The 115343-nt window shown below is 48.9% G+C and carries 74 protein-coding genes and 1 riboswitch (2 of these 75 cut by a window edge); of the genes, 40 read left to right on the plus strand and 34 right to left on the minus strand.

Features of this window, described 5'->3' with window-relative positions:
- Together ACJJIC_RS05625 and ACJJIC_RS05630 are read right to left on the minus strand one after the other, a co-directional pair.
- Positions 1–1101: the 5' portion of an NAD(P)/FAD-dependent oxidoreductase gene (locus tag ACJJIC_RS05625; protein ID WP_444889295.1), read on the minus strand. Its footprint begins 207 nt before the window's first position; 1101 of the gene's 1308 nt are visible here — the first part of the coding sequence; it begins with the start codon at positions 1099–1101; its stop codon lies off the left edge, out of view.
- 170 nt (positions 1102–1271) lie between these two features.
- Entirely contained in the window at positions 1272–3557 is a 2286-nt protein-coding gene (locus ACJJIC_RS05630) for a slr1591 family oxidoreductase (protein WP_445356578.1), read from the minus strand.
- A gap of 258 nt (positions 3558–3815) precedes the next feature.
- Between ACJJIC_RS05630 and ACJJIC_RS05635 the strand changes: the two genes are divergently transcribed.
- The 9 genes from ACJJIC_RS05635 (at position 3816) to ACJJIC_RS05675 (ending at position 33575) form a co-directional block, all read left to right on the plus strand.
- A complete protein-coding gene (locus ACJJIC_RS05635) occupies positions 3816–8993 on the plus strand; it encodes a DUF748 domain-containing protein (RefSeq protein ID WP_445356579.1) in 5178 nt (1725 codons plus the stop codon).
- A gap of 393 nt (positions 8994–9386) precedes the next feature.
- Positions 9387–9749: a hypothetical protein gene (locus ACJJIC_RS05640; RefSeq protein WP_445356580.1), complete on the plus strand. Its 363-nt coding sequence runs from the start codon at positions 9387–9389 to the stop codon at positions 9747–9749.
- A 64-nt stretch (positions 9750–9813) separates the two neighbouring features.
- A complete protein-coding gene (locus tag ACJJIC_RS05645) occupies positions 9814–10236 on the plus strand; it encodes a GFA family protein (protein ID WP_252083436.1) in 423 nt (140 codons plus the stop codon).
- A gap of 209 nt (positions 10237–10445) precedes the next feature.
- Positions 10446–10751 (plus strand): hypothetical protein, encoded by a 306-nt coding sequence (locus tag ACJJIC_RS05650; RefSeq protein WP_444910596.1) that lies wholly within the window; start codon positions 10446–10448, stop codon positions 10749–10751.
- Between the two features lie 1411 nt (positions 10752–12162).
- A complete protein-coding gene (locus ACJJIC_RS05655) occupies positions 12163–16524 on the plus strand; it encodes a fibronectin type III domain-containing protein (RefSeq protein ID WP_445359702.1) in 4362 nt (1453 codons plus the stop codon).
- Positions 16525–17353: 829 nt separating this feature from the next.
- Entirely contained in the window at positions 17354–21616 is a 4263-nt protein-coding gene (locus tag ACJJIC_RS05660) for a fibronectin type III domain-containing protein (protein WP_445356582.1), read from the plus strand.
- A gap of 741 nt (positions 21617–22357) precedes the next feature.
- Complete coding sequence (locus ACJJIC_RS05665) at positions 22358–26650, plus strand: fibronectin type III domain-containing protein (protein WP_445356583.1); 4293 nt, start codon at positions 22358–22360, stop codon at positions 26648–26650.
- Between the two features lie 179 nt (positions 26651–26829).
- Positions 26830–33231: a polymorphic toxin-type HINT domain-containing protein gene (locus ACJJIC_RS05670; protein WP_445356584.1), complete on the plus strand. Its 6402-nt coding sequence runs from the start codon at positions 26830–26832 to the stop codon at positions 33229–33231.
- Positions 33228–33575: a hypothetical protein gene (locus ACJJIC_RS05675; protein WP_445356585.1), complete on the plus strand. Its 348-nt coding sequence runs from the start codon at positions 33228–33230 to the stop codon at positions 33573–33575. The genes ACJJIC_RS05670 and ACJJIC_RS05675 overlap by 4 nt, the downstream gene beginning before the upstream one ends.
- Positions 33576–33745: 170 nt before the next feature.
- Here ACJJIC_RS05675 and ACJJIC_RS05680 read toward each other — a convergent pair whose 3' ends face one another.
- Together ACJJIC_RS05680 and ACJJIC_RS05685 are read right to left on the minus strand one after the other, a co-directional pair.
- Positions 33746–34543: an ABC transporter permease gene (locus ACJJIC_RS05680; RefSeq protein WP_444887283.1), complete on the minus strand. Its 798-nt coding sequence runs from the start codon at positions 34541–34543 to the stop codon at positions 33746–33748.
- On the minus strand, positions 34540–35145 hold the full coding sequence (locus ACJJIC_RS05685) for an ABC transporter ATP-binding protein (protein WP_445356586.1): 606 nt from the start codon (positions 35143–35145) through the stop codon (positions 34540–34542). Before ACJJIC_RS05685 ends, ACJJIC_RS05680 begins: the two co-directional genes overlap by 4 nt.
- A gap of 1154 nt (positions 35146–36299) precedes the next feature.
- On the opposite strand from ACJJIC_RS05685, the gene ACJJIC_RS05690 reads away from it, so the two are divergent.
- The 5 genes from ACJJIC_RS05690 (at position 36300) to ACJJIC_RS05710 (ending at position 41755) form a co-directional block, all read left to right on the plus strand.
- A complete protein-coding gene (locus ACJJIC_RS05690) occupies positions 36300–36500 on the plus strand; it encodes an antitoxin VbhA family protein (protein WP_252083422.1) in 201 nt (66 codons plus the stop codon).
- Positions 36501–36534: 34 nt separating this feature from the next.
- Complete coding sequence (locus tag ACJJIC_RS05695) at positions 36535–37152, plus strand: Fic/DOC family protein (RefSeq protein ID WP_444910589.1); 618 nt, start codon at positions 36535–36537, stop codon at positions 37150–37152.
- A 680-nt stretch (positions 37153–37832) separates the two neighbouring features.
- Positions 37833–40082 carry a DNA topoisomerase IV subunit A gene (parC, locus tag ACJJIC_RS05700; protein WP_445356587.1) on the plus strand — a complete coding sequence of 750 codons (2250 nt, stop codon included), beginning with the start codon at positions 37833–37835 and terminating at the stop codon, positions 40080–40082.
- 271 nt (positions 40083–40353) lie between these two features.
- The gene (locus ACJJIC_RS05705; RefSeq protein ID WP_444887280.1) at positions 40354–40683 is read left to right on the plus strand and encodes a MarR family winged helix-turn-helix transcriptional regulator; all 330 of its coding nucleotides are present in this window, start codon (positions 40354–40356) and stop codon (positions 40681–40683) included.
- Entirely contained in the window at positions 40676–41755 is a 1080-nt protein-coding gene (locus ACJJIC_RS05710; protein ID WP_445356588.1) for an HlyD family secretion protein, read from the plus strand. The genes ACJJIC_RS05705 and ACJJIC_RS05710 overlap by 8 nt, the downstream gene beginning before the upstream one ends.
- 116 nt (positions 41756–41871) lie before the next feature.
- On the opposite strand, the gene ACJJIC_RS05715 is transcribed toward ACJJIC_RS05710, so the two are convergent.
- From ACJJIC_RS05715 to ACJJIC_RS05725, 3 genes are all read right to left on the minus strand, one after another.
- Entirely contained in the window at positions 41872–42294 is a 423-nt protein-coding gene (locus ACJJIC_RS05715) for a DUF2147 domain-containing protein (RefSeq protein ID WP_445356589.1), read from the minus strand.
- A 161-nt stretch (positions 42295–42455) separates the two neighbouring features.
- Entirely contained in the window at positions 42456–43922 is a 1467-nt protein-coding gene (locus ACJJIC_RS05720) for a protein adenylyltransferase SelO (protein WP_445356590.1), read from the minus strand.
- 73 nt (positions 43923–43995) lie between these two features.
- Entirely contained in the window at positions 43996–45468 is a 1473-nt protein-coding gene (locus tag ACJJIC_RS05725) for a Ppx/GppA phosphatase family protein (protein WP_252083415.1), read from the minus strand.
- 251 nt (positions 45469–45719) lie between these two features.
- Here ACJJIC_RS05725 and ppk1 point away from each other — a divergent pair, with 251 nt between their 5' ends.
- The gene (gene ppk1, locus ACJJIC_RS05730; RefSeq protein ID WP_445357880.1) at positions 45720–47786 is read left to right on the plus strand and encodes a polyphosphate kinase 1; all 2067 of its coding nucleotides are present in this window, start codon (positions 45720–45722) and stop codon (positions 47784–47786) included.
- A gap of 65 nt (positions 47787–47851) precedes the next feature.
- On the opposite strand, the gene ACJJIC_RS05735 is transcribed toward ppk1, so the two are convergent.
- Positions 47852–48352: a hypothetical protein gene (locus tag ACJJIC_RS05735; protein WP_444910587.1), complete on the minus strand. Its 501-nt coding sequence runs from the start codon at positions 48350–48352 to the stop codon at positions 47852–47854.
- Positions 48353–48408: 56 nt separating this feature from the next.
- Complete coding sequence (gene aceK / locus ACJJIC_RS05740) at positions 48409–50163, minus strand: bifunctional isocitrate dehydrogenase kinase/phosphatase (RefSeq protein WP_252083412.1); 1755 nt, start codon at positions 50161–50163, stop codon at positions 48409–48411.
- Between the two features lie 166 nt (positions 50164–50329).
- On the opposite strand from aceK, the gene ACJJIC_RS05745 reads away from it, so the two are divergent.
- From ACJJIC_RS05745 to ACJJIC_RS05760, 4 genes are all read left to right on the plus strand, one after another.
- The gene (locus ACJJIC_RS05745) at positions 50330–50938 is read left to right on the plus strand and encodes a MarC family protein (protein ID WP_252083411.1); all 609 of its coding nucleotides are present in this window, start codon (positions 50330–50332) and stop codon (positions 50936–50938) included.
- A gap of 526 nt (positions 50939–51464) precedes the next feature.
- Positions 51465–52424, plus strand: coding sequence for a sulfotransferase family 2 domain-containing protein (locus tag ACJJIC_RS05750; protein ID WP_444903229.1), 960 nt, complete (start codon positions 51465–51467; stop codon positions 52422–52424).
- Positions 52425–52563: 139 nt separating this feature from the next.
- Complete coding sequence (locus ACJJIC_RS05755; protein ID WP_445356591.1) at positions 52564–53343, plus strand: sulfite exporter TauE/SafE family protein; 780 nt, start codon at positions 52564–52566, stop codon at positions 53341–53343.
- A gap of 315 nt (positions 53344–53658) precedes the next feature.
- Positions 53659–55542 (plus strand): diguanylate cyclase, encoded by a 1884-nt coding sequence (locus tag ACJJIC_RS05760; RefSeq protein ID WP_445356592.1) that lies wholly within the window; start codon positions 53659–53661, stop codon positions 55540–55542.
- Between the two features lies 1 nt (position 55543).
- Here the strand turns inward: ACJJIC_RS05760 and pstS are convergent, their stop codons facing one another.
- The gene (gene pstS / locus ACJJIC_RS05765; RefSeq protein WP_444887273.1) at positions 55544–56629 is read right to left on the minus strand and encodes a phosphate ABC transporter substrate-binding protein PstS; all 1086 of its coding nucleotides are present in this window, start codon (positions 56627–56629) and stop codon (positions 55544–55546) included.
- A 129-nt stretch (positions 56630–56758) separates the two neighbouring features.
- A complete protein-coding gene (locus ACJJIC_RS05770) occupies positions 56759–58690 on the minus strand; it encodes a PhoX family protein (protein ID WP_445356593.1) in 1932 nt (643 codons plus the stop codon).
- Positions 58691–58957: 267 nt separating this feature from the next.
- Here ACJJIC_RS05770 and ACJJIC_RS05775 point away from each other — a divergent pair, with 267 nt between their 5' ends.
- Positions 58958–61588: a TonB-dependent receptor gene (locus ACJJIC_RS05775; protein WP_445356594.1), complete on the plus strand. Its 2631-nt coding sequence runs from the start codon at positions 58958–58960 to the stop codon at positions 61586–61588.
- A 101-nt stretch (positions 61589–61689) separates the two neighbouring features.
- A complete protein-coding gene (locus ACJJIC_RS05780) occupies positions 61690–63642 on the plus strand; it encodes a phytase (RefSeq protein WP_444910580.1) in 1953 nt (650 codons plus the stop codon).
- A 606-nt stretch (positions 63643–64248) separates the two neighbouring features.
- Here ACJJIC_RS05780 and ACJJIC_RS05785 read toward each other — a convergent pair.
- The 8 genes from ACJJIC_RS05785 to ACJJIC_RS05820 all read right to left on the minus strand — a co-directional run bounded on the left by ACJJIC_RS05785 (position 64249) and on the right by ACJJIC_RS05820 (position 72169).
- Entirely contained in the window at positions 64249–65259 is a 1011-nt protein-coding gene (locus ACJJIC_RS05785; RefSeq protein ID WP_444910579.1) for a serine hydrolase domain-containing protein, read from the minus strand.
- Between the two features lie 412 nt (positions 65260–65671).
- Positions 65672–66775, minus strand: coding sequence for an agmatine deiminase family protein (locus ACJJIC_RS05790; protein WP_444910578.1), 1104 nt, complete (start codon positions 66773–66775; stop codon positions 65672–65674).
- Positions 66776–67840: 1065 nt separating this feature from the next.
- Positions 67841–68047, minus strand: a complete 207-nt coding sequence (locus tag ACJJIC_RS05795; RefSeq protein WP_444887267.1) for a hypothetical protein — start codon at positions 68045–68047, stop codon at positions 67841–67843.
- Between the two features lie 15 nt (positions 68048–68062).
- Positions 68063–68257 carry a hypothetical protein gene (locus ACJJIC_RS05800; RefSeq protein ID WP_444910577.1) on the minus strand — a complete coding sequence of 65 codons (195 nt, stop codon included), beginning with the start codon at positions 68255–68257 and terminating at the stop codon, positions 68063–68065.
- Between the two features lie 700 nt (positions 68258–68957).
- Positions 68958–69365: a hypothetical protein gene (locus ACJJIC_RS05805; RefSeq protein WP_445356595.1), complete on the minus strand. Its 408-nt coding sequence runs from the start codon at positions 69363–69365 to the stop codon at positions 68958–68960.
- Between the two features lie 35 nt (positions 69366–69400).
- Complete coding sequence (locus ACJJIC_RS05810; protein WP_445356596.1) at positions 69401–69904, minus strand: GNAT family N-acetyltransferase; 504 nt, start codon at positions 69902–69904, stop codon at positions 69401–69403.
- Positions 69905–70260: 356 nt separating this feature from the next.
- Positions 70261–70926, minus strand: coding sequence for a replication protein P (locus ACJJIC_RS05815; protein ID WP_444882843.1), 666 nt, complete (start codon positions 70924–70926; stop codon positions 70261–70263).
- The gene (locus tag ACJJIC_RS05820; protein WP_444910574.1) at positions 70838–72169 is read right to left on the minus strand and encodes a DnaT-like ssDNA-binding domain-containing protein; all 1332 of its coding nucleotides are present in this window, start codon (positions 72167–72169) and stop codon (positions 70838–70840) included. The genes ACJJIC_RS05815 and ACJJIC_RS05820 overlap by 89 nt, the downstream gene beginning before the upstream one ends.
- A 216-nt stretch (positions 72170–72385) precedes the next feature.
- Between ACJJIC_RS05820 and ACJJIC_RS05825 the strand changes: the two genes are divergently transcribed.
- The 4 genes from ACJJIC_RS05825 to gbpA all read left to right on the plus strand — a co-directional run bounded on the left by ACJJIC_RS05825 (position 72386) and on the right by gbpA (position 78262).
- Complete coding sequence (locus ACJJIC_RS05825; RefSeq protein ID WP_444910573.1) at positions 72386–74629, plus strand: heavy metal translocating P-type ATPase; 2244 nt, start codon at positions 72386–72388, stop codon at positions 74627–74629.
- Positions 74629–74997: a cupredoxin domain-containing protein gene (locus ACJJIC_RS05830; protein ID WP_252083398.1), complete on the plus strand. Its 369-nt coding sequence runs from the start codon at positions 74629–74631 to the stop codon at positions 74995–74997. Before ACJJIC_RS05825 ends, ACJJIC_RS05830 begins: the two co-directional genes overlap by 1 nt.
- Before the next feature lie 230 nt (positions 74998–75227).
- Positions 75228–76067, plus strand: a complete 840-nt coding sequence (locus ACJJIC_RS05835) for a DUF417 family protein (RefSeq protein ID WP_445356597.1) — start codon at positions 75228–75230, stop codon at positions 76065–76067.
- A gap of 683 nt (positions 76068–76750) precedes the next feature.
- The gene (gbpA, locus tag ACJJIC_RS05840; RefSeq protein ID WP_445356598.1) at positions 76751–78262 is read left to right on the plus strand and encodes an N-acetylglucosamine-binding protein GbpA; all 1512 of its coding nucleotides are present in this window, start codon (positions 76751–76753) and stop codon (positions 78260–78262) included.
- A gap of 96 nt (positions 78263–78358) precedes the next feature.
- Here the strand turns inward: gbpA and ACJJIC_RS05845 are convergent, their stop codons facing one another.
- The 3 genes from ACJJIC_RS05845 to ACJJIC_RS05855 all read right to left on the minus strand — a co-directional run bounded on the left by ACJJIC_RS05845 (position 78359) and on the right by ACJJIC_RS05855 (position 80176).
- Positions 78359–78958 (minus strand): macro domain-containing protein, encoded by a 600-nt coding sequence (locus ACJJIC_RS05845; RefSeq protein WP_445356599.1) that lies wholly within the window; start codon positions 78956–78958, stop codon positions 78359–78361.
- Between the two features lie 39 nt (positions 78959–78997).
- Complete coding sequence (locus ACJJIC_RS05850) at positions 78998–79423, minus strand: N-acetyltransferase (protein WP_445356600.1); 426 nt, start codon at positions 79421–79423, stop codon at positions 78998–79000.
- 141 nt (positions 79424–79564) lie between these two features.
- Positions 79565–80176 (minus strand): TetR/AcrR family transcriptional regulator, encoded by a 612-nt coding sequence (locus ACJJIC_RS05855; protein WP_444887253.1) that lies wholly within the window; start codon positions 80174–80176, stop codon positions 79565–79567.
- A gap of 139 nt (positions 80177–80315) precedes the next feature.
- Between ACJJIC_RS05855 and ACJJIC_RS05860 the strand changes: the two genes are divergently transcribed.
- The 3 genes from ACJJIC_RS05860 (at position 80316) to ACJJIC_RS05870 (ending at position 83919) form a co-directional block, all read left to right on the plus strand.
- The gene (locus ACJJIC_RS05860; protein ID WP_445356601.1) at positions 80316–81392 is read left to right on the plus strand and encodes an MBL fold metallo-hydrolase; all 1077 of its coding nucleotides are present in this window, start codon (positions 80316–80318) and stop codon (positions 81390–81392) included.
- A gap of 338 nt (positions 81393–81730) precedes the next feature.
- Positions 81731–82525: an SDR family NAD(P)-dependent oxidoreductase gene (locus ACJJIC_RS05865; RefSeq protein ID WP_444910568.1), complete on the plus strand. Its 795-nt coding sequence runs from the start codon at positions 81731–81733 to the stop codon at positions 82523–82525.
- Positions 82526–83079: 554 nt separating this feature from the next.
- A complete protein-coding gene (locus ACJJIC_RS05870) occupies positions 83080–83919 on the plus strand; it encodes an alpha/beta hydrolase (protein WP_445356602.1) in 840 nt (279 codons plus the stop codon).
- Between the two features lie 171 nt (positions 83920–84090).
- On the opposite strand, the gene ACJJIC_RS05875 is transcribed toward ACJJIC_RS05870, so the two are convergent.
- The 7 genes from ACJJIC_RS05875 to ACJJIC_RS05905 form a co-directional block, all read right to left on the minus strand.
- Positions 84091–85002, minus strand: coding sequence for a copper resistance protein B (locus ACJJIC_RS05875; RefSeq protein WP_444910566.1), 912 nt, complete (start codon positions 85000–85002; stop codon positions 84091–84093).
- Between the two features lie 291 nt (positions 85003–85293).
- Positions 85294–86088 (minus strand): copper resistance protein B, encoded by a 795-nt coding sequence (locus ACJJIC_RS05880; protein ID WP_444910565.1) that lies wholly within the window; start codon positions 86086–86088, stop codon positions 85294–85296.
- On the minus strand, positions 86085–87833 hold the full coding sequence (locus ACJJIC_RS05885) for a copper resistance system multicopper oxidase (RefSeq protein ID WP_445356603.1): 1749 nt from the start codon (positions 87831–87833) through the stop codon (positions 86085–86087). The genes ACJJIC_RS05880 and ACJJIC_RS05885 overlap by 4 nt, the downstream gene beginning before the upstream one ends.
- Positions 87834–87842: 9 nt before the next feature.
- Positions 87843–88334 carry a DUF411 domain-containing protein gene (locus ACJJIC_RS05890; RefSeq protein ID WP_445356604.1) on the minus strand — a complete coding sequence of 164 codons (492 nt, stop codon included), beginning with the start codon at positions 88332–88334 and terminating at the stop codon, positions 87843–87845.
- A gap of 114 nt (positions 88335–88448) precedes the next feature.
- Positions 88449–88862 carry a hypothetical protein gene (locus ACJJIC_RS05895; RefSeq protein ID WP_445356605.1) on the minus strand — a complete coding sequence of 138 codons (414 nt, stop codon included), beginning with the start codon at positions 88860–88862 and terminating at the stop codon, positions 88449–88451.
- A gap of 101 nt (positions 88863–88963) precedes the next feature.
- The gene (locus ACJJIC_RS05900) at positions 88964–89761 is read right to left on the minus strand and encodes an oxygen-binding di-iron domain-containing protein (protein WP_445356606.1); all 798 of its coding nucleotides are present in this window, start codon (positions 89759–89761) and stop codon (positions 88964–88966) included.
- A gap of 13 nt (positions 89762–89774) precedes the next feature.
- Positions 89775–90176 (minus strand): pseudoazurin, encoded by a 402-nt coding sequence (locus ACJJIC_RS05905; RefSeq protein WP_444910560.1) that lies wholly within the window; start codon positions 90174–90176, stop codon positions 89775–89777.
- 306 nt (positions 90177–90482) lie between these two features.
- Between ACJJIC_RS05905 and radA the strand changes: the two genes are divergently transcribed.
- From radA to ACJJIC_RS05925, 4 genes are read left to right on the plus strand one after another with little or no spacing between them, the layout of a single operon-like run.
- Positions 90483–91877 carry a DNA repair protein RadA gene (gene radA, locus ACJJIC_RS05910; RefSeq protein WP_444910559.1) on the plus strand — a complete coding sequence of 465 codons (1395 nt, stop codon included), beginning with the start codon at positions 90483–90485 and terminating at the stop codon, positions 91875–91877.
- Between the two features lie 5 nt (positions 91878–91882).
- Positions 91883–92710: an ABC transporter substrate-binding protein gene (locus ACJJIC_RS05915; protein WP_252083382.1), complete on the plus strand. Its 828-nt coding sequence runs from the start codon at positions 91883–91885 to the stop codon at positions 92708–92710.
- On the plus strand, positions 92700–93689 hold the full coding sequence (locus ACJJIC_RS05920; protein WP_252083381.1) for a FecCD family ABC transporter permease: 990 nt from the start codon (positions 92700–92702) through the stop codon (positions 93687–93689). The genes ACJJIC_RS05915 and ACJJIC_RS05920 overlap by 11 nt, the downstream gene beginning before the upstream one ends.
- A gap of 2 nt (positions 93690–93691) precedes the next feature.
- Positions 93692–94480 (plus strand): ABC transporter ATP-binding protein, encoded by a 789-nt coding sequence (locus tag ACJJIC_RS05925; protein WP_444887241.1) that lies wholly within the window; start codon positions 93692–93694, stop codon positions 94478–94480.
- 11 nt (positions 94481–94491) lie between these two features.
- Here ACJJIC_RS05925 and ACJJIC_RS05930 read toward each other — a convergent pair whose 3' ends face one another.
- Together ACJJIC_RS05930 and ACJJIC_RS05935 are read right to left on the minus strand one after the other, a co-directional pair.
- Entirely contained in the window at positions 94492–95589 is a 1098-nt protein-coding gene (locus ACJJIC_RS05930) for a YHYH protein (protein ID WP_444910558.1), read from the minus strand.
- Between the two features lie 42 nt (positions 95590–95631).
- On the minus strand, positions 95632–96009 hold the full coding sequence (locus tag ACJJIC_RS05935) for a hypothetical protein (protein ID WP_445356607.1): 378 nt from the start codon (positions 96007–96009) through the stop codon (positions 95632–95634).
- A 151-nt stretch (positions 96010–96160) separates the two neighbouring features.
- Positions 96161–96324, plus strand: a riboswitch (cobalamin riboswitch).
- A 126-nt stretch (positions 96325–96450) separates the two neighbouring features.
- Between ACJJIC_RS05935 and ACJJIC_RS05940 the strand changes: the two genes are divergently transcribed.
- From ACJJIC_RS05940 to cobO, 3 genes are all read left to right on the plus strand, one after another.
- The gene (locus ACJJIC_RS05940) at positions 96451–98250 is read left to right on the plus strand and encodes a TonB-dependent receptor plug domain-containing protein (protein ID WP_445356608.1); all 1800 of its coding nucleotides are present in this window, start codon (positions 96451–96453) and stop codon (positions 98248–98250) included.
- Between the two features lie 124 nt (positions 98251–98374).
- A complete protein-coding gene (locus tag ACJJIC_RS05945) occupies positions 98375–99193 on the plus strand; it encodes an alpha/beta fold hydrolase (protein ID WP_444910555.1) in 819 nt (272 codons plus the stop codon).
- Between the two features lie 74 nt (positions 99194–99267).
- Positions 99268–99882, plus strand: coding sequence for a cob(I)yrinic acid a,c-diamide adenosyltransferase (gene cobO / locus ACJJIC_RS05950; protein WP_444910554.1), 615 nt, complete (start codon positions 99268–99270; stop codon positions 99880–99882).
- A 101-nt stretch (positions 99883–99983) separates the two neighbouring features.
- On the opposite strand, the gene ACJJIC_RS05955 is transcribed toward cobO, so the two are convergent.
- A complete protein-coding gene (locus ACJJIC_RS05955; RefSeq protein ID WP_444887235.1) occupies positions 99984–101051 on the minus strand; it encodes an AraC family transcriptional regulator in 1068 nt (355 codons plus the stop codon).
- Between the two features lie 736 nt (positions 101052–101787).
- Complete coding sequence (locus tag ACJJIC_RS05960) at positions 101788–103389, minus strand: AbgT family transporter (RefSeq protein WP_252083373.1); 1602 nt, start codon at positions 103387–103389, stop codon at positions 101788–101790.
- A gap of 362 nt (positions 103390–103751) precedes the next feature.
- Here ACJJIC_RS05960 and ACJJIC_RS05965 point away from each other — a divergent pair, with 362 nt between their 5' ends.
- Together ACJJIC_RS05965 and ACJJIC_RS05970 are read left to right on the plus strand one after the other, a co-directional pair.
- A complete protein-coding gene (locus ACJJIC_RS05965) occupies positions 103752–104453 on the plus strand; it encodes a glutamine amidotransferase-related protein (protein WP_252083372.1) in 702 nt (233 codons plus the stop codon).
- A gap of 543 nt (positions 104454–104996) precedes the next feature.
- On the plus strand, positions 104997–107984 hold the full coding sequence (locus tag ACJJIC_RS05970) for a TonB-dependent receptor (RefSeq protein WP_444910553.1): 2988 nt from the start codon (positions 104997–104999) through the stop codon (positions 107982–107984).
- Positions 107985–108077: 93 nt separating this feature from the next.
- Here the strand turns inward: ACJJIC_RS05970 and ACJJIC_RS05975 are convergent, their stop codons facing one another.
- The gene (locus tag ACJJIC_RS05975) at positions 108078–108398 is read right to left on the minus strand and encodes a hypothetical protein (RefSeq protein WP_444910552.1); all 321 of its coding nucleotides are present in this window, start codon (positions 108396–108398) and stop codon (positions 108078–108080) included.
- 1120 nt (positions 108399–109518) lie between these two features.
- On the opposite strand from ACJJIC_RS05975, the gene ACJJIC_RS05980 reads away from it, so the two are divergent.
- The 3 genes in view from ACJJIC_RS05980 to ACJJIC_RS05990 are tightly spaced (each overlapping or abutting the next) and all read left to right on the plus strand, a layout consistent with a single transcriptional unit that may run on beyond the window.
- The gene (locus tag ACJJIC_RS05980; RefSeq protein ID WP_444910551.1) at positions 109519–110706 is read left to right on the plus strand and encodes an HlyD family secretion protein; all 1188 of its coding nucleotides are present in this window, start codon (positions 109519–109521) and stop codon (positions 110704–110706) included.
- Complete coding sequence (locus tag ACJJIC_RS05985; RefSeq protein WP_444910550.1) at positions 110706–113450, plus strand: ATP-binding cassette domain-containing protein; 2745 nt, start codon at positions 110706–110708, stop codon at positions 113448–113450. The genes ACJJIC_RS05980 and ACJJIC_RS05985 overlap by 1 nt, the downstream gene beginning before the upstream one ends.
- On the plus strand, positions 113440–115343 hold the 5' portion of the coding sequence (locus ACJJIC_RS05990; protein WP_445356609.1) for an ATP-binding cassette domain-containing protein. The gene runs 235 nt beyond the window's last position; 1904 of the gene's 2139 nt are visible here — the first part of the coding sequence; it begins with the start codon at positions 113440–113442; its stop codon lies beyond the right edge, outside the window. Before ACJJIC_RS05985 ends, ACJJIC_RS05990 begins: the two co-directional genes overlap by 11 nt.

Below are 115343 nucleotides of genomic sequence, written 5' to 3' on the forward strand. Positions count from 1 at the left end.
AACCAGGGAGCCTCGATCCCGATAGTAAAAATGTTCCAGGGGTTTGTTCTCAATCAAAGCGATCAAATTGGAGGCGGTGAGTTTGGCCATCTGTTGTGCTGCTTGAGCGCGCGGCGGTACCCGCTGATCGTCACCATCGACGCAACTGGCACAATCTCCCATGGCAAAAATACTTGGATCAGTTTGAGTTTGCAGTGTGGTTTTCACCTCTATTTGATTGAGGCGATTAGTGGCGAGCCCATCGAGACGGTTGAGAAAATCGGGAGCTTTGACCCCAGCGGCCCAGACGCGAATCGCTGCGGGAATTTCCATGCCGTCACCGGTGGTGAGACCCGTGGGATTGGCACTCGCGATACTGCAACCGGTGAGTACGCGCACTCCCATTTTACTCAGTTCGCGCTCGGCGTTATTGCCCAAGCGCGCCGGCAGGGCCGGCAACAGGTGCGGCCCGGCTTCGACTACGGTGATATCAATAGCGTCCGAGCTGATTCGCCCATAGTTGCCCATCTGCTTGCTTGCATCCACCAGCTCTGCCGACAACTCCACTCCGGTAGCGCCGCCACCAACTATAGCAATCTGCAAGCTGTTCTTAGTGTGGGTTTCCAGGCGCAAAAAATGATTGAGAAGCTGCTGGTGGAATTTCTGTGCCTGCTCACTGCTGTCGAGAAAGACGCAATGATCACGTACGCCGTGAGTGTGGAAATCGTTGCTCTTGCTGCCGATACAGAGAACTAAATAATCGTATTCCAGTTCGCGGGAAGCCACCAACTCATGGCCCTCGTCATCCAACACCGCCCCCAAAGTGACAACTCGACGCTTTCTGTCGAGAGACTGTAGCGCGCCGAGCTGGAATTCATAGCCGTTAGCGCGGGCGTGTACTTGATAGTTAAGGGCGTCCATATTGGCGTCTAATGCGCCAGCGGCAACTTGATGGAGCAGGGGCTTCCAGATATGGGTACGATTCTTATCGACCAGAGTAATTTGTGCTGTGGGAGAGTTGCGTCTTTTTCCCATGAACGGGGTAAAACTGAAATAGTGCCCGAGCCGCGTGGCTAGATGTAGCCCACTAGCGCCGCCGCCGATGATCACAATTTTTTTCATGGTGGGTGGTCTTCCTGTCGATTACTAATAAGCCGACTCCCCAATCTGTGAAGACCTATCGCCGCAATACATGGTTAGCGGCGCTTGTTTTGCTGCCAGTATCCTCCGCATTGGCAGTGATATCAACAGGCCCGAACAAGTGATGATAAATAGAAATAAAAGTGGAATGATTACACTTGGCTGTGTTCCGCCTCGCTATTGTGAGTGATTAACTGCCGCCAGTGGCCATCCCGACGTAGATGTACCTTTGGCTGGGGGTTGCCACTAGTGTTGATCACTCCGATGATGGCGGCCTGGCTGCAGCCACTCTGTAGTAGGGCGCGAACGCAGGCTTCAGCCTTACTGGCAGGAACAGCGGCGAGCAGGCCACCACAGGTCTGTGGATCAGTGAGTAGCGCCCAGTGTGGTAGGGATTGCCACTCCCGGGGGTTTTCCACAAAGGAATAGGCACTGGCGTTCTGCGGTTGTAGGCTGGATAACCAGCCGCGCTCAATGCACTGACGGGCGCCGGGAATCAGTGGCAGCGGCTCGGCGATTAGAGTGGCACTGAGCCCATCGGGTTTCAGCATTTCCAATAAGTGGCCGAGTAAACCAAAGCCCGTGACATCAGTGAGAGCGTGGGCGCCGTGTTGGGCGAAAACCCCAGAAGCGGCGGCATTGCTGTGCAGCATGGTCTCCAATGCCTTTTGCAGCCAGCGGCCTTTGGCTTCCCCCATCCCCTCGGCGGCGAGAATGGTGCCGATGCCCAAGGGCTTACTCAATATCAGACAGTCTCCTGTGTGAGCCCCACATTTTTCCAGCAGTTGCTCGCGCTCAGCCAGGCCGTTCACAGTGAGGCCCAACTGCATCTCCGCTCCTTCGGCAGTGTGGCCACCGGAGAGTACGCAATGGTGGCGGTTGAGTTCGTAAATCGTACCGGCGAGCAGCTGTTGTAAGTCCCGTTGGGTGATTTCTTCTGCCGCGGTGGGCAAGGTGGCCAATACCTGCGCACTCACCGGGCGGGCATGCATAGCGAACAGGTCAGAAAGCGCGTGCAAAGCGGCAAGCCGCCCGAACAGCCAGGGGTCTGCAACCGGGGCGCGCAGTTGGTCGGAACTCTGCACTAATAATTGCGAGGCGGGTAGGTCCATCACGGCGGCATCATCTCCAAGTCCGCGCAGTAGGTACTCAGATTGCTGTATGGGAAGCTTGGCCAGGGCGCCGCGTAGTACTTCAGGGCCTACCTTGGCACCGCAGCCATTGCAGCGCATGCTCGCCAGAGAGATGCCCTGGCGCTGGTTGAGTATCTCGCGAGGATGGGCGCTCGGCATCTCTTCCATGCTGATGGGCAGATCGCTAAAGCGCTGCATAAAATTGCGATCAATATGGTCTTTCCAGCGCCACAGGGGGGCTCCCACTGCGGCAAGTCCATTGCGCACCGCAACCGCGCGCTTGCCGCCACAGGCCAACAGGCTCAGAAAGCGCTTTTGCGGTCGGTAATTTTTCAATGGCTGTCCGGTGAGAGTGGCGCGCAGATTGTGAAACAGCACCGGCCCTTGCCGCACTGCGTAGACCCCCGCCTTGGGCAGCGACCCGGCGGAAAAACTGGCTACGTCACCGGCGGCAAAGATTTCCTGATGTCCCTGGGCACGCAGTTTACGGTCTACTACTACGAAGCCTTTATCGTCCAGAGCTAGCTGGGAATCCGCCAGCCAGGGGGGAGCACAAGCGTTGGTTGAGAGCAGCACCTGATCCAGGTTGAGTAGCTCGCCATTGTTGCTGCGTACGCCTTGCTCTGTAATTTCTGATACCGGCCAGTTGTGATGTATCTCTACGCCGAGGCTATCGAGCTCACGGGCCACTAATTTTCGCGCGAGAAAAGGATAGCCTTGGGGGATTTCATCAGCTCCGTGTATCAGGTGTATTTGTACGCGCCCGGAATAGATCTGCTCCTCCAGGCTATAAGCCATTGCCATGGCCAGTTCGCAACCACCGGCACCGCCGCCGACAATACCCAGGCGCAGAGATGTGCGATTTTTCTGTACATGTCTCTGCAGTTTTTGCCAGAAGTTGTAAAAATGTCCGATAGGCTTGATGGGGATTGCCAATTCTGAGCCGGGCAGCTCACGCACCGGGGTGGCACCGACATCCAGGGACAAGAGGTCGTACTCTAATGGTGGACGCCCGAGCAGGGATACCGTGTGCGCCTTTACGTCGATATGGTGGGCACAGGCCTGAATAAAACGAGCGCCTGCAGCGCGACACAGGCGCGCCAGATCGATATGGGTGTCATCCAGTGAATAGTGGCCCGCTACCATCCCCGGCAACATGCCGGAATAGGCGGTTTGGATTTGTGGAGAAACCAATGTCAGGCGCGCACCCGGCAGCGGGTTCATTGCCCACATTTGCAACATTATGGCATGGGTGTGGCCACCGCCGACCAGAACGATATCCTGGTAGTTAGGATGCTCCTGCATTTTTGCTCACTACTGATTTCTGCAACAGTTGCTGGGGTAAAGCCATTGCCCGCCAGCCAAATTCTCCCGCCGCGCAAATTCACTTCTGGATAAATTTTAGACAGCGTGAGTTGCGGCGAGACTGATCACACGACGTCAGCCTTCATTATCGCGAATCGCGACGCCAGGGTAAAAAAAACTGTGGGGCTGGTCTTTACTTTATGGGCTTGGCTGTCGTTGCAGCTTGCGTTCAACTCATTTCGCGGCGCGATTTTTCCAATGCCAACAGAGCCTGCCCGTCATAATGTCCGCTTTCATCACCTGCTGTGGTGGTTGATTGGCGGATTATTATTGCTGGAAGGCTTTTCATTCGTGCTTTCCGGCTTGGTACGCGATAAGGCCAGTTCATGGATGGTCGAGCGTGGCCTGGATTTTCAGGCACAACACTTTCGAGTGTCTCTGCTGGATTTAAGCTTGTTGCTTGTGGATGCGCGTGCAATTAACCGCGAAGGGAGAGGGTTTTCCGCCCAGGAAATTCTGCTGGATTACAGTTGGTGGCAGTTGCTGCGTGGTCGCGCCAATCTGCCTCGAGTCTCTATTAGTGGCGCCTATATGGATTTGCAATCTGTGCCGGGAGAATGGCGCAGAGAATGGGAGGTGGGCGGCTGGGATTTGGCACAGGTTGAGCGCAAGGATAGGGATTTTAAGCTGGCAATCGACCAGGCACGAATTCGTAATAGCGAACTCTGCTATTTACACAAGCCCATCTGGTCTACAGCCTCCTGCGTTTACATTGGCGATATAAGAGCGCGGGATTTCACCCTGGGGCTGTGGCGCAAAGGAAATGTTCCCCTAAAAGTTGATATTGCCGCTGCTGGAATTGAATTACACGAATTACTAGCCAGAGAGAGAAAGTCTGCGCGATATAACACTACTTTGGCGCATCTGCACTTGAAGTCTGGGGATTTTCGTTGGCCTAGTTTGCGCACCGAAGCGGATGCCTTCCACGCAGAGTTTTTTTCCAGTTGCCCGCCACAACAGTGGGCCGATGCGATTCACGGATTACAGCGCCTGATCGGCCACTGTGCCGCAGCGCGTCGTCTGAAAGCCGCTGGGGATTTAAAATTTGATTTTGGTCGTGTCGCTATGGCGCAGTGGCGCCGTGCCAATGGCGAAGGCGTTATATTACGGCGAAGCGATCAGCGTTGGCAGGACTGGCGCGCAGAAACCATTGCTATCCGCGATTTTGATTATGTTCGTCCGATTAAACGGCTGCGCTGGCGTCGTGCGGGCGCTACCGCCTTCGATTGGTGTCCACAGCACTTACGCGATGCCAAGCACCACTTTTGTGTGCGAGCCACTACCCTGAATCTCCCCGGTCCTACCAAGTTTGACTGGAATCAACCGCTTAAAATAATTACCGGTCCCAGTCGCGCCCAACAGGTGCGCTATGTGGATGTCGCCCAGCCCCACAGGCAGCCTCTGACAGCACAGCAAGCTCGGCTGGGTTCACTGGAGTTTGATAAGGCCAGCCGAATTCTCTCGGTGGGCAGTTTATCCGTGAATAGTGCCAGCGGCTGTGTGCCCGGTGAATTGTGGGGTAAACCCGATCACTGTGTGCGCTTAACTGGTTTACGTGGAGAGGAAAAAGTGGCGCTGCGTTTTGGTTCGCAGTCAAAGTCGATTCCATGGGGAGCTGCTAGTGGGCCAATGTATCTGGGACAGATGCAGCTAGAGGGATTAGCAGAAGAGAGGCTGCGACTGCGTCAATTAAAGTGGGGGGGTATCGACACTTTAGCATCGGATACACCTTACTCAATTCAGGATTTTTCCCTGGAATCCTTGTCTGGCTGCTTATCGCGTGGCTTGCTGCCTGAGGGCCTGGGGCCCTTGTGCGCCCAACTCAACAGTCTTAAGGGACAGGGTAACTTTGCCCTGCAAACGGGTGAGGATGGGTATGCCATTTTTGGCAAATTGGGGGTGCAACGACTTATGTTGGGGGATAGCCCCAGCGGTAATAAAGGGCTTTTATTACAGAAAATGGCCAACGGCAGCGGATATTTTCGCCGTGAAGCCGTTGAAGATCCCTGGGCTGCCAGCGCCATGGCATCAAGTATCGGTCCGATAGAGGCGGATTATGGTACGGAGAAGGGCAATCTAGAGGAACAGGGGCCTCAAGCCAGTAACCAAATGGCCAGTGTCAATGCGCCAAACTTCAAATTGGAAAATGCCAGTTTGCAGCGCTTAGATGGTTGCTTACCAGATTCTTGGGCACGGTTAATTTACCGGGATTCCCTGCCGCTTGAGAAAATGCCCACTTGCTTTGACTTTCGTGACTTGCGCCAACAACAGCCTCTTCGCATTGCTTGGCGCGGAGGCTTTGATATTGCCACTGCAGAATTTTCTATCGAGCGTGCTCTGGCACACACAACACAAAATCGCTCCCTGCTAAATATTGAAGACCTGAATTTCCCATTAGTTAGAATCCGTTATTTACCGTCTGCGGCGCTCAGCACTTATATCGCCTTGCCTGAAAGTGCACTGGAAATACTGGATATTTGCCTACCGGATATCGCGGTACTTTCTGATATTCACATTCGCTGTATAGACCTGCAGAAGTTGCATTTAGGCGAAGCCTTCCACTTGGAGTTTGGTCGACAGCAAGCATCGGCCAATTTGAATGACTCCAGCATTGCTCAGATTCAACTGCTGGAGATGGACGGAATAGCTGCACTGGATATTCAACAGCTTTCTCTGCCAGAATTAGAATTTCTCTGGTCCCGCAATGGTGCTGCCACTTCAGAAATAAAGTTTGACAAGCTGTCTGCAGAGTCCCTATTGGCTTGTCTCCCACAGCGACAGGGCATAATGGGAAAACTCCCCCATTGTATATACAGTCGGGACTTGCACTCTATCAATAGCAGTGGGGTGTCACTGGGAGTGACGGAATTTACCCGTGCTGCCTCTGCCGAGCCCATTTGGCAGTTTGCAAAACTTGACATTCCTCGGATTTATTTTTCCCCCGGCTCCATCGATCTCTACGATTTAACGATCGACAATATCTTAGTTTGTGGTTTACAGCGCCTATTCCCTCGTGAAATCGATAGGGCAAATCTGGCTGACTGTATTGAAACACCACAGATAAAATTTACGGGTAACCCAATTAGTATCGGCTTTGAAAGTAGTATTGATCGGATTAGTTCTGGCGCTGTTTACACTGGTCCAATCGCTTTTTGGCAAAAAGGCGGAGATTTCCTGCAGGCAGGCCTGCAACAGTTGAGTTGGCGGGGAGTCAACTGGAATGGTGGGAAGGACTTTTCTGTTGCCGACTTAAAGATTCTCAATACCCGGGTGTGCCTGCCAGACTCCGGCAAGATTGTAACGATAGAAAGGCTTGAGCGATCCAGAGCTGGAGATACGCAGAGCTGTTATGGCGTCGATGAGCTGTATATGCCAGGTTTGCAGCGCGTATCCCTAAGTCGGCCTTTTACTCTTGAGGGCTCCTTACATTTAGCTGGTCTCTCTATTCCACGCAAAAATACTGAGCCAAATAAAATACCCAACTTTAAGCTGGATAATATCTCTTTTGAGGGGGAGGCGCTGGTACAGGTGCAGGGTGCCAGTGGCTGTTTACCCGCCGGACTTTTGAAAGACAAAAATATTGCCCCTTGTTATCAGTTGAGCCAATTACGCTTGGGAGGTATGGAAAGTCAACAAGGGGCGACCGGAAGGATTTTTCTGCTCAGGGACATCAGTGTGGCGGAAATACAAATGCATGAGAAGGGCTTTACGCAAGCATTGTCTTTCCCGTTGTTGAAGACGCAGAGATTGCAAGTGGAGCAACTGCGTTTGGAGGGGCGATCTCTAGGAGTACAACAATTACGGCTTCTGAGTATTGCCAGCTGTATTCCCGCCGGTTATTTTGATCAAGGGATTCATTGCTTCAAACTCGGAGCCGTTGAGTTGGATGGTAACTTCAATGGCGTACACGGGCTAACTCTTCCACTGTTTAAGGTTGAGAATATTGATCTTTTTTCACCACGAGGCGAATTATTAGTAGAGGGGGAAAGTATTGAAATTTCCCACTTTTCTCTGAATTCAGAAGAATGGTACTTCGCCTGGGGGGAGGCCGTACATTTCCATTTCTTCAACCGGGATCCTGGTGTTCCCGAGTTTGAACGCCACAGTACTATTGGGGACTTTAGACTGTTGCATATTAAAGGCTTGAGTTTCCATAAGCGTATGGAGTTATTGACGATTGATTTTATCGATTTCCTGCGCCCACGTTTTATCTTGTTGAGGGATGAGCAGGGTCAGTTTCCGGTAACCTGGGAGATTGCCGAACTGCGAGGGATACCGATTAATCAATATCTGCATAGGAAGAAAAAACACCGGCCTCCACTCTTATACCATATTGGTGATATCCACCTACGCCATGGTACTTTTACCTGGGTGGATCGAAAACATGAGTTTCGCGCACGGCTGCCAGTACGCGATATCAATCTTAATCTCAGCGATATCAGTAATGTGGGGGAGCATCCTCCAGCTGTGATTGTCGCGAATGGCCGCCCCGGTGGATTTGGCGATATTCAATTAGGGGGGACAATAGACTACTTGGGGCAAAAAAAATGGAATGCGGATCTGACCGGTTACTTAGCTAATGTAAATCTAATACCGGCTACGCCTTATATGGCCAAGCTACTCGGTTTCAAGATACTGCAGGGGCAGATGGATGCGGTGATGAATATCCATGTCTATGAAAATCAATTAAATGCCTTTGCCGATGTGGTGTTGGAAAAAATAAAGGTTCGGCGTGTACGAAAAGATGATCAATTACCAGTTAAGAAGAGGTTTATCCCTCTGAACCTTGCCCTTTGGTTGTTAAAAGATGGTAAGGGGAATGTGAAATTTGGTATGCCCGTAACCGGCAATATCCGCGATCCAAAGTTTTCTATGGAGTATGTCTTCAGCGAGTTATTACATAAAGCCATTATGGATGCTTTATTTAGTTACTTCACCCCCTATGGTATTTATCTTTTGGCTAAATTGGCCTGGGGGCGATTTATGGCGAAGTCCTTTGATTCCATTGATTTTGCTCCCGGCAGTGCGGAGTTAAGTGGTTTAGCGCTGGCACAACTTCAGCAAATGGTCGCAGTGTTACATAAACATCCGGATGCCCGTCCTGGTGTTTGTGGTATTGCCAATGCCAGGGATTGGAATGCAATGTACCCAAATTCAACAATTGGTCTACGCGGTAGTCGCAGATTTTTATCAAATTTCTACCGTAGGCCGCCGATTTTCTTGCGTGAAGAATTTGAGAAGCTAGCCTTAGAGCGCAGTCGAAAAGTTGAGCGCTATTTGATTGATGCAGGTATCCCAGCTGCTGAGCTTATTCCTTGCGCACCGGATTATATGGGACGTGACTTTGGTGATCCAAGAGTTGAATTTTCTAATTAATATCAGTGACTTATTTCTAAGGGAAGTTGATATTTGATAGGTGCTTTATTCTCTATGCTGGAGATATATCATCCTCTTGGATGAGTGTTTTGTGGAAGTGTAAGTGGCTATATTTATCAGTGTGGATATATGTTGTTATTAATAAATGAAATACTTCCTATATTCTAGCTTGCTTTATTTATCAATAAAATCTGCAAGATATTTCTATGTTTTTTCAGTGAAGTTTGGGTTATAAATGCCCAAAAGGTAAATCATATTATCATATCTTGAAGTGCTTCTCATTTTTGTGACATAGTTGGGATGAGTATACCTCTCTTTGGGTAGTGCTATTTACTACTGATATTGCGACTATCTGTCAAATTATTTACTGCTATATGTATTCAGGGATTGAATATGAGAATAATTATATTTTTCCTACTGCTGTTCTCAAGTTCTTCATTTGCTATTGAGCAGCAGCCTCTAAAAACCATGTCTACATGCCTGGTTATGAATAAATGGAGCTCCTGGGGGATGTGGGAATTCCAGGTTTATGCTATGGCCAGAGAAAAAATCTTAATTGGTAATAAAGAAAACCACTTTCTTATTACGGCAGACGAACCAGGTTTTCGTCATATCATTGCGGGAGAAGTAGTGGCAAATTACCCAGAGGCAATCACCCTGAAAGCGCTTGGTAGCCAGTGTATGGAAAACTGCCCAGAGAATCACACTAAAAGAATTAACTGGTTCAAGCGCCGTTGTAAGTTTTATGAGTCTTAGATTGCCCTGTGGCAACAGTTAGTAAGTGTACGCTTCTATAGCTTTACAGAAGAGAGAGGAAAATATGAGTGATACTAATCCAGTACAGGGAAGCTGCCTGTGTGGTTCTGTGACCATCAAGGCCGAGCTGCCTTCTTCTGACCTTGGAGTCTGTCACTGTAGCATGTGTAAAAAGTGGAGCGGTGGTCCACTGTTGGCGGTGGACTGCCAGACCAGTGTGGAAATCTCTGGTGAGGAGCATGTATCTGTATTTGACTCTTCGGACTGGGCTGAACGCGGTTTCTGTTCCAATTGTGGCTCCCATCTCTTCTACCGATTAAAGGAAACCCAGCAGTATTCAGTTCCTGCGGGTATCTTCGAACTTCCCCCTGAAGTGACAATGACCCATCAGATATTTATTGATGAAAAGCCCACATACTATAGCTTTGCCAATGAGACCAGAAACATAACCGGCCTGGAGCTGGTCACTGAATTTTCCGGAGAGTAAGTGATCACACACTTCTGATTACTTTTGGGGGGACCATTTGTCCCCCTTTAAGGTTACTATTGTTCGCTAACAGCGCTATCGGTTTGAAAGCGGCTGTGCCCATGGCAAATCGTGGGTAATTTGGGCTATCTGGAAGCAGCATTATCAAGCTGTGAAAAGGGCCTGAAAATTTGCAATGATCAAGTAGTAATAGGGAGTGGCAGAGTGCCATGACAGAAACACAGATAGTAGAAATTTTCCTGGCTAATCAGTGGTGGTCCATAATCGCCTTGGTAGTATGTGTCATAGGTGTGACCCTGTGTTGGTTTGGGGGCCTAATGGCTGCATTGACTGCCTTGGGTAATAAGCACTGGGTTTGGGGAATTGTCACTATATTTCTTGGCCCTATTACCGGAATTCCCTATGCTTTGCGGTATAAAGAAGCGGAGTATGCTCGCTCTTTGATGCTTCGAGGAGTATGGGTGTTGTTGGTTGGTTTAATCATTGCTTTCGCCGTTTTATTTTTTGGGCGTTAAAAGACATGCGCGTTGCTAACGGGCTGCGCGCACCCCTAATCTCCTATCAAAGTTTCCTTTCAGTCCTTATATATCCGATTTTCTGACGAATTCTCACTTATTGAGATGTCCGACCCCTATGGCTCTTAGGTGGATCAATATTATATTTTCAAGCTCAATCTTCTACTAGAGAGGAAACTCCACATGACTTTTAAGTGGTAGTAAGGTTTCTGCTCATCATTTAAAGGATTTCTAAGGTCAAAATGTGACTCCGGAGAAAAGCTTTGTTGCCATTTGCAAGCTGTGGCGTGAGGGAAAAGGGTTACCCATCTACCCCTCTTGCTTTGTTAAATAAAGAACGGTAATGATTGAGGTCAGTTGAGTCAGGCTTAAATTTATTTCTGATTTTTATGGATTAAATTTTATTATTGGTAATGGCCTTTAATTGGTTTTTCTTGTGTCGATTTTCTTGTAGGGATCTTGATCTTTTTGTATGCCTGCCTCTTCTTCTTTATGAAAGATTAATTATTCTTGCTTGTCTTAACTTGGTAGGCCAGTAATGTTCTGATGGGCATGTAAGTCACTACCGTTAGGTAAAGTAATTTGCTTAAATTGTCTTTGATAATTCCTCGTTTAAATGTGCTGGGTCTACCAGTGGGGTATATTTGGACCTTGTATTTAATATTTTTTACATTTTTTATTCCACGCAGATCCAAAGGAAATAGACAAAACTTGATTTTTTTTGGCTTTTTTCTTGAAATAAAGATGATCTCACCGATAAAATCTACCTAGATGAAAATCTAAGATTGGTTAGCGGCTCTTTTTAGGTGTATGCAGCTACCATGCTTTTTCTTGCTTCGAATTTCCCCCTTCCATTGAGCAGGGGTTAGCGAGGTAAACACTATTAAATGCAAAGGCGTTCATTTTTTTGAATGTCGAAATGTGGCAGGTCTTCCTGAGCGTAAGCTCTCGATTTATTAAGTTTGCCTCATAAGTTTGGTGGTTCTAGAGAGGCTTGGAGTTAAATTACTTTGAAGAGTGATGATGCAGATTGCATGATATTTGATCGAATATAAAGTATGGAATGTTAGTCAGAGGGAATTGGTAACGTAGTATGATCGCATCTTCAAAATTAATGAGTTCTCTGGTTATAACAGGGCTTGTACTCATTGCCGGGGTACCAGAGAAAGCGCTAGCTTCATGTCAAAAATTACTTAGTGAGCTTCCGGACATAATAGAGTCCTGTACTCTCGAATTGCCGGATAGCTTCACGCTTAGCTATTCAAATAGAAAAGCAACACTTAAATGGCAAGCTTATGAGCTTGGATCTTCAAACCTGTATAGACGACAAGAAGATTATTCAATAGTACAGGTCCTAAATGGCAATGAAACAACGCTCGATAGTGCGCCCCCTCTCACTGGTACTCGAGTGGTGAATTTAACTGCTGATGGAAATTACTCACTTTGTTTTAAGGCTGAGGGTATACAAGGCACTTATAGGGTTGACCGACGTGCACCTTTGGGGGCAAAACAGGAGTGCCGCGAGGTAGCAGTTACTTCTACACCTACTACCTTAAGTTATCCAAGTGCAGATTATGACGGTTCTTATATCGTCAGTTGGTCCTCACGGCCTGGCGCTAGCCATTATGAACTCGAGCGTAGAATAAATGGAGGTTCTTGGAGCCGAATTTATAATTCTTCAGGAACCAGTTTCAGTGAAAGTGGACGATCCTTGGGTAGTTATCAGTATCGAGTGCGGGCCTGTACGCCCAATATGTGCAGCGATTTTAAAACGGGTCCCGTAGCCGCTGTTGGAACGCCGCCTGTTCCCTCCTCTTTCAGTGTGCCAAGTTATGTATCATCCAGCAGTGTAAATTTAAGCTGGGGGTCTAGTAATGGTGCAACCAGCTATGAGGTACAGCAGCGCAGGGATAATGGTAGCTGGTCTGATGATATTCACTCAGGCTCTGCTGCAACCAGCAGGTCCGTCTCCTCTTTGGTGCATGGCAGTATCTATCGCTTTAGGGTTCGCTCTTGTGCCACCCTCTGTTCTTCGTATCGAGAAAGTGGTGACCTACAGGTTTATTTTCGTCCAGGCGTACCAGATCCCAAATTAAATACGAACACCAGTCTAGACGGTAAATATACGCTGAGCTGGGAAGCCAAAGCGCATGCCACTAGTTATCAGGCTGTAGATGGTAATGACTCTACTGTTTACAGTGGTTCTGATCTGAGCAAGAGTTTTACGGACATTAGCAATGGTACCTACAGCTACAAGGTGCGCGCTTGTAATGTTAAAGGCACCTGCTCCAACTACTCTCCACCGGTCAGCGTTATAGTGGATCGTGTTGTTGGTATACCGGTGCTGTCTGCAGCGCCCACTAGCAGCTGGGATGGCAAAGTAAAACTAAGCTGGACAGAAATTGATAAAGGCGGTCTCACCGTTGAATATCAAGTGGTGGATAGTGCCAATAAGCAGCTTTACCGCGGTACTGCGCGCAGCTACCAGCTGAGCAATTTGCAGGATGGCCGCCACTGCTACCGGGTACGCGCACTGACTTCAGCAGATCAGTCCAATTACTCGCCAGAAGCCTGTGCCACCGTAGATTTGCTACAGCCACCAGCAGCGCCGAGCTATATCACTTTGCCTTCTTCTACCGGTGAAGCTTATACCGTGAGCTGGCCATCAGTTGCCGAAACTGATAGTTATCTGCTGCAGCAACGTATTAATAATGGCAGCTGGCAGGCTGTGTATAACGGCTCTGGCAATACCTATAAATACAATGCTTCTTCATTGGTATTCGGTACCCACGATTATCGTGTACAAGCGGTCAACAAGGCGGGCTCCTCCGACTTCAGTGATATCTTCACGGTCACCATGGAGCTGGATCCCACAGTACAGATCCGTAAGCAGCTGTACTACAACGAAGCCGATCAGGTGCCTGCGGCCCAGGAAAATCCTGCTCAGGGTATTTTCTCCCGGGATAGAGCGGCCTTCCGCTACCTGGATCTGATGTATATCGTTGATACCAACACCAATACGGTGATTAACCCTTATGCCAGTGGTGAAGCCACGGTTGAATTTTCCAGCCTGTACGACACTGCCGAGCGCAACCGCGCTACAGATGTGGAAGCGTTTATTTTCGAGCAGCTGACCCACCACCCCGACAATGAAAACCTGCAGCGTTTCACGCTGGATGTTTACTACGATCGCGCGGTAGCGGAAATGATCCTGGCTAATGAAGCCCTGGATAATGCCCGTATTAGCCGTTTGCGTAACGAAGCGGTGACTGTCGAAGTTGGCCATATAGAAACTGCACACCAGTTGTTGAAAGACGCCCTGGAGCAGTACAGCTCCCTGCTGACTTATGCACCGGAGTTTTTAGCGCAGTGGGGTCCTTCCCGTGGTCAAATCAGTCCCCGTTACTATGATCCCAACGATCTGGCACAAAAAGATGTAACCCCGGCAGAATTACTGTTCACTGGTTACAAAGATGTCACCATGCTCTATCAGCTGATGAGCAAATTGGCTTCTACCAAAGTGCAGCAAGCGCGTTTGGCCGTTGTAGCTGGTCAGACCAATACCACCTTGTTGGCGCAAATGGTTGACGAGATGGACACGCTGCGCAGCGAGCTGATTGCCAAAGAGGCATCGTTGCGTGCGATCTTCCTGAATGTCGACTTCACCCAGGTGCAGGGTTTCTCTGGCCTGCCCGAAGCTATATCCGAATGGAATACCCATATCAGCGATTTGGAAAACTCCGTGAGCTGGCTCACTGGAGAAACCAATATTCTGGGTCTGCCCCAGGATGCTGTGTTGCTTGTACAAGGCTACGGTATTGATGGCAACACCGTGTTTGACTCCTTCGATGCACTGAGAGACTTCCTTGGTAACGAAAGCAGTGGCCCTATTGCCACAGCGCAAAACAGTTTGGTAGCTGCGAAAACCAGCTATGAGAACTATCGTCACAGCGCTGACAAGCTCGCTACGGAATATACCGATCGCCACCAGCAACTGGGCAACTGGTTGTACAGCTTGCTGGGCCTGGAATTCCCGAGCAATTGTTTTAACCAAGACTGCATCATTATTGAAGAGTCTGCACAGCAAGGTAGTGAAATTGCGCTACAGGCGAATAACATCGAGCTCGCGGAAATTGCGCTGAGTAACAACCTGCAGCGTATGGAAAACCTGCTGAGTGCGATTGAAATCGAAATTGAGCGACGTGCAGAGGAAGAGGGTATCGTCGATGGCATGTCGAAGATCATCCTGGATTATGGCTCCAAGCAGGAATCCATTTCGAAGCAGATCACCAAGATTCGTAAAGAGGCGGAGAAATCAAGGAAGAGAGATGGCTTCCTTAAAGTCGTGGGTGGTGCTGTAAAAGCATACTTTTCTCAAGGGAAGGATACTGCTTTATTGGAGCAAGGTATCAGCCAAGTGGTTTCCAGCCATATCAACCTCAGAAGTATTAAAGAGATTGGTAAGCTGGAAGCGCTGAGTATTCGCCTGGCGGCGGAAGAACGTGCCAAGCTTAATGACAGTTCTAACAAATTATTAGAAGTCGAAAGCAGGGCGCGGATACGTACCATGTGGCTGGAAGCGAATACTATCGCACTAGATATTGCCCAGGCAGAAGCGACCGTAGAGCAGGAAGTCGAGCGTCTGATCGGTATGCTTAATCAGGCACAGCGGGTTATGAACCAGATGTTCACCACCAACGCCAACTTGGCCGATCGCTATTTTGCCGACCCGATTCACGCCAGTCGCCTGACCACAGAGATGCTGCGTGCGGAACGTCACTTTGAAGAAGCACAGAAATGGTTGTTCTATACCGCCAGTGCGCTGGAGTACAAGTGGCAGGAATCTTTTATTGGGCCGGTTAGTGGTTCTAGAAAAGAAGCTATTTTCCAGTTGCGTAATACTGAGGAGCTGAGAGATTTCTTCAGTGAGATGGCATCTTTTGATCAGTTGCGTAACTTAAATGGCACCCAGCAAGCGATAGACACCTTCTCGCTAAAGGATGATGTATTCGGTTATGTGGATGATATCAATGGTATTCCACAAACCTATGCACATCCAGATCCTGATCAACAAGGCGGTCCAGAATTGAACCCGCAGCAAGCTTTCCAGGAAAAGCTACGTTTATTGTCGCGCTCTTTCGGCACCGATATCTGGTTGACTGTGGAATTTAGTACAGTGAAGGAATTGCCGCGTAGTAATTTCTTCCTGGGTCCGGTTATTGCGGATAATGGTGATCTGTCTTGTCTTGCCGCGGGTGGGTCCTACCTGGATAAAATTGAGACCATTGGACTCAATATTCCTCTGTTGTACAACGTCAGTGGTGAAACAGAAACACCGGCTTACTTAACCTATGGCGGTACCAGCTTTGTGCGCAGTAAAACGCCGGGTACTTTGGTGGAGACGGCAGATGGTGTAGGTATCAAGGACGAGTTGATTACTTATAGCGCACGTTTCTGGGATACCGTTGATGGAGCTAGCCTGGCTTTCCGTAATAGCTATCGTGTGCCTATGGCTGCAAATCTGGATATGTTTAATAGTGGAGCAGGCTCCAGCTCTACTGTTACTAGTGTCTTTAAGGAGCGTAGTGTTGCTGCTACTGGCTGGCGCTTGTCCATCAAATTGGCAGACCGCTTTGGTTCGCTAGTAGATCTTGATGCTATTAAGGATGTTGAGTTGATCTTCAATCATCGTTTCAAATCAAGAAATATTGATACCTGCGGTGGTGGTAATGGTGGTGGCCCTCTGCTATTGCTGCGAGAGCCGGTGAGATAGTAATTTCATTAACAACGCCATTCTAAAGCTGGCATATTTATTTGGTAGTCCGACGGGTTTTAACCGTCGGACTGCTACTCTAGGGCTATCATTTTTTGCCTAAAAAGTGGGGGATTGGAGCATTAAATTTGTCCCTATGTTTTAAAAATGGCAATGTAACCGGTTACATTTTTTGGGCCACGCTTCTGTGTGGTATAGCTAGGTCTAAAAATATTGGAGGGTATTACTTTCTTTTTGTTAGCAATTTACTCAATATTTTTTCTTATCTACTCCTGATAGTGGTGAATAAATATGTTTCATATTGGTTTGGCCAATATGAAATGCTAGCTATTTGGAATTAGCAGAGGTGAGCTATTGGGTATGCTTGAAAGTTGCAGGGGTTAAGGGAATAAAGTGTTTATAGAGCATAAATATGATTAGTTATTTAAAGTTAATGAGTCCGGTGCTGGCAGTTGGACTTGCATCATTTAGCTTTTTACCGCAAAGCGCACAAGCTGGATGTACAATAGATGGTGAACATTCAATAGGAGGGCCTAGAGGGCAGGTTGTTAAGGACTGTTGGGTAAAATTACCATCTAGCTTCACTCTCAGCTATTCAAACCGCAAGGCTACTTTAGCTTGGAAGGAGTATACACCCGCGAGTGGAGAAGCTAGACACGAACATTATTCTCTTATTCAAAGTCTTAATGGAAATGAATCTACTTTAGATCATAACCCGCCTATAACGGGGTCTCGTGTTGTTAATTTGACAGCTGACGGTGTTTATTCCTTTTGCTATAAAGCTGAAGGCGCAACGGGTTTGGTTGGAAATGGATGGGTGGGGCATCCAATGACCAGAGAGACCTGCCGTGAAGTAACCGTTACCTCTACGCCTTCTGTTATAAATTATGCGACTTTTGATAGTGATGGCTCATATTCAATTAGCTGGTCAACAAGTTCTTGGGCTAGTCGCTATGAACTCGAGCGCAGCATAAACGGAGGTTCCTGGAGCCGAATTTATAATTCTTCGGGGACCAGCTTTAATGAAAGTGGTAAATCTAACGGTAATTACCAGTATCGTGTACGGGCCTGTACAGCTGATATGTGCAGTGGTTATAAAACGGGTGGAACCCTGAAGGTAGAGAAGACACCGCCAACACCATCTTCTATCTCTGTTCCCAGCTATACCTCTTCCAGCAGTGCAAACCTCAGCTGGTCTGCCAGTAGTACAGCTACGCGCTATGAGTTGCAGCAGCGTAGAGATAATGGTAGCTGGTCTGGTATTTATTCAGGCTCCTCTACCAGTAAAACGGTCTCCTCTCTGGTACATGGCAGTACCTATCAATACAGAGTGCGCGCCTGTAATTCTACTTGCTCTGGTTATCGGGAAAGCGGAGATCAGGAGGTCTATTTCCGCCCAGGTGTACCGTCACCAAAATTAAATACGGGCACCAGCCTCGATGGTAAATATACTGTCAGCTGGAATGCCATGGCGCATGCCACCAATTACCAGGTTGTAGATGGTAATGGCTCTTCCGTTTATAACGGTCCTGGCCTGAGCAAGAGTTTCACCGGCATTAGCAATGGTACCTACAGCTATAAGGTGCGTGCTTGTAATGTTAAAGGCACCTGCTCCAACTACTCTTCACCGGTCAGCGTTATAGTGGATCGTGTTGTTGGTATACCGGTGCTGTCAGCAGCACCCACTAGCAGCTGGGATGGCAAAGTAAATTTAAGCTGGACAGAAATTGATAAAGGCGGTCTCACCGTTGAATATCAAGTGGTGGATAGTGCCAATAAGCAGCTTTACCGCGGTACTGCGCGCAGCTACCAGCTGAGCAATTTGCAGGATGGTCGCCACTGCTACCGGGTACGCGCACTGACTTCAGCAGATCAGTCCAATTACTCGCCAGAAGCCTGTGCCACCGTAGATTTGCTACAGCCACCAGCAGCGCCGAGCTATATCACTTTGCCTTCTTCTACCGGTGAAGCTTATACCGTGAGCTGGCCATCAGTTGCCGAAACTGATAGTTATCTGCTGCAGCAACGTATTAATAATGGCAGCTGGCAGGCTGTGTATAACGGCTCTGGCAATACCTATAAATACAATGCTTCTTCATTGGTATTCGGTACCCACGATTATCGTGTACAAGCGGTCAATAAGGCGGGCTCCTCCGACTTCAGTGATATCTTCACGGTCACCATGGAGCTGGATCCCACAGTACAGATCCGTAAGCAGCTGTACTACAACGAAGCCGATCAGGTGCCTGCGGCCCAGGAAAATCCTGCTCAGGGTATTTTCTCCCGGGATAGAGCGGCCTTCCGCTACCTGGATCTGATGTATATCGTTGATACCAACACCAATACGGTGATTAACCCTTATGCCAGTGGTGAAGCCACGGTTGAATTTTCCAGCCTGTACGACACTGCCGAGCGCAACCGCGCTACAGATGTGGAAGCGTTTATTTTCGAGCAGCTGACCCACCACCCCGACAATGAAAACCTGCAGCGTTTCACGCTGGATGTTTACTACGATCGCGCGGTAGCGGAAATGATCCTGGCTAATGAAGCCCTGGATAATGCCCGTATTAGCCGTTTGCGTAACGAAGCGGTGACTGTCGAAGTTGGCCATATAGAAACTGCACACCAGTTGTTGAAAGACGCCCTGGAGCAGTACAGCTCCCTGCTGACTTATGCACCGGAGTTTTTAGCGCAGTGGGGTCCTTCCCGTGGTCAAATCAGTCCCCGTTACTATGATCCCAACGATCTGGCACAAAAAGATGTAACCCCGGCAGAATTACTGTTCACTGGTTACAAAGATGTCACCATGCTCTATCAGCTGATGAGCAAATTGGCTTCTACCAAAGTGCAGCAAGCGCGTTTGGCCGTTGTAGCTGGTCAGACCAATACCACCTTGTTGGCGCAAATGGTTGACGAGATGGACACGCTGCGCAGCGAGCTGATTGCCAAAGAGGCATCGTTGCGTGCGATCTTCCTGAATGTCGACTTCACCCAGGTGCAGGGTTTCTCTGGCCTGCCCGAAGCTATATCCGAATGGAATACCCATATCAGCGATTTGGAAAACTCCGTGAGCTGGCTCACTGGAGAAACCAATATTCTGGGTCTGCCCCAGGATGCTGTGTTGCTTGTACAAGGCTACGGTATTGATGGCAATACCGTGTTTGACTCCTTCGATGCACTGAGAGACTTCCTTGGTAACGAAAGCAGTGGCCCTATTGCCACAGCGCAAAACAGTTTGGTAGCTGCGAAAACCAGCTATGAGAACTATCGTCACAGCGCTGACAAGCTCGCTACGGAATATACCGATCGCCACCAGCAACTGGGCAACTGGTTGTACAGCTTGCTGGGCCTGGAATTCCCGAGCAATTGTTTTAACCAAGACTGCATCATTATTGAAGAGTCTGCGCAGCAAGGTAGTGAAATTGCGCTACAGGCGAATAACATCGAGCTCGCGGAAATTGCGCTGAGTAACAACCTGCAGCGTATGGAAAACCTGCTGAGTGCGATTGAAATCGAAATTGAGCGACGTGCAGAGGAAGAGGGTATCGTCGATGGCATGTCGAAGATCATCCTGGATTATGGCTCCAAGCAGGAATCCATTTCGAAGCAAATCGCCAAGGTTCGTAAAGAGGAGGCAAAATCCAGGCAGCGTCATGGTTATCTAAAAGCAGTGGCTGGTACGGTGCTTGCTATCTATACGGGTAATACAGCTTTGCTTCAGGAGGGGGTGAACTATGTTACAGAAGCTCACCGCAATATTAGAAGTATCAAAGATATTGGTAAGTTGGAGGCTATGAGCATTCGTCTGGCGGCGGAAGAGCGTGCCAAACTGAATGACAGCACCAATAAACTTCTGGATGTGGAAAGCCACGCGCGGGTACGCACCATGTGGCTGGAGGTAAATACTATTGCCCTGGATATTGCTCAAGCGGAAGCGACAGTTGAGCAAGAAATGGAGCGATTGGTTGGCATGTTAAGCCAAGCTCAGCGGGTTATGAACCAGATGTTCACCACCAACGCCAACTTGGCCGATCGTTATTTTGCCGACCCGATTCACGCCAGTCGCCTGACCACAGAGATGCTGCGTGCGGAACGTCACTTTGAGGAAGCGCAGAAATGGTTGTTCTATACCGCCAGTGCGCTGGAATACAAGTGGCAGGAATCTTTTATTGGGCCGGTTAGTGGTTCTAGAAAAGAAGCTATTTTCCAGTTGCGCAGTACTGAGGAGCTGAGGGATTTCTTCAGTGAGATGGTATCTTTTGATCAGCTACACAATCTAGGGAGCATAGAGCAGGCAACCGATACTTTCTCTTTGAAGGATGATGTATTTGGCTATGTGGATCATATTAATGGTATTTCACAAACCTATACGCACCCAGACCCTGATCAGCAAGGTGGACAGGAGTTGAGTCCGCAGGATGCTTTCCAGGAGAAATTACGTTTACTCTCACGCTCTTTCGGTACTGATGTCTGGTTAACTGTAGAGTTTAGTTCTGTGAAAGAGTTACCTCGTAGTAACTTCTTCCTGGGGCCGGTTATTGCAGATAACGGTGATCTGTCTTGTCTGGCCACAGGTGGTAATTATCTGGATAAAATTGAGACTATCGGGCTCAATATCCCCTTGTTGTACAACGTCAGTGGTGAAACAGAAACACCTGCATTCCTAACTTATGGTGGTACCAGCTTCCTGCGCAGTAAAACGCCGGGCACTCTGGTGGAGACGGCAGATGGTGTAGGCATCAAAGACGAATTGATTACTCATACTACTCGCTTTTGGGATGCTGTAGAGGGAACTGGCTTGGCGTTCCGTAATAGCTATCGTGTATCTATGGCTGCAAATCTGGATATGTTTAACAGTGGTATGGGGTCCAGCTCTACAGTCACCAGTGCATTTAAAGAGCGCAGTGTTGCCACCACGGGCTGGCGCTTGTCCATTAAATTGGCAGACCGCTTTGGTTCGCTGGTGGATCTTGATGCGGTTAAAGATATTGAATTGATCTTCAATCATCGTTTCAAGTCAAGAAACATTGATACCTGCGGCGGTGATAATGGCGGTCCGCTACTATTGTTGCGTGAGCCCATAGCGCATTAATTCTATCAGTTCATTAGTGAGATCCCTGCTCTAAGGTGGGGATCTCACTTTTTACCGTAATTTATTTTTAAGATCTAAGGTAGATAATATAACCGCAAGTAGGCTCTGCTAGTCCCATCTGCTGGGTATTTAAGGTTATCTTTGATTTTTAAATAAATATGCTGGGTGTGCCAAGGCTTGAAATATACAAATTATAAAACTTAAATTACCAGTCTGGTGGTGTATGAAATGTGGAGCTATAGCCTAGAGAAATTTTTTGCTTGAGTTAGGGGTTTGATAAGTTTAGTACTATATCTTAAGAAAATATTCTAAATATTTTTAAGGTTTTAAAATGTCAATTAAGATTAGAAGATTAATATGATGAAAACTTTGCTGTCTTCAGCTACGCTGACTAAAACTGCTATTGCAATAGTAGTTTTGTCCGGTTTTTCGGGGAGGGCCTCGGCAGCTTGCGAGGTCGAGCCGCCGGAGCCAGGTACAACTCCTTTTGAGTTCTGTACTGTTGATTTGCCTGAATACTTTAATCTCAGTTATTCAAATCAAAAAGTAACTTTGAGTTGGAAACAATACTCTCTTGGATTTAGAGAAGTAAGGAGGGAGAGTAACTCAATTAAGCAAACAAAAAATGGAGTTACTACAGTCCTTGATAGTAATCCTGCAGCAACAGGTTCTCGAGTTGTCAGCTTAACAACGGGCGTTAATTATAATTTTTGTTACGAAGCATTTGGGCCTACAGGTGCGTTGACAACAACAAAATTAGCGAAATCAGAACGAAAGTCGATATGTCACTCAGCAGCAGTTACTGCTACGCCTGGGTCCATAAATTATCCGACCTTAGATAGTGATGGCTCATACTCGATTAGCTGGTCCTCTAGTGCCGCTGCTAGTCGTTATGAACTCTATCGTAGAGTAAATGGAGGTTCCTGGAGCCGAGTTTATAACTCCTCGGGAACCAGCTTTAATGAAACTGGTAAATCCAATGGTGATTACCAGTATCGTGTACGGGCCTGTACTATTAGTATGTGCAGTGGTTATAAAACCGGTGGAACCCTGAAGGTAGAGAAGACACCGCCAACACCATCTTCTATCTCTGTTCCCAGCTATACCTCTTCCAGCAGTGCAAACCTCAGCTGGTCTGCCAGTAGTACAGCTACGCGCTATGAGTTGCAGCAGCGTAGAGATAATGGTAGCTGGTCTGGTATTTATTCAGGCTCCTCTACCAGTAAAACGGTCTCCTCTCTGGTACATGGCAGTACCTATCAATACAGAGTGCGCGCCTGTAATTCTACTTGCTCTGGTTATCGGGAAAGCGGAGATCAGGAGGTCTATTTCCGCCCAGGTGTACCGTCACCAAAATTAAATACGGGCACCAGCCTCGATGGTAAATATACTGTCAGCTGGAATGCCATGGCGCATGCCACCAATTACCAGGTTGTAGATGGTAATGGCTCTTCCGTTTATAACGGTCCTGGCCTGAGCAAGAGTTTCACCGGCATTAGCAATGGTACCTACAGCTATAAGGTGCGTGCTTGTAATGTTAAAGGCACCTGCTCCAACTACTCTTCACCGGTCAGCGTTATAGTGGATCGTGTTGTTGGTATACCGGTGCTGTCAGCAGCACCCACTAGCAGCTGGGATGGCAAAGTAAATTTAAGCTGGACAGAAATTGATAAAGGCGGTCTCACCGTTGAATATCAAGTGGTGGATAGTGCCAATAAGCAGCTTTACCGCGGTACTGCGCGCAGCTACCAGCTGAGCAATTTGCAGGATGGTCGCCACTGCTACCGGGTACGCGCACTGACTTCAGCAGATCAGTCCAATTACTCGCCAGAAGCCTGTGCCACCGTAGATTTGCTACAGCCACCAGCAGCGCCGAGCTATATCACTTTGCCTTCTTCTACCGGTGAAGCTTATACCGTGAGCTGGCCATCAGTTGCCGAAACTGATAGTTATCTGCTGCAGCAACGTATTAATAATGGCAGCTGGCAGGCTGTGTATAACGGCTCTGGCAATACCTATAAATACAATGCTTCTTCATTGGTATTCGGTACCCACGATTATCGTGTACAAGCGGTCAATAAGGCGGGCTCCTCCGACTTCAGTGATATCTTCACGGTCACCATGGAGCTGGATCCCACAGTACAGATCCGTAAGCAGCTGTACTACAACGAAGCCGATCAGGTGCCTGCGGCCCAGGAAAATCCTGCTCAGGGTATTTTCTCCCGGGATAGAGCGGCCTTCCGCTACCTGGATCTGATGTATATCGTTGATACCAACACCAATACGGTGATTAACCCTTATGCCAGTGGTGAAGCCACGGTTGAATTTTCTAGCCTGTATGACACTGCCGAGCGCAACCGCGCTACAGATGTGGAAGCGTTTATTTTCGAGCAGCTGACCCACCACCCCGACAATGAAAACCTGCAGCGTTTCACGCTGGATGTTTACTACGATCGCGCGGTAGCGGAAATGATCCTGGCTAATGAAGCCCTGGATAATGCCCGTATTAGCCGTTTGCGTAACGAAGCGGTGACTGTCGAAGTTGGCCATATAGAAACTGCACACCAGTTGTTGAAAGACGCCCTGGAGCAGTACAGCTCCCTGCTGACTTATGCACCGGAGTTTTTAGCGCAGTGGGGTCCTTCCCGTGGTCAAATCAGTCCCCGTTACTATGATCCCAACGATCTGGCACAAAAAGATGTAACCCCGGCAGAATTACTGTTCACTGGTTACAAAGATGTCACCATGCTCTATCAGCTGATGAGCAAATTGGCTTCTACCAAAGTGCAGCAAGCGCGTTTGGCCGTTGTAGCTGGTCAGACCAATACCACCTTGTTGGCGCAAATGGTTGACGAGATGGACACGCTGCGCAGCGAGCTGATTGCCAAAGAGGCATCGTTGCGTGCGATCTTCCTGAATGTCGACTTCACCCAGGTGCAGGGTTTCTCTGGCCTGCCCGAAGCTATATCCGAATGGAATACCCATATCAGCGATTTGGAAAACTCCGTGAGCTGGCTCACTGGAGAAACCAATATTCTGGGTCTGCCCCAGGATGCTGTGTTGCTTGTACAAGGCTACGGTATTGATGGCAACACCGTGTTTGACTCCTTCGATGCACTGAGAGACTTCCTTGGTAACGAAAGCAGTGGCCCTATTGCCACAGCGCAAAACAGTTTGGTAGCTGCGAAAACCAGCTATGAGAACTATCGTCACAGCGCTGACAAGCTCGCTACGGAATATACCGATCGCCACCAGCAACTGGGCAACTGGTTGTACAGCTTGCTGGGCCTGGAATTCTCGAGCAATTGTTTTAACCAAGACTGCATCATTATTGAAGAGTCTGCACAGCAAGGTAGTGAAATTGCGCTACAGGCGAATAACATCGAGCTCGCGGAAATTGCGCTGAGTAACAACCTGCAGCGTATGGAAAACCTGCTGAGTGCGATTGAAATCGAAATTGAGCGACGTGCAGAGGAAGAGGGTATCGTCGATGGCATGTCGAAGATCATCCTGGATTATGGCTCCAAGCAGGAATCCATTTCGAAGCAAATCGCCAAGGTTCGTAAAGAGGAGGCAAAATCCAGGCAGCGTCATGGTTATCTAAAAGCAGTGGCTGGTACGGTGCTTGCTATCTATACGGGTAATACAGCTTTGCTTCAGGAGGGGGTGAACTATGTTACAGAAGCTCACCGCAATATTAGAAGTATCAAAGATATTGGTAAGTTGGAGGCTATGAGCATTCGTCTGGCGGCGGAAGAGCGTGCCAAACTGAATGACAGCACCAATAAACTTCTGGATGTGGAAAGCCACGCGCGGGTACGCACCATGTGGCTGGAGGTAAATACTATTGCCCTGGATATTGCTCAAGCGGAAGCGACAGTTGAGCAAGAAATGGAGCGATTGGTTGGCATGTTAAGCCAAGCTCAGCGGGTTATGAACCAGATGTTCACCACCAACGCCAACTTGGCCGATCGTTATTTTGCCGACCCGATTCACGCCAGTCGCCTGACCACAGAGATGCTGCGTGCGGAACGTCACTTTGAGGAAGCGCAGAAATGGTTGTTCTATACCGCCAGTGCGCTGGAATACAAGTGGCAGGAATCTTTTATTGGGCCGGTTAGTGGTTCTAGAAAAGAAGCTATTTTCCAGTTGCGCAGTACTGAGGAGCTGAGGGATTTCTTCAGTGAGATGGCATCTTTTGATCAGCTAGGTAACTTAAATGGCACCCAGCAGGCGACAGATATCTTCTCTTTGAAGGATGATGTTTTCGGTTATGTGGATGATATCAATGGTATCCCGCAAACTTATCCTCACCCAGATCCTGTCCAGCAAGGAGGAGTAGAACTTAGCCCGCAAGAAGCTTTCCAAGAGAAGCTGCGTTTATTATCGCGTTCTTTTGGCACTGATGTATGGCTAACTGCGGAATTTAGTACGGTGAAGGAATTGCCGCGCAGTAATTTCTTCCTGGGCCCTGTTATTGCAGACAATGGAGATCTGTCTTGTCTTGCAGCTGGTGGTAATTACCTGGATAAAATTGAGACAGTTGGCCTCAATATCCCATTGCTATACAACGTCAGCGGTGAAACTGAAACACCAGCTTATCTGACCTATGGTGGTACCAGCTTCTTGCGTAGCAAAACACCGGGTACCCTGGTGGAAACTGTGGATGGTGTAGGTATACAGGATGAGCTAATTACCCATAGCCCACGATTCTGGGATATCACGGAGAGGACCAATTTAGCTTTCCGTGATAGTTATCGTGTGTCTATGGCTGCGAATTTGGATCTGTTTAACAGTGGTGCTGGCTCCAGTTCTACGATTACCAGCGTCTTTAAAGAGCGTAGTGTCGCTGCTACTGGCTGGCGCTTGTCAATTAAATTGGCAGACCGATTTGGTTCGCTGGTAGATCTTGATGCGGTTAAAGATATTGAGTTGATCTTCAATCATCGGTTCAAATCAAGAAACGTTGATACCTGTGGCGGTGATAATGGTGGTGGCCCGCTGTTATTGCTGAAGCAACCAGTAACTCACTAGTTCTGTTAGTCTAATTTCTAAAAAATAGAGAACTTTCTTGGCAATCCAGTGGCATTGATGCTGCTGGATTGCTCATTTATTTATAGGAGGAGTGCTGAATTTCATCAGTATTTATTTATAAATAAAAAAAATTTTAATGTGCTTTTTATAAAGCACTTCTCTTTAAAACAAGGATGCTTATGCTGCGCAAATTATTGCTGTCTTGCTGCTTGCTTGCATCATCTACGGCGGTTATCGCTGCGGATGAACATACAGCTCTGCAAGCGCCCGTTCTCAATCTGCCGACAGGTCCGGGTAGTATCTCCGGGCTCGGTGAGGCTTTCACCCCTAATTTAAATACCGGCACCAGTTCGCGCCTAGTGAACTTGGCTGTGCCCCCTGGGCGTAATGGACTGGCTCCGGATGTATCACTGGAATACAACAGCGGGTTTGGCAACGGGCTATTGGGACTGGGGCATAAACTGGTTATTCCCTATATCAAGCGTCAAACCGACAAGGGCCTGCCTAATTATTCAGAGTGGGGTCAGGCTGATCGGCAGGATAACGACCGCGATGGTCGCACCGATGAGTTTGATGAGTTTGATACGTTTATCAATCACCTGGGCGAAGAATTAGTTCTGGTGGAAGACGGTGTTTATCGCACCAAAAATGCCAGTGATTTTGCTCGCTACGAGCGTCTGTCGAAGGGTTGGCTGGTAACACAGTCCAACGGTCTGCGTTGGTATTTGGGGCAAAACTCTAATAGCCGAGTCAGTGGCAACAACGGCACATCGGTATTCTCCTGGTATCTAGAGGCGGTAGAAGATACCCATGGCAATCGTATCGACTATCAATATCGCAAGTTGGATGATGGCGTTCAGATTTATCTGGACAGGATTCAATATAATACGAATGGCGATATGGCGGTGCAGTTTCACTATGAAGACCGCCCTGACGTCTTAACAAATTATAAAGCAGGTTTTGAGATTAAAACCGCTTATCGCTTGCAACGCGTGGAAACACAATTTGCCGGGCGCCACTTACGTAAATACGAATTTTCCTATCAGCCGCTAACGGAATGGCAAAGCCTCTCATTGTTGGAAGAGGTTAACTCGAGTGCAGGTGAGGGCGAGTCGGTGATAACACTGCCGCCAGTGCGCTATGACTACACCCACTTCCAGCAGGACCGGGTGTTTATGTCACAGATGCCGGCTGCGAGTCAGATGCCGTTGAATAATCCTGATGTGGCTTTCCTGGATATTAACCGTGACGGACTGCCGGATGTTATTAACACCGCACCGAATAAAGACGTCTACTGGCTTAATTTAGGTCCAGGGGACGATGGCTTGCCGCAATGGCAGAGCTATCGCGAAATGAATACTTTCTCCACCAGCCGTATTTCCTATGATGCCGTCACCTGGGCCGATATCGACGGTAATGGTGTAGTGAATATGCTGCAGTATGGCTCGGGCAGTACACATTATTTCCATCTGGATAATAATCATAGTTGGCAGTACAGCGGCGCTATCGATGGGCTGCAAATCCCCCTTGATAGCCCCCATGTGGATATGCTGGATATCAATAACGACAAACGTGTTGATGTCTTTGCAACGATAGTGAACAGCAGCGGTAAAGTTTTATCCCATGTTGTTCAGTTAAATCACGCCGATGGCTGGTCGCAGCCCATTCAATTACCTATGCCAGCGGGCACCGCGGCTATGCGACTGGGCGACCCCAACGTATTTCTCCGGGATATGAATGGCGATGGCATGGCGGATCTGGTCGGGGTTGGCAATGGCTATGTTGCCTATTTTGCCAGCCGCGGTTTGCAGGGTTTTGCACCTGCCGTCGTATTTGCCAATAGCCCCGATACACTACACGATCTCAACAATGTTCGTATTAGCGATATCAATGCCGACGGCCGCGCTGACCTGGTGTATCTGAATGGAACCCATGTATCCATCTGGCTTAACCAGGGCCTGAACAGCAACCAACATCAATTAGCCCAATTTAGCCAGCCACAACTGATCCAGGCCCAAGGCAATGTTGCTCCCGAAGAGGTGCGCCTGGTCGATATTAATGGTAACGGCTCTACGGATATTGTTTGGTACAGCCCCGGTCGCGGTGCTAATACTTTTTATTTCGCAGAGCTATTCCCCAATGAGCAACCGAATCAGCTAAAAACGATCGACAATGGCCTGGGTGCATTGACGACCCTGGAGTACGGCTCTGTTGTTGAGGAGATGGTGAGAGACCGCGAGGGTAACAGCCCCTGGTCGCAGGGTATCCCTGTGGCAATGCAGGTACTTAAGCGCGTTGTTGTGGATGATGGCCGCGGTGGTGAACAGCAAACCACCGAGATGGATTACTGGGACGGCTTCTACGATGCTGCCGATAAAGAATTCCAGGGCTTTGCACACAGTGAAGAGCGCCGCGTGGGTGATGCCAGTACCCCGACACTGGCAACCCGCTACGAATTCCATCTGGGCCAAAAAGCCGATGGCACCGAACAGGAAGCCCTACAGGGCAAGATCAAACAAATAGAAACCCGCGATGCCCTCGGCGGAATTTTCTGGCGCGAGGAAAATCAGTGGGAGTTGCGCCAACTGCTGTCCGGTTATGCCGAGGAAAGCCGCAAAGTCGAGTTTGCGGCTATGACCGAACGCCAGCAGCATATGCTGGAGCGAGGCAGCGGTACCCCAGTGACCCTTGCCTGGGAGTATGACTACGATAATTACGGCAATACCACTTATATCAAAGAGCTGGGCCGTACCGATGGCAACTGGCAGGATGAGCGTATTACCCAATTGCGCTTCAGTGCGGAATCCGCCTCTGCACAGGGCCACTGGTTCCTGCACCTACCGCTAGAGCGCAAGGTTACCGACCTATCGGGCCGCGCTGTGGCCAAAGAGCAGTGGTTCTACGATGATGAAAGTTTCTCCGCTGGTAATTTAGGCGCGGTCTCCAAGGGCAACCTGACCCTGCGTCGACTCTGGCACGATGCTGAGAGTGCAGATGCCTATGTTGCCGCAGAGCGCCACCGCTACGATGCCTTTGGCAACCGCATTCAAAGTTATGACCCCTTGTGGGACGCCAACACAGGCCACCAAACCAAAGTCACTTACGACTCGCAATATCACACCTTCCCAACAGAAGTGGGTTTGCATACCGGCAGCCGCTGGCTCACCGCTCGTGCGGGTTACGACAAGGGCCTCGGTGTACTTACCGACTACACCGACTTTAACGGGCAGCAGACCCAATATGGTTACGACAGCCATGGACGCCTCACCGCCATGGCCAAGCCAGGGGACAGCCTGCAACTCCCCACGGTTGAGTACGATTACCAACTGGCGCAGATGGTGGATGGTCACCGTATCAGCTGGGTAGAGACTCGCCAGCGCGAGCGGAGTGGTGCTAGCGGTACCATCGACAGCCGCCGTTTTTACGACGGTCTGGGCCGCACCCTGATGGTGCGCAGTGAAGCCGAGCAACCGGGACAGGTTGTGGTCAGCGATCACAGTAACTTTAATGCGCGCGGCCAGGTAGTGCAGACCGCACTGCCTTACTTTGCCCAGGGGCTCGCCTATCGCGCTAATGATAAAGGTCAGCACCACCGACAATATCTTTACGACGCCCAAGGGCGTACCCAGGAGGTTTATCAGCCCTATACCGCGCAAAGTGGGGAAAGTGTCTTCAATCGCATCACCTATTTGCCCATGGCACAGGTGCTGGAAGATGAAGAGCAAACTCGTGCGAACAGTGTTCACCATGGCGCCGCCAAAAAACTGGTGTTTGATGGCCTGCAAACGGCGCAGGGTGAATACCGCCTGAGGCAAGTGGATGAAATTGTTGGAGCCAATACCCAGGGCGGCATCGGTGGTGCCACCTGGTCCACCTATTACGACTACGACCTCAATGGTAATTTTACCCGCCTGCAGGATGCACAAAATAATGTGCGCACCATGCACTACGACGACCTGGGGCGCATGCGCTTCTTGGACGACCCCAACCGCGGACAGCGCTGGCAGTACTTTGACGATGCCGGCAACCTGCTGGCCACCCGCGATGCCCTGGGGCAGGAGCGGCACTATCGCTACGACGGCGCCAACCGTCTCTTTGCCGAGTATCAATTATCGCCGCGAGGAGAAGCTCCCAGCGGCGCAAATTGGCAACCGGGCTTGCAGCTGGGCTCTACTTCACCGGTAGTCAGCTACCAGTACGACCAGCGCGGCGAAGAGGGCGGTGCCTTCCTGCTTGGGCGCCTGGCTAAAGTGACCGACCAAGCCGGCTTCGAGCAATGGAGTTATGACGCACGCGGCCGAGTGGTACAGCGCCAGCGCAAGATTACCGGCCCGCAAATTGACAGCCCCCTCTACACCACGCGCTTCGCCTATGACAGTGCCGGGCGTATGACACAGCAGTTCTACCCCGACAATAGCCGGGTGAACTTCGAATACAACACCCGCGGCCTGCTCGAGCGCATCCCGGGAGTGGTGGAACGCCTGGACTATACCGCCAATGGGGTTTTGCAGCACCAAGGGCTGGCCAATGGTGTTGAAACTGATTGGGGCTTTGACGAGCGCCAGCGACTGGCTGGCTTGCGCACCCAGCGCAGCGGGGACGCCCTGCCACTGCAACAGTGGGATTACCGTTTTGATGCCGTCTCCAATGTACTCGGTATCGACGACAAACGCCCCAGCGACGCTCTCGCCGCAATGGCTGCCGAACTCGGCGCAACCAGTGCCCAGGCAGCCTCCCTGGCAAAAAATATTGTCTACAGCTACGACGATGTTTATCGCCTGACCGGTGTTGCCGATGATATCGAGCAGGTTTATTACAGCTACGACAAAATTGGCAACCTGTTGCAAGTGGGTCGCGCGAGCGTCGACCTGGCAGATATGGCCACCGCTGGGAATACCCAGATTACAGATCTGCGTTACGGCGGTAGCAATGACAATAGCAACACTGGCGCCTCCAACCGCAGCAGCCGTGGCAGCCCGCCCGGACCCCAAGCGTTGAGCTGGGCTGAAGGCCTGATTGAATACGATGACAACGGTAATCGTACGCAAGCCGGCGACCAGGCCTATCACTGGGACCACGACCAGCGCCTGACTTACGCCGGTAATCAGCAAGCCGCTGACCAGTACGGTTATGACTTTAAACACCAGCGCCGCTTTAAAATCACCGAACGTGCAGGCGGAGCTCGCAGCGTCACCCTGTATATCGACGGAGATAGTGAAGTACGTGATGGCAAATTACTGAAGTACATCAGTGTTGGTCAGAAACGTATTGCCCGCAGTGACCAGAGTGGAGAAGTGTTCACGCCGACTGAGTATTACCTGCATACCCATATAGGTTCTACCGACCTGACTCTGGATAAGGCTGGCAAGATTGTTAATGCCTTTACCTATAAGTCTTACGGCGAGCTGGAAAATATCTTCGGCGATAGTACCGCAGCACCTTACCGCTATGCGGGTAAAGAGCTGGATGAATCTACGGGGTTAGGTTACTTCGAACGACGCTACCTGCAGTCTGACTTTGGTACTTTTATTAGCCCGGATCCTTTGCTTAATAATGCTAAGCGTTTTATCGATCCACAGCGTTGGGGGCCTTACCGCTATGTTCGTAATAATCCCATCAATTATGTTGACCCAGATGGTAGAGAGACACTCTTTGCTATACAACAGGATGCTATGGTTGAAATGCTGGCAAATGACCAGATAACCAAGCAGGAATATAGAGAAGGCATTAGGGCACACGAGCAAAATATTGACTTTATTCCTGTTATTGGAGATATAAAAGGAATTGCTGAAGCAGTAGCCGATCCTACGGCAACAAATATATTGGCTGCTGGTATTGGATTGGTACCTATAGCTGGAGATTTGGCTGCACGTGCTTTAAAGATTTCAAAGACCGCAGGAAAACTTTGTTTTGTAGAAGGAACACTTGTCCATACACAAGATGGTTTGAAACCTATTGAAAAAATAAAAGTTGGAGATCTGGTTGCGTCAAAAGATGACCTTACCGGGGAAATAACTTGGAAACCTGTCGTTGAGTTGTTCCGTAATTATGATAAAGAGATTTTGAGTGTAACTTTGATTGACCATAAAGGTGAAGAAGAGTTATTTGGTGTTACGGGAGATCATCCATTCTGGGTTGAGGGATTAGGATGGATAAAAGCTGAAGAGCTTCAGGATGGTTATGAAATAGCAAGCATTAATGGTAGTCAGCTGAGTGTTAAGTCAATCGTAGCTGAGAAGCAACTGTATGACACTTACAACTTTGAGGTTGCTGATTACCATACCTATTTTGTTGGTGAGGCAGGAGCCTGGGTTCATAATGATTGTGGCCATATTCTAAGTAAAAAAGTACAGAAGGCTTTCAAGAAGGATCCTGAGCTAGAAAAAGCTTTTAAAAAATCTCTTGAAAAAGGTTTAGTTGGTGGTAAAGGGCAAGAAGGGATAAAGAAATACAAGGGCGGGAAGTGGACCCATGAGGTAAAATTCTTATCGCAGAAGTATGGTGATGTAAGGGTCTATGGTAATAAGCAGAAAGATGGCACTTTTGAGTGGGTTAAGGTTGGGACGCACAAGGCAAAATGATAAATTTTAAAGAGAAATTACTAAACGAAGCCGATTTGTATCAAGAGGCACATGATGCGCTTATGGATATTGCGAAAAGGCTTAACAATGAGGATGTTGATAAATATAGGGAGATATTTAATGAATATGCTGTGTCTGAAGTTAAAACAGAGTTGGCAAGGATTTCATATTCAAAAAATTTTGAGATCGAAGATTTATTCTACTTTGATCAGGCTTCAGATTTTCACATCTATGTGATGGTTTATGTTTACGCGTTTGATGAAGATCATGATAAGGATATGTTGTGTTCTTATACGCTTATGTTTGATGAAAATCTTGAATCTATTGATGATTTTATAGGCTGACTAAGGAGCAGTTTTAAGGTTTGATTCGTTGAAAAGGGCCCCGGTAGATACGTCTTTCGGGGCTTTAATATTATCAATTGTTAGAGGTTTTTAGTTTTTACGGGACTTTTTCTTTGGGGTTGGTTGCAATGGTTAAAACGTTCTTTTTTATTTTATGAAATTAAAATAATTTAATTTCCATATAGCCTTTGTATACATAATCTCTCGCGCTCATCAAACAAACGCTTCGAACATAGCGCAACCGCCACAAAAGTACCAAACCCAGTACCCGCAGCAATCGTAAACATAATCAAAATCTGATATTTAACCGCAATAGTAGGCGCGGTACCGGCTAGTATCTGCCCGGTCATCATACCGGGTAGAAAGACAATACCGGCTGCAGCCATCATATTGATCGTTGGCATCAACCCCGCGCGCATGGCATCCCGGCGAAATTCAATACTGGCTTGCCGCCAGGTTTCGCCCAGCATTAGACGATTTTCAATAATATCCTGTGAACGCCGCATACTTTCTGTCAGCCGGTCTAGGCCTAGGGCAACGCCGGTCATGGTGTTTCCCAGTAGCATGCCTAATAATGGAATAGAGTATTGCGGTTGGTACCAGGGCTGGGGGCCGATTAGCACCACTAGACTCAGTATTGTGACGCTAAATGCGGAAACCAGCATGGATAAAGTGCCAATGGCAAAACTCCAGCCTCCGCGGAGACGATATTTTTGCCGTGAGACGACTTGTTGCCCGGCAAACAGTAACATCGCGAGCCCTAACAGGCTGACCCATAACAGGGTGCCTACGGCGAATAGCGCTTCCAGTATGACTCCGACAAGCGCCAGCTGTATCGCTGTGCGCACCGCCGCAATAATCAGCGGTTTACCGAGCTGTAATCGGGCAATATGGGTGCAAATTGCCAGGGCGACTACCAACCCCGCAGCCAGTGATAACTGCCACCAGGAAAGATCGATCATATTCATTTAGATAGTTCCCGCTCCACAAGACAGCTGCCTTGAATTTCAATATGCCTGCTGGCCACTCCTTGGATTTGCTCTCTATTATGCGCCACCCAGATGACGGGGTATTGGTGCTTGCTGATTTCATCCATAAGCCATGTTTCTACTTTACGCGCAGTATCGGCATCCAGATTGGCAGTAGGCTCATCCAGTAAAAGTGCCTGTGGAGTGTAGGAAAGCGCACGAATAAGTGCCAAGCGCTGTTTCTCCCCGGAAGAGAGCCGGCTTACCTGCCACTCTGTTGCCTCATCGGGAAATCCCAATATTTTTAACGCTTGCCCCATCGGCTGATTAAAGTGTTCGCCCACTGTCTCGTACCACCAGGCACTTTGTGCCGGTACCAACATAACCTGGCGGCGCCACTGGTGACCAGACATAGCCTCTTGTAAATTATTGCCAAGAGAGATCTGGCCGTTGTGAGGATCGACATCGGCGATGGCACGTAGTAAGCGGCTTTTACCAGATCCTGAGGGGCCAGATAAGCAAACAACTTCGCCTGGTGCTATAGCTAGATCTACTTTCTGAAGTAAATCGTTACTCAGATTTTCTATATGTAGTTTAGACATGACTCTTGCTGCTTACTTCTATTTATTGGGTTTCTAGGCTTCTTAAGGGCTGCACCTGTTCTCTATAAATGAACTTGCTTCGATATTATAACCTGGATATTAATTTTCCTGATGAAATAATTCGGAAGCTAAATGTCATATTAATTGGTTAAATTTTTCATGCTAATATTTTTAGTGGCTGTTATCTGTGTCAGTTGTTAATGTGATTTTAGAATGGGTTGATAGGGGGGTATGAGCCTCACTGGGGGCCTATCTTCTTTTGGTATGTATGAACTCTGAAGAAGAATAGCAAGCTCGAAAAAGTGTTAGGTGAAGATCTCTCCGTAGGATATTGTGCTGGGTCTGCCTATAAAAAGTGGCTGAATCTAGTGCTGCTTTGAAAATATTTATGTAAGTGATTGGTTGAGGGTGCTTGGAAAAATTTTGAAGGTAAATTTTATAATCCTGTTTGTTTTTGGTAGAAGAAGCTTTTTGTTGCTAAATAATTTAATTGTTGCTTTGTTTTAAAGGTGAAAAAGGAAGTGTCAAATTGAATATTGTTGAGTCCGGTGAGTATGTTGAATTAGTGTTGGTGAGAAGATCCTGATGCATGCTTGTGTAGGTTTTTGCTTTTTATTTACCTAATGTAACTATAAATATGAGTTAATTTAATTGTTTTTTTTACCTAGCTGGTTGCTTCTCTAGGTCAAGAAATAAGTTTCTTCTAAACGCTTGGATGTATCAATCTTTCGACTGTCTTTTCAGTTAAGTCAAGTGTGATATGCCAATTTGAGGTTAATCTTAGAATCAGTGAAATGGGTTGACACAAGACGGGTTCTTAGGTGGAAGAAAAGAGGGATATAATGTGCTACTGGATAGCATATCCAGCGTATATGGCTAGTTGGGTAAAGGGAGATTGACTGATAAGGCAGTTAGGCCGCGGTTAGATATGGACTAAGTGGGAAACTACTGATGAGACTTTGGGGCTCAATGCTTTATGAAGACTTACCTGAGAACCAGTTAGTCTAGGATTTGATAGTGGCGCAATGAGTGTTAGTCATCATAAAATATATCTTAAAACCACCTGATAGATAGGAAAGGGCAGAGATCCTAGGTAAGCCTTACAATAGATTGAACGACCAAAACAGTATTTCCCCAGAATACGGGAGGATTTTATGAAAACGCAGGATAAGCGCATCACCGCTGAATTCCTCGCTGCTCAGGCTGCGGGTTCATGCCGAATAGAAGGCCTCAAGGTGACTCCTGAAGAGGAAGAGCGGATGAGAGATATCATTTCTGGAAAAGTTGATGCGGAAGAAGATATTCAGAAAATAGTGGATGCCTTCAAAGCCCAAAATACCAAAACGAAAGAATAAATTTATTAGCTTTTAGACCATTAGAGTTTTAGACATGGATGCCTACGCCCAGTATGATATTTCTGAGTACGATCCGTACTTGTTGCACAATTCAGAATGCCTAAAGAACTTGTTAGGATTTACTGATACATCATCTCTTAACGAAGCGGAAAGGGTGATCACTCAGCGCACATTGGCAGATCTGATAGCCTCTCCCGTGACTCCCACCTTTGATCTTGTACATCTATGTGAGATCCATCGACGCTTATTTCGACATGTGTACCCATTCGCGGGGAAAACAAGAAAAGTAGAGATTAGTAAAGGTAATAAGCTTTTCCTCCCTTATAGCTTGATTGAGAAAGAGAGCAGCAAGTGCTTCCAACAGCTGGCCTCTGAAGGATATCTGCAGGGCCTCGATCCAAGAGCATTTGGACAGAGAGCGGGTTTCTATTTAGGTTGGATCAACAAGATCCATGCTTTTCGTGAGGGCAATGGGCGTTCGCAGCGGGTATTTATAGATCAGTTGGCCAGTCAGAACGGTTACTTTGTGGAGTGGTCCGCGATAAGTGGGCAAGCCATGGCTGATGCTAGTCGAGCGGCAAGGTCGGTAGACCCCGAAGCTAAAGAGCTTTCTAGACTGATCGGGCTGAATGTCGTTAGAAAAGTTTGGTAGTGAAGACGAGCGGCTCGTAGAAAAGCAAGCTTGGCGGTTCTAGCAGGCTCTTCAAATAGTCCAGCATGATGAAGGGGTTCGTTGCTCTTCACACCTTACCCTTTCAATCAAGTTCGCCGAGCGTTCACTCTGCTTTTAGGGAGCTCTAAACAAAAGCCTCATTTTTTAGAGCTCCCTACGGTATATATGTAATCAAGAGTTGAGTGAAAAGTAGGTAATCAGGATTGCTTTGCCAAGTATGAAGTTTTTTGAAGATCTTGATGCCGTTTACTCGGCATATAAAAGATAGTAGTCGTTGCTTTAAAACAAGAAAAAATTTACTTTGTAAAAAATTCATAATCAGCGATTTAAGGATAGTTAAAAGGCTTTAAGCTTGTAAGTAGAAGCTTTTGCCAGAGATGAAAGTGTTTCAGAGCTAATAAGCTTGATCTACTTCTTATAAGTTTTGCTGTGGACAGCTAACCAGGTTCAGGCTTGGGTCTGGCAACCCCAGTAGATGCAAGTTGCAGCAGTCTATAGTCGGGTAGCCGGGTGAAATAATTTTTGCTTTCAAGCTTACTGATGTCGAGGTTCTTCCCAATCTAGAGATATTGGCCTAGCAATAGTAACTTAACCCCCTTTGAACCTCCCGCTCCAGTCCGCCATAATCCGCTCCTTCCGAATCGAATAACGAGTGCTGTATGACCGACACCTCTGTCTATGAGGCCACAGAGCGCCTGCCGTTAAAGGAGTACACCGAGAAGGCGTACCTGGATTACTCCATGTATGTGATCCTGGATCGCGCCCTGCCGAATATTGGTGACGGCCTGAAACCGGTGCAGCGGCGTATTGTCTACGCCATGAGCGAGCTGGGCCTGAAGAATACCGCCAAGTATAAGAAGTCCGCGCGCACGGTCGGCGATGTAATCGGTAAGTACCATCCCCACGGCGATAGCGCCGTGTATGAGGCGATGGTATTGATGGCACAGCCGTTCAGCTACCGTTACCCGCTGATTGATGGCCAGGGTAACTGGGGCTCGCCGGATGATCCCAAGTCTTTCGCGGCTATGCGTTACACCGAGTCGCGCATGGGCAAATATTCGGAAGTGCTGCTGTCGGAACTGGGCCAGGGCACGGTGGATTGGCAGCCAAACTTTGATGGCACCATGGATGAGCCCTGTGTGTTGCCGGCGCGGGTGCCGAATATCCTGTTAAACGGTACCACCGGTATTGCCGTGGGTATGGCCACCGATATTCCACCGCACAATTTGCGCGAAGTGGTCAACGCGACGGTGGCACTGCTGGAGAACCCCAAGGCCACAGTGGAAGAGCTGTGTGAGCATATTCTCGGTCCGGATATGCCCACTGAGGCGGAGATTATTACCCCGCGCGAAGACATTCGTAAGATTTACACCAGTGGTCGCGGCTCTATCAAAATGCGCGCCCTGTGGAGTAAGGAAGACGGCGATATTGTGATTACCGCGCTACCCCACCAGGTGAGTGGCGCCAAGGTGCTGGAGCAGATTGCTCAGCAGATGCAGGCGAAGAAGCTGCCGATGGTGAGCGACCTGCGCGATGAGTCGGATCACGAAAATCCCACCCGCCTGGTGATTGTGCCCAAGTCCAACCGGGTGGAGATGGAGTCGGTGATGAATCACCTGTTCGCTACCACCGACCTGGAGCGCAACTACCGGGTCAATATGAATATGATCGGTATTGATGGCCGCCCGCAGGTGAAGTCCCTCGATAAGATCCTGCGCGAGTGGTTAACCTTCCGCGCCACTACCACGCGCCGCCGCTTGCAGTTCCGCCTGGACAAAGTAGAGAAGCGCCTGCACCTGTTGGCCGGCTTGTTGGTAGCCTTCCTCAATATCGATGAAGTGATCGAGATTATCCGTACCAGCGACGAGCCCAAGCAGGAGCTGATGGATCGCTTCGAGCTGACGGATATCCAGGCGGATTACATCCTCGATACCAAGCTGCGCCAGTTGGCGCGACTGGAAGAGATGAAAATCCGCGGTGAGCAGGCAGAGCTTGAGAAAGAGCGCGATACCCTGACTAAGACCCTGGACAGCGAGCGCCGCCTCAAGACCCTGATCAAGAAAGAATTGCTGGCTGCGGCCAAGGAGTTCGGTGATGAGCGCCGTTCGCCCATTGTAGCCCGCGAGGAAGCCAAGGCATTTAGCGAATCGGAGCTGCTGTCTTCCGACCCCATCACCGTGGTGGTTTCTGAGAAAGGCTGGATTCGTGCCGCCAAGGGCCATGAGATCGATGCGGCGGCACTGAGCTATAAGGCTGGCGACAATCTCGGTTTTGCCGCACGCGGCAAGAGTAACCAGCCGGCGCTGTTGCTCGACAGCACTGGGCGCAGTTATTCCATCGCGTCCCATACCCTGCCATCGGCGCGGGGCCAGGGCGAGCCGTTGAGTGGCCGTATTAACCCGCCCTCCGGTGCCACCTTTGAGGGGCTGCTCATGGGGCCGGACGACCAGCGGGTTCTGTTGGCCTCCGATGCGGGCTATGGCTTTATCGCAAAACTCTCCGACCTGCAGTCGCGCAACAAGTCGGGCAAAGCCATGCTGACCCTGCCCAAAGGTGCCCAGGTCTTGCCGCCGCAGTTGTTAGACAGTCCCGAAGAGGCACTGTTGGCGGCGGTAACCTCTGAGGGTCGCATGCTGGTATTCCCCGTCACAGAGCTGCCGGAATTATCGAAAGGCAAGGGCAATAAGATTATCAATATCACTGCCGCGCGGGCTGCCAGCCGCGAGGAAGTGGTGGTGGGAATCGCCGTGTTGGAGGGTAAAAACCAACTGGTCGTGCATGCCGGTAAGCGCCATACCAAGATCAAGATCTCGGAAATGGAGCACTACCGCGGTGAGCGCGGCCGACGGGGCAATAAGCTGCCACGGGGCTTTCAGAAGGTCGATAGCATCGAGGTGCTGGAAAAATAAGCCTTTACTGATGTGGCACGGTAAAAGCGGTCATTACGACCGCTTTTTTATTGTCAGTTTTTAGTATTGATAAGCCGCGCATTGATGAAATAATAAGCAGGCTTATAATGAGCGCCCTCAAAAAAGGGGTGAGACTATGTCAGGGATGGGCGGGTCCGGAAAAGACAGCGCAACCGAGATGAGCTTTGCGTTGCACAGCGCGGCACGCCTGCTGCGGCGTAACTTTGACCGCCGCGCACGGGATCACGGCCTCAGCGATGCCCGCTGGCAGGTGCTCTGGCATCTGACGCGGGAGCAGGGACTGAAGCAAACTGCACTGGCGGGACGCCTGGAGATGGCACCGATCAGCCTGGCGCGCCTGCTCGACAAGTTGCAGGACGAAGGGCTGGTGGAGCGACGGCCCGATCCACAGGATCGGCGCTGTTTTAGGATTTATCCCACCGATCGGGCACAGCCGGCCATGGCGCTGCTGGGAGACCTGGCGGAGGAGACCCGCAGTCATGCCCTGGATGGCTTTACTGCGGCGGAAATAGGACAACTGCAGACGCTGCTCGGGCGGCTGCGCAAGAATCTGATAGGCGAAGAGATTGAATGTGACTGACAAGCTGCACCTGAAGCTAAAGCCGAGTGCGATGCGCAAGCTGGGGGCCGCCCTGGGATTGGCGTTTGTCGCCCTGGTGGCCGGCTGGAGCCTGTATGGTGGCGGCGATATCGTCGAGACGCAAAACGCCTATGTAAAGGCGGATAAAGTTTCCCTGGCACCAGAAGTACATGGTGTGGTGACCAAGGTGTTGGTCAGTGCCAATGAGCCGGTTTTTAAGGGCCAGTTGTTGATTCAAATTGACCGCACGGCTTATGAGCTGGCGGTGACCGAAGCTGAGGCGCGCCTGGCTCAGGTGCGCAATGATCTGCTGGCGCGCCGCGCCGAATATGCCGAGGCGGATGCCGCCCTGCAGCAAGCGCGCAAAGATGCAGATTTCTACCGGCGCCAACTGGAGCGCAATGAAAAACTGGGCAAGGTAGCCTTCTCTGAAGCGGAGTTGGATAGCGCCCGCCAGCAGCTGGAGCGGGCCCGCGCGCAGATCACCATCAATGCGGAAAAGCTCTCCAGCCTGCGTGCAGAGCTGGGTGGCGACCCCAGTGTGGCCCTGGAAGAGCAGGCCGACCTCAAGGTGGCCCAGGCGCAGTTGGACAAGGCCAATTATCAACTGTCGCGTACCCGCATTATTGCACCTATGGATGGCGTGATCGCCAATACCCTGCCACAAGTCGGAGAGATGGCCACCGTCGGCGAGAGCCTTCTGTATATGGTGGGCACCAGCGGCCTGTGGGTAGAGGCCAACCTTAAAGAAACCGAACTGGCTAGGGTGCGCACGGGCCAGCAGGCGGAGGTGACCCTCGATGCCTACCCGGACTTTGAATGGCAGGCCCAGGTGGACAGCATGAGTCCGGCCAGTGGTAGTGAGTTTTCACCGACTCCGCCGCAGAATGCCAGCGGTGAATGGCACAAGGTGGTACAGCGGGTACCGGTGCGCTTGCGCCTCTACCCCCTCAAGGATGCGCCGCCGCTCCGTGCGGGTATGAGCGCTAAAGTGCGTATCGATACCAGTGAGGATGCCAAGGTAGTATCCGCACGCGCCTCTACCGATGAGAGTGGCAGGGTGGTTCTCTAGAAGCACTTCAGTGGCTGGGATTTGCGCTGTGCGTTGGAGCGGTCGGTTTGGCTGTTAGAATCTGGCTAACCAGTGGCAACCGGCCAAAAAAAGGCCCGCAATGCGGGCCCTGTAATTTACTCTTCGACTCTGTGCCAGGTCTGGGTGCGGTAGAGAAAACCGAGGTACCCACGCACTTTCAGGGTGTTGTCGTTTTCCAGCCAGAGCTTGCAGTCGTACACCTTGCCTTTCACCGGGTCCATAATTTCCCCGCCTTCGTATTTCTTGCCTTTCTGCACCATATTGGTGATCACGTCCATTCCTACAAGAGGCTTGCCCTTTAGGTCACCTGGGCAGTTCTCACAAATGGTGTCATTGGACTTCAGCAATAGCTGAACGATCTTGCCGAAGTACTTACCGTCCTTTTCATAAATTTCCACGATGGATCTGGGCTTGCCGGATTCGTCATCAATAGTGCGCCACTTGCCTACAACATCTGCGGCATTGGCCTGCAGGGCGAACAACAGGCCGAATGTGGCCAGGAGCAGGTTTCTGATCATCTGTAGGTTTTCCTCTATTCAGTGGGTGACCCAGATCTTACAGCAAGTCACTTGCAGCGACACCGCATAAGTCATCATCGGGTAAAAAAATAACCGCATACATACGCTATTTGACCGCAAATACCAGCAATTTGTTCGCAAGTTGTACCAATTTGGCCCTATTAAGAGCTACAGCTCAACGGGATACGCTTGCCGGATTCCGGAGGGGCACTGGCCCAGACTTCGTGCTGAGGATGTTCGTCGAATGGGCTCTGCAGTAGCTGGCGCAGGGTACGCAAGGGTTGGTAATCACCGGTTTCGGCGGCTTCGATAACCTTCTGCGCCAAGTAGTTGCGCAGTAGGTATTTGGGGTTTGTCGCCAGCATCGCTCGGTTGCGGGCGCAGGAATCACTGTGCTCACGCGCCAGGCGCCGATCGTAGTGCCCCAGCCACTGCTCGAGGGCGCTGTGCTGAGCCTCGGCGAGACATTCCTGAAGTCCTTGGGCGGGACGCTCTCCACGGTAGTGGGATAGGGCGCGGAAGAAGAGGGTATAGTCTGCCTCCCCCTGTTGTAACAACTGCAGTAGGTCTGCGCAGAGTGCCTGATCGCCCTCCTCCTCGGTGGTGAGCCCCAACTTGGCGCGCATCCTCGCAGCAAAGGCATCGGTCACCTGGGGTTGGAACTGCTCCAGGCAGTCTCGCAGTGCCTCCACACTGACAAAGCCGGAGAGAGCGTGGGCCAGGGCATTCAGGTTCCAAAGCACCACACCGGGCTGCTGCTCGAAGGCGTAGCGGCCGGTATGGTCCGAATGGTTGCAGATAAAGGTGGGGTCGTAGTCATCGAGAAAGGCATAGGGGCCGTAGTCGAAGGTGTCGCCGATAATCGACATATTGTCGGTATTCAGTACGCCGTGGGCGAAACCCACCGCCTGCCAGCCCGCCACCAGTTCAGCACTGCGTCTGGTGGTAAAGCGCAGCATGGCCTCTACCTGTTCACCGATACTGAGTTCTTGGGAGTCGGGGAGAAAACGCCGGCAGATCTCGCCGATAAGTTGTTGTTGGGCTTGCAGCTGCTTGGTGTAAAACAGGTATTCGAAGTGACCGAAGCGTACATGGCTTTCGGCCACGCGGATCAGCATGGCGCCCTTTTCAATTTGCTCACGGGTTACCGGCTCGTCACTACCGACGATACTCAGCGCGCGGGTAGAGCGGATGCCCAGGCCACTCAGGGCTTCGCCGGCGAGATATTCGCGAATGGTGGAGCGCAATACTGCGCGGCCGTCGCCAAAGCGGGAATAGGGGGTTTGGCCGGCACCTTTCAGGTGTAATTCCCAGCTTTTGCCCTGGTGTTCAACTTCCCCCAACAGCAGGGCGCGGCCGTCGCCCAGATCCGGGTTGTAGACGCCGAACTGATGGCCTGTGTACTTCATGGCAAAGGGTCGGCTGCCGTGAAACAATTTGGCACCACACCCCAGTTGGGCCCAGTCGGGATTACTCGCCTCAGCGGCATTGATACCCAGCAGCTGCAGCACAGCGGGATTGGTATCGATAAGCTGTGGATGCTTGAAGGGAGTGGGGTTGATGCGGCGGCCAAAGGCATCGCCCATATCGGCGTAGCGGTGGCTGAGGGTAACTTCGCTGAGTTTCATAGATTTTGGGTTTGGGCTAAAAACAAATGTTGCCAGGCATGTTACCGGCATTAATCGCTATTCGCAGGGACGCTTATACCGCAAGTAGGCGTAGAGGGCGTGTCTGTGATTGCCAGTGCTGCTCCTCCTGGTAAAGCAATTCCTCTATCGCCGGGCTGCTATCCAGCCATTCACGCTCAATTTGCAAGCGATAGGCATCTCCCTGGTCTGCCAAGTTGATTCCCCGCAAAGTGCGCTCTGTGCGGTCGCGGTGAATAATACTGGCAAGGCGCAGACACAGGAGTAAATCTGGGCTCGGGTGAAAACCGTAGTGCTCTTTTGGTGCTTTGATTGGACCGCGCTGGTTGCGCACTAGGTAGGCCAGGTGCTCCTGTTCGCCGTTGGAGAATCCAGCCATATCCGCATGCTTGATCATATAGGCACCGAGCTTGCGAAAGCTGCTGTGGGTGAGTGCCAGCCCCACTTCGTGTAGCTGGATGGCCCAGCGCAGTCGTTGCCTTCCCTCCAGCGGGTATTCGGGGCGCAATTGCTGCAATAGTTTGAGGGCGGTGTCGTTCACTCGGCGCACTTGGTTCTGGTCAATCTGCCAGTGCTGTACCACAGCGTCTACAGTACTGGCACGGCGATCGCCACCGTGCAGCCGCCCCGCCAGGTCATGCACTATGCCCTCGCGGATGGCATAGGGCGAAACCTCCATGCGCTGGATATCCAATTCACAGAAGATGGCGTGCAGGATTGCCAGGCCGGCGGCGAATACCGGGTGCCGCTCCTCGTCGAGATCGGGCAGCTCCAGTTCGGCGATATGCTCCACCTTGGCAACTTCTTTGGCGAGACGGTCGATATCCTCGTGCACGATATCCGCCACCTCTCCTCCATTCAGTACTCGTGAAACCGCCTTCACGCTGCCAGAGCAGCCGATAACTTCCGCTTCGGCGGCAATGTGTTGTAACCCTTGCAACTCGGCGCGGGCGGCGCGCTGTGCGCGCTTAAAGTGGTTGACGGTATTTTCACTGATCAGGCCATCGGCAAAAAAGCGCCTACTGTAGGAAACGCAACCCATTTCCAGACTTTGTAACTGTTGGGGGGATTCGCTGCCGCGCACCAGTTCGGTGGAGCCACCGCCGATGTCGATAATGCAGCGAAGCCGTGGTGGGCCGTCGGCGGCGGCCATTACGCCACTGTAAATCAGGCGTGCCTCCTCAATACCGCTAATAATTTCCACGGGCACGCCGAGAATGGATTCGGCCTCTTCGAGAAAACCATCGGCATTAGCCGCGGCGGCGCGCAGGGTATTGGTACCGACGACGCGAATATGATCGACCGGTAGTTTTTGTAGTACAGGTTGAAAGCGAGTGAGCGCGGTCAGGGCGCGCTCCGATACCACGGGGTTTAGGTGGCGGTGGGCGTCCAGCCCCTCTGCCAGTCTCACCATGGCGCGGTCGGTATGCAGGCGTACCATGCGTTGATCGCGAAATTCCGCTAACAACAGGTGGAAGCTGTTGGAGCCGAGGTCGAGCGCAACGTAGCGCTCACTTGGTGATTGCATCGACATCCTTAGGCCCGTGTTAGTTAAGACGGCAAGCTACTCTACTATTAACTGTATAACCTTGTGCTCATATTGATTATTTCAATCTGGCGGGGTCTTCCCCCTGGTCGTGACGAAAATGCGCGTAAATCTTCCTTTCGCGAAAATAGCTCGTCATAGGTTGATGCCTGTGCCCCTATAAGTTGTTCGATATGTACTTCCCCTGAATTGGCATCGAATTCTTGGGGCAGGGAAATTCACTCCGGTTGAATATGTTTTACAAACCTTCAATACCTAACGATATCCCTCTATACCCAAAAGAGTTGAGCTGGTTGTCCTTCAATGAGCGAGTGCTACAGGAGGTTGAAGACGAAACTGTACCCATTATTGACCGGGTGCGTTTCCTGGGAATTTTCTCTAACAATCTCGATGAATTTTTTCGTGTACGTGTAGCAGATGTGCGCCGTCTTGCCGCGTTCGCAGGGGCTGAACAGGAGAAAAGACATTTTGCCAAACTACTCGGGCAAATTAATGAGCGTGTACTACGCCTGCAACGACGTTATGCACGGGCTTACGCTAAAGCACTGGCAGATCTCGATAAACACAATATCCATGTAGTTAGGGAAACCACGCTAACTGAGCACCAACGCACCTTTGTCGAAGAATATTTCCATCGGGAAGTGTTGCCAGAGCTGGAGCCTTTTTTTATTGATGATCTTGATACTATGCCGCTGCTTAATGAGGCGAGTATCTATTTTGCCATTTTTCTGCGCCTAAAAGATGGTACCCAGCGTTATGCGGCAATGGAAATTCCCACTAATACTTTATCGCGTTTTGTTGTGATTCCACCCCGTGAGGGAAAGCGTGAAAAAGTATATATCGTTCTCGACAATATTATACGGGCCTGCTTGGTGGAGGTGTTTCGCCAGGTTTTGCCGATTCGCTCAGCCAAAGCGTATATGTTTAAGATTAGTCGTGATGCTGAGCTTGAATTGGGTGAACAGATAACCCAAAACCTCGTGGACCGTATGGAGAAATCTCTCAAGAGGCGTAAGCGTGCCGATCCGGTGCGCCTTGCTTACGATGCAGAAATACCTGAAGTGCTCCTAAATATGGTGAAGAAAAAATTAAAAATGGGACGCTATGATACTTATACACCTGGTGGGCGTTACCACAACTCTAAAGATCTAATGAAGTTCCCCGCAGATTCTGGGAGCTATATCTATAAGCCATTATTACCGCTGCCAACGTTACCTGGTAAGGGGGGAGCCTTTGCACATATTCGCAGTGCCGATCGGCTTTATTATTACCCTTATCATGATTTTCGCGTAATCACCAATTTACTCGCATCTGCAGCAATTGATCCACAGGTGCGAGAAATTCGGATCAATCTCTACCGGGTTGCAAAGAATTCACGGGTGGTGGCTGCTTTGATCAATGCTGTGCGGAATAATAAAAAAGTTATTGCCGTTGTTGAGTTGCGTGCTCGATTTGATGAGTTGGCAAATATCCACTGGTCGAAGGAGCTTGCCGATGCGGGGGTAGAGGTTATTTATGGCGTTCCAGGATTGAAAGTTCACTGTAAATTGATTTCTATTCTTCGTCGAGAAGAGGGTAGGGATAAGCTTTACAGTCATTTGGGGACAGGCAATTTTAATGAGAGTACTGCGCGAATTTACTGTGATTTTAGTTTGTTAACTAATAATCAGGAGTTGGGCCAGGATGTCTACAATGTTTTCGAATTTATTCGGCGTACTCGACGTCGTCCGGTGTTTCAGCATATCGCAGTTTCACCTCTGACAAACCGTGCTGCGCTTTTGGGGGCAATAGATCGAGAAATTGAGGCCGCCCAAAGGGGCGATAGAGCTGAGTTGTTTTTTAAGTGTAATAACTTGGTGGATAGCCAGGTAGTGGATCGGCTTTACAGTGCAAGTGCCGCAGGTGTAAAAGTAAGAATCATTGTACGAAGTATGTGCACCTTAGTGTGTGAGACAGCGGGTCTTTCTGACAATATTCAAGTTGTCAGTTTGGTAGATAAGTTTCTGGAGCATGCGCGTGTTTATATATTTTATAACGGTGGAGAGGAGATAATGTGGCTCTCTTCAGCAGATCTTATGACTCGTAATTTAGATCACCGGGTGGAAGTGACATTTCCAATTATGAATACTGATCACCGTGAGACGATTCGAAAAATTTTGGAGCTGCAATGGAGTGATAATCAAAAAGCTCGGATTGTGGATGCGAGACAGAGTAATACTAAAATTGCCAACTCTGGCAAAAAAAACTGTCGTTCCCAGGATGCTATATACCGCTATTTGAAGAAGCAGTCTGACGCTTGAACTTAGTTGGTTTCGACAAGAACTGGTTTGCAGGCTTTAAAAGCACTCACAGTAATTTGGCTCACTTAGTCCCGGCTGAACCCCACCAACTTTCCTCGATTGAATGAAAAGCGATAGCGTTGTCCGATTTGCAGCCATTCATAGCAAGTCGACTGGATAATCATACGTGGAAACTGTGGGGTAACTACCCAGGTCTGGAAATCATTGCCAGGTCCTCTCCCGATCAGCCAATAGTAATCCCCTCTTTTGCAAAAGGCGCTGGGTGCGCAGGGTTCGCTACCCCAAACATAGGCCAGTACATCGTATTGCATTGGCACACTGGCCTTTTCCTGAAAAGGCTGGGGCTCACTGCCGGTGAAGGTGTAGAGGTTGTCGAATGGAATTGGGCGAAATCCCTGTGCTGGAGTTGCGCAGCTGACTACTTGGGGTTTTCCTGTGATACGGGCGTGAGGAGGCGGCGCCTTTTCCTTACCGGGAATGGTCATTTCACTGGGCAGATATCCGCAGCCACTGACCGTTAATAGAGCCAGGGCCGCTAGAGTTGCGGCCCATGCAAGTATGCGCACTGATCACCTATTCGAATTGTGGGGGCCTCCTACCAATATAGCCATAGATTGAGTGCTTATTTGTTGCGGGCGATGGCCGGAGCACGGCGATGGAAGCGCCACTTACGCCGGTAGGGGAAGGCGCTCTCCACATGCCCGGCGCGGATACGGTCTTGCAGGCGTCTCCAGTATCGATAATCGTAGAGGTCGCTGTGCAACCTCTCAAAAGCTGAGCGCGCGGTGGGATTACCGGAGAAGAACAGGCGGAACTCCTCGGGGAAGACGTCCGCTTCATCCACGGTGTACCAAGGTTTGTCTGCCAGTTCCTGCTCAGGTGTTTGCGCTTCGGGAATCTTGCGGAAATTGCACTCCGTCAGCGGGCACAGCTCGTCGTAATCGTAGAAGACCACGCGGCCGTGACGGGTCACACCAAAGTTCTTAAGAAGCATATCGCCGGGGAATATATTGGCTGCTGCTAGTTGCTTGATGGCATTACCATATTCCTCCATGGCTTCTCGAGTTTCCTCTTCGTTGGAGGTTTGTAAATAGAGATTGAGGGGTTCCATGCGCCGTTCTACATAGAGGTGCCGGATAATTACCCACTTCTCATTAATGACCAGTTTGGAGGGTGCTACCTCCTGTAGCTCACGCAGTAGTTCTTCACTAAAGCGATTGCGATAGAAGATGAAATTGGTGTATTCCTGGGTATCGGCCATACGCCCAACGCGGTCTGAGCGGGATACAAATTTATATTTCTCCCGCACAATTTCTTCGGTGACGGTTTTTGGGCGATCGAAGCGATCCTTAATGACTTTGAACACCACTGGATAGGAGGGCAGGGTAAATACGCTCATTACCATGCCTTTGATGCCGGGTGCTATCACAAACTGATCGTTGCTCACCTTCATATGCGCAAGGATATGGCGGTAGAACTCGGTCTTGCCGTGCTTGTGGAAGCCGATGGAGTTGTACAGCTCCGACTTTTCCTTGAGCGGCATAATAGTGGAGAGAAAGCGTACGAAACGCGAGGGAATGGGCGCATCCACCATAAAATAGGAACGGGTGAAGCTGAAGATAATACTAGCGGAATCATTGCTGTGCAGCAGGGTATCCACAAAAATACCACCACGGCCGTTATTCAAGCAGGGCAGAATAATAGGTACCACTTCGCCATTAAAAATCATGCGACCCACTAAATAGGCGGCCTTGTTGCGGTAGAACACAGACTCCAGCATATCTACACGCAGCTGTTTTTCATTCTCCAGCTTGGCCAGCGGCGCCTCGCGTAAAAGCGCACAGATATTTTCGATATCCCGCTGCATATTTTCCCAAGGGGCGGAAAAGCTGAAGTCTTTGAGGATGTCCTCGATCATATATTCGAGTCCATCACGCCCGCTATAGCTGATATAAATGCTGTAATCCCGCAGCGGTTTGTCGTCTGGTGCGCGAGAGGGTTTGACGAAAATATTTTTGTCGTGAATATCCGCGTGTCGGAATTGGCTGCAAAAGACAGAGTTGAAGAAAGTTTCGGCAATCTCGTAGTTGCTGTGATTGGCGATTAGTTGTGCGTAGGTGGCGCGGGCATCCCGCCACAGTTCCAGTTGACTGGTATCTTTACTGGTAACTGAGTGCACCAGTTTGAGCACCTGGTTGACCTTGGTTTTGTACAGGTCGATGCGTTCCTTGTTGGCCTCATGTGCGGCCTGCCAGGAAGCGGTCTCAAAGCGCGCCTTGGCGCCCAGAGTGATGTTCTGATAGTCTGCGAAATACGCATCAAAACCATTCAGGATGGTCTTCGCGATGCGGCGGGCGGTCGGTGAGTGATTGGTCATGCACTAGACTTGGTTTTTGAGTTTCAGGTTAAGCATCTGCCTGGGGAGCATTTGGGGTGGCTGACGGGGTTAACCCGCGCCTTACCAGATTCCACCGCCCCGGCGCTTGCCGATCTCCCCGCGGCAGGGAATAAGCGGATAGTAGCACGGCACGCCGGAGTACCAGTTGAACGATTGGATCAGTAGTTTTGTCTTTTTCTTTGCGGTGATCGATCCGGTGGGCACTCTGCCGGTATTTATTGCCGTCACTTCCCGTCACGCCGAATGGCAAAAACGCAAAATCGCCTGGCTGGCTGTATTGGTAGCCGCTGGCATCTTGTTGTTCTTTTTATTGGTCGGTCAATTCCTGTTGGAGGCAATCGGTGTACCGCTGTCAGCTTTTCAGGTGGCGGGTGGTGTAGTGTTGTTCCTGTTTGCCCTCACCATGATATTTGGCGATAGTAAACCTGAACAGGAGATGGAGATTGTCCGGGAGGGCCATGAGACCGCGATATTTCCGCTGGCGGTGCCTTCAATAGCCTCGCCGGGCGCCATGCTAGCAGCAGTGGTACTTACCGATAATCATCGCTTTGATATGATGCATCAACTCAACACTGCCACGGCGATGCTGGCGGTATTGGGGATTGTGATTGCACTATTACTAACCGCAAATTGGATCTATCGGTTTATAGGGGATGCTGGCGCCAGTATCGTCAGTCGGGTGATGGGCCTGATACTCGCCTCGGTAGCCACCACCAATGTACTACTGGGTATACAGCAGTTCTTCTCTATCTAAGCTGCCCAGTCAGAATGAGCAGGCACTTCGAACGTCAGTTGGGGTGTCTGTACAAGTTCTCTTGCCGACTAGTTTCGATTATTCCATGTTTCGATTTCCCCATGAAAGATGTGTTTTACTCAATAACAAGATGCTATTGAATACTGTATTGTACTATGGTGAAGCATGCTTTCTCTGTGACTTTATTATGCCGGTACAGCCAAAATACGTCTGAGTAATATTTTATGGCTTATTATTTTGTTTTCTAAATATCATTAATAAATGGCCAAAAGAAGACTGTAGTCACAGTTACGCCCTTTGTTTGTCAGGCAATAATCAGATGGTTGTTCACATCACTAAACCTAACTATGATTAAGTGATGCATAATGATAAGTAATTGTTTTACAAGAAACGAATTGGCTAAGAGATAAGATATTCAAAAGACAATCCTTTATCATTTTCTTGATGTGTTTCCTTGCTCTTTTTTATTGCCGTTTTAGGAGCCTTGGAGGCATGTTGTGTTTCATTATAAGGACCTTTTACGGCAGTGAACCCTCTTTTATTTGTTCATGTTCCAAAAACAGCGGGAACAAGTTTTCGATTCGGCGCATCAGCTTATTTTGGTGATGGCAGTATTTGTCTTGATTATGGACCGGAGTCAATGGAGACCAGCGATGTTGTAAAAAAATGGATGGGGGAAATCCCAGATCCATGGTCCTTTTTCCAGGAGATGAAATACGAAAATAGAAAAATGCTCTCGGGTCATTTTAATGCAATACGTTATGTCCCGGTATTTGGCCTGGAAAATACAGTAACGATATTGAGAGATCCAATACAGAGAGTGGTATCAGAGTATAAACACTTTTCTCGTCACAATAGATATAAAGGTGCCTTCAGGTCCTTTTACAGTAAGCCATCATTTACTAATCGACAGCTAAAAATTTTTAGGGGCTTATCTTGGCCTGCTCTTGGGTTTGTCGGTTTGACAGAGAGATATGATGAGTCTCTACAGTTGCTTAATAAAAAATTTGGTTTGGAAATCCCGTATCTGGCAGAGAATCTAGGGCGTGAAAAGCTTGAGGAAAAATATGATATTCCCCAAGATGAGTTGGAAGAGTTGCGTATTCTGAATGCGGGTGAAATTACTCTGTATAAAAAAGCGGTGTCACAGTTTGAATGGAGGGTTTTACTTTCCCGGCGAGGGGAGAGGTTTGTGGCGGGTTCTATTTTTAGCCAATCCAATAAACGTATTAGAGGTTGCGCTATTCCCGAACAAAATAATGAGGCGGTTGTGCTTCGTGTGAAAGTTGATGGGGCCTATAAGGGCGAAGTTCTAGCGAATGAATATCGTGCTGATCTACGCGCAAATGGTGCAGGCCGAGGTGGTTTCGTCGGTTTTTCTATAGACATCTCTGGCTTTGCAAAGGGGACAACTCTAGAGTGTGAGGTGGCTGAGACGGGACAACCGCTAGTAAATTCTCCCTGGGTAATTCGCGGTGAAGACTAAGTGTACTGGAGCAAGTGACTTTTCTTCGTTATTCCTACTGATCTTTCTATGGTCTATATTGACTGACTCTGCGGGCTATCAATCGCCAGCAAACTTATTGCCTACCTAGTAGAGGCATTTTTGAGCTGCGGATAAGAGCATGATACTAATCCCAGTTTTACTAATCTTTGGGGCCTTCTCTTGGTATATCTGCACCCTCGCTGCCGGTGGTGGGGCCATGCTGATGATACCGCTGGTCGGCCTCTTGATAGGGCCACATTTGGTGGCTCCTACGATTACGATTGGCAGTGTTATTGCCGCACCTTCCCGCGTGTTGTTGTTTTGGCCATATATTAACTGGAGCGTTATTCGCTGGATGCTACCCGGTAGTATTCTGGGGGCGATGGTTGGTGCCTATATTTATAGTCAAATGCACCCAATATGGCTTCAGCTCTTTGTGGGCATCTTTTTGATGTCCACTTTGGTTCAATATCGGCTCGGTAGAAAACAATCTTCTTTTCCAATGCGTTTACCCTACTTTTTCTTACTTGGTGTAGTAGTCGCATTTCTTTCTGGGGTTATTGGTGCTATTGGTCCGGTGCAGAATCCCTTCTTTATCAATTACGGTGTTGATAAGGAAAATTTGATTGCAACCAAGGCGTTGAACACCATGGTCTTACAGGCCACCAAAATAATGACCTATCTTAGCTTTGGTGCTATCACCATGGATTTGGCAAGTTATGGCGTTGCTATTGGTATTGGAGGGAGTATTGGAGTTTACCTTGCTAAGCATCGCATCTTGCGTATGAGTACACAGCGCTTTCATTACTATATGCTCGCTCTAATGTTTATTTGTGGAGTGTTTCTCGCATTACGATCTTTGACACAAATTGTTCAATTAAGACCTGATATTTTTTCTGATATCACCTTACTCAGTTAGATACTTGTCGCAAAACGAGCCTATACCGATAAGCATTGAGACAGTGGAGTAATCTCTGTGATCAAGGCTTAGTAATGAATAGGGGAATTGCGGCAATGTTGTGTCTTTTGTGTAAATTCGAACTTTAGTGGTTGCTAGTACCTATGGTGCTCCGATTGAGAGCCAAAAGATACGCAAAACTTCATTGAGGGGGCGGATTGATCATTGTGAAAGCGTTAGCTGGCCAGAATGTCTCGCGTTAAGTGAGAGGCTGTCATTTACTGCTCTGTAGGAAGGCATTATAAGGGGTAAGTGTTATCCCCGTGCGCCAAGACTATGAAAGACAGAATAATAAGACTTCGGTTATTGGATCTGTGGCGTTCTATTTTTAAATGTTGGTACATTCGTCCCTCTTTCTATGTTTTTTTACTTTTAACCTTCTATGTCCTCTTCCTGCCCAAGGTTCCGGTATGGGCGCATACTCCCCTGGACGTGAACACCAATGAGCAGGGGGAAAATTCCACTGGACTCCATGCGATATGGCACGACAAGGGTGGAGAGAGTGATATTTATAGTGCACGACAAGCTCATGAGCAGGGGAAGTTTCGCACTTTGGAAACAGCGGGTTCCACCGGTCTAAGCGCCGGTGTTTTCTGGTCTCACTTTACGTTGCGCAATCGCGACAGCCACCCGCTAACCCTAAATATTGAGTATGTCGATCACCAGTTGGTCGGTTTGCAAGCTTTCGGCCGGAAGGCGGGCAGTGGTGATCTCTTCCGCGAAGTGAGCAACCTTTCTATTTATGAGCCTTTTGCCCGTCGGCAGGTGGCGCATAACCGTTTTGTTTTTCCAGTGACCATCGCACCGGGGACCACTCAGGAGCTAATGGTAAGGTTCGATTCTGGCGAATTGGGTGTGGTCTTTCCCAGTCTGCGTATCTGGAGCCCCCAGGCATTGCAACAAAACAGTAAGGGTGAGACGAGCCTGATCGCTTTTCTGTTTGGAGGCTACTTTTTAATGGCGGTCTTTGCCCTAGTGGGAGCGATCGCAATCAAAGAAAAGATTCTCTATATCTATTCTTTCTACTGCGCTAGCAAAATCCTGGTGTGGGGCACAGTGCTGGGATATACCCATCAATACCTGATGACAGGCAGCTTCCACTGGGGATACGGCTCTCTTAGTGGGGCTGTGGCAATTATGGCCGGGCTTGTCTTTGCACGGACATTTCTCGAAACCCGTCAGTTCACGCCAAAGTTGGACTTCCTCTTACAGCTGATGTTGCTCAACGGTGCTTTCCTGATTGGTTGCGTGTTTTTAGAGCTGAAGGCCCTTTCCCAAATATCCATGATCATCGCATTGCTTTGTTATCCCCTGATCGTGCCCATCGCTATGATTCGCTGGCGCCAGGGAGAGAATGCTGCAGGAGTGTTTGCCCTGGGGTGGGCCACCCTAGTGCTGGGACTACTGGTGCAGGCAATGCGTGATCTCGGTTATGTGGTGCACAACCCAGTCAACTACTATTGGCCGCCGGTGGCCTCTTTTGTGGAGATGCTGGCGATTATGGCAGCGATCGGTTTAATGGTGCAGCGCCTGCGGTTACAGAAGGATCGGGCGGAAAAAAAATACCTGCAACAGCTGGAAGTATCCAAGATTGATCTTGAGGAGTTGGTGCAGTCACGCACCAGAGAGCTGGAAGCTGCTAAGGCCAGGGCGGAACTGGAGGCACGTACCGATCCACTAACTGGTATTCACAATCGCCGCAGTTTTTTTGAAGAGGCCAATCTTTTGCTCAAATTGGCTCAACGCAAGCAAATTCCCCTGGGTATATTGATGTTGGATATAGACCGCTTTAAATCAATCAATGATCGCCACGGCCACCTGATCGGTGATCAGGCCTTGTGTGCTACTGCCCGGGTAATAGCCCAGCATGTGCGTGAGGTGGATGTGTTTGGGCGCATAGGCGGTGAGGAATTTGCACTGTTGGTTAGTGCCGATGGCCCAGGTACGCTGTCTGTTGCCAAGCGTATCCATGAAGATATCGCCAAAATTATGATCAAGTCCGCTCTGGGGCCGGTGCAGTTTACCGCTAGCATCGGTGTGGCCCAGCTGCAGGGAGAGAGAGACGTGCTGGAATTATTGCAGCATGCCGACAACGCTCTCTACCGGGCCAAAAGGACCGGTCGCAATCGTGTATTAGAGTATGCGGTGGCGGAGGGCTGAGCTACTGCACATAGGTCACTGCGTTGAGCACCCTGATACGCACGTTTTCCGGTAGAGGTACCAGACCGATATTGCCGGCTTCCGATTGGGAATTTTGGCTCAACATAAAGACCAGCATCTGTCTTAGAGCCTGAGCAACATCATCTTTCTGATTGGCGTAGAGCAGCAACCAGGAAAAGCTGGTAATCGGGTAGGCATCTTTCCCTTTGGGGTCCCAGACCCAGGCGATCAGGTTGGGTGCGCCGCTCACAGGCAGTTTACTATCGGGAAATTCAACTTCTTCTAAAGCAGCTACTCCGCTCTTGGCATTGGCTTCGATAAATTGGCCCGCGCGATTTTCTAGGATTGCTACCGGTAAATTGACTATGTTGGCAAAGCCGTGCTCCACATAACCGATAGCGCCGGGTATTTCTCGTACTTTGGCCGCTACACCCTGGTTACCTGGTGCGATTTTAAAGGTCGACAGCCGGGGCCAGTCGGGTGTGCGGTCCAGGCCAATATTCTCACGGAATTCTTCACTAACGGCGCTGAGGTGGCCGGAAAAAATATAGGAAGTTCCGGAGCTCTCGGAGCGGGTAACCACTGAAATATCTGTGCGTGGTAATTTAATATCTGGATTACTGGCGGCGATGATCGGGTCGTCCCAATGGCGGATCTTACCCATAAAAATGCCCACATAGGCTTCCCGCGACAGCTTCAATTTATCGATACCCGGTAAATTAAACACTAACACCACTTGCCCGGCAGTGACGGGTAATACAACACCTCCCTCCTTAAGCTTCTTGAGTTCATCGATTTCTATGGCCGCATCTGAGGCGGCAAAATTAACAGTATGGCCGAGAAAATCGCGGATGCCGTCGCCGCTGCTGCTCATTTCGTAAAAAATAAAAATATTGTTCTCGCGGTGGGTAAACTGGCGAAACCACTCCACATAAATCGGATAGGGGAAACTGGCGCCACTGCCGCGCAGATTAACGGGGTTTTCTGGCACCTGGGCTTGCACTTGTAGGCCGAAGAGTGAAATGCCAGCGGTCACCGCCAGTATGGCTACAAGGTGGCGTAGTACCGCGGTGTACCTCGATAACATGGGCTACCTCAACTAAAGGGTCACCGGTCTCTTATTGGAGACCAGCGACGAGCCGCCAAAAATAGGCTTCGATTAAAAAATTCTAGCAGGACCGGCGGCTTCGTGTGAAAGCGCGCCGTTCTGGGATGACTAGCTGCCCACTTCACCGCCATCGTCCCTATAGATGGCCAATACCGAGGGGCGCGGTGGCAGTTCCGGGTTGTTATCCGGCCAGCGGTGTAAGGGGTGGTCGTAAGTAGAGTTGAGGGCGTCGGCAGGGTGTTGCACTGCGATAAACAGAGTTGTGCCATCGGGAGTAAACTCGGGGCCGCACACCTCAGCGCCCTGCGGGCATCCAAAGAAGTGTTTGGGCGCGGCGCGCATTTGCCCCTCGGTGGCCATGGCCCAGAGGCCGTCGTGGAAGCCGAAACGCTCGCAGCCGTCAGTGGCCACCCACATGTTGCCATGAGGATCGAAGGCGACATTGTCCGGGTTGGTAAACCAGCCGTGATTAGAAATATTGTAAGTGGATTGCTGCCCGTAAGCGCCGCGCTCCACGGGATTCTCCGCATTGGGATTGCCGCCAAGTAAAAACTGGTGCCAGCGGAATTGGTCGCTGGTGTGATCTCGGCCGGTTTTTTTACCAGGCATGGCCGGGGGCACAATTTCCAAAATATGCCCGGCAGTATTTTGGTGACGGGGATTAGCTGCATCCACACTGTCTTCGGCGCGGCTTTTATTCTTGGTTAACATCACATAGGTGCAGTCGTTGTGGGGATTGGTCTCTACATCCTCCGGGCGGTCCATGGGAGTGGCGCCCAGCAGTGCAGCGGCCTGGCGTGTGTCAATTAAGACATCCGCCTGACTGTGAAAACCGTTGTTGCTGTTTAGAGGGCCCTGTCCAAAAACTAGTGGCAACCATTTCCCACTTCCATCCGCATCAAAGCGTGCCGCATAGAGGGTGCCTTCGGCCAGTAAATTGCGATTGTGGCTTGGATCTTTGGGCAAATAAGCCTCTTTGGAGACATAGCGGTAGACGAACTGATGTTCGTCGTCATCGCCGCCATAGGCCACCACTGGTTGGCCCGGCTTACAGACCAGGGTAAAGCCCTCGTGTTCAAAGCGGCCTAGGGTGGTCAGCTTGCGAGGTATAGATTGCGGGTCGTAGGGGTCGTATTCCACCATCCAACCAAAACGATTGGGTTCGTTGGGTTCTTGCTGTATATCGAAGCGTGGGTCGTAATCACCTAGGTTGCGATTGTGGGGCCTTACGCCGAAGTCACGGTGATTGCGCGCCTCGCGAGTATCCTCGACTTTGTTGGGATCTCCTTGGAAGGCGCCACCAAATCCCTCCTCGGCCACCAATACCGTGCCCCAGGGAGTCTTGCCACCGGCGCAGTTGCCAATGGTACCGAGCACCTGGGTGCCAGAGGGATCTGCGGTTGTTTGCAAGCGTTTGTCTCCGGAGGCGGGGCCACTAATTTGCATCGGCGTGGTCGCGGTGATGCGGCGATTGTAGGGGCTCTCCAGAACCGGCTGCCAGCCTTTGTCGGTACGTGCAATTTCTATTACCGAGTGGCCACAGGCGGCTAGTTCTATGGCTACATGCTCGGCACTGACTCCCCGCGTGGCACTATACTCATCGTTGTAACCAGAGAACATCAGGTGTGGTTGGGTGTACTCGTGATTTACACATAGTAGGCCGCGATCGCTGTTACCACTCTGGCAGTGGATTTCTCCGTGCCCGGCAGGGGTATTCTCCGCCAATGGCATAAAGGCGATAAAGTCGTTGTTATAGCCAAAGCGTTGAGATTGCCCCTGTGCCGTTAATTGTTTCGGCTCAAATTCTTTGAGGTTAGCGACAATGGGGTCGCCCCACCGTAGCAGGATATCGGCGCTGTAACCCTGCGGTAGATGATGATTGAAGTCCAAGCTGTGGGGAACTTCCTGAAATGAGAGATTCTCCCGATGATGCTCCGATCCGCAGCCAGGCATAAAGTTGGTTGCGGCGCCCGCAGCCGTGGCACCACCAATGGCCTTCAATAGCTTTCTACGGTCAGGGTTTTTAGGGGAATCTTTCATTGCTGCTGCTCCGTTGCGGGGAACCTAATAAAATTAAATTAACCTGACCTAATTAAATCGATGACATATCTTTTACTCTATCGATTAATTAAAAGAGGTTAATATAAAGCGATAAATAAATAAGGATATTTAATTTATCTGGGAATTTTTCCAGCTATTTCTGAAAGCTTGATGACAGCTTAAAAAAACCGTCATGTAAAGTTCATAGTCGCCTACTAGTCTGCGCCCCAATAAATACGCCGCCGGCACTAATTGGAGTGGGACGCGATGATAAGCACAACCATCAATTTTCGAACGCTCAACACCCCCGTTACCACGCTCGCCATAGCAGTTTTTTGTGCTAATAACGGCTTGAGTGCCAATGCTTATGCACAAGAGAGCCTGACCCGCACTATGGAAACGGTGACGGTTACCGCCCAGGCCAACAATGCGCGCAGCGACCTGGATCGCCAGCGTGACTCCAACAAGCTGGTGGCAGTACAAACTTCTGATGCCATCGGTGAGTTGCCGGATGCCAATGTAACAGAGGCCCTGCAGCGGATGCCTGGAGTCTTTATTGCCCGCGACCAGGGTGAGGGACGTTTTGTGGGGGTGCGCGGTATTGATCCCAACTTGAATGCGGCCAGCATCAATGGCGTTAGTCTGCCCGCACCGGAAACTGGCAGTCGCGCTGTGGCTTTGGATGTCATCCCCTCAGACCTACTTGCCAGCTTAGAGGTATTCAAAACCCTTACACCGGATATGAGCGCTGACTCTATCGGCGGGGCTATAGAAATCAAGAGTATTAACGCGCTGAACTACGATGGCAGCCGCTATAAATTCAGTGTTGAAAACAGTTATAGCGAACTGCAAGGGGAGCACAGTCCAAAATATGCAGCCACCATGACCAATGTTTTCGATCTCGATGGCAACAGACGCTTTGGTGTCGCTCTGGCAGTCAGTCATCAGCAGCGAGATTTCGGTTCTGAAAATATTGAAACCGATGGTAGCTGGGAAGCGCTTGTGGCCGAGGATGGTAGTGGGGGGATTGGGGCAACTGAAATAGAACAGCGGGATTACACCATTACTCGTGAGCGCACCGGTATGGCCGCTAATTTCGACCTGCAATTGAGTAGTGGTGCACGAATCTATCTGCACAACCTCAATTCCGACTTCTCAGATCAGGAGATCCGTCAACGCAATTCCTGGAAACTGGATGCAGAGCGCGATGAGCCAGAGACGATCTCCAGACATAGCGCCATTTGGGAAGGGGCGGCACTGGAAAAATCCTTGAAAGATCGCCTGGAAGAACAGGAGATTATTTCAACAGTATTGGGTGGAGAGCATAATTTCGAACAATGGGGTCTTGCCTACGTGCTGGGTTATTCTTACGCGGAGGAATCTGAGCCACATCGCCGCGATACCGACTTTGTCCTTGAACCACTGCGCCTGGGTTATGTGGAAGCGGGTAAAACTCCGCGTATGGCAGTGGACAGTAGCGACGCTGAAAAAATATTAGATCCCGCCAATTATCAACTGGACGAGTTGGTTATTGAGGATAATTTCTCCGAGGATGAAGAGTTGAGTTTACGTCTGGATTTTACCAGGGAGATAAACTGGGGCACCTATGACTCAACGGTGCAATTTGGCCTGCACGAACGCCAGAGGGAAAAACGCGGTGATCTGAATGCCAGCGTTTATGATGGTTTTGCCGGTGACTATACCTTGGCAGATTTTGTTCGTAACGATATTGATTACCGTCTCGATACCTTCGGACCGGGAGTTAATCCAGGCAATCTCAATCGATTTATTAATCGTAATATTGCCAGTTTTGAGATGGATGAAACTGAAACCGCCCTCTCTTCTGCGCGTGATTACCAGATGCAGGAAGACATCAGTGCGCTCTACGTAATGAATACCATCGAACTTGATCGCGCTCAATGGGTCTTTGGAGTGCGCTATGAACGCACCGATTTCAGTGCCGAAGGAATGCGTGTGGTTGAATCCGAAGAGCCAGTACCCGGTGCCGATTTCATTGCCGATGAGGTCTATGCAAGTGCGGTCAATTATCAGCGCAATTACGATCACTTCTTCCCTAGTGTAAACTTCAAGCTTGATTACAGCGATAATATTGTGCTGCGTGCGGCCTACACCGAGTCCCTGTCGCGCCCCTCGTTTGGCCATCTGAATCCCTCGCCGGCGCAAATTGAGTTCGACGATGGTGAGCTGGAAGTGGAAGCCGGCAATCCAGCTCTGCAACCTTATGAATCTCGCAACCTGGATTTCTCCGCAGAATACTACGCGGATCATCTGGGTATGCTATCGCTGGGATTGTTCCACAAGTCTATCGATAACTTTATTGTGATGTCCGATGTTTCCAGTAGCGCGGATTTTACTCAGTATATCGGTAACCTGATAGTGGAAGAGGCCGAAATACTTCAGCCTATCAATGGTGAAAGGGCACGGATTAACGGTGCGGAACTGGCTTGGACACAGGGCTTCGATAATGGTTTTCTACTGCGTGCTAACGCAACCTACACAGACTCTGAAGCCAGTCTAGGATTGGGGCCGGATCGTCAACGCAGCGACAAAATTTCTATGCCATCCCAAGCAGATCTGGTGGGAAATTTTATTGTCGGTTATGAGCGAGATGCTTTTAGCCTGCGCTTGTCTGCTGCTTTTCGCAGCGAGCGATTGCTGGAGGTAGGTATGGAGGATGCGTCCCGTGATCGTTATGAAGAGGATCACTTGCAATTGGATCTCTCTGTGCGCTACCACTTGAACAACGGTTTACTGCTGACATTCACCGGAGTGAATTTGACCGATGAGCCTTATTATGTGCATAACTCTGGTTTCAACGGTCAATATGAAGAGTACGGGCCGACTTATGCCCTGGGCCTGAGTTTCAGCACTTTCTAGCGGGACAACATCTAAAACATTTTTAATAAAATTACGGTGTTTATGCACTGCAAGGAGCCTCACACAGGTGGGGCTCTTTCTCCGGAATTGAATGGCTTTCCATGAAAAAACTGCATTTTATTATTGCGATCATGCTCGCCGCTGCGCTACTCGTTAGCTGTGGTCACGATGTGGATTCTGTTTTACGCATTAAAAAGGCCTTGCCGCAACGGGTAATTCCCTTGGGTGCGATAGACGCAGAACAGATTCTGCCAATACGGGTTGGGGTTGAGCAATATTTATTGCTTGCCAGCGAGCGTCGCGGTTTGCTTGTAATAAATTCCTACGGAGAAATACTCGCCTCCCAAGAGGGAAGGGTGGAACGCCTAGCCGTACAAGCTCTGCCTAATGAAACTTTACTGGTGGCCTCCTACGATGAGAGCCTGGCGCAAATAAATTTACATGAAATACGCTATAGTGATGCTTCAAATAACGTAAATTTTAGGCTACTGGGTAGCCAGAAAATGCCAACGCTACAGAGTGCCCTGTGCTTTTCCCAACAAGAACAGCGCACTCATTTGTTTAGCATTGGTGAAGATGGAATAGGTCGTGAATATTTATTATTCCCAGCCCAACAACAGTGGCAGATGCAAGAAGTACGTCCACTCTATTTTGGTGAGCAAGTTAATGCTTGCGCAGTAAGCCCACGCTCCCAACGCCTGCTAGTATCTCAACCACCCATTGGAATCCTGAGCTTAAATACAAACGCGGAAAAGGATGAGCAGCGTAAATTATTCCTCAGTGCTCAATGGCTTGGTGAAGACTTCGGCAATCTATGGTTTGATGCTCGTAGTGAAAGTCTGTGGCTGAGTGCAGGTGATCAGATACATCGCTACCGACTGCCTTTTTCCTCAGAGGAGCCAGAGTGGCACATTCATATTAACGAGAACCACTCGGCAGTCTCCCCAGTATTCTTAAATGGTCAGCTCTGGGCCCTGGATGTTGGTCGGGATCAGCTGTTGGTTTTTGATGATGTGGAAAGTGATTACTTAGAAACTGAGTCTATAGGATTTGATCCCGAGAGCGGTGATTCTATCGTCAGTGTATTTGCTCGCAATCAGACGGACCCGGTAGAGTCATTTGGTGATGCTGCCGATGATCCTGCTATCTGGGCCAATAAATCCCAGCCACAGAATAGCCTGATTTTGGCAACGGACAAAAAAAGTGGCCTGAATATTTACAATTTATCGGGAAAGCTGCTCGAACATTTTCCCGTGGGACGTGTGAACAATGTGGATATCCGCAGTATTGAACATCCTCATTATAGTGCATTAGCGGCAGCATCTAATCGCTCGACCGCCGGGGTGAACCTCTTTGCCATCACGGCTGAAGGGCATGTCGAGCACCTGGGGCTACGCGCTATAAATTTGCAAGATCCTTATGGCCTATGTTTGCAGAAAACCGATAATCAACTTTTTGCTTGGGTATCGGATAAAGATGCTGCCTTGCACCAGTTTGAAATTGATATTGGCGAGAATCCCACAGAATTTTCGTTAAAAAAGCATACAGAAGTAGTCGTAAATAGCCAGGTTGAAGGCTGTGTCGTCGATGATAAGTGGCAGAGGCTCTTTTTTGCCGAGGAGGATCGGGGGATTTGGTCACTGGGCCTTAAAAAGCAACAGAATAGTGAATACCAGGCTAAATTGGTTGCTGAAGTTGATGGTCAGACCCTGGTGGATGATGTGGAAGGGCTTGCCCTCTACCTAACAGAGGATAGTGGTTACCTGATCGCCTCTAGCCAGGGTAATGACAGTTATGCGTTATTCACACGTGATGGTAATGACTTTGTTGGTCATTTTAGGGTAACAATGAATATACGCTCAAGTATCGATGGAAGTTCTGAAACCGACGGTCTGGATGTTACCAGCCTGAACCTGGGACCGGAATATCCAATGGGTTTGCTTGTTGTCCAAGATGGCAGGAATCGTCTGCCCACTGCCAAGCAGAATTTCAAATTGATTGATTGGTATACGGTGAGTGAGGCATTGGGTTTGTCGGTCTTTGTTAAAAATTAACCATTTATATTTTTTATGACAAAAACCTGATGAAATTTTCTATAGAGTTACTATGAAAAATATCGAGGTTTATATTTGTTATAAACTAGAGATACATAATAAAAAATTGTTGCTGATTTTTCTTGCTCCAAGATATGATCTAGCGTTGTTGGTTATAGTGAATTCAATTAAAATTTCTACCTGAGTCAAAAAAATCAAAGTTTGATGAAAGGTAAAATCTAGGCAATCTCTGAATAATTTCGCGATTCCTTTAGCCTTCAGAGTATTTCATAATAAAAATGCTGCTTTGCAGGAATACCTAGAACTTCCAAGAAGTTGCAATACAGAGTGTAAATCGCTCTGAAAGCCCAGAAGGGCAGGCCCTGCAGGCCATATCTGATACGTTCCAGCTCTTGTAATAGGGATATTCGCGGCCTGCTGCGGCTAACCTCTGTAACCCTAAAGGGCCGTGGGATTATTTCGGAATTATTTTGAGGTTTCGCAGTATCTCCAATAATGATTTTTGACTTATTAATGGATTAATTGTTGGGGCAGGTTTTGTATAGGTGATATATTTGCTTATTAACCAGCTCTTTAAAATCCCAGCTACTAACTGCCCCTACTACTTTAAAGCTTAAATTCAGGAATATATTCAGCTGCAATTTTGTCTACAAACTGGATTGGCAATCCGCCAATTAAATTTGTAAGAACAACTATAGATAGCTTATCCTCCGGATAGTGAATCATGGTTGCCGCATTTCCACCGCTCGCGCTAACTGCACGGTGATGTTTCCGATCGATAACTTGCCATCCAATAGCATAACCATTCTCTACATGATTAAACCCAGCAGTTTGGCCATTCTTTAAAGTGATCGGTGTCCAAAGAGAATGGAGGTTTTTGAGCAGCTTTTTAGACTGCAAGGCAATAAGATATTGCGCAATTTCTGTTGCTGTTGAATTCATGCCAGCTGCACTTTGTAATATGTAAGGGAATTCAACGTAGTTATTTTTGTGCTGGCCCTTATCGGAATCGTAGAGATATTGCCTTGCATGATTGTTAATAGGACGCGTCATGTGTTCAAAGCCGGCATCAGCTGTTAATTTCATATTGGCGATTTTAAGCTGATTATCGGTAATGAATTTTGGGAAGCCACCTTGTACGTATTTATCGATTATTTTGCCGATAATAACATAACCCGTCTGATTATAACTAAACTGTGTATTTACTTCAGATTTTAAAGGTAATTCTTTTACTTTGTTCCATGCAGCATCTGGGTTGCCACGAACAACCAAGTCAGCAAGATAACCACTGAAAATATTGGGCAGCCCAGAAGTGTGTGCCATTAAATGTTTTATCTTTATTGACTTCCAGTTGACAGGTAAGTCAGTAAGGTGTTTGCTAATCTCATCATCTAAGGAAAGGCGTCCTTGCTCTGCGAGCTGTAGCAATGCAACACCCGTAAACGCCTTAGTCATTGAGTTAATTGGAAATACAGTGTTGGATCTAACCGGCACATTGTCTTGTAAATTAGATAATCCATAATTTCCCAGTCTGATTATTTCACCGTTTTTAACGATGGCCAATTGGAGACCAGGGATTTGGCGCTTATCCATGATACTTTTGATAAGATTATCCACAGAGTCTGCATATGCTGGAAAGCTGAAGGATATCATAACAACAGCTAGAATTGTTAAGCGTAGTCTAGTTAGTAATCGAAGCGTATAATTCATAAACAATATATCCTTATTGTTTTCCAATCTTGGGGGAGCTTTATAGCTGAATTGTCTTTTTTATAAAGAATATGATCAACGTTATAGCAAGACTGTTATCTTGCCATAGATTCTTGAAAGAAGGATGTTTTACTATAGAAATGTAATTATTTGTAATTTCTATTTTTCATGGATATTTATGCAGTCAATGTATTTATAGGCTAAATTATTGCTGCTCAAATATACTCAAAATAAATACACACTTCTTTATGGCGAATATCTAAGGTAGCAAGTATTTATATATATTAAATATCCGTTAATCACTTTAAGTTAAGAGCAGTTAAATTTCCGGTTCCTGTTGGGTTGTACAATGTATACCTCCACCACCGGCTGCTATGCCATCAATATTGATTTGTATAATATCGCGATTAGGAAATGCTCTTTGTAATTTTCGCTTGGCTGAGGCATCTGCATAGTGATCGCCGAACTCAGGTGCTATGACCGCGCCATTGCAAACATAGAAGTTAATATATCCAGCGGCGAAATCCCTGTTGTCAAACCGCTCTCGAACTATTGAAGGTGCCTCTAATACAATAACTTCTAGTTCGCGGCCACTGGCATCCGTTACAGAGCGTAGAATCTCAAGATGCCGCTTTGTTACGGCGTGATCGAAAGAGTTGGGATCGGGATCATAGCCGGCAACAACTACACCTGGGTGCACGAAACGGGCATAAAAATCTGTATGTCCGTCAGTGATATCCATATCTTTAATGCCAGGTAACCAGATAATTTTCTCTAGACCAAGAAGCTGCTTTAATTCCCGTTCGCATTGTTGCTTACTAACACCTGGATTACGGTTATCGTTGAGCACACAACTCTCGGTTATGATCGCGGTACCATACCCATCAACCTCTATCCCGCCGCCTTCGAGTATCAGGTTAGTTTGGATACTGGGCACACCGGCCGACTGAGCCGTGAATGCAGCAACTTCTGCATCATTATCAAAATCCTGCTTTTCTCCCCAACCATTGAAGTTGAAGTCAATAGCCGCTTTATCACCGTTTTCATTTACAATAAAAACGGGGCCTGTATCACGTATCCACAAGTCATCTAGAGGGCAAACAACTAGTTCGATCTTATCTCCCATTAGTCGCCGGGCAAGTGGGAGATCTGCTTGTCGAACCAGCATTGAAACTGGCTCGTACTCCGCAATCGTCAGTGCAATTGTTGCCAAATTCTGCTGGACTTCCCTAAGGAGTTTCCGTCCCCAAATTTTGCGGCTTGCACCAAAGGCCATCCAAGTACGCAGGTGAGGCTCACCCTCATCTGGCATGTACCAAGTACTTTTACTATTCATTACTGCAAATGACTCCTTGGTGCCACTCAGTAGAGAGGCTGCAGTAAAAGCACCTAGAACCTTAACGAAATTACGGCGATTGGTCATAAAGTGACCTCCCTTTCTTGACACAAATGATGCTACTGAAGATGATAAGTTGTTTAAAAGGATATCAGGTTAACTAACCCATAGCAGTAACCCATGTATATTTGCCTCTTTTATGGCTACCAATAATTCACAATAAGTATAAAGTTCACAATCATCATAAAAAAGTGATTCATTGCTTCTTAAAATACGTAATTCAGAGTCATATGTGTTTGAAAGTGTTGGCCAGTAACGTTTTTTATCAAGTAACTCAATATCTAATGGAATAAATGCCTATGAATACTCGATTATCTTAGTTCTTATTTCACCTAATGTCGGTTTTAATATATCATATAGTTTACCTAAGCTATTCCATGAGCAACCATGTGAGCAGTAAAGCTCTTGCTGAGTATCATTAAATGACAGATTTAATTTCTACTCTAATGCTTTTTTGCAACAGATGCCAAAACTATTATTGTGAATTAATGTTGAAGTTCATGTCCAAGGGTCAAACATATCATTCTTTTTTTTGTAATACTTAAAATTGGTCATTTTATTGTTAGTTTTTTTCTGTAGGCATGAAAAATATACTTTTTAAATTGCCAATTTATTCACGGAGGATTTTCAAAGCCTTAGGATCCAGATAGGGTAAGCTTTAAACATAGAGTGTTGTTTATGGCTTAAGTAGCAGGCTTGCTGGCATCTTTGAATTGTTATCTTATTCTTGTCTGGTAGAGGGCGCTTAGATGAAAGTTGTTTTTTATCCTCTCAATTTATTTAAGCTTTTCTTTAAGGTTGCATACGGCGATCTTTCCGAGATCTAAATAACTTCCTGATGGTCAAAATCAGTTAATAAGTCTGACATTATTTGATACAGTCGCATACACTTTTTTCGTCATGATATTATGTGGTGTCTGAAGCTGGAATAATCATTATCACAATGTCACTTTCACTTATTAACTAGGCCGAGCCCTCTCAGTTCCACTTAAACTGCCAGGAACTTAGGGGGCTTGGTGTTGAAATTTTATGCTCGGATGAGTATCGTTAGGGGGTGACGGCTATAATTACAGCTAACCATATAATATATATTTACCATCCACTAACACTATGTTTTTCGCCTACTTTGGCGATCATTCGTATCTGTTGTTTTCCACCTTCAGATCTTTTGAATACTAAAGAGCTAACAGAAACTTCATAGGATTGCTCTCCAGTCATCTTTTCTATAACTTCAGTTAAAGATTTTTCGAGATCTTCTGCAGAAATACAAATTAAGTCTTTATTTCTATCTAAATCCATTGTCTACCTCTATTCTCACCAGTTGTTACAATCAATTTCTATCGTAAATTCAATAGCACCATCATCAGAGCATCCCCCTGATGCGTATTCGAATAGACTTATGTAAATTGAGTGAAACTTAGAATCTGTAATTTTCTCTAAGTTTTGCCTTAACTCTGCTTCTAATCTTCCTGGTGAGAGGGACTTTAGTTTTTTAGGATTTTCTTCCATAAATAAATCCATTTAACGGGAAAAGGTCATAAAATATTTAGCTCAATCATTACTGGTGTAAATTTCACCAGTCGGTATACCCTACAATAATATGTCCTCATTGTGTATGTGTTCAATTCAAAATTACAATTTATTTTGTTTTTTTGTATTTTATCTCAATGTGATAGTTTTTAAGTCTAAGTTTTCGTGTCCATCTTTGAGTTGTGTATGCATACCTCTTGGCAATCCCTCGACCTTGATCTCAATACCGGACTCCGGGAATTTACCCTTTGCATACATTTCTATAAATCTGTTTGCCAACTTATGCCCATCATGAAGATGTTTTTCTGGCCAACCCACCAGGCTAATGTCGGGCATTCAAAATATTCGCATCCCCCTTGGATGTAACTAAATTCCATCTTTCTCCGGAGATTACATTAGAAAAGCATGTTTTTGTAAAGAAGGTCTCCGTGGTTCAAAAAAAGTATCTGACCACTGATCAGGCGTTTAGAGCCTAGCGTTTTGAAAGTCTATTACAGCCCCCCCTTTGTTCTGTAATGACTTTAATAATACCAATGGTGTTTTTGAGGTACTTAAGTGATTGTACGTCCTTAAACTCACCTGGCACTATGGCCATACTGTTAGTTTGTATTGTTTTTTGATATAACTCCGGTGATTACGTTTTTAGTAGTTGCCCATTGTTTCTGGCAGTAACCAAATTTTAGGTTATGACTCTGGTGTGCCATTGTTTCATATCCTTTATCATCGCCTTGTAAGTTTTATCATTAGTTTTGATTGTGCTGCGACATTCCATATTGAATAAAACAATTTTCTTTTTATTTGTAGCTACTTTGCCTGTGTCGATGTCTACTTCCAGGATGGCACTTTCTAGTTGCGAAATGTCAATACTGTCTTTTTTGCTTTGATACTTATACCAAGATTTAATCTGCTTGGCTATATGTAGATCTATGGCGCCAGAAATAGAATGATGAGCTTCGCCCGAAAGAATATTTACAAAGATAGTGCCATCTGGTAAGTCGGACATCATTTCTAGGTCATTGCTCATGCGCCAGCCGAAAAACATTTTACAAACTATATCTGCATAATGATTTAATCGCTTCCTACGCATTTTTTTAATCCAATATTCATTGCTGGTATTTTTTGTCACTCCGTATTTTGTAATGTAAGTGACATTTCATGCCAGCTAAGCCCGCCATGATCAGAATCCGATTTTCCAAGGTGTATAAAGCCGTATTTGGCATACATGCCAACAAGTTCAGCCTGACATATAAGGTAAATTTTTATTTTCCCTATATCCCGCATGGACTCAATAAATTTCTCCATTAACGTACTTGCCATGCCTTTCCCTTGATATTTAGGGTGAACTACCACAGACATGATGATAATGTTCTTCCCACTCGGATCATGGCCTATTAATTCTTTGAAGTTTTCATCGGATAGTTCAACCTTATGGGTTGCTCCTGAATTAATAAAACCAATAATTTCCTCACTGTTTTCTATAACGAGAAAACCATCAGGGTAGGTCTTAATTCGCTTTAAAATTTTTTCTCTAGTTGCGGCCTCGTTACCGGTATAGGATACAGACTCAATCTCATAGCACCTATCCAGATCTAGCTCATTTGCAGTGCGAATGTTTACTTTAGACATTTTCGATTAATAGTCCTAAGAAAAAACATTTATATGGTGATTAACAGGACCTCTACCACCTTGATTTCTATTCCAAACGCATTTCTGCGCTAATGTCTCCCAAAAAACATAATAAATCAATCTGCCACTTCTAAATGGTTCCATGGTGCATACCAGAGGCTGATAGAGCAATAAATCTACAATTCTTTAAGTTTAAGAGGCGTTCTATCTTTTTGCGGAGGCTCGATAAAAAAAATGATCAAGGTGATCTAAATCTTTCAGTAGATTCGGTCATATTTTTTGAGAGTATGTGGGGAAATAGGAGTGTTGGAGGGGGAGGACGCTAAGGGTATTCCCTAGCGCCGGGTGAAGAAGATTTAAATACCTAACTCAGCCCTCAAGGCTGCCATTTTTTGCGCATTCTCTTCTTTGGAAAGCGGGGTGCCGGGGTTTTCTTCCAGCTTTAATTGTTCCGGGGCGCTGAGTTTTTCTCCTTCCAGTACGCGTGCACAAAGTTTGCGGTAGTGCTCTGCAAATACCGGGTAGGCGATGGATTCTGGGTTGTTGGAGAGAAAATACCAGTTGGATTCACGCCCAGCATGGTAAACCGCTGGGTGACTCCAATTGTGATTGGTTTTGGGGCTGGGCGCATTGCAGGCTTCGCGGTAGGCGGCGCGGGCTTCTGGTAGGCCGTTTTCGCCGGCGGCGCAGAGCTGCAGCATTTTGTGTACTGTGGGCAGGTATTCGCTCTGCAGTATCGCGCGCTTTGCGCCCTGCATAATATCCTGCGCTTCAAAAGCGGCCAGCGCTTCGAGCCACAGGCGTTTTGCGTGATGCAGGGTTTCGGTATCCGGAAATGCGGCACTGAACTGGTTATGGTAATTCAGTTTAAACAACGCGAATACTTCGTTAATCGCGCGTTTTTTTTCGTTCAGCAGTTCCTGATCTTGCGCATTACCAGTTTGTGTCTGTGAGTATGTCGCCGATTGAGCGGTCGCGGGTGCGCTGGTTTGCGCTGTTGTGGGCGTCTTGTGGATTGCCATAAGAGTTTCCTATTGCCAACTTGTTGCGCTCTGCCCATTGATGGCGAGCGTGACGCACAAATACGGCGTCCCAGCTTTTGCGCGCGGCGTTTTGGCCGCGCCAGTAAATAATAAATTCCGGCACCAGTGATAGGGCGAAGTCACGCTCTATCTCGCACTGGTTCACCAGGTGGCTCAGGCAGTCGCCGCCGGGCTGCCAGTTGCGCGCTATGGGTTTGGCTACCGGGTTTTTCTCAATACCCTGGCAGTAGTAGGCCCATTCCTCGCGAGCGTACTCAATAAACAGCTCGCCCCAGCGCGCGCTGTGGCCACCGCGCTCTGTCCACTTGTAAATAAATTCCGGCAGCAGTTCGGCGGCAAAGCGCGGGTTGATCGCCAGGCGCTGTAGCTGTTCCCAGGTATGTTCACTGGGTTGCCAGTCGCGCGTCATGGCAGTGGGTTTGCGCTTTTCAATAAATGGAGTTTCCTGTTTCTCCCAGTCTTCCATGATCCAGTCATTGAATTCCAGATCCCAGGAAATGGATTGCTTGCCGCTGGAACGGTGGTAGTCGAGGAAGCGCTGTAGGCCGCGGCTGACAAATGTACTGGGTACCCCCTCGTCGGCCAGTTTGCGCAGGGTGTCGTTGTTCGGTTGCCAGTTATCCGGCAGGGCCTGCTTGCGTTGGGCAGTAGCGCGAAAGGCTTCCCATTTGCTCTTTACCTGGCGCAGGAACAGTGAGCCAAAGGAGTGGCGTGGCTCGGCCCGTTCGCGCCAGTAGGTGACAAACTCCGGTAACTGCTCCCGCACAAAGTGTTCCGGGATGCCGAGCTGGCTGATGCGCGCCATAGTTTCGGCATCTGGCTGCCAGCTGGGGGCAATGGTGTTGGCACTGCGATTGGCTGGTGCCGGGGCGCGGCTCGGTTCCGGGGTTTGAGCCAGGGCTGTAGGGCGGCGGTGTTCACTGGGCAGGGTGAACTTGAGGACTTCACTGCTACCGAAAGGAGCTGCGCCCAGCATCAGGGCGCCCTGATTGCGCAGGCTGGTGGCTACCCGCTGGATATCTGCTGCCTGCCAGAACGGCAGAAGCAGATAGAGTTGCTCGCCGGTGGCGGTAAACCAGTCCCGCCCAGCGTAGGGCTCTGCGGGCAGGAAAGGTATCAGGTCGCCCAGGGCGGTGAGCAATACCGCTTCCTCCAGGCCAACAGTTGAGGCCAGAGTCGGGGAGATACTCAGGGGTCTTTCGGGGAGCAGGGGGTGTTTCATGGCGCGATAATAACACTCCGGCGTGGGGCTTGCGCGGCCTTTACAGTGGCTCTTTAAGGCCTGCTTTTGCCAGAGCAAGGCGCGCCAGTCCAGCCGCTAAGCTGAATAATGGCGGCCCGGAAATAGAGCAGGGTAAATTGTGGCTGTAACCCGTTGCCTTACCCCTGGGGTAAGGTTGTAACTTTGTCGCCAGAAACGGTATTGAGGGAGAGCATTATGGCGAGAGAACAGCAAGCAGCGCAGACACTATTCCGCCTCAGTGGCGTGAGCTGTGCCGGCTGTGTGAATAAGATTGAAAGCGCCGTGCAGGGTGTTGCGGGGGTGCAGGATGCCCGCATAAACCTGGCCGATAAAACCCTTAAGGTGCAGGGCGCGGCGGCGCCGCAAAGTTGTATCGAGGCGGTGCGCCAGGCGGGTTATGACGCCGAGGTGGCCAAGAGTAGCGAGCGCCAGCGGCGCGAAGAGCAGCGTGCCCAGGAAGAGCGCCACTATCACCAGTTACTGTGGCGCTCCGCTATCGCCCTGGGTGTGGGCCTGCCGTTGATGGCCTGGGGCCTGATCACCGATAAAATGTCCGTCAACAGCTTCGCAGATCAGCTGGCTTGGGGCGCCATGGGGCTTATTACCCTGGCGATTCTGGTGTTCTGTGGTGGTCAATTTTTCAGCGGGGCCTGGAAAGCGCTACGCCACCACAGCGCCACTATGGATACCCTGGTGGCCCTGGGTACCGGCACGGCCTGGCTTTTTTCCATGTTGGTGGTGCTGGTGCCCCACCTGCTGCCGGAAGCGGCGCGCCATGTGTACTTTGAGGCCAGCGCCATGATTATCGGCCTGATCAGCCTGGGCCAGGCACTGGAAGTGCGCGCTCGCGGGCGTACCAGTGCGGCGGTGGAGAAACTGCTGGAGCTGCAGGATACCTCGGCGCGGGTTCTGCGCGACGGTAAAGAAGTGGATCTGCCGATTGAGCAGGTTCAGGCCGGTGACCAGTTGCGCGTGCGCCCCGGAGAAAAGATCCCGGTGGATGGCGTGGTGCTGGAGGGCGGTAGCCTGGTGGATGAATCCATGCTCACCGGCGAGCCAGTACCGGTGAAGAAGGGCGAGGGGGACAATCTGGCTGCTGGCACCCTGAACAAGAACGGCAGCTTGCTGTTCCGGGCGGAAAAAGTGGGGGCGGACACCCGCCTGGCACAAATTATTGAGATGGTCAAAAACGCCCAGGGCTCACGGGTGCCCATTGCGCGCCTGGCAGACAAAATCTCGGCCATTTTTGTGCCGGTGGTGATGATCATCGCTGTGGTGGCGGCACTGGTCTGGTTCAACCTGGGACCGGATCCGCGCGCCGCCCATATGCTGGTGGTTCTTACCTCGGTGCTGATTATTGCCTGCCCCTGCGCCCTGGGGCTGGCTACGCCCATGTCGGTGATGGTGGGCGTGGGTAAGGGTGCGGAGTACGGTGTGCTGGTGCGCAACGGCAAGGCGTTGCAGCAGTCCTGCAATCTGGATGTGCTGGTTGTGGATAAGACCGGCACGCTCACCGAGGGCTCACCACGCCTCACCGATATCGAGAGCGAAGGCGATAGCGATGAGTTACTGCGTTTGCTGGCGAGCCTGGAGCAGGGTTCGGAGCATCCGCTGGCTGAGGCGGTTGTGACTGCGGCCCATGAGAAAAAGCTTGATCTACAAAAGCCCAGTGATTTCGAAGCCATTACCGCACATGGGGTGATGGGGGTTATTTCTGGTAAAAAGGTACTGCTCGGTAACAGTAAGTTAATGCAGCGGGAAAATATTCCCCTGGGTGACTGGAAGGCCCGCGCCAATAATCTGGCGGAGGCAGGGCGTACGGTGATGTATGCGGCAGTGGATGGTGTACTGCAGGGAGTTATCGCTGTGGCTGATCCAATTCGGGATGATGCCGCAGCGGCCATAGCCCGTTTGCGTAAGTTGGGCCTGCGCCTGGAGATGCTGACTGGTGATAACCAAGCCAGTGCCGAGGCCGTTGCCCGCCATCTTAAAATCGATAAAGTGCACGCTGAGTTGTTGCCGGAAGACAAAGAGCGCATAGTGGCGCAACTGCAGAAAGACGGTGCGCGTGTGGGCATGGTGGGAGATGGTATCAATGATGCCCCAGCACTGGCTCGCGCCGATGTGGGCTTTGCTATCGGCGCCGGTACCGATGTCGCTATCGAAAGTGCCGATGTCACCCTGATGCGATCCTCCCTACATGGAGTCGCCAATGCGGTGGAATTATCGCGGGCGACTCTCGGCAATATCAAACAGAACCTTTTTGGAGCCTTTATTTATAACACCCTAGGTATACCCATCGCCGCAGGGGTGCTATTTCCGCTCACTGGCATGTTGCTGAGCCCGATCGTGGCCGGTGCCGCTATGGCACTCTCCTCGCTTACCGTGGTGAGCAATGCCAACCGTCTACGCTTCTTTAAGCCCTCGGAGGTGCACTAATGATTGCGACCCTGGTAAATACCATCGGAGTACTGCTAATTATTGCCATCATCTGGTGGTTCTGGCTGGGCCCGAGGCGCGGTGCGGCAAAGACAGTGGCGGTCAGTGAACAACTGCAAATAGTGGTCAAAGATGGCGTATATGAGCCGGATCATATTCGCCTGCCTTCGGGTCATGCCGCCACCCTGCATTTTTTACGGGAAGATCCCAGCCCCTGCTCCGAGTGGGTGATTTTCCCCGATCTCGAAATCAGTGCTGAGCTAGCGCTCAATAAAGAAACCACGGTAGAAATCCCTGCGGCCAAACCGGGAAAATACCCCTTTAGCTGCCAGATGCAGATGTATCGTGGGACGCTTACCTTGGAATAAAGTGAACTCAACCGGAAGAGGTCAGTTTATTTTCTGCGAACAAGTCAATTAAGGTGTAATTTTTTCCAATCAGGACCGACAACATTAATAGGCCTTCAGGCACTTCCTTCACAGCTAACCCGACTTAGAACACTTAATGGGTCAAAGAAGCATAGGGAAGTGCCCGGAGGAGACAGAGGGGAGGCCACTAGGTTTTCCAGAAGTGCTATTTACGATTTGGTCCCTAAATAATGAACACCTTTTTGCAAAAAACTTCTAGGGCCCTGCTGGGCCTTTCATTCACATTGATTGCTGCTGCCTTGTTTCTTGGCCAGAATGGGGGCCTGGCCTCCATTTTCGGATTTTATGGCGTTAATAGTGAGGCGGGCTTGCACATCGTAAGAATTGCCGTAGCACTTCTCTTTGCGGTAGCTGCGGTTTTAGCCCTGCTATCACTGTTAAAACCACAATATATTCGCCCCCTGGCACTCTTGATTATATGTATGTCCTTGGTCCCTTTGTTAAGTCTCTTCGGAAGTGCGCATTGGATCGATAGCCTCGGTGGGTTTCCAGCTATTGGCTCCGGGCAGGGCGTGATCAAGTACTTTGCCCTCACCGCGATTGGTCTGACACTGTTGAGCTGCAGTGCCTGTCAGTCAATGCGCTATATCTGGCTGAACTATTTACCTGTGGGGTTGGTTCTGTTGTGGATTGGCGGAATGAAGTTCACTGCAATAGAAGCCCAGAGTATTGAGGGCCTGGTGAGTAGTTCACCCTTGATGGCATGGCTCTATAATTTCTTTAATATACAACAGGCCTCCAATCTGATTGGCATTTATGACTTGATCGCTATGATCATTCTGGCTTTGGGGTTAGTCATCCGGCCCCTGTTTTGGCCGGGGATACTGCTCTGTGGTGCGGTGTTCGTAACAACTCAGACTTTTCTATTCAGCTATCCCGGAAGCTGGCAAAGCCCAGGAGTTTTGGCCTCTAGTGGCATATTTATTATTAAAGATCTTTGGTTTATCGCCAATCTGCTAATAATGATCGATATCCGTAAGCACCTAAGTCACTCAGTTACCGGTAAGTAACAGGGTTGCGTCTAATCTTAGATATTGAGGCGTAAAGAGTAGTATTTTTTATTTTGGAGCATAAATCACTACTTTGGCTGTTGGGCCTTGAGGGTTTCATTTCCTTCTGCCCCTGCCTCTCAGTAGACCTTTTATGGCGGCATAACATATGGATGATTTAATCTTTTTGCCCTTTAGCCAGTTTTTAGAAGACTCGTCTACTGAGTGAATATGTCTAGGTAACACAGGGATGTGTAGCTTTATGACTACTAAATAAAAATGAGGTGTTTATTGGTCTTCTAGTCTTGATTATTTTTTTAAGAATAATTCCTAATTTTTAGTCATGTATTCAGAGAGATTTTCTTGCTGTCTAGGTAGTTACTTCCCGTTGCCTATCTGTCTAGATCTTTCTAAATATTTATATGCGGTTTTTATTTTTCTTTTATCAGGACAGTAAGCTTAAATAGAAATTCCCTTAAATGAATAATTTATTTCTTTCTCAAAATGGCAGTATGGCTTTTGGTGACAAATTTTCACTGTGTTTGCATAATTGCGAAATTATTTGGAACCGTATCTAAAGGTCAAAGTCCATTAACCTGACAATAACGCCTCACAAGTATTTTTTAAATAAAGCGATGTTTACTTGGTCGGGCAAAAATAAGGAAGTAAATAAACCCAGGAAGGAAATCGCACATGCATAAATAATGGCTGTTGATATGACTTTACTAATGAAAAAAGCAGTTTCGTCACTGAAGAAACCTGCATTAAACAAAACTCTATTGGCGATGATTCTGGTGGGGGTCAGCTCTAATACAATTGGCCATGGCTACGTAGAAGAATATGGTGGAGGTGTGGCATCTGCGCGGGGTACTTTATGTAAATACCCTCTAGCCTCTACAGGTCAAAAAAACATAAATTGTGGAGCCGTTCAATGGGAGCCGCAAAGTGTTGAAGGGCCCGAAGGGTTTCCAGAGAGTGGCCCTGCTGATGGCATGATCGCTAGTGCCGGTAGTAATGTATGGTCACCATTAAATGAACAAACTGCTGACCGCTGGCTGAAAACTCCCATAACTGCTGGTAAACAAACTTTTAAGTGGCACTTTACCGCGAATCACGTAGCTCGTGACTGGAAATATTATATTACCAAACCGGATTGGAACCCCAATCAACCATTATCCCGAGCTTCATTTGATTTAAATCCATTCTGTACTATTGATGGAAATAATCAAAAGCCACCCATTGATATGCATCACGAATGCATGGTTCCTGAGCGAGATGGGTACCAAGTTATCCTTGCTGTGTGGGATGTGGCTGATACAGCCGCGGCCTTTTACAATGTTATCGACGTAGAATTTGATGGCGATGGCATACCCGAATCAGAATGGAATCAAGGTGGAACAATTAATCCAACACAAAACTTAAAAGTTGGCGATAAAGTTTCCACACGTGTTTATAGTAGCAGTAATGAAGAGCCAGTTTATGCAACAGTGCTGGAAATTGCTACTGATGAGCAGGGTATGGCTAATAACTGGGCACATGACCTTGCAACCAAAATAAATCAAGAACAGACCAGTATTCGCGCAGGCCAGTTTAATGGCGAAGATCAATTTAGCCCTGTCTTTGGCTCAAACCCAATATATTTACAGGATGGCAGCGGTTTAGAGCGTGTTGAAATTCATTATGAAATCAATAGTCCAACACCAGATTATGATTTAAATGTGTCAGGACTTGAGGATATGTACACAATATCTGATGATCCACTCTCACTACAGCTTGCTCTCACCGCAAAAGGAAATATCAGGGCTGAGCTAAAAGTCTTGAACCATGCTCGTGAAACACTGGCTAATTATGAAGTCAATATGAGTGACGGTCAGAGATTAGATAGGACTTTGACACTTTCAAAGTCTGAACCTGGCCATCATATGCTCGTTATTGTGACAAAAGATATTGATGGCAATTTGATTGATCAAACTACACAAGATTTCCACTTGATGGAAGACGAAACTTCTCCACCGCCAGCAGGTGACTACGACTTTGTTTTCCCCGAAGGTCTAAAATCCTATACGGCAGGAACTAAAGTAATGGGCAGTGATGGGAATATTTATCAATGTAAGCCCTTCCCTAATTCTGGCTACTGTGTCCAGTGGAGCAGAAGTGCAAACCAGTATGAACCTGGCAGAGGTAGCTACTGGCAGATGGCCTGGGAAAAATTATAAATCCAACTAACCAAAGAAGGCCCCACTAGGGGCCTTTTTGTATTTTACGATGTGCATTACTTACGTTGAGCTACTCCAATAGGGCACTGGCTCTATTTAGTATGTGATTTGCAGTTTTCTATGGGTTTCGTGAATTTCTTTAAAGCTGGGAATTCTAGGAGGTTTGGATAAGTAATTGTAGGCTGCTCGCATATGGCCAGCACAACGCCTAGCCGGTAAATTCCCAATGCCAGTGCCCAAGCCTGGGCAAACTATGGAGTTTATCTTCTTCGTGGGGCCTGACTTATTGAATAGTTTTACTGAGTTTAAAATGGCCCTGAAAGCATAGTAGGCATTCATGGTATTTGATATGTCCTCAGGAATACGCATAGTGGGGGCAGAAATCATGTAAGGCCAGTTGGCATTCGAGGTTGAAATCACTACTGCTGATCCAATGGGCAGTTCACCATGAAAATCAGATTTAATTCGCTCTTGTAACTGATCTTCCACCTCAAACCCTAATTCATTTCTAATCGGCAGGTCGAGGCCTCCATCCATAATTCCAAAACTGTTTGCTGGGCTTACCATAGCATCGGCAGGTTTTGAGAAATAATCACCCTCAATAATTTCAAAAATCTCAATATCACTAAAAACCTGGTGCCAGGCTTCAGCTAGCTCTTTTGATTTGTCGATTAAATATATCTTGTCAGGGAGCATTGTCTTTTACTTATAGTTATATTTGGTGGGGTAGGCACTTTATATCTTTGTGCTCATCAAGCACTCAATATGTCCCGTATGATTATCTACTTGCTCTTTTAGTGAGTGAAAGCCTTGAGATAGGTAAAACTGATAGCTATTAACATTCTCTTTGTAAACCGTTAGGTTTAACGGGTTTCTCTGTGATTTTGCGTGTGCTATAAGCCGTTTCCCAATGCCCTGGCCTTGGAATTCTGGGTCCACAAAAAGCGCGGCTAAAGTATTGTCAGCTAGAGAGTAAAAACCGGATATTTTTGAGTGTATTTCATAGATATAGGTTTCTGAACTCGGTATATAGATGTCGCGCATAATATCTATTTGAGACTCCCAGAAGTCAGCTGCGATAAAATTATGCGCCCTAATGGAGGCTTTTAGCCAAATATTTAAGATGGGCTCTATGTCGTTTGGGTTGTAGCTTCTAATCATTGTCAGTATATATCCTGAGCCGTTAAACCTAGGCTCAATAGCCTAAGGGAAGATTAATACGATATTGACATGCCTGATTCATTTTTGCAGTTGAGTTTCCTGGGGAATCCTGATTGCTATTTAGAGCTTCCAATCAGAGTATTAAACCTGATAATGACTCAAAAACATCTCCGCAGTACGCTCAGCTAGTGCGGCTTGTTCGGTTGAGCTAGGCGGGCCGGAGAGTTGTAACATCTGTGGCCAAAAACAGCTTCCCTTAATTAAGTTGTGTATCTGCCCGCTGGCGATTTCTGGGTCCAGTGGCTTCAGTCGGCCATCGGCTGCGGCGGCTTTAATCCAGCGTTGTACGCCGGTTTCATGGGCTTTGTATTTTTCCATTTCCTGACGCAGGGCTTCCGGCTGGTGGAAGAAGTAGTCGAAGGCCATACGGTTTAGTTCAATATACTGCGGGTTACAGATAGTTTTAATTTCCAGCGCCAACAGCGTGTGCAGTTGAGCATAAAGGTCGCTATCCGGGTTATAGTCACAGCCTGGGGACTGGGTTGCCTGCTGCCAGAGCTCGCCAATCAAAAACATCACCAAGGCTTCCTTGCTGGCAAAGTGGTTATATACCGTGCGCTTGGACACCTGGGCGCGGGCTGCCAGCTCATCCATACTGGTTCCCTGAACGCCCAGCTCCTGAAAGGCCTGTTTAGCGGCATCAATAATGGCCTGGCGCTTAATTTCGCTTCTGGTCGGCTTCTTTTCACTCATGTGACTCTCGGTATCTCTGCTTGCGTCAGGAAAGCTACCTGGCGGGGGAATTAATCTAAGTGATTAATTTTACACTAACTGGTTTACTTTTTCTTCTATCGACAATAAACTGCACTGTATAGTTTACTTGGTGGCATCTATGAAGAAGCGCTGGTGGTTATTACTAGGAGTGATAGGTATGTCCGTTGGTCTATTTAATAGCTGTGCTACACAGCCGCAAAAGTTTCAAAACACGGAGACCGTTTATAAAGCGGGGCTGGGTAAGATGGTGGACATCATTGCAGCCTATGCCCGTGCTGACAGGGTGGCACCGGTACCTAGAGTACCTCTTCCCCTACAGACGATCACAAAGGAAGTACTCACAACTAATGAGGGTCAGCCAACGATCTATCGCCTGGGGCACTCATCCGTTTTGATCCATCTTGATGGGGAGTTTGTGCTTACTGACCCGGTATTCAGTGAGAGGGCTTCACCAGTACAGTGGATGGGGCCGAAACGTTTCCACCCGCTACCTTTGTCTCTGCAAGATTTGCCGGCGTTAAAAGCCGTAATAATCAGCCATGATCACTACGACCACCTGGATAAAACCAGCGTGCGCACCCTGGATAAGAAAGTTGAACGCTTTGTTGTCCCTACAGGGGTAGGCGATTACTTACGGGATTGGGGAGTCGCTTCAGGCAAGATTATCGAGCTGGCCTGGTGGCAGTCCTTTTCATTAGGCAGTCTGCAATTGACGGCCACTCCGGCGCAACACTTTTCCGGGCGCGGCCTTACTGATAGGGACAGAACCTTGTGGGCCAGCTGGGTAATTGCAGGACGCGAGACACGAATCTTCTTTAGCGGTGATAGTGGTTATTTCGGTGGCTTTCGGGAAATCGGGGAGCGTTTCGGGCCCTTTGATCTAACCCTGATAGAAACCGGTGCTTACAACGATCTGTGGAGTGAAGTCCATATGCTACCGGAGGAGAGTGTGCAGGCTCATTTGGATTTGCGTGGCCGTGCCATGGTTCCTATCCACAACAGTACTTTTGATCTTGCCCTGCACGATTGGTTTGAACCCCTAGAGCGCGCGTCAGTGGCCGCAGAAGCTCATGGGGCAACAGTTCTTACGCCTGTTATCGGTGCTCCGGTGAATGTGCGTACGCCCGCCCCGACACAGGCCTGGTGGAGGAAGTTTATAGCTGAAGGGCAGATCGATCTGGCTACTCAACCATAAATACGGTCTTGCCAATTCAGTTGAGTTTCTTTCAAGAGGGAAGTGCAGATGGATAAACAATTTGTATTCATAACCGGAGCTACGTGGGTTATGGGCAAGGGCTCTGACTGAGTACGGGCCGTAAAGGGTTTTTTGTCTACACACCTGCCCGATGTCGGGATTGAATGGGCGACCTAAAGGATCAAGATACTGCCCCCTTTAAAAATGGATCTCACTCGCGAATGGTTTGGCGATCGTATTTGCAACCGGATGCTTTTATCAATGTTGCGGTAAGAGAAACTCACAGGCCGATATTTTCCTAAATAAATAGGATTTGAGTTGTATTGGGATAGTAGTAAATGAAATCAAAGACTGTATTAGTTACGGGAGCTTCTTCGGGAATCGGCGAAGCATTTGCGTATGAATGTGCTAAAAGAGGTGCAAACCTAATTTTGGTGGCTCGATCTGAAGACTCCTTATCGAATATCGCAACAAAAATTAATGAATCATACCCAGTAGATACAAGCTTTATTCCTATGGATTTAAGCGTGGAAGGATCTGCGCAAAAGCTCTTTGATAAAACTAAAGAGATGGGTATTGAAGTTGACATTCTCATTAATAACGCAGGTTTTGGCAAGTGGGGAAGCTTTGAAAGCTTCACTCTTGAAACCTATAGGGATATGTTGCAGCTGAATATTAACACCCTTACAGAGCTTTGTTACTTATATCTACCAGAGATGAGGCTTAAAAAAACAGGCGGTATCATTAATGTTGCCTCTGGAGCAGCCCTGATGCCGGTACCTTATGCTGGCGTCTACTCTGCATCCAAAAGTTACGTACTGAATTTTTCGGAAGCTCTGCACAATGAACTACAAGGAACAGGTGTAACAGTAACCTGCCTTTGCCCCGGTGGAACCAAGACAAACTTTGCTGAGGTGGCGAATAATCAAGTCAAGGTGGATGAGAGTATTTACGAAACTGCTGAGTACGTCGCTCAAATAGGGCTAAAAGCATTCTTCTCCAAAAAAAGTTATGTACTGTCAGGTAAGCAAAAATGGGCACTTGTTTTACTTTCTCGACTATTGAGCCGAGCGCAGCTGCTGCGTCTATCTGGGAAAGTATTTAAGCGTATTGTAAGTAATGAAAAGACATAAAATTTCACTATTTTACTAGAGCTGGATTATCCACTTGGCCTTGCTGTGGGCCTTATTGATAATCTGGAAGGGTTGTATTCCTGCTGACTCTGGTGCGTCAGAATACTGGGTTGCCGCTGAGTGGTATTTTTACGCTTCAGTTAGTAAAGGTTGCCTAAATTTCCGGGGTTAAAATGGTGATTCAATATTTTCTTGTAGCTGGTAACAGTAGTTTTGGGTATTGGATTTAGGCTATTTGAGAATCGGGTGTGTCGCCATATTCAACGCGTAGAGTAAAGATTAGAGTGGATCCTGGGTAAGTTGTCTCAAAAGATACAATGATGTCTTATTTTGCAAAGTTGTAGGATGTTGTGTTGGTTTATCTTTACTTGAAGCTATGAAAGGCTACACTCCGCGAATTTTTTGTTTTTAAATAAATGTGAGTTTTATGCCTATCTATTTACATGGCTATTAATTTTTGTGTCTAAGTTGACATTATGGTTTGCTCTGAATTAAAAACTGGGGTGTCGCTGATTGCATTGGTGATAGTAATTTCATTCAGCTAGGGAAAGTTTATGCGAATATTATTGTCAACGGTTGTTTTTATACTTGTCGTTTCTGTGGGGGCGGTGTCTGCAGGAACTGCCGAGCCAGTCTCTTTTACTCGTGGCGAAATATTGTCTTTTTATTACCAGTCAGACCTCTTGGCGCGTCAGTATCAAATTGATGTTCTATTGCCAAAAGAATACGATCCGGAGAACGATACCGTTAAATATCCAGTTGTTTATATGGTGGATGGTTATCTCGATTTTCCAATGATGGCTCCAAATTTCTTCAAGCAGAGTGTAACAGGAAAGATTCCGGCTTTTATTTTTGTAGGTATTGATTATGTTGATGATAGTTTGGGGAAGTTACGGCGTCTCGATTTGACACCAACTGCTGTGGAGATGGATGGGGAGATTCAGGGGGGTGGTGCGAATCAGTTTCTTGAGTTTATTAACGAAGAGTTAAAGCCCTTTATTAGCAATGCTTTCCATGCAGATCAACAGGATCAGACCTTTATGGGACATTCTCTGGGGGGATTATTTGCTCTTCATACTTTGTTTACTCAGCCAGATAGTTTTCACCGTTATATTGTAGCAAGCCCTAGTATCTGGTGGGATGATAAAGTGATTTTTGCCGAGGAACGAATTTATGCAGAAAATAATATAGATATGGAGAAGCATATATTCATGTTTGTCGGTAAGGAAGAGGGATTTATGGTGAAGGATATGAAGCAATTTGTGCGCAGGTTAGAGTCGCGCAATTATCCCAGCCTTAAATTGTCGAAAAAGGTATTTAAGGGGGAGAATCACCTAACGGTTCCAGTGGTGGGTTACAATATCGGAATTAGGGAAGTATTTAAAGAAGATTAACGCTTTAGTTGCACGGTTGATCTTTTTGGCGCCTCTGTGAGTTGTTCTTATTATCCTGTTTGATGTTAGGCAATTAAAGATTTAAGGTTCATAGGATGAAGAGGATAGCTTTTCAGAGGTGCCGCTATTATTAATAGTACCAATTTTAGCTAAGGGGGAATTAGCTTTGGTTTATAACCAAGCTCGAAATCCCAGAACCCACACTGTATCGTATACTTTTTCTCCCTCTTCGCGTTCAAAATCTGCAGTTCTTCCGATATTGCGATATTGATGTATGCCAATATATGGGGAGAATTTTGGATGAAATTCATAGCGTAAACGTATGCCAATTTCTATTTCAGATAGACCAGACCCTCCGTCTGCACTTTTGTCATTTTGCCCAAAAAAATCAAATTCTGCACGGGGTGCTAAGCTAAACTTTTCTGAGAGTTTAAATGTATAAACCCCTTCTATACGAAGGGCAGTGCTGCCGCTTCTACCAAGGAAAAGTACAGCGTCCATTTCAAATGAGTAGGGGGTCTCGCCAATAATACCAATTGCAAACCAATTGCGGCTGGTATTCTCCAGGTAAAAATCATGACGAATTCCTGCGAGAATATTCCAATTAGCAGAAACTGCGTGGCTGTAAATGCCCCATAGCTCATTCTCCTCCGTCTCCCCGTTGGAGCGCTCGTAGTCTACTTCTGCGGATAGCTTGCTTTGGTCTGTACCATAGCTGATATCCCCCTCAATGGTGGCTCCGTTATTACCTTGTAATTCAAATTGATCAAGGCTGAGCTTGGCGATGGGTTTGTCTTCTCCTAGGGTTGCATCATTGTTACTTCCAGATGTGGAGTGATACTGAAGGCCATGATGTAAATCCTCTTGGGATTGTCCTTCGATAGCCAGCATCCCCATTAGTAAGGAAATAGTAATCGCTGGAGTTATTGATACTTTACGTAGAAGAATTTCACTTGCGTATCGTCTGGATTCCCGTTTATCCCACATAGGCTTGGTGCGACCTATGAGGTTCAATGAGGAGAAATCTTGCTGCAGATATGGTGAGTGAATAAAGTGTAGAGCTGAAGTGTTTATGTGCGACACTTTTTGCCCTTTCTATACCATTTTTTCCTGATGTAATAATTTCATACATTTAATAGAAGCTGTTTCAGTATTCTGCCATTTTATAAAGTTTTGAGCTTGCTTGTTGTAAGGAATATTTTCCAGTATAAGCACATTGTCTTTCTAACCTTTCAAATTTGATCAAATCTCTCTATTAATGAATCCTAAGAAAAAGTGTGAATTACAACTGTAAGCCAAGAAAATTTCTGGTTTCCTGCTGCTTTTACTTGGCGGATAGTTTGTTGTGAACAGAATGTTTTATAGAACAGGGAGCTAAAACCAGGCGCGAAAACCGACAACCCACACGGTGCTATACACCTTTTCCCCTTCTTCACGGGCAAAATCTGCGGCATTGCCCACAACTCGTTCATGGTGAACGCCGACATAGGGGGAAAATTTAGGGTGAATTTCGTAGAGTAGGCGCAAGCCTATTTCTATTTGAGACAATCCACTGCCACTGCCAGCGATTTCATCATTTTGGCCAAAGAAATTCAGCTCCAGGCGCGGAATAAGGCTCACTTTTTCTGCGAGCTTTGCATCATATTCCCCTTCCAGGCGAAAAGCTGTACTGCCGTTCCTTCCCAGAAATAGCACTGCATCCATTTCTAATGAGTAAGGGGTTTCTCCAACCAGCCCAATCGCCAGCCAATTGCGGCTGGTAGTTTCCCGCTGTAGGTCGTGTCGGAAGCCGGCGAGGAAATTCCAATCTTTGGAAATGGACCGGCTGTAGACCAGCCATCGCTCATTTTTTTCCGTTTCTCCTCCTCCCCGCTCAAAGTCTACTTCCAGCACTACTTTATTGACGTCATCTCCATAACTGAAATCGCCTTCGATTGCCGCGCCGTTCATACCGCGCCGTTCGAATTGGTCAAGGCTGAGTTTGGCTACCGGCTTGTCCCCCTCCCCGGCCATACCATTGTCCTCTCCAGCGACTGATCCTTCTGAGGGGGCTTGGAAGCTGTGGTGCTGGTCTTCCCGATTTTGCGCTTTAGCTGCTTGAAAACCCAGTTGCAAGCACAGGGTAACAATTATTATCACTGTCGCTTTGGTACAGAGAGTGCGCCTCATACCACGCGCACCTCTCGGAAAATACCGTATGTGCGATAAAGCATTTGGCAGTGTAATGCCCAGCGCCCCCGGGTATCTGCATTTACCAGGTAACTGATCTTGGCACCGGGCTGCACCATCACCGTGTGCTTGCGTGGTAGATACTCTCCGTCACCAGTTTCCAACTCACTCCATAAACCATGCAGGTGCATGGGCTGGGTGAGTAGGGTGTCGTTCACCAGGGTGATGCGAAGGCGCTCGCCATAAGCCAATAAGATTGGTGTGGCGTTTTTATATTTAATACCGTCAATGGACCATAGGTAGCGGGCTGGATTGCCGGTGAGGTGTAACTGTATTTCTCGCTGCGGTTGGCGTTGGTCTAATGATGGAGTGAGGCTGCGAAGATCCCTGTAAGTTAGGATACGTCGCTTGTAGCGTTGCAGATGTTCACGGAGTCCCACGCCGGGATCATCCACTCCACTTTGTGGGGCGAGTGCGTGCAGGGCAACGCCGTGGCCTTTTTCTGTTGGTTTGTGGAGAGTGGGGCTATCGCTTCCCTGTCCGGCCGGGGCCAGTTTGGTATTGCGCTCTTCAGCAGATGACTGTCTGCCAGAGACTCTAATACCCCTGGCGCGAGTGAACCCCATGTCGCGCTTATCGAGTATTGGGATTGGGTCCATGGGAGGGACTTCGGCGGTGAGCCTCTGGGCGGGCGTTAAAGTGCCGCGAGCGTAACCGCCGCGATCTATCGCCTGGGCAAATAGCGTGTAGGCTCTGTCCCCACTAGGTTTAACCACCACATCGTAGGTTTCCCCGGTGCCTAGACGGAATTCATCCACCCGTACTGGTTGAATATTCTGGCCGTCGGCACTGACCACTGTCATATCCAAGCCTGGAATGCGCAGGTCGAAGATTGTCATGGCAGAGGCGTTGATAAAACGCAGCCGTACTTTTTCTCCGGGGGCAAATTGGGCTGTCCAATTGTCTTCTGGCGTTTGTCCATTGATCAGGTAGCTGTAGGTGTAGCCTGTCACATCAGACACATCCCGATCAGACATACCTGCGAAGTTCCAGGGGTGCCGTTCACGCCAGGTTTGCTCTATGCCTTTCGTGCGTACATCTCGCCAGAGATCTGTGGTGGTGCGGTGGCGGCGCCGGTTGTAATAGTGGCCATCTTTCTTCAGGTTTGAATAAATCCGCTGGGGAGATTCATCGCTCCAATCGGAGAGCAACACCACATAGTCCCGGTCATAGGTCACCGGGTCTCCTCCAGCTGGATCAATGACAATAGCTCCGTACAGTCCCTGCTGTCTCTGGAAGCCGGAGTGACTGTGATACCAGTAAGTTCCGCTTTGTTTGACTTTAAAGCGGTATCGAAAATTTTCCCCGGGCCTAATACCGGAGAAATTGAGCCCTGGTACACCATTCATAGGGTTGGGCACTCTGATGCCATACCAGTGAATCGAAGTGTTTTTATCTAATTGGTTGAGGACATTGAGAGTGACAGTTTGCCCCTCGTGCCAGTGCAGGATTGGGCCGGGAATAGAATCGTTAACTGAAATTGCGTTGCGGGGTTGTCCGGTCAGGTTGACTGCCCTTTGGTCTACCTGCAGGGAGAAATTCTCGCCAGTTAAAGTCGTGGGAGGGGGGACTCGCGCCCTGGCGAGGGTAGGGGAGCCGGGCAGGCCCAGCAGGGCCATGCCGGCGCTGATTCCGGTTACAAAGGTGCGGCGCGAAACCGAGCCGCACCGCGGAGGCTTTGTCATTGACAGTCCTCAGAACTGTTCTCCGGCCGCGTTGATCTCTGTATAAACCACGCTGCTGCCGTCCTTGTTTAACTGCATTACCTGATAGGGCGTAAAGCGATCGCCCATCTCCATACCGGGGCTTCCGAGAGGCATACCGGGCACAGCTAGTCCCAGAGCGCCTTTAGGGGGATTCTGCAAAAATTGCTGAATCAGCTTGGCTGGCACATGCCCTTCGAAAACATAGCCTTCCTTGGACACACTGGTGTGGCAAGACTGGTAGCGGGGTTCTATTCCGTGCTGTTTTTTGACGCCGTTGAGGTCATCGACATCCTTTGCCACCACTTCGAAGCCGCTGTTGCGAGCGTGGTCCACCCAAACTTTGCAGCAGCCACAGGTAGCGGATTTATAGGTAGTCAGATTCTGCGCTTGAGGTTCTTTGGGCTCGGTGGGTTCAGCACAAGCACTGAGGGCTATTGTGGTAACAAGCGCGGCAATTGCGGCTAAAAAAGATCGGTACATGGAATTACTCCTGTCATTCATATCAACTGACCCACCACATCGCTAGCGCAGCACAGGCGTGGTTAGTGGCGGGAAAAAAAGACTTACTGTGAAGTTTGCTGCTGGAGCTAGGGCTCAGGAGGCAATAGGAGGCCGAAGGGCGCTTTCCGGGTCGGGGGAAGGCTTAAATACTGAGTAAGTAGCTGCCAGGGAAATTGGCCGTGAAAAATTTGGAACATTAGCGGAGATTGCGGCGAGGCTATTGCTTAATCCCGGACAGCAGCCGCATTCGATGCCACAATCGCCGCGGTGCTCGCTGTGGCAATCATTGGCCTTATCCGCTTCGCAGTGCCGTTGTTCGCTGTTTTCCAGGCCCAGCATATCTGCCGGTTCCGCACAGGGCACGGCCGATGCCAGGCCGGCAAAGGCCAGCAGGAGTATCAGCAGCAAGGTGCGAAGGTGGGCGGTGTGCATAAAGTGAGCCTGGAGCAGTTTGCCGCTCAGTGTATGTGTGGCCAGCAGGGGGCGCAAGCAGGGGGGGCGAAGCACAGCGGGATATGCGAAGGGAAGTGGACGGAGAGCATCCCGCTCTCCTTTTGCCTTCCATTGGTTTTACGCTTCTGCTGGTTTACCGTGCCTATTCCTTTTCTTTAGGGCGTTCTTAAAGGTAAGTGATAATCCTGGTGGCGCAGCAGGTCGGGACCACATTCCAACCGTTCCAACCAGCTCAGGAAGCGCTCCTTTACTTGCTCAGAGGCAAAATAACCGCCGTGCTGGGGTACGATCATGGCAGGGTTTAGCTCTCTTACCATTTTTACCCACAAGCGGCAGGCCCAGTTGCCACCCATATAACGCTGGTGGAAACCTTCCATGGATAGAATATGTGTATCGAAGTCGATGACCTCGCCCTCTTCCCCACCCAGGGAGGCGCCCACGTCACCGGAAAACAGGATACGGCTAACCGGGTCATAGAAACTGAAGTTGCCGCAGGAGTGCATAAAATGCGCAGGCAGCGCCCAGATCTCACTGTCTGCAAAAGGCAGCACTTCGCCCTTGTCACTGAGGGGAATGATACGGTCCTGCCAACGCTCGCTACCGGCGCGCGAGGCGACGAAGCCGGAGACCAGATGTGGCAGAAAGCGCGACCACAGTTTAGATACTGCCACCTTACAGCGCGAGTGCAGCATCCAGCGCGGCAGTGAGGCGATGATGTCCGGGTCCTGGTGCGAGGCCAGGATATACTCCAGATCGCTCAGATTCAGGTGGCGGCTGAGTTCGATGGTCAGGGGGGTATAGGTGAGATCGCCGCCGGGATCAATCAGCGCACCTTTAGTGCCGCGGCGAATCACAAACTGGTTGGCCTGTACTCCATCGCTGCCATTCTGTTCTTTAACCAGATCGCAGAATCGCGCAACCAGGTGGGGGCCTTGCTCAAATAAAATGTCCACGCCGCGGCCTCTCTTATTTAATTAGGTCAAGGTACTGGCTGAGGCGCTCCTTGTTGACGGCGATACGTTCACTCATTCCTTGAGCGTGTTTCTTGGCATCTTCCAGGTTGCCGGCCTGGCCTACCTGAATTACACCGACCATGCCCAAGGGCAGGTGCGGATCGCACTGGTACAGGTAAACGCCTTCCTTATTCAAGGTCACACTGACTTTCTCGCCCATGCCGCCATTCCAACTGTCGCCATCGGCTGGGGAGAGTACGGAACGGCTGTTGTGTGCCATATCGGTGGGCAGGAAGGTGACAGTATCGCCCACTGCAACGTTTAGGAACGCGGGTTCGAAAGTCATCATGCCGTCCTTGCCCTGGTTCAGCATCTTAACTTCGTGATCTGCTGCCAGGGCGGACGTCGAGGCCATGACGAGTGCGAGAAGCGCACTGCGAAGAGTAATAGACGACATATTTACTTCCTGTTTTGAGTAGTCGGTGATGTTGTAATGACTCTGCCTATAGGAGGAGGCGAGACGCGCCGGATATTAGCCCGGTGAAAATACGAAGAATTGATCTAGATCAATCGCGCAGATCCCAGAGAAAGTGGGAAAAAGTGCCAATACACCACTTGGGTAAAGGAGAGTCATATCTGTCTGTTAAGCGCTGCCCTCTGAAGGGAGATAAGGGGTAAACTGTGCGCCAATTTGACTGGGTGACGCTTTGGGGGAATAACCTTGGCTGCTAAACGCAAAACTGCCTATGTGTGCAATGAATGTGGCGCTGACTATACAAAGTGGGCGGGGCAGTGCAGTGCTTGTGGTGCCTGGAACAGTCTTTCTGAAGTGCGTTTGGGGCCGGAGCACAAAGACAGCCGCGCGGCCAATTTCACCGATGCCCAGAGTGGCTATGCCGGCGCCGCCGGTGCAGGCAAGGTGCAGAAGCTCTCGGAAATCGACCTGAGTGAGCTGCCGCGTATTCCCACTTCCGCCTCGGAACTCGACCGGGTGCTGGGGGGCGGCCTGGTGCCGGGTTCGGTGGTGCTGATCGGCGGTCATCCTGGGGCCGGTAAATCCACGGTATTGCTACAGACTCTGTGCCACCTCGCTACTTCAATGCCGGCGCTGTATATCACCGGTGAAGAATCTCTTCAGCAGGTGGCTATGCGCGCCAAACGCCTGAGTCTGCCCACTGATTCCCTGCAGCTCCTCAGTGAAACTGATGTGGAGCGCATCTGCCTGGCGGCAAAAGAAGTCAATCCACGCGTGATGGTGGTGGACTCTATCCAGGTGATGCATATGAGCGATGTGCAGTCCGCTCCGGGCTCGGTGGCCCAGGTGCGTGAGAGTGCTGCTTACCTGACCCGCTTCGCCAAGCAGACTGGTACTGCGCTGATTTTAGTGGGCCATGTCACCAAAGACGGCAGTTTGGCAGGCCCCAAGGTGCTGGAACATATTATTGATTGCTCCATATTGCTCGAAGGTACTCACGACTCTCGCTTCCGCACCCTGCGTGCCCATAAAAACCGCTTTGGAGCGGTGAATGAGCTGGGGGTATTTGCCATGACCGAGCAGGGCCTTAAAGAAGTTTCTAATCCCTCCGCTATTTTCCTGCAGCGCGCCGAGGAGATCGCCGCGGGATCGGTGGTGACTTCCGTGTGGGAGGGCACCCGTCCGCTGCTGGTGGAACTGCAGGCACTGGTGGATGACAGCAGCCTCGGTAATCCGCGCCGGGTGGCGGTGGGCCTCGACCAGAACCGCCTGAATATGCTGCTGGCGGTGCTGCACCGCCATGGCGGCGTCTTGGTCGGCGATCAGGATGTGTTTATCAATGTGGTAGGCGGCGTCAAGGTAATGGAAACCAGTGCCGACCTGACTCTTTTGCTGGCAGTTGTTTCCAGCTTTCGCAATCGGGTGTTGCCGCGGGATCTGGTGGTCTTCGGTGAGGTGGGACTTTCCGGTGAGATCCGCCCCGTGCCCTCGGGCCAGGAGCGCCTGCGCGAAGCCGCCAAGCACGGTTTTCGCAAAGCGATAGTGCCCGCCGCCAATCGCCTGAAAAACGATATCGAGGGTATGGAAATGCACTCGGTAAAAACCCTGGCGGAAGCCCTCGCCGTGATCGACATGAGCTGAGTCGGATGAGTACCCGTACGTCCAGGCGTCATCTTCTCTGCTGGCAACTATTACTCGGTGCAGTGTTCATTCTGGCCGCGAAAGTCCAGGCCTATGAGCGCATTGCTTCGTTGAACCTGTGTCTGGACCAAGTACTGCTGAACTGGGCACAACCTGCGGATATTGCCTCCCTGACTTGGCTGTCCGCCGCCGAACAGTATCGCTCCCTGCCGATTCCCGAACACGTTCAGCTCAATCGCGCCCGCGCCGAGGAGCTGCTGCCATTAAAGCCAGATCTGGTGCTTGCCGGGCAGTACGGTGCCCAGCGTGCGGCTGAGCGGCTGCAGGCACTGGGTATGAATGTGGTGACCATCCCCGATGCCTACAGTCTGGAGCAGTTGCAACAACAACTCGGTGCTTTGCAAGCCGTACTGGGCCCGCTTCCTCCGCTGCAAGAGCAGAAACGCGCGTTGGCACAACTACTCGATCAGCCCGCTGCTAAACAGCGCGCCAGTGCGGTGATTCTCTCTGCCAATAACATCACTTACGGCAGCGGCATGCTGGAGCACCAGTTGCTGCAGCGCGCCGGTTTTGACAATCTCGCCACCACTCAGGGACTGGCACGGATCAGCCTGGAAGAGGTGATTGCTCTGCAACCGGATTTGTTGGTGTTCTATGGCAGCGAGCAGCATTTCGCACTGGCTTACCTGGCCGCGCGCCACCCGGTACTTCAGCGCTATATCGATAGCGGCCGCACCTATACCCTGCCGAAGCAGCTGAGCCTGTGCCCGGTACTGGCAGTGGTGGATACACTGCAACAGCTGATGGATAAGAGGGAAGCGCTTGTACAATAAAAACGCGGTTTTGTTATTACTGGCGGCCCTGCCGCTGGCCCTGCTCGGGGCACTGGGCAGTGGCCCGGTTTCGGTGGACCTTTCCAATGCGCTGGCTGAGGGCTGGAGTGGCCAGAGCAGCGATGCGGTGATTCTGTGGCAATTGCGACTGCCCCGTGCCCTGTTGGCAATACTGGTGGGCGCTGCCTTGGGGATGGGCGGCGCCGCCATGCAGGGGATGTTGCGTAACCCTCTGGCGGAGCCGGCGCTGCTCGGTGTTTCCAGCGGTGCGGCTTTGGCGGCGGTACTGTTTCTCTATTACGGCGCGGCCTGGAAATCCGGTTGGTTGTTGCAGGCTCTGGCTATTGGTGGTGCCTTTAGCGCGGCGGCGGCGGTGTGGTTGTTGGCGGGGCGCGGCGCCAGTGCCGGACGGCTGGTGTTGGCGGGGGTGGCCATTAACGCTTTCCTATCGGCACTGATTGCACTGGCGCTTAACTATGCGCCGAGCATGTTCGCCATGCAGGAGGTGGTGTTCTGGTTGATGGGCTCGCTGGCCAATCGCGGCTGGGACCAACTGTTTTTGGCATTGCCCTTTTTAGCCGTGGGGGTGCTGTGCCTGTTTTTCACACGCAATTATTTGCGCGCGCTGGCCTTGGGTGAAGACAGTGCGGCTTCCTTGGGTTTCCAGAGCCGCGCCTATCCCTTTCTTATTTTGCTGGGCATCGCCAGTGCCGTGGGTGGTGCCGTGGCAGTAGCTGGCACCATCGGTTTTGTCGGATTGGTGGTGCCGCACCTGGTGCGCCCTCTGGTGCGCCAGGACCCCGCCCGTTTACTGTGGATCAGCGCTTTAGCTGGAGCGCTGCTGTTGCTGCTGGCAGACATTCTGGTGATTAATTTTGTCGGCGCGCAGGAGCTGCGTATTGGCGCGGTCACCGCTTTTATCGGTGCACCTTTTTTCTTCTGGCTGATTTTGACGGCGCGCAGGGGGCAGTGGTTGTGAATATGGCTAGTGAGAAAACCATTGAGGCCGCCTGCGTTGCGCTGGAATTGCAGCGAGGGCGCAAGAGTGTCCTGCAGGGAATCCATTGTGCTTTTAAGCCCTTCGAGCTGACCGCCGTGGTGGGCCCCAACGGCGCCGGCAAGAGCAGCCTGTTGCAGTGTTTATCGGGCGTCTTGTCCCCCGATGCGGGTCATGTTGAGCTGAATGGTCTCGATGCGGGGCAATTGCCGGCATCCCAGCGCGCGAGGCTGGGGGCTTTCCTACCGCAGTCGGAAACTCCGGCCTGGTCTCTCAGTGCGGCGGATATGGTGGCCTTGGGTTTACTGCCCTGGGGACGCCTGCCAGATCGGGAGCAGAGAATTCAACAGGCGTTGTTATTGGTCGATGCGCAGGAGTTTGCCCAGCGCCCGGTCACTCAATTATCCGGTGGCGAGCTGCGCCGCGTGCAATTGGCCCGCCTGTTAGTGGGGCGGGCACCGCTGCTGATCGCCGATGAACCCACTGCGGCGTTGGATATCCGTCACCAACTTCAGCTGATGCAGAACTTCCGCAGCCTGGCCGACAGTGGCAAAACCGTGGTGTTGGCACTGCACGACCTCAGCCTGGCGGCGCGCTTTTGCGATCGGATTCTCTTGATGCTGGATGGAGAATTGTTAGCTCAGGGAACACCGCAACAGGTACTGACTCCGACGTTGATTGGCGAAGCCTACGGGGTGAGTTGTGAATTCCGTTGGCGCGACGGTATCGCAGACTTTGTACCACTGGATTTGCTGCGAAAATCCAGTGGCTAGAAATTCCTGTCTCAGCCAAATCGCCTGCGCGGGGGCTGTGGCCGCCCCATTGCGGGTCCGCGGCGGAAGTCCTCGGAGGGTGTTCCTTTGTAGCAGCGCGGAATTATTGGCCACTCCTCAGTAAGGAAATAGGCATAGATACCCTGGGGAAAATCAGGGGTGCGCACAAAGCGGCCATTGCACTCATCGAGGGAGCCCGCCCCTTCAACATATTCGTAGTCCGCCACAAAGGTGCCGTCGTAATAGCCGCCAGGTTGCTTGTTGCTTGTTGGCCGATGTCCAGATTTCACCCGATAGCTGGAGTGCATTTTTACTACATCAGTCTCCTCATTCATGCCATCGCCATAGCCATATAGTGCGTAAATGGGAAAACCATCTGCGGCCCAACCAATCAATGGTGAATGCTGCTGCGGGGTGACTTGTAGTCTTGCCAATAGTCCGGTGGGCAGACCGTGATAATGGTAGGCCCCGTTGGGCTGTACATGGGCGTAGTTGTCGTCAACGCCGAGGGGAACCGCACCGGAGAGCGCCTCATAGCGCCAGAGGCCGCGATTACCCAGGTACCACTCTGCGGCGCTGGGATCAAAGGGCACGCCGTTAATGCCAATACCAAAATTTTGCAGGCTTACTGGTGTGGATTTTTTTGCCAACTTGGGGGCTGCGGGTACTCGGTATTTGTAGCGTTGGGTTTCGATTTTGTGGGGATTGCCGGAGTTTGGGAAGGCACCGGTTTTATGGGTGGAGATACCGTTGGCTTCAATCACCCGCCAGGGCCCCTCGATTGTGACTTTAACGCGGCTGGTGGTGATTGGGTTGTGGTCGGCGGGAACCATATATTGTAATCCCTCCGACTGCACCACCCGATGCCTGCGCGCCGGTGGTCTGCCGTTAGCGCGCTCTTGAGAAGGGATTCTGGCAATAGCCAATGTGCCCGTCACACAGACCGGAGCCTGATCTTCAGATAAGCGCAAGCATTGGCCGCTACTGTGACCGATGCTACAACTGGAGCCGGAGGTTAACCCTTGGCAGGCTTCCACGGTTGTTTCCGGCAGGTGTCCCAGAGCTGCCGGGGCGACACAGGTGAGGCCCACTAATAGCCACTTTTTCATACTGCATACTCGAACTGCGAGGCCCGCAAGGGCCCCAATGATTTACTCGTTATTTTCTTTCCGATCTTTGCCCGGTCTGTGGCCTTCCATTTTTGTGGGAACACACACCAGTTGCTCTTCTCTAGGGGGCATGCGGCAAGTGCCTTCCAGGGTACCGTGCGGCGTTTCCACTTTGCAGGCATCACCCTTCGACATGGCCTTGCAGGCATCAAAGGCTTCCTGAGGAGGTTTGCGTGGCTGTGCGTTTGCAGAGGAAATCATGGCCATTAGGGCGACAGATAATAAAACCTTGTACATGGTGCTCTCCATTGAAGGCAGCTGGACAGCGCCTGCACTGAAGAGCAGGCGCGGGCGATTAGCGGCGGCCAGTATCCCCCCTTCCTGGGAGGTGTTTTTTAACCAGCCGCTGATAGCCAACATAGTTCAGGAATGCGCAAGGAATGTGGATTTTTGGTAAAGAAGTGTGCAAGCGAGTAAGGGCTGAGTGGTGTTTGAAAAACAGATTTTTATTGAAAATTACCCCGTGGATTTAACGTCTCACTTTCGCTGGGGAAGCGCCAGCCACGCTGTTATACTTGCCGCCGCTTTGGGTGCCCAGCAGTGTATTTACACTTGGCTGGGGTAAACGGGAAGTCCGGTGATGTGTATACAGAGTCCGGCGCTGCCCCCGCAACGGTAAATCATTTTTCTTTACAAAATGATAAGCCCGATACCGGCCCTCGGCACTAAGCCGGAGTTTTTATATCTGGCCTCGAGGATAAAGCGGAGGGCTTTGTCTGGTCAGTGTGCCCGCCTGGGTTGCGCACCGATTGTACTCACCCTCCCTCAATCCGTTTTTCAGTTCGAGATTGGGGAACCACAATGAAAAAAACTTTATTAGCCGCTGCCGTCTTTGCCGCGGTGCAACCGCTATTGTCTGCGGCTGCGGACCTGGAAGAAATCACCGTGACTGCCAGCCGTCTGGATCTGCCCAAGAGCCAGTTGGGTGTCTCTGTTTCAATTCTTAATGCTGCCGATATTGAGCGATTGGGTTATACCAGCCTGCTAGATGTGATGCGCACTCTGCCAGGTGTTGCTGTCAGCAATAGCGGCGGAGCGGGTAAGGTCAGTTCCTTGTTTATCCGTGGGGAAAGTAATTTCCGCACCCTGGTGTTACTGGATGGGGTGAATATTGCCGACCCGACGGGTTTACAGGTAAGCACCCAATTGCAGCACTTGCAGGTTAGCGATATTGAGCGTATTGAAGTCCTGCGCGGGCCCCAGGGCATGCTTTACGGTGCCGGCGCCGGTGGCGTGATTAATATTATTAGCAAAAGGCCTGCTGAGAGTGTTAACGCCAGTGCCTCTGTAGAGGTGGGTCGTTACGGAAGCCAGAACACCAGTGCGAACCTTGGGGGAAGCATTGAATCCTGGTACTACGATTTGAGTGTTTCTGACTATTCCACCGATGGTTTTAATGCAACCGAAAAAGATTCTTCTGGTGAGGAAGATGGTTACGATAATTTTACCACCAGTGCACGTCTCGGTTACCAGATAAATGAAAATCTATCTCTCGAGGGTCAGTACCGCAAGGTGGATACTGAGACCGAGTACGACAACTGTTTTTCGGATTATCCTAATGATTGCCTGAGTCGCTTCGACCAGGAATTTTTCATCTTTAGTAGTCATTACCAGTTTGCCAACTGGAATCATAGAGTAAGCCTTTCTCAACAGGAGATTGACCGCGAAGAGGGTATCAGCCCTGGGGCCTTTCCATTTATAACAAGTGGTGAAATTCGTGAGGCAAATTATATCGGCAGCAATACCTTGAGCAGTGGAAAACTACTGTGGGGCGGAGAGTATGAACAGCAGAAATATGCTACAGAATTTGCCGATGAGGTATTGGAAAGTACTGGCTTCTTTACGGAGTGGCACAGTGATTTCGCCGAAACAGTTTTCTATACCCTAGGCTACCGTCGCGATAGCCTGGAGACTGAGGATCACAATAGCTGGCGTGTCTCTGCAGCTCTACCTGTTTCTCTAGGTGATGATCAGCAGCTTAAGTATCGCGCGAGTTTTGGAACTGGTTACCGTGCTCCGAGCCCGTACGAATATACTACCAATGCTTCTTTGGGGGCTGAAACCAGTCGTGGTTATGAGTTGGGTCTGGAATACCAGTGGGCACAATTATTACAGGCTGAGCTGACCTACTTCGACCAGGAGATCAGCGATGCTATTTTTTATAATTACACAACCTGGTCTTATGAGCAGGATGATGGTGATAGTCAATCTGAGGGGGTGGAACTGTCCTTGGGCGGCAACCTTAATAGCAACCTGGATTGGTCTATAACTGGCACTTGGCTGAACTCAGAGGACTTCACAGGCGCTCAGCGTGGCGGAGTTCCCCAGAGGGTATTTAACTTCGGTCTCAGCCAACAATGGCTGGGAGATAAGTTGACTCTGAGTGGTAACTGGCAGCGGGTTGAGGATCGTATTGATGGTTATACCGGAATTGCTCTGGAGAACTACAGTAAGGTTGATCTGAATGCCGTCTATCGGGTCTCCCCCAATATGCGGGTTAATCTACGCGGTGAAAATGTGTTGGACCGGAACTATCGCGAAGTTGCGGGTTATTACACAGCAGGCGCAGCAGTTTATGCCGGTATAGAATTTAGCCTATAAAAATGTTTGGAGAGATAGCCCCTTGGGCTATCTCACTGTTCACTCTCTTCTAACGATTCAATCCCGGTGTTTCTCTTCCCGGCGGCTACTATTGCAGCGTCTAGTTTTTTCCGGGAGCTATTTTGTGGCGGTATTTAGTAATGATGGCGTGGAATTGCATTTTGAAGTTCGCGGAAGGGGCCCGCGCTTAGTGTTTCACCCTGGTACCCTCAGTGATCTCAGAGCAGCCCCGACTATTTTCGACTCCCCGTTGGCGAATCGGTTTGAAATCTTAACCTTTGACCCCCGTGGCATCGGTCAGTCTAATTCACCCATCGATTCTCCCAATATGGCCGATTACGCCCTAGACCTTAAACGACTGATGGATCATCTCGATTGGCGGGATGCGCATCTACTGGGAGAATCATTTGGTGGCATGGTCGCTCAGGAATTTGCATTGCAATATCCCCAGTTGGTGCGAAAACTGGTTTTATTGGTAACCAGCTCCGGAGGCCGCGGAGGCGCTTCATTCCCGTTTCATCAATACGATATTGAGGCTATGAGCCTCGAGGAAAAAGTGAATCTATGGGTGACTGCAGGCGATAGCCGCCTGCAAAGTGCCGATGGTATACATTCAGAATCAGCACTCTGTGCTTTTTTAAGTAAATATTATCGCCAGGTCTGCGAACTGGCGGCAAGCAAGCCTGACGGAGCCCAGTGCCGTATCCGACAGCTTCAGGCGAGAAAAGGCCACGATACTTTTGCTCGCCTACCGACCCTGGAGGTAGAAACGCTGATCTGTGCCGGGCGCTACGATAGTGTCGCCCCTTTTGAAAATCAGCGGGCTTTATTTCGGCAGATTCCCAATTCGCGCTTGGGCATTTTTTCCGGTGGCCACAATGTTCTCTGGCAGGATGATCTGATTTGGGATTTTATTTCTGCATTTTTAGCAATGACAGAGTGAGAAGCCTCTGAATAACGACGCACACTTGAGTGCAATCTGCACGCTCCCTTTACTTTAAATGTTTGATGGTCTTTATGAGTTCAGAATCACAGGATAAAAAGAGTCGACATAAGTCACGTATGCAGAACCGTAAAAAAATTGTGGATGAGGCGGTTTCTAAAGCGCTGGAGGAGCGCGGCATAGTGATTCTCTATACCGGCGATGGCAAGGGTAAAACCACTGCGGCGATGGGCACGGTCACACGTGCCCTGGGCTTCGGTTACTCTACCGTGGTGGCTCAATTTATTAAGGGCACCTGGGAGTGTGGAGAAAAGAATCTTCTAATGGGCGCCGCCCACCCTTTACAGTGGCATCAAATGGGCACTGATTTCACCTGGGAAACCCAGGATTTTGAGGCCGATAAAGCTGCGGCAATGGCACTTTGGGAGAAGGCGCGGGAGGCGTTGCGGGATGAGCGAGTTTATCTGGTGGTTTTGGATGAGCTCACCTACGCGCTGAATTACCGCTGGTTGGACAAAGAAGAGGTAGTACAGGCGATACAGCAGCGGCCCAGGGAGCAGACGGTTGTCATAACCGGGCGTGGGGCCAAGCAGTACCTCAAGGATGTAGCCGATACTGTGAGCGAAATGTGTTCGGAAAAACACGCATTCAATACCGGTATTGCCGCTCGCAGAGGCATAGAGTGGTGATTGTGAAGTCGTGCAATGAGTAGAAGCTTTGAATAGAGGAGCTAAATAGAGACTTAAGCTGAAGCAGGGTTTACGCAGCCAAAGCCTCTTGTCAGCAGTGCTTATTCGACTTCAGCCAGCTCTTGTGCGGCTTCGCGGGCTACTATCTGTGCCATCAGCTGGCGTCTGACTCGCATTGGGGTGGTGGCAAACCAGCGATAACAGGCGCGGTTGAAAGAGCTCTGTTCGCGATAGCCCAGCATATCCGAAATCTGGGACATGGGGGGTTGTTTACCGCTTAAATAATACTCTGCACGTTCCCGGCGAATGCGATCCAAAAGATCCTCAAATACCAATTCCCGGTCCCTCAGCCTGCGCTGTAGAGTACGCTTGTGCATACCCAGCTGATTGGCGACTTCTTGTAGGCTGCACCTTTTTAAAGGCATCAGGCAATAAATCAGCTGCTGCACCTGTTCCACCAAACTGGCTTCCCCCTTTTGCAGAAGCTCTTCGATATAGGTTTTCAATAGTGGACGCAGGCTGGGATTGCATTTCTCTGTAGGTTGCAGCAGGGAGCTGCTATTCAGGATAAATGCATCAGTTTCTTTGCCGAAGTGTACGGAAACCCCAAAGAAGTTTTCGTAATGGTCATGTACGGGGCGCTCGGCTTTTAGGTGAACACTTTCCAGCTGAAAATTACTCCCACAAAGGTGTTGTAGAGCTACCAATGAAACACCGAGTAGAAACTCGCGGGATTGTTGCTGGGGGGGAGGAGCGTCCCCGGCAAGCTGAGCTTCCAGGTCATCGATACACAGAAAACTTAGATGCGTGTGTTTCCCCTTTTTTGTGAGTTCAACTCGCAGATTATAGGGAGCATTGCCTAGCTGTTTTATCGCTGTGTTAAGGAATTCACCCAAAGTAAGGGACTGTAGTACAGCAGCCCCAAGAGAACCCAGTGCGGCAGCGCCCTGACTGTAGGCAAGACGCAGTCCAAAGTCGGCGCAGTTCAACTGGCTAGCGGTCTTGTTCAGCAGCTCAGCCACTTGATCTAGTGCCAGATACCCATCAAGGCTCTCAACCTGGTGGGGGTTAATACGGGAGCTGATCAGCAGGGCTTCAGGGCTACCTTTTAATTGGCTCACCAACTCGTAAAAGCCTGTTAACAGGGTCGTTCTTATTTGTTGAGTCAATTTTTATAAATCCTGTGAATCCCCTGGAAAAATTACTTTTATACATTTCCCAGGTGGAGAAGGGTTAATCCAGCGGAATAGATCGGATCTGGGCGGACGCCAAAGATAAAAAAGAGCCATATGGCTCAATCTGTTTATCTAGTGAAGGCTTCTTTTCGACTGGTTTAAAGGACAGTCTCTCTGGCCAGGGCCTGCTCTGTGTCGACGTCCTGTAATGTCGGTAATGGAGGGCAATAGCAATCTTTACCCTTCAAAAGGGCAAGGTAGGGCACAACCACGGTGCTCGTCCTGAGCGGAAAAATGAATGATAGTTAGATCAGGGCAGGTCTATGCTGGCGATAATCCGCGTATCGATCTCCGCAAAACGTTATTACTGCGTAATGTTACTCGTTTTATTTAGGTGTTTTAAAGGCCAAAGATAACTTGGGGATACTTCCCGGAAGTAGCCCCTTGGGAAATAAGTCTTTTTATTGTTATTTTTTAGGTATTTTATCCCTAAATTTTTAATTTAAGTATTTTTTGTTTTATGACGACTGCGTCACTGGGAATATAAATTTTTTAGTCTGGACGGATAAAAAATTTAATATTGGCTCAATGGTACCAATTATATCAGGGGTCGTGGAGGATTAGATGAGACGCTCGAGATCTTTCAATTACAGAATTGAGCTTAAATGTGCATATTTCTTTCACAATTGAAAAGGCCCGCTAAAAAGCGGGCCTTTTCAATAAGTGGGTTTTAGCCACCATAATAAGTTGCTGCACCGGGACCAACGGGGAGGCCCAGGGCAAATACCCAGATATAGAACAATGCAGTCCAGCCAACAAAGAAGAAGATGGAGTAGGGGATCATTGTGGCGATCAGTGTTCCCATACCCAGATCTTTTTTATAGCGGGCGGCGAAGGTGATGATCAGACCGAAGTAGCTCATCATCGGGGTAATGACATTGGTGACCGAGTCGCCAATTCGATAAGCAGCCTGTATCACCTCAGGCGCATAGCCCAGCAGCATCAACATAGGCACAAAGATTGGAGCGGTAACGGCCCACTGTGCTGAGGCACTACCCAGCATCAGATTCACAAATCCGCACATCATGATAAAGAACAGGAATAGCAGCGGGCCTGTCAGGCCGATGCTCTGCAGGGCATCGGCGCCCAGTACGGCGAAGATAGTCCCCAGGTTGGTCACCTTGAAGAAGGCGACGAACTGCGCGGCGAAAAATACCAGCACGATATACATACCCATGCTGTTCATACTTTTGGCCATGGCATCAATGACATCACGGTCATTCTTCATGGTGCCCACCACCTTGCCATAGACAAAGCCGGGGATAGCGAAGAACACCAGGATAAGGGACACAATACCTTTCAGGAACGGCGAGCCGGCTACCAGGCCAGTTTCCGGGTTGCGCAACACACCCCACTCGGGCACAACCGTCAGGGCAAATACCGCGGAGACAGCCAGAACCGCAAGACCAGCGTACTTAAGGCCGCGTTTTTCATCGTCGGTAAGCGTACCAAGTTTGTCCTGACTCAGGTCAACGGAGGCCTCGTTGGGATCGTACTTACCCAGCTTGGGTTCAACGATGGCCATGGTGACCCAGCTGCCAACAATGGTGATCAGGAAGGTACTGACGATCATAAAGAACCAGTTCACTTCCGGGCCAACGCTGTAAGTTGGGTCAATCATATGGGCTGCAGATTCGGTGATTCCCGATAGGAGTGGGTCCACCGTCCCTAGTAGCAGGTTAGCACTGTAGCCCCCAGATACGCCGGCAAAGGCAGCAGCTAAACCGGCAAGGGGGTGGCGGCCAAGAGAGTGGAAGATCATGGCGGCGAGAGGAATAAGTACTACATAGCCAAGTTCAGAGGCTGTGTTGGAGATGATGCCGGCGAATACCACGATCACGGTGACTGTGCGCTTGGAGGCTTGCAGTACCAAGCCGCGAACGGCGGCACTCAACAATCCAGAGTGCTCGGCGATACCCACTCCAAGAAGGGCTACGAGAACGGTACCCAGTGGCGCGAAGCCAGTAAAGTTATTCACTAGACCGGTGACGATCATCCGGAGGCCGTCGCCACTTAATAGATTGAAGACCTCAATTACCCCATCGGGATCGCGTCCCGCAGCACCCACCGGGCGTGGGTCTGCTACAGAAAGGCCAAAGTAGGAGGCTATACCGCTTAGAATCACCACACCCACAGCAAAGAGCGCAAAGAGTGTAATGGGATGGGGGAGCAGGTTGCCGAGCCATTCCACCACATCCAGGAAGCGGGTAAAGGCCGTTTTGCGTCCGGGCGGGCTATCCTGCTGGTCGCTGGGGGAGGTCGTTGTGGTCATTGTGTGTCCTCAATTTCGTTGGCGAGTAGCCCTAATTGCCTCTGGGATACCCGTTAGCCCAATAATTGGCTGAAAAATGTGCTAAGTGCGCGATCATACACAAAAGTCCTTTAGGTAAGAATGCCCGCACCGGAATGTTCTTGGTTAGTGGGTCGGCAAAGTCGGAAAGCGAAAAGCCCTACGTGGAAGAGGGCTATATTGGCAGGCGGCGGGAAATGAAAAGCACCTATGGGTAGGGAGTTGAAGCTTAAGAGCTGGTATTTAACGTTTTAGATGACTTGTTCAAGCGACAGACAAGCCGCCTTTGCATTCCCGAATATGCCATAATCCGAAAACTCAGCAGTCAACCCAGCGGTGAAATAATGAAGATTGGAGTTTTAAAAACCGACGATGTGCGCAAGGAGCTGGTGGGCGAATACGGTGAATATCCGGAGATGTTCGCAGATCTATTGCGCAGCCAGGACCCCACACTGGAGTTCTCCACCTATGAAGTGCAGCACGGCCAGTACCCGGCCCAGGTCGATGAGGTGGATGCCTACCTAATTACCGGCAGTAAAACCGGTGTCTATGATGACAAGGAATGGATTCCTCCACTGATGGACTTTGTGCGCAAGCTGCATGACCAAAAAAAACCAACTATTGGAATCTGCTTTGGTCATCAGCTGATTGCTCAGGCACTGGGTGGAAGGGCTCGCAAATCTGATAAAGGTTGGGGTTTGGGAGTGCATTCCTATGAAATGCAGGAAACCCCCTCCTGGATGTCGGAGCCCACGAATAGCTTCAACCTGTTGGTTACTCACCAGGACCAAGTAGATACCCTTCCTCCAGGCGGTCGAGTACTGGCTTCCAGCGAGTTCTGCCCAATGGCGATGCTCCAGGTTGATGACCACATGCTTACCTTCCAGGCCCACCCGGAGTTTACCAAACCTTATTCCAATAGCCTGATGGAGTTACGTCGAGAAGCTTTTGGTACAGATGTGGTGGAAAAGGGCCAGGCCTCCCTGCAAAACGATATTCACGAGAATATGGTTGCAAAATGGATGCTGGAGTTTTTACGTAAGTAGCTTTATTCAAGGGGTAGATAATACTGCCCCTTGAGTTCGCCATCTAGTTTTAAATATTCTTCCTTCTTCCTTCTTCCTTCTTCCTTCTTCCTTCTTCCTTCTTCCTTCTTCCTTCTTATTCTTAAATTGACAAGATGAATTGATGATCATCTTTCTGATGATTTAGTAAAATCTTCTCGTTTATTGATTTAGACCTGAGACGGACTATCTCTGCCTCCCTTTCTTTTTCTCTCGTGATGATTTTAAGTCCTGTTTGAGTGTTTATTTGCGTCGCTTTTAATGCTTTTAAATCATTTTATTAATTTATTTTTGTTGGGGAGGTTATAGGGGTCGATTTTGTGGCGTTAATAATATTTTTCATTTTAAATAAATTTTCATGCCTGTTGTGTTGGCTGTTTGAAGGGGAATAATATGGCTGTTTTGGTTGGTTGAATCAATATTTTATTAGAGTTGATAATGAGGTCGCTGGGGGACGATCATCGGTTTAAGTAAAGCTTGTAAATAATAAATTATAAATTTATTGATAATCAAAAGGATGGCTTTATGAAGAACTTCAAGCGAGTGCTGCTGGCTGCATCTATTAGCTTGCCGGTTATTGGGGGGCAAGCGTTGGCAGCAGGCAACGTGAATGGGTCTATTGATGGGACAGTTATTAGTAGCAGTGGTAACGACCTGAGTGGCGCTACAATTATCATAGAAAATGATAAAAATGGCTTTAGAAGGACTATGTCCACGGGTGAGGATAGTGACTTCCGTGTGAATTTGCCCACAGGCATCTATAAGGTGACTGTTCAGAAAGATGGCTACCAGCCCGCGGTGGTTGAAGCCGTTGCCGTTTCAATAGGTAGCTCTACCAAGTTGGATATACCGTTGATATTGGGAGATCTGGAGGAGGTGGTTGTAGTGGGGGAGGCGATTCCCCAGATCCGCACTGGCACGGCAGAATCTGCACTGAATATAGGCTTGTCAGATATAGAGATGTTACCGGTTGCTCGTAATATTGAATCGGTTGCTTTATTGGCTCCTGGTACTGTTTTAGGTGATTCTGGGTTTGGTGAAGATAAGGATCTTATATCGTTTGGGGGGGCTTCCGTAGGAGAAAACGCCTATTACATTGATGGCCTCAATGTCACTAATTTCCGCAACGGGTTGGGTGGATCATCGGTACCTTTTGAATTTTATGACCAGTTCCAAATAAAAACGGGGGGGTATAGTGCTGAATTTGGTCGCTCTTTGGGGGGAGTGTTCAACGCCGTTACCAAGAAAGGCTCCAACGAATTTGAATATGGTGTTGTTGCCTATTATGAGCCAGCAGCCTTGCGTTCAGAAGCACCGGACTCTCTCTCTGCAGATGGGACTCTCTATGACTTAAATTCGGAAAATGAGGAGTCCAAGTACACAACAGATTATTATGTTAGTGGCCCTATCATTCCGGATAAATTATTTTTCTATGTCCTTTACGAACAGCAGGAAACGGTTGAAGAATTCACTACAAGAGGGAGTCCAAGCAGATACAACGATAGAAGTATTGATGATGATTTCTGGGGAGTCAATTTAACCTGGAATGTAACTGATAATCATATCCTCTCTTATATGCAGTTTTCAGACAAACGCACCAGGGAAAATGATCAATTCAATTACGACTATTTTAATAGAGATAAAAAAGAGTATACGGGCACTAAGTGGGATAAGCGTGGCGGAGATAACTGGCTGGTTCGTTATGATGGTCAGATAACAGATAATTTCAGTGTTTCTATGCTCCATGGCCAGAATGAATACTCACTTACTACAATTAGTACAACTGATATGGAGTGCCCGTATGTAAGGGACTTTAGTGCCGGTGCTTTACCTGGAAATACGGATGACAGACCTGGCTGTCAAGCTAGCTCTAGAATTCAGTCTGGAGGTGATGAAAGGGTAGCTGATCGTATCGATTTTGAGTGGGTGATTAATGATCACACAATACGCTTCGGCTACGATCAGGAAACTAACTCCTCTTCGTCTAAAGAAACTTATTCTGGAACAGGTTTTAGGGAAGATGGGGGAGTGTTTTACACTTATGATTCATATAAACCTGGTGTAGAGCTTCCCAATGGCACGGTGGTTGACAATGTAAATGGTGATGGCTCTCTTGTTCATATAGTCTCTTATCGGGTTGGCGATGTAGAAGGGGACTTTGAGGTTGAGTCAAAAGCTTTTTATATCGAAGATACCTGGGATATTACGGATACACTTACTTTAAGTGCAGGAATTCGTAATGAAACTTTCTCCAATTTTAATGGAGAAGGCGATACTTTTATTGAAATTGATGATCAGTGGGCGCCACGGCTAAGCTTCTCTTGGGATCCAGGTGGTGATGGCGAGTCCAGAGTATATGGCAATTGGGGTCGTTACTTTATGCCTATCGCTTCCAATACCAATGTGCGCTTATCTGGCGGTGAATTGGGATTTGAAAGGTATTTCATTTTTGATGGTGAATACGATCCGAAAACATATGCCCCTACAAATGTTGGTGCCGATGGCGTTCCTACATCTGAAGAAGTTGGATCCGCAAGGGTAACTTCAGATGGTAATGTGCCGGATAGTGCTCAGCTCTCGGATAAAGACCTCAAGCCTATGTATCAGGATGAGTTTATTCTTGGTTATGAGAGGCTTTTTGCTGATGACTGGACATTGGGAATTAAAGCTACCTATCGTGATTTAAAATCACATATTGATGATGTGAGTATTGACCATGCGGTAGATGCTTTGGGATATGAGCACACTGGTGATGGTCATGGTTATGTGCTTGCAAACCCGGGAAGTGATATCACCATACCTTACGATCGTTATGGAACGGGCCAGTTGGAAATGACAACATTTTCGGCTGAACTGCTTAACTATCCAGAGGCCAAAAGGACTTATAAGGAGTTAGAATTTTCCGCGAAGCGCGCCTTTGATGGTATTTGGGGTTTAAATGCGAGTTACACCTGGTCTCAGAGTAAGGGGAATAGTGAGGGGTACGTTAAGTCGGACAACGCCCAGGATGATGCTGGGATTACCCAAGATTTTGATTTCCCCGAGTTGATGGATGGAGCCAACGGATATTTGCCAAATGATCGTACTCATAAAATAAAAATTTATGGGAACTATCAGGTGATGGAGAATCTTTTGTTGGGGGCTAATTTTCTTTTGCAATCAGGACGTCCAATTAACTCCTTTGGTGCTGGCCATCCCAATGGAACCCCGGCTTATGGAGATACTTATTATGTGACTGACTCAAATGGAAATCTTATTAAGACAAGTCGAGGCAGTAGAGGGCGAACTAGTTGGGTCAATCAGATAGATTTATCCCTTGTCTATAGTACTCGCATTGGTTTGGCTGATGTGGAGCTTAGAGCTGAGGTCTTTAACCTGCTTGATGCGGATGCTGAAACAGAGGTTTATGAGTTTGCTGAGTCAAGTCCCGGTGTGTTAGATCCAAGCTGGGGGGTAAATCAAGAATATCAAGTCCCTCGGTATTTTCGCTTTGGGGCAAGTGCTAGGTTCTAGCTAAAATTTGTTGTAAGTTGATATTTTTTGCTGGAGGTCTTCTATAAAAAGAAGGCCTCCTTTATCGAGAGTGTTCATGTTTACTCTCAAGGCCTAGTTTATGCTGGATAAAAAATCATCATCCACCATTTGAATCCTTACTCCGATAGGTTCGTCAATCTGAAATATACTTCTAGCCGTATTATCTAGCTCAATGGCCATGCTTTGTATCACCTCATGAGTGCGATGAGGTGTTCTATTACAGAGAATTTCGATATAACAACCGGCCGGCTCAACCTGCTTGGATTCGATCACGATAACTGGAATCTTTTCTCCCTCTGCTTCCAAGCGCTTGGTGACTATCTCATTAAAGATATTGGCTGCAGAGTCAGGAATTATCTTCGAGACTTCTACAAATATTTTACAGCTGGACATATGCGGGATTCCTAGTATCTCTATTGAAGAGGCTCTCGCTTCTTCGTGCAGCTAATATACAGTTAGTGTAGCTGTTAAAAAATGAGCTGCTAATTTTACAAATCTATTAGGGTATCACTGGCAATATAAGGGTCATTAATGGGGGCGCTGTGCACTGTTGTTGTATATTTAATTTTCTAGTTATTTTGGTTTTTGCCCAGTGTCTGCTTGAATGAAAAAGAGGGGTGTAGAGTTTTACTGTACGCGATGTAAGTGCAGTCTAACCCTGATCCAACAAGCTTCGATATATTTACAGAGTCTAGATAAGTTCTAACTGGATAGGGTAAGGTGGCTCTCTACCTAAGCTATATCATTCGGATTTGTTATATCAAAATTGGAGGCTGAGGTAGGCATAAAAAATTGGCTGCCCCGAACTAATAGGCTATTAGCGAATCTCTGGGCCCTGTTTTCATGGCAGCTATTTATAGAAGCAATGGCTCACCTGAGCGGTAGCAACATTGTGATAAATCAAATGCTGAATACGCTCTCTTAATTTATCAGATAAAGTGGAGGTTGTGATCCCACCAAGGCCGTGCCCCACTACCAGTATTTCTTGTAACTCCTCCCCTGCTATCAGGTTGACTATATCGTCAAAGAAAGTATTGATACCCACTTTAGTGGAAAGGAGGTGTTGGCACTCACCTAGGCCTGTTTGGGTTAGGCTAAAGACCCAGCGCGAGCCTTTGATTGACTTTAGATCAGTACCAACCACTATGAAACAGACCGTGTATCAGTACCAGGGTTTTTGTAATTGGCTGTAATTTTATCGTCAATCTACTCAGTATAGAGCGCAGAAGTCCTCAGATGGCCCCAGAGGTATTGCTTGATATCCTAATTTCAAATATCTAAAGAGGGGTGAGTTATCAGCCCTTGCCTTTTTCGATATTTCCAGGCCTGCTTGAGCTGTTATCACGGGTTTGATAGTGATGTGAAACTTCTCCAGCAAGTAAAATTTCTTCGAATTTGACTATCAGATAATAGAGAATTAGATTTGGCGCCGCGGCACACAGATCACACTGGTTTCGCATAAATACAATGAATATCTTACTCGCCTTAACTGGTACAAACAGGGTGAATCCTATTGCCAACTCCGTTTATTCAAACTTCCCGCGCGATCAACTCCGACTCAATCTACTCTCTAGCGCTGATAAGCACATTAGGGGTATTTCTATTACTGGGCTGGGGGATATGGTTTTTTTTTAAAGAAATCACGGTTTATAGCGTTAGTGACCAGGCGAGACTTGAACAAGAGCAGAATACCGTACATGTCAGCACTCAGAGTACAGGAAGAGTAGTTGCTATTACTGCCTCGTTGGGAGATACCTTGAGAGAAGGAGACTTGCTAATAGAGCTGGATACCAGGGCATTTGATTTGGATCTAGATGGTGATTTTCGAGTATCTCAGAGCCTCTCGGATCAATTACTGGCAATAGAGCGAGAAGAGCGTTTACGGGATAAAAAATTTACTGAAGACGACAAGGCTTTAAGTGATCAGCTGAAGCTGCTCCAAGAACAGCACAAACTTCAGATGAACAACCAGCAGATTCAGGCAGATGTGGCGGAGCGCTATGAACGCTTGCTGAAGAAACAGCAAAGCTCTGAACTTGATTACCTTGCAGCTAAACGTACCTATCAGCAAATGGCCATGGCCACTCTCGCATCGAAAGCGGCAATAAGAGCAACCCATGATCGCCGGGAGCAATTGGCTAGCGAGTATCAGTTATCCATGAGTGAATTGGAACAGCGTCGAGCAGATCTACAAAGACAGCTGGCGGAGGTGGATACTCGCATTCAGCAGAGCACCTTGGCGGTAGATGAACAGCGTCTGCGTGCGCCTATCTCCGGTAAGCTTGCTTCACTGGCGGATATTCAGGAAGGGGAGGTATTAGTCGCAGGGCAACAGATTGCCACACTACAGGCTGAGGGTAATATCACCGTACAGGCGTTTTTCTCTCCTGCCCTTGCTTTGGGACATATTCGTTCAGGGCAGAGTGCGCGAGTAAAATTAGATGGGTTTTCCTGGGCGCGTTATGGTCAGTTACAGGCCCGTGTAGAGCGGGTCGCTAGTGCTGTGCAAAAAGGAAAGATTCTCGTTGAGTTATCTCTCCGTGGAGAGATTCCCCCACAGTTGCCGCTATTGCATGACCTACCAGCAAGGGTAGAGATTGCCACTGGAGTAAAGACACCATATCAGTTGCTATTGCAAAGTGCTGGCGACTTCTTATCAGGCCAAGCAGAAAGTAGTGTAAATTCGTTGGAGACCCTGTAGTGAAGGGACAAGTTCGCTGGTTGGTTCCCGAAGTTGTGCAAACTTCCAATATGGATTGTGGCCCTGCATCCCTTAAGAGCTTGCTTGAAGGCTTTGGTGTAAATGTACATTACGGCCACTTGCGTGATGCTTGTCAAACTGATGTAGACGGCACTTCTATTAATACCCTAGAGAAAATTGCAGTTGAGCTGGGGTTGGATGCGGCACAGATGGTCGTGCCCAAAGATCACTTGCTGTTAGGTTCAGCAGGCTACTTGCCGGGGCTGGTGGTAGTGCGCTTGCCCAATGGTAATACTCACTTTGTTGTGGCTTGGCGTAATCACCGAGGAATTATACAGGTTATGGACCCAGCCTCGGGAAGACGTTGGCCCAGTGCGCGACACTTTCTCGATGAGTTGCATATCCACACTATGCGCGTTCCGCCGCAAGGGTGGAGAAGTTGGGCTGGAGGAAAAGATTTTATCGATCCCCTGCAAGAGCGGATGGAACAGCTGAGAATTTCTAAATCCATCAGCGAAGTAATGTGTGAGCAAGCCTTGAAGAAAGGGGACTGGCTCTCACTGGCTTTTCTAGATGCCAGTGTAAGAATGTTGGCAGCGCTCGTTGGCTCTGGTGCGGTGCGACGAGGGGCAGAAACAAGTGCATTGTTGCAAAGGCTGATAAGTGACTTTTCAGAAGACACGATTAACGCTTATCAACTAGTGCCACAGAGCTATTGGTGTGTACGCCCTTCCAGTTCTCCCGGCACTGAAGAAGTTGACACAGTTGAGCTTAGACCAGAGCTGTTGGAGTTTAGCGGCGCCGTAATAGTCAGCGTAAAGGGAGTACGTGAAAGGAAAGAAATCAAACCTAAATCGGAGGCTCTAAGCAAAGCTTTACAAGTACAGTCAATAAGCCCACTCCGTCAGTTATGGGAGTTTTTGCGAGAGGATGGTTTGCTTGCCCCGAGTATCGTGATGCTAGCGATGTTCGCTGCGGTGCTTGGTGTGATGGTTGAGGCACTGCTATTTCGAGGTTTGATCGATATCCACTCGGAACTAGCTACGGAGGTGCAGCGAATCGGCGCTGTCACTTTATTACTGGGATTTATGTTGACACTCATACTTGTGCAATGGCCGATGACCAAGCTACAGTTAATTATTGGTAAGCACTTGGAAAATCGTTTTCGCATGCGCTTTCTTTCCGCATTGCCGAAAATACCAGATCATTTCTTTCAAAGCCGCCCAACCTCAGATACCGCAGAGAGAGGTCATCGTATAGCAGCTCTGAGAGAGTTGCCTTTACTGGGGGGAGGGATACTCTTCAAAGGGTTGTCACTGCTCACAACAGCTATTGGTATCGTTTGGATAGCGCCCACAACCGCGCCTCTGGTGTTATTAATAACGGGGTTACAGGTAGTTATTCCTCTGCTATTTCAGCCAGTACTTAGTGATCATAATATGCGTGTCCAGACCCATACTGGCGCTCTGGCTAGATTTTATATGGATGCCCTGCTGGGAATAATACCAATTCGTACACACGGTGCTGGAGAGTCTGTTCGCCGTGAACATGAAAGTTTGCTCACCGAGTGGATTAAAGCAGGCTATTCCTCTTTGTGCTTCCAGCTTAATAGCCAAGCGGTGCAGCTGATTGTGAATGGGGTTCTCACTTGTGTACTGGTGATTTACTGTGTTCAGACCCTAGGGGCAAATCCCTACTTACTTCTGCTTATTTATTGGGTATTGGCACTACCGCCACTGGGGGAAGATATCGCACAGTTAATGCGGAGCTACCCTCGTCATAGGAATACCTTGTTGAGAGCTTTAGAGCCGCTGCAAGCGGTTACGGTTGGTGCTAGTGAAGAGCCTTTTAATGATAAAAGGGTTCAACCTTTAAAGGCGCCTGTATCATTTCGTTTTGATAATGTCAGTGTTAAAGCCAGTGGTAGAAGTATTCTTAAGAATATTAATCTGAATATTGCCTCCGGGGAGCATGTCGCCATTGTTGGTTCATCTGGTGCTGGCAAGTCAAGCTTGGCCGGTTTATTGTTGGGTTGGCATAACCCTGAGAGTGGAATCCTATTGCTAAATGGCGAGAAATTACAGGGTGAATTACTGTGTCGTTTTCGTCTAAGTTGTGCTTGGGTCGACCCTGCAATACAACTTTGGAATAGCAGTTTGCTGGATAACCTAAACTACGGTAATAACTCCTCTTCCTCCTTGTTCCCAACACTGCAACAGGCTGATCTATTAAACCTAGTTGCCTCTTTGCCTGAAGGTTTACAGAGCACCTTGGGGGAAAGTGGTGCGCTTGTCAGCGGAGGGGAGGGGCAGCGCGTGCGATTAGGTCGTGCCCTAGGCCGAGAGTCTCCAGCTTGTGTCATTTTAGATGAGCCGTTTCGCGGGCTAGACCGCGGGCAACGCCAGCGCTTACTTGCTCGTGTAAGGCGAGTATGGAAAGACACCACCTTAATTTGCATCACTCATGATATTTCAGAAACCAAAGATTTTCCTCGCGTATTGGTGGTAGAAGATGGGCAAATTATTGAGGATGACGCACCCGCAAATCTGGAAACACAAACTGAATCTCGTTATGTCCAACTTCTTACAGCGGAAAAGAGACTCTGGCAAGAGTGTTGGCAAAGTGCCGATTGGCGCCATCTGCGTATGGAACAAGGGCGAATTACTGAGCTTCAATCTGCAATAAAAAAACGGGCTCAAGATAGAGGCGCTGTGCAGTCTCAAGAGGTGCATAGTGAAACTTGAAGCTTCCATAAGCAAGCTGCGCCATCTCTGTTGGCCTACTGCCCAGCTAGATGGTGCAGTGAAAGCCTTGGCTCTTCATAGCGGCCTTGAGCCTGCAGTTCCTGACTCCGAAAGCAAAGCGCAAGTATATTGGGATACAGATGCTCGCTTACAGTTACAGGCAGAAGCTTTCGATTTAAATATTGAGCAAGTTAACTGCAAATATGGGGAGTTGGAGCAGATGCTGGTTCGGGCCGCACCAGCCTTACTGCGTTTGCGCTTTGCGGAGGGGGAATATTTCATTGCTTTGTGTGGTGGTAATCGTCGTTTTTTACATCTTCTTACGCCATCACAACAAGTCGTAAAGCTGCGTCCAGGTCAAGTGTTGAGAGTACTAACAAGCGCACAAGAAACACCTCAGCGTCAACGTATTGCACGCCTACTGGACAGTGCCGAAATAGTTGGGCGGCGGCGTAAAAAAGCCACCGAGGCATTATTACGAGAAAATCTAGTAGGGCTAGAAATCGATGATTGCTGGTTGTTGCGGCAGCCTTCCCACCGCTCTTTTTGGCAGCAGCTGCGCCATCATCGCCAGCATTTGCGCTTTCTAAGTATGATCACCTGCCACACAGTACAAGTACTCTTGTTTATAGCCAGCTGGTGGTTGATAGGTCGTGCTGTTCTTGATGGCCATGTAGATAGTGGCTGGCTGGTAGCCTGGGTATTATTACTGATAACACAGATCCCCCTTTCACTCTTAACTGCTCGGTTACAAGGTTCCATATCGCTAGAAACTGGTGCTCTGTTGAAGCAGCGCTTACTCGCCAGCGCTTTGCGAATAGATCCAGGCAAGGTGCGCCATATGGGGTCGGGACAGATACTTGGGCGTGTTTATGATGCAGAAAATATTGAAGCCAGTGCGCTACAGGCGAGCTTTATGCTACTACTCGGTGGTGTAGAGCTGGTATTGGCTTTCATAGTGCTACAGCTAAGTCTTGGAACTCCAATATCGTTGGGGATTTTGACCATATTTTTACTTATAGCCATCGCTTTAGGGCGTGCCCAGTATTTGGCTCGTCAATACTGGACTGGTCAACGTTTGAGTATGACCCACCGTCTAATTGAGAAAATGCTTGGCCATCGGACTCGATTGGCACAGCAGAAACCTTCGGATTGGCACCGGGGGGAAGATCAGGAACTGGAAGAGTATTTGCGAAGTTCTACGGCAATGGATGGCAACATGACTCGGCTCGTCGCATTTTTGCCACGTTTCTGGTTGCTATTGGGTATAACTGGCTTGGTGCCTGTTTTTGTCAATAGCAATACTGAGAGTGGGCAAATTGCTGCGGCTTTGGGGGGGGTACTGCTTGGATATCGCGCAGTACTGAAAGGCATGACAGGGTATTCCAGTGGACTCAGCGCCCTGGTGACTTGGGAAAAAGTGCGTGAACTTTTTTCCTTGGAGGCTGCTTTAAAGCGGGGCGTTACCTCTATCTCATTGGCCAATAAAGTTCATTCAGACATACAAGGGCCCAAGCAGCCATTGTGCTATATCCGTGACTTAAGTTTTAATTACCCTAATCAAGACAAGATGGTCTTAAAAAACTGTAAGCTGAGTATTTATCCCGGTGATCGAGTAATTTTACAGGGGGCTTCTGGTTCAGGTAAATCTACTTTTGCAAATGTGATTGCCGGTATCCAAAAGCAAAGAGAGGGTATATTACTTATTAATGGGTACGATAGAACCAGTATTGGTGCTGAGTATTGGCGCAGGCTGGTTGCATCAGTACCACAATTTCATGAAAACCATGTACTTGGCGATTCTTTCTTATTTAATTTATTAATGGGTGATGAATGGCCACCAAAGGCGGAGAGTGTTCGTAGAGCCTATAAAGTTTGTGATGAATTAGGTTT

The sequence above is a fragment of the Microbulbifer mixtoriginis (SeqCode) genome (genome assembly GCF_052468275.1).

Coding starts and splice junctions, on each gene's coding strand:
- ACJJIC_RS05720 (WP_445356590.1), bottom strand. CDS start 43,922: ATGAAACTCAGCGAAGTTACCCTCAGCCACCGCTACGCCGATATGGGC.
- ACJJIC_RS05975 (WP_444910552.1), bottom strand. CDS start 108,398: ATGTCCAGCTGTAAAATATTTGTAGAAGTCTCGAAGATAATTCCTGAC.
- cobO (WP_444910554.1), top strand. CDS start 99,268: ATGAGTTCAGAATCACAGGATAAAAAGAGTCGACATAAGTCACGTATG.
- ppk1 (WP_445357880.1), top strand. CDS start 45,720: ATGTTTTACAAACCTTCAATACCTAACGATATCCCTCTATACCCAAAA.
- ACJJIC_RS05810 (WP_445356596.1), bottom strand. CDS start 69,904: ATGTCTAAAGTAAACATTCGCACTGCAAATGAGCTAGATCTGGATAGG.
- ACJJIC_RS05685 (WP_445356586.1), bottom strand. CDS start 35,145: ATGTCTAAACTACATATAGAAAATCTGAGTAACGATTTACTTCAGAAA.
- ACJJIC_RS05670 (WP_445356584.1), top strand. CDS start 26,830: ATGCTGCGCAAATTATTGCTGTCTTGCTGCTTGCTTGCATCATCTACG.
- ACJJIC_RS05815 (WP_444882843.1), bottom strand. CDS start 70,926: ATGGCAATCCACAAGACGCCCACAACAGCGCAAACCAGCGCACCCGCG.
- ACJJIC_RS05795 (WP_444887267.1), bottom strand. CDS start 68,047: ATGGATTTAGATAGAAATAAAGACTTAATTTGTATTTCTGCAGAAGAT.
- ACJJIC_RS05855 (WP_444887253.1), bottom strand. CDS start 80,176: ATGAGTGAAAAGAAGCCGACCAGAAGCGAAATTAAGCGCCAGGCCATT.
- ACJJIC_RS05850 (WP_445356600.1), bottom strand. CDS start 79,423: ATGATTAGAAGCTACAACCCAAACGACATAGAGCCCATCTTAAATATT.
- ACJJIC_RS05790 (WP_444910578.1), bottom strand. CDS start 66,775: ATGACCAATCGCCGTAATTTCGTTAAGGTTCTAGGTGCTTTTACTGCA.
- ACJJIC_RS05965 (WP_252083372.1), top strand. CDS start 103,752: ATGAAGATTGGAGTTTTAAAAACCGACGATGTGCGCAAGGAGCTGGTG.
- ACJJIC_RS05725 (WP_252083415.1), bottom strand. CDS start 45,468: ATGCAATCACCAAGTGAGCGCTACGTTGCGCTCGACCTCGGCTCCAAC.
- ACJJIC_RS05760 (WP_445356592.1), top strand. CDS start 53,659: ATGAAAGACAGAATAATAAGACTTCGGTTATTGGATCTGTGGCGTTCT.
- ACJJIC_RS05825 (WP_444910573.1), top strand. CDS start 72,386: ATGGCGAGAGAACAGCAAGCAGCGCAGACACTATTCCGCCTCAGTGGC.
- ACJJIC_RS05715 (WP_445356589.1), bottom strand. CDS start 42,294: ATGATCAGAAACCTGCTCCTGGCCACATTCGGCCTGTTGTTCGCCCTG.
- ACJJIC_RS05755 (WP_445356591.1), top strand. CDS start 52,564: ATGATACTAATCCCAGTTTTACTAATCTTTGGGGCCTTCTCTTGGTAT.
- ACJJIC_RS05915 (WP_252083382.1), top strand. CDS start 91,883: ATGAGTACCCGTACGTCCAGGCGTCATCTTCTCTGCTGGCAACTATTA.
- gbpA (WP_445356598.1), top strand. CDS start 76,751: ATGGCTGTTGATATGACTTTACTAATGAAAAAAGCAGTTTCGTCACTG.
- ACJJIC_RS05890 (WP_445356604.1), bottom strand. CDS start 88,334: ATGTACCGATCTTTTTTAGCCGCAATTGCCGCGCTTGTTACCACAATA.
- pstS (WP_444887273.1), bottom strand. CDS start 56,629: ATGTTATCGAGGTACACCGCGGTACTACGCCACCTTGTAGCCATACTG.
- ACJJIC_RS05775 (WP_445356594.1), top strand. CDS start 58,958: ATGATAAGCACAACCATCAATTTTCGAACGCTCAACACCCCCGTTACC.
- ACJJIC_RS05820 (WP_444910574.1), bottom strand. CDS start 72,169: ATGAAACACCCCCTGCTCCCCGAAAGACCCCTGAGTATCTCCCCGACT.
- ACJJIC_RS05635 (WP_445356579.1), top strand. CDS start 3,816: ATGCCAACAGAGCCTGCCCGTCATAATGTCCGCTTTCATCACCTGCTG.
- ACJJIC_RS05660 (WP_445356582.1), top strand. CDS start 17,354: ATGACCAGAGAGACCTGCCGTGAAGTAACCGTTACCTCTACGCCTTCT.
- ACJJIC_RS05680 (WP_444887283.1), bottom strand. CDS start 34,543: ATGAATATGATCGATCTTTCCTGGTGGCAGTTATCACTGGCTGCGGGG.
- ACJJIC_RS05905 (WP_444910560.1), bottom strand. CDS start 90,176: ATGGCCTCGACGTCCGCCCTGGCAGCAGATCACGAAGTTAAGATGCTG.
- ACJJIC_RS05695 (WP_444910589.1), top strand. CDS start 36,535: ATGGATGCCTACGCCCAGTATGATATTTCTGAGTACGATCCGTACTTG.
- ACJJIC_RS05970 (WP_444910553.1), top strand. CDS start 104,997: ATGAAGAACTTCAAGCGAGTGCTGCTGGCTGCATCTATTAGCTTGCCG.
- ACJJIC_RS05845 (WP_445356599.1), bottom strand. CDS start 78,958: ATGCTCCCTGACAAGATATATTTAATCGACAAATCAAAAGAGCTAGCT.
- ACJJIC_RS05885 (WP_445356603.1), bottom strand. CDS start 87,833: ATGACAAAGCCTCCGCGGTGCGGCTCGGTTTCGCGCCGCACCTTTGTA.
- ACJJIC_RS05630 (WP_445356578.1), bottom strand. CDS start 3,557: ATGCAGGAGCATCCTAACTACCAGGATATCGTTCTGGTCGGCGGTGGC.
- ACJJIC_RS05935 (WP_445356607.1), bottom strand. CDS start 96,009: ATGTTGGCTATCAGCGGCTGGTTAAAAAACACCTCCCAGGAAGGGGGG.
- ACJJIC_RS05880 (WP_444910565.1), bottom strand. CDS start 86,088: ATGAGGCGCACTCTCTGTACCAAAGCGACAGTGATAATAATTGTTACC.
- ACJJIC_RS05925 (WP_444887241.1), top strand. CDS start 93,692: ATGGCTAGTGAGAAAACCATTGAGGCCGCCTGCGTTGCGCTGGAATTG.
- ACJJIC_RS05645 (WP_252083436.1), top strand. CDS start 9,814: ATGAGTGATACTAATCCAGTACAGGGAAGCTGCCTGTGTGGTTCTGTG.
- parC (WP_445356587.1), top strand. CDS start 37,833: ATGACCGACACCTCTGTCTATGAGGCCACAGAGCGCCTGCCGTTAAAG.
- ACJJIC_RS05675 (WP_445356585.1), top strand. CDS start 33,228: ATGATAAATTTTAAAGAGAAATTACTAAACGAAGCCGATTTGTATCAA.
- ACJJIC_RS05865 (WP_444910568.1), top strand. CDS start 81,731: ATGAAATCAAAGACTGTATTAGTTACGGGAGCTTCTTCGGGAATCGGC.
- ACJJIC_RS05870 (WP_445356602.1), top strand. CDS start 83,080: ATGCGAATATTATTGTCAACGGTTGTTTTTATACTTGTCGTTTCTGTG.
- ACJJIC_RS05780 (WP_444910580.1), top strand. CDS start 61,690: ATGAAAAAACTGCATTTTATTATTGCGATCATGCTCGCCGCTGCGCTA.
- ACJJIC_RS05830 (WP_252083398.1), top strand. CDS start 74,629: ATGATTGCGACCCTGGTAAATACCATCGGAGTACTGCTAATTATTGCC.
- ACJJIC_RS05940 (WP_445356608.1), top strand. CDS start 96,451: ATGAAAAAAACTTTATTAGCCGCTGCCGTCTTTGCCGCGGTGCAACCG.
- ACJJIC_RS05860 (WP_445356601.1), top strand. CDS start 80,316: ATGAAGAAGCGCTGGTGGTTATTACTAGGAGTGATAGGTATGTCCGTT.
- ACJJIC_RS05835 (WP_445356597.1), top strand. CDS start 75,228: ATGAACACCTTTTTGCAAAAAACTTCTAGGGCCCTGCTGGGCCTTTCA.
- ACJJIC_RS05640 (WP_445356580.1), top strand. CDS start 9,387: ATGAGAATAATTATATTTTTCCTACTGCTGTTCTCAAGTTCTTCATTT.
- ACJJIC_RS05930 (WP_444910558.1), bottom strand. CDS start 95,589: ATGAAAAAGTGGCTATTAGTGGGCCTCACCTGTGTCGCCCCGGCAGCT.
- ACJJIC_RS05690 (WP_252083422.1), top strand. CDS start 36,300: ATGAAAACGCAGGATAAGCGCATCACCGCTGAATTCCTCGCTGCTCAG.
- aceK (WP_252083412.1), bottom strand. CDS start 50,163: ATGACCAATCACTCACCGACCGCCCGCCGCATCGCGAAGACCATCCTG.
- ACJJIC_RS05805 (WP_445356595.1), bottom strand. CDS start 69,365: ATGCGTAGGAAGCGATTAAATCATTATGCAGATATAGTTTGTAAAATG.
- ACJJIC_RS05650 (WP_444910596.1), top strand. CDS start 10,446: ATGACAGAAACACAGATAGTAGAAATTTTCCTGGCTAATCAGTGGTGG.
- ACJJIC_RS05800 (WP_444910577.1), bottom strand. CDS start 68,257: ATGGAAGAAAATCCTAAAAAACTAAAGTCCCTCTCACCAGGAAGATTA.
- ACJJIC_RS05770 (WP_445356593.1), bottom strand. CDS start 58,690: ATGAAAGATTCCCCTAAAAACCCTGACCGTAGAAAGCTATTGAAGGCC.
- ACJJIC_RS05960 (WP_252083373.1), bottom strand. CDS start 103,389: ATGACCACAACGACCTCCCCCAGCGACCAGCAGGATAGCCCGCCCGGA.